At 50.9% G+C, this 115,343-nt stretch carries 90 protein-coding genes, 3 tRNA genes and 1 other RNA gene (2 of these 94 cut by a window edge); 76 read left to right on the top strand and 18 right to left on the bottom strand.

Annotation, left to right across the window (positions count from 1 at the left end):
- From ACTQZS_RS05000 to ACTQZS_RS04985, 4 genes are all read left to right on the top strand, one after another.
- A protein-coding gene (locus ACTQZS_RS05000; RefSeq protein WP_441474850.1) for a hypothetical protein crosses the window boundary here: on the top strand, window positions 1–352 show its 3' portion. 167 nt of this gene lie to the left of the window's left edge; only the last 352 of its 519 coding nucleotides appear in the window; the start codon falls outside the window, past its left edge; its stop codon occupies window positions 350–352.
- A gap of 196 nt (window positions 353–548) precedes the next feature.
- Window positions 549–863, top strand: a complete 315-nt coding sequence (trxA, locus tag ACTQZS_RS04995) for a thioredoxin (RefSeq protein ID WP_441474849.1) — start codon at window positions 549–551, stop codon at window positions 861–863.
- Between the two features lie 88 nt (window positions 864–951).
- The gene (locus ACTQZS_RS04990) at window positions 952–3,537 is read left to right on the top strand and encodes an FAD-dependent oxidoreductase (RefSeq protein ID WP_441474848.1); all 2,586 of its coding nucleotides are present in this window, start codon (window positions 952–954) and stop codon (window positions 3,535–3,537) included.
- Window positions 3,538–3,621: 84 nt separating this feature from the next.
- Entirely contained in the window at window positions 3,622–4,341 is a 720-nt protein-coding gene (locus tag ACTQZS_RS04985) for a Crp/Fnr family transcriptional regulator (protein WP_441474847.1), read from the top strand.
- 76 nt (window positions 4,342–4,417) lie between these two features.
- On the opposite strand, the gene ACTQZS_RS04980 is transcribed toward ACTQZS_RS04985, so the two are convergent.
- Window positions 4,418–6,100 (bottom strand): LuxR C-terminal-related transcriptional regulator, encoded by a 1,683-nt coding sequence (locus ACTQZS_RS04980; protein ID WP_441474894.1) that lies wholly within the window; start codon window positions 6,098–6,100, stop codon window positions 4,418–4,420.
- Window positions 6,101–6,118: 18 nt separating this feature from the next.
- Window positions 6,119–7,483 carry an extracellular solute-binding protein gene (locus ACTQZS_RS04975; RefSeq protein WP_441474846.1) on the bottom strand — a complete coding sequence of 455 codons (1,365 nt, stop codon included), beginning with the start codon at window positions 7,481–7,483 and terminating at the stop codon, window positions 6,119–6,121.
- A gap of 243 nt (window positions 7,484–7,726) precedes the next feature.
- Between ACTQZS_RS04975 and ACTQZS_RS04970 the strand changes: the two genes are divergently transcribed.
- Window positions 7,727–9,580 carry a hypothetical protein gene (locus ACTQZS_RS04970; protein WP_441474845.1) on the top strand — a complete coding sequence of 618 codons (1,854 nt, stop codon included), beginning with the start codon at window positions 7,727–7,729 and terminating at the stop codon, window positions 9,578–9,580.
- A 14-nt stretch (window positions 9,581–9,594) separates the two neighbouring features.
- Window positions 9,595–10,275 carry a TIGR00266 family protein gene (locus ACTQZS_RS04965; protein ID WP_441474844.1) on the top strand — a complete coding sequence of 227 codons (681 nt, stop codon included), beginning with the start codon at window positions 9,595–9,597 and terminating at the stop codon, window positions 10,273–10,275.
- 261 nt (window positions 10,276–10,536) lie between these two features.
- Here ACTQZS_RS04965 and ACTQZS_RS04960 read toward each other — a convergent pair whose 3' ends face one another.
- The gene (locus ACTQZS_RS04960; RefSeq protein WP_441474843.1) at window positions 10,537–11,613 is read right to left on the bottom strand and encodes an iron-containing alcohol dehydrogenase family protein; all 1,077 of its coding nucleotides are present in this window, start codon (window positions 11,611–11,613) and stop codon (window positions 10,537–10,539) included.
- Between the two features lie 51 nt (window positions 11,614–11,664).
- Window positions 11,665–11,967 carry a hypothetical protein gene (locus tag ACTQZS_RS04955; protein ID WP_441474842.1) on the bottom strand — a complete coding sequence of 101 codons (303 nt, stop codon included), beginning with the start codon at window positions 11,965–11,967 and terminating at the stop codon, window positions 11,665–11,667.
- Window positions 11,968–12,129: 162 nt separating this feature from the next.
- On the opposite strand from ACTQZS_RS04955, the gene ACTQZS_RS04950 reads away from it, so the two are divergent.
- Complete coding sequence (locus ACTQZS_RS04950) at window positions 12,130–12,255, top strand: hypothetical protein (RefSeq protein ID WP_441474841.1); 126 nt, start codon at window positions 12,130–12,132, stop codon at window positions 12,253–12,255.
- A 168-nt stretch (window positions 12,256–12,423) separates the two neighbouring features.
- On the opposite strand, the gene ACTQZS_RS04945 is transcribed toward ACTQZS_RS04950, so the two are convergent.
- The gene (locus ACTQZS_RS04945; RefSeq protein ID WP_441474840.1) at window positions 12,424–16,662 is read right to left on the bottom strand and encodes an acyl-CoA dehydratase activase-related protein; all 4,239 of its coding nucleotides are present in this window, start codon (window positions 16,660–16,662) and stop codon (window positions 12,424–12,426) included.
- Window positions 16,663–16,954: 292 nt separating this feature from the next.
- On the opposite strand from ACTQZS_RS04945, the gene tgt reads away from it, so the two are divergent.
- The 8 genes from tgt (at window position 16,955) to ACTQZS_RS04905 (ending at window position 27,638) form a co-directional block, all read left to right on the top strand.
- Window positions 16,955–18,250, top strand: a complete 1,296-nt coding sequence (gene tgt, locus ACTQZS_RS04940) for a tRNA guanosine(34) transglycosylase Tgt (protein ID WP_441474839.1) — start codon at window positions 16,955–16,957, stop codon at window positions 18,248–18,250.
- A gap of 173 nt (window positions 18,251–18,423) precedes the next feature.
- Window positions 18,424–18,744, top strand: a complete 321-nt coding sequence (gene yajC, locus ACTQZS_RS04935) for a preprotein translocase subunit YajC (RefSeq protein ID WP_441100943.1) — start codon at window positions 18,424–18,426, stop codon at window positions 18,742–18,744.
- A 225-nt stretch (window positions 18,745–18,969) separates the two neighbouring features.
- Window positions 18,970–20,064, top strand: coding sequence for a 3-isopropylmalate dehydrogenase (leuB, locus tag ACTQZS_RS04930; RefSeq protein WP_441474838.1), 1,095 nt, complete (start codon window positions 18,970–18,972; stop codon window positions 20,062–20,064).
- A gap of 73 nt (window positions 20,065–20,137) precedes the next feature.
- Window positions 20,138–21,811, top strand: coding sequence for a dihydroxy-acid dehydratase (gene ilvD, locus ACTQZS_RS04925; RefSeq protein ID WP_441474837.1), 1,674 nt, complete (start codon window positions 20,138–20,140; stop codon window positions 21,809–21,811).
- A 200-nt stretch (window positions 21,812–22,011) separates the two neighbouring features.
- Window positions 22,012–23,691 carry a biosynthetic-type acetolactate synthase large subunit gene (gene ilvB, locus ACTQZS_RS04920; RefSeq protein ID WP_441474836.1) on the top strand — a complete coding sequence of 560 codons (1,680 nt, stop codon included), beginning with the start codon at window positions 22,012–22,014 and terminating at the stop codon, window positions 23,689–23,691.
- A gap of 303 nt (window positions 23,692–23,994) precedes the next feature.
- On the top strand, window positions 23,995–25,080 hold the full coding sequence (gene serC, locus ACTQZS_RS04915) for a 3-phosphoserine/phosphohydroxythreonine transaminase (protein WP_441100889.1): 1,086 nt from the start codon (window positions 23,995–23,997) through the stop codon (window positions 25,078–25,080).
- Complete coding sequence (locus ACTQZS_RS04910; protein WP_441100888.1) at window positions 25,080–26,246, top strand: phosphoglycerate dehydrogenase; 1,167 nt, start codon at window positions 25,080–25,082, stop codon at window positions 26,244–26,246. The genes serC and ACTQZS_RS04910 overlap by 1 nt, the downstream gene beginning before the upstream one ends.
- A gap of 150 nt (window positions 26,247–26,396) precedes the next feature.
- Entirely contained in the window at window positions 26,397–27,638 is a 1,242-nt protein-coding gene (locus ACTQZS_RS04905; RefSeq protein ID WP_441474835.1) for a DUF1015 domain-containing protein, read from the top strand.
- Between the two features lie 94 nt (window positions 27,639–27,732).
- On the opposite strand, the gene ACTQZS_RS04900 is transcribed toward ACTQZS_RS04905, so the two are convergent.
- Window positions 27,733–28,881, bottom strand: coding sequence for a 1-propanol dehydrogenase PduQ (locus ACTQZS_RS04900; protein WP_441474834.1), 1,149 nt, complete (start codon window positions 28,879–28,881; stop codon window positions 27,733–27,735).
- Between the two features lie 417 nt (window positions 28,882–29,298).
- Here ACTQZS_RS04900 and ACTQZS_RS04895 point away from each other — a divergent pair, with 417 nt between their 5' ends.
- The 5 genes from ACTQZS_RS04895 to ACTQZS_RS04875 all read left to right on the top strand — a co-directional run bounded on the left by ACTQZS_RS04895 (window position 29,299) and on the right by ACTQZS_RS04875 (window position 38,190).
- Window positions 29,299–31,422, top strand: coding sequence for an LTA synthase family protein (locus tag ACTQZS_RS04895; protein ID WP_441474833.1), 2,124 nt, complete (start codon window positions 29,299–29,301; stop codon window positions 31,420–31,422).
- Between the two features lie 114 nt (window positions 31,423–31,536).
- Entirely contained in the window at window positions 31,537–33,168 is a 1,632-nt protein-coding gene (locus tag ACTQZS_RS04890; RefSeq protein ID WP_441101182.1) for an ABC-F family ATP-binding cassette domain-containing protein, read from the top strand.
- A gap of 240 nt (window positions 33,169–33,408) precedes the next feature.
- Complete coding sequence (locus tag ACTQZS_RS04885) at window positions 33,409–34,356, top strand: sugar phosphate nucleotidyltransferase (RefSeq protein ID WP_441474832.1); 948 nt, start codon at window positions 33,409–33,411, stop codon at window positions 34,354–34,356.
- Between the two features lie 220 nt (window positions 34,357–34,576).
- Entirely contained in the window at window positions 34,577–36,856 is a 2,280-nt protein-coding gene (locus ACTQZS_RS04880) for a DUF2298 domain-containing protein (protein WP_441474831.1), read from the top strand.
- Between the two features lie 2 nt (window positions 36,857–36,858).
- Window positions 36,859–38,190 carry a replication-associated recombination protein A gene (locus ACTQZS_RS04875; protein ID WP_441474830.1) on the top strand — a complete coding sequence of 444 codons (1,332 nt, stop codon included), beginning with the start codon at window positions 36,859–36,861 and terminating at the stop codon, window positions 38,188–38,190.
- Window positions 38,191–38,220: 30 nt separating this feature from the next.
- Here ACTQZS_RS04875 and ACTQZS_RS04870 read toward each other — a convergent pair whose 3' ends face one another.
- On the bottom strand, window positions 38,221–38,736 hold the full coding sequence (locus tag ACTQZS_RS04870; RefSeq protein ID WP_441474829.1) for a DUF4364 family protein: 516 nt from the start codon (window positions 38,734–38,736) through the stop codon (window positions 38,221–38,223).
- 467 nt (window positions 38,737–39,203) lie between these two features.
- Here ACTQZS_RS04870 and gpmI point away from each other — a divergent pair, with 467 nt between their 5' ends.
- The 8 genes from gpmI (at window position 39,204) to smpB (ending at window position 47,369) form a co-directional block, all read left to right on the top strand.
- Window positions 39,204–40,751, top strand: a complete 1,548-nt coding sequence (gene gpmI / locus ACTQZS_RS04865) for a 2,3-bisphosphoglycerate-independent phosphoglycerate mutase (RefSeq protein ID WP_441101187.1) — start codon at window positions 39,204–39,206, stop codon at window positions 40,749–40,751.
- A 387-nt stretch (window positions 40,752–41,138) separates the two neighbouring features.
- Complete coding sequence (locus ACTQZS_RS04860; protein ID WP_441474828.1) at window positions 41,139–42,077, top strand: ABC transporter substrate-binding protein; 939 nt, start codon at window positions 41,139–41,141, stop codon at window positions 42,075–42,077.
- Window positions 42,078–42,243: 166 nt separating this feature from the next.
- A complete protein-coding gene (locus ACTQZS_RS04855) occupies window positions 42,244–42,963 on the top strand; it encodes an amino acid ABC transporter permease (RefSeq protein ID WP_441474827.1) in 720 nt (239 codons plus the stop codon).
- Entirely contained in the window at window positions 42,950–43,690 is a 741-nt protein-coding gene (locus tag ACTQZS_RS04850) for an amino acid ABC transporter ATP-binding protein (RefSeq protein ID WP_441474826.1), read from the top strand. The genes ACTQZS_RS04855 and ACTQZS_RS04850 overlap by 14 nt, the downstream gene beginning before the upstream one ends.
- Before the next feature lie 167 nt (window positions 43,691–43,857).
- Window positions 43,858–44,298, top strand: coding sequence for a D-aminoacyl-tRNA deacylase (gene dtd, locus ACTQZS_RS04845; RefSeq protein WP_441474825.1), 441 nt, complete (start codon window positions 43,858–43,860; stop codon window positions 44,296–44,298).
- Window positions 44,299–44,433: 135 nt separating this feature from the next.
- A complete protein-coding gene (gene secG, locus ACTQZS_RS04840; protein WP_441101192.1) occupies window positions 44,434–44,679 on the top strand; it encodes a preprotein translocase subunit SecG in 246 nt (81 codons plus the stop codon).
- A 103-nt stretch (window positions 44,680–44,782) separates the two neighbouring features.
- Window positions 44,783–46,939 (top strand): ribonuclease R, encoded by a 2,157-nt coding sequence (gene rnr / locus ACTQZS_RS04835; RefSeq protein ID WP_441474824.1) that lies wholly within the window; start codon window positions 44,783–44,785, stop codon window positions 46,937–46,939.
- Entirely contained in the window at window positions 46,902–47,369 is a 468-nt protein-coding gene (smpB, locus tag ACTQZS_RS04830) for an SsrA-binding protein SmpB (protein ID WP_441101194.1), read from the top strand. Before rnr ends, smpB begins: the two co-directional genes overlap by 38 nt.
- 144 nt (window positions 47,370–47,513) lie before the next feature.
- On the opposite strand, the gene ACTQZS_RS04825 is transcribed toward smpB, so the two are convergent.
- Window positions 47,514–48,890, bottom strand: a complete 1,377-nt coding sequence (locus ACTQZS_RS04825; protein ID WP_441474823.1) for an MATE family efflux transporter — start codon at window positions 48,888–48,890, stop codon at window positions 47,514–47,516.
- A gap of 387 nt (window positions 48,891–49,277) precedes the next feature.
- Here ACTQZS_RS04825 and ssrA point away from each other — a divergent pair.
- Window positions 49,278–49,632, top strand: a transfer-messenger RNA (tmRNA) gene (gene ssrA, locus ACTQZS_RS04820).
- A gap of 329 nt (window positions 49,633–49,961) precedes the next feature.
- On the opposite strand, the gene ACTQZS_RS04815 is transcribed toward ssrA, so the two are convergent.
- Both ACTQZS_RS04815 and ACTQZS_RS04810 read right to left on the bottom strand, forming a co-directional pair.
- Window positions 49,962–50,288 (bottom strand): branched-chain amino acid transporter permease, encoded by a 327-nt coding sequence (locus ACTQZS_RS04815; RefSeq protein ID WP_441474893.1) that lies wholly within the window; start codon window positions 50,286–50,288, stop codon window positions 49,962–49,964.
- A 1-nt stretch (window position 50,289) separates the two neighbouring features.
- Complete coding sequence (locus ACTQZS_RS04810) at window positions 50,290–51,096, bottom strand: AzlC family ABC transporter permease (protein WP_441474822.1); 807 nt, start codon at window positions 51,094–51,096, stop codon at window positions 50,290–50,292.
- A 332-nt stretch (window positions 51,097–51,428) separates the two neighbouring features.
- On the opposite strand from ACTQZS_RS04810, the gene ACTQZS_RS04805 reads away from it, so the two are divergent.
- The 3 genes from ACTQZS_RS04805 (at window position 51,429) to ACTQZS_RS04795 (ending at window position 54,535) form a co-directional block, all read left to right on the top strand.
- Window positions 51,429–52,145, top strand: coding sequence for a glycosyltransferase family 2 protein (locus tag ACTQZS_RS04805; RefSeq protein ID WP_441474821.1), 717 nt, complete (start codon window positions 51,429–51,431; stop codon window positions 52,143–52,145).
- A 245-nt stretch (window positions 52,146–52,390) separates the two neighbouring features.
- Window positions 52,391–53,074, top strand: a complete 684-nt coding sequence (locus ACTQZS_RS04800) for a response regulator transcription factor (RefSeq protein ID WP_441101198.1) — start codon at window positions 52,391–52,393, stop codon at window positions 53,072–53,074.
- Window positions 53,075–54,535: an ATP-binding protein gene (locus tag ACTQZS_RS04795; protein ID WP_441474820.1), complete on the top strand. Its 1,461-nt coding sequence runs from the start codon at window positions 53,075–53,077 to the stop codon at window positions 54,533–54,535.
- Between the two features lie 48 nt (window positions 54,536–54,583).
- Here the strand turns inward: ACTQZS_RS04795 and ACTQZS_RS04790 are convergent, their stop codons facing one another.
- Window positions 54,584–55,435: a biotin operon repressor gene (locus ACTQZS_RS04790; RefSeq protein WP_441474819.1), complete on the bottom strand. Its 852-nt coding sequence runs from the start codon at window positions 55,433–55,435 to the stop codon at window positions 54,584–54,586.
- Between the two features lie 231 nt (window positions 55,436–55,666).
- On the opposite strand from ACTQZS_RS04790, the gene ACTQZS_RS04785 reads away from it, so the two are divergent.
- The 5 genes from ACTQZS_RS04785 to ACTQZS_RS04765 all read left to right on the top strand — a co-directional run bounded on the left by ACTQZS_RS04785 (window position 55,667) and on the right by ACTQZS_RS04765 (window position 60,414).
- A complete protein-coding gene (locus tag ACTQZS_RS04785) occupies window positions 55,667–56,188 on the top strand; it encodes a CarD family transcriptional regulator (RefSeq protein WP_441474818.1) in 522 nt (173 codons plus the stop codon).
- Between the two features lie 431 nt (window positions 56,189–56,619).
- Window positions 56,620–56,970 (top strand): cysteine-rich small domain-containing protein, encoded by a 351-nt coding sequence (locus ACTQZS_RS04780; RefSeq protein ID WP_441474817.1) that lies wholly within the window; start codon window positions 56,620–56,622, stop codon window positions 56,968–56,970.
- An 86-nt stretch (window positions 56,971–57,056) separates the two neighbouring features.
- Window positions 57,057–58,802: a spermidine synthase gene (locus ACTQZS_RS04775; protein WP_441474816.1), complete on the top strand. Its 1,746-nt coding sequence runs from the start codon at window positions 57,057–57,059 to the stop codon at window positions 58,800–58,802.
- 14 nt (window positions 58,803–58,816) lie between these two features.
- On the top strand, window positions 58,817–59,650 hold the full coding sequence (locus tag ACTQZS_RS04770) for a Cof-type HAD-IIB family hydrolase (RefSeq protein WP_441474815.1): 834 nt from the start codon (window positions 58,817–58,819) through the stop codon (window positions 59,648–59,650).
- A gap of 134 nt (window positions 59,651–59,784) precedes the next feature.
- Complete coding sequence (locus tag ACTQZS_RS04765) at window positions 59,785–60,414, top strand: DUF2284 domain-containing protein (protein ID WP_441474814.1); 630 nt, start codon at window positions 59,785–59,787, stop codon at window positions 60,412–60,414.
- 200 nt (window positions 60,415–60,614) lie between these two features.
- Here the strand turns inward: ACTQZS_RS04765 and ACTQZS_RS04760 are convergent, their stop codons facing one another.
- Entirely contained in the window at window positions 60,615–61,766 is a 1,152-nt protein-coding gene (locus tag ACTQZS_RS04760) for a DUF4317 domain-containing protein (protein ID WP_441474813.1), read from the bottom strand.
- 138 nt (window positions 61,767–61,904) lie between these two features.
- Here ACTQZS_RS04760 and ACTQZS_RS04755 point away from each other — a divergent pair.
- From ACTQZS_RS04755 to ACTQZS_RS04695, 13 genes are all read left to right on the top strand, one after another.
- Window positions 61,905–61,976: transfer RNA gene (locus tag ACTQZS_RS04755), tRNA-Glu, on the top strand.
- Window positions 61,977–62,355: 379 nt separating this feature from the next.
- Window positions 62,356–62,427 (top strand) — tRNA-Glu (locus tag ACTQZS_RS04750).
- A gap of 190 nt (window positions 62,428–62,617) precedes the next feature.
- On the top strand, window positions 62,618–63,853 hold the full coding sequence (nagA, locus tag ACTQZS_RS04745; protein ID WP_441474812.1) for an N-acetylglucosamine-6-phosphate deacetylase: 1,236 nt from the start codon (window positions 62,618–62,620) through the stop codon (window positions 63,851–63,853).
- A 179-nt stretch (window positions 63,854–64,032) separates the two neighbouring features.
- Window positions 64,033–64,704 carry an HAD family hydrolase gene (locus ACTQZS_RS04740; protein ID WP_441474811.1) on the top strand — a complete coding sequence of 224 codons (672 nt, stop codon included), beginning with the start codon at window positions 64,033–64,035 and terminating at the stop codon, window positions 64,702–64,704.
- Between the two features lie 93 nt (window positions 64,705–64,797).
- Window positions 64,798–66,726: a DNA gyrase/topoisomerase IV subunit B gene (locus ACTQZS_RS04735; protein WP_441474810.1), complete on the top strand. Its 1,929-nt coding sequence runs from the start codon at window positions 64,798–64,800 to the stop codon at window positions 66,724–66,726.
- 20 nt (window positions 66,727–66,746) lie between these two features.
- A complete protein-coding gene (locus ACTQZS_RS04730; RefSeq protein ID WP_441474809.1) occupies window positions 66,747–68,984 on the top strand; it encodes a DNA gyrase/topoisomerase IV subunit A in 2,238 nt (745 codons plus the stop codon).
- A 293-nt stretch (window positions 68,985–69,277) separates the two neighbouring features.
- The gene (locus tag ACTQZS_RS04725; RefSeq protein WP_441474808.1) at window positions 69,278–69,814 is read left to right on the top strand and encodes a MarR family winged helix-turn-helix transcriptional regulator; all 537 of its coding nucleotides are present in this window, start codon (window positions 69,278–69,280) and stop codon (window positions 69,812–69,814) included.
- A 109-nt stretch (window positions 69,815–69,923) separates the two neighbouring features.
- On the top strand, window positions 69,924–71,660 hold the full coding sequence (locus tag ACTQZS_RS04720) for an ABC transporter ATP-binding protein (protein ID WP_441474807.1): 1,737 nt from the start codon (window positions 69,924–69,926) through the stop codon (window positions 71,658–71,660).
- Window position 71,661: 1 nt separating this feature from the next.
- Window positions 71,662–73,575, top strand: a complete 1,914-nt coding sequence (locus tag ACTQZS_RS04715) for an ABC transporter ATP-binding protein (protein WP_441474806.1) — start codon at window positions 71,662–71,664, stop codon at window positions 73,573–73,575.
- Between the two features lie 766 nt (window positions 73,576–74,341).
- Window positions 74,342–74,414 (top strand) — tRNA-Thr (locus tag ACTQZS_RS04710).
- Window positions 74,415–74,522: 108 nt separating this feature from the next.
- Window positions 74,523–75,890: a citrate/2-methylcitrate synthase gene (locus ACTQZS_RS04705; RefSeq protein ID WP_441099309.1), complete on the top strand. Its 1,368-nt coding sequence runs from the start codon at window positions 74,523–74,525 to the stop codon at window positions 75,888–75,890.
- 666 nt (window positions 75,891–76,556) lie between these two features.
- Entirely contained in the window at window positions 76,557–80,000 is a 3,444-nt protein-coding gene (locus ACTQZS_RS04700) for an EAL domain-containing protein (RefSeq protein WP_441474805.1), read from the top strand.
- A 389-nt stretch (window positions 80,001–80,389) separates the two neighbouring features.
- Window positions 80,390–81,556 carry an iron-containing alcohol dehydrogenase gene (locus tag ACTQZS_RS04695; protein ID WP_441474804.1) on the top strand — a complete coding sequence of 389 codons (1,167 nt, stop codon included), beginning with the start codon at window positions 80,390–80,392 and terminating at the stop codon, window positions 81,554–81,556.
- Between the two features lie 184 nt (window positions 81,557–81,740).
- Here the strand turns inward: ACTQZS_RS04695 and ACTQZS_RS04690 are convergent, their stop codons facing one another.
- Both ACTQZS_RS04690 and ACTQZS_RS04685 read right to left on the bottom strand, forming a co-directional pair.
- Entirely contained in the window at window positions 81,741–83,129 is a 1,389-nt protein-coding gene (locus tag ACTQZS_RS04690; RefSeq protein ID WP_441474803.1) for an MATE family efflux transporter, read from the bottom strand.
- Window positions 83,130–83,589: 460 nt separating this feature from the next.
- Complete coding sequence (locus tag ACTQZS_RS04685) at window positions 83,590–84,273, bottom strand: YczE/YyaS/YitT family protein (protein ID WP_441474802.1); 684 nt, start codon at window positions 84,271–84,273, stop codon at window positions 83,590–83,592.
- 228 nt (window positions 84,274–84,501) lie between these two features.
- On the opposite strand from ACTQZS_RS04685, the gene ACTQZS_RS04680 reads away from it, so the two are divergent.
- Window positions 84,502–85,383: a LysR family transcriptional regulator gene (locus tag ACTQZS_RS04680; protein WP_441474801.1), complete on the top strand. Its 882-nt coding sequence runs from the start codon at window positions 84,502–84,504 to the stop codon at window positions 85,381–85,383.
- A 90-nt stretch (window positions 85,384–85,473) separates the two neighbouring features.
- Here ACTQZS_RS04680 and ACTQZS_RS04675 read toward each other — a convergent pair whose 3' ends face one another.
- Together ACTQZS_RS04675 and ACTQZS_RS04670 are read right to left on the bottom strand one after the other, a co-directional pair.
- The gene (locus ACTQZS_RS04675) at window positions 85,474–85,701 is read right to left on the bottom strand and encodes a helix-turn-helix transcriptional regulator (RefSeq protein ID WP_441099213.1); all 228 of its coding nucleotides are present in this window, start codon (window positions 85,699–85,701) and stop codon (window positions 85,474–85,476) included.
- The gene (locus tag ACTQZS_RS04670; protein ID WP_441474800.1) at window positions 85,701–86,210 is read right to left on the bottom strand and encodes a hypothetical protein; all 510 of its coding nucleotides are present in this window, start codon (window positions 86,208–86,210) and stop codon (window positions 85,701–85,703) included. Before ACTQZS_RS04670 ends, ACTQZS_RS04675 begins: the two co-directional genes overlap by 1 nt.
- 527 nt (window positions 86,211–86,737) lie before the next feature.
- Between ACTQZS_RS04670 and ylxM the strand changes: the two genes are divergently transcribed.
- The 13 genes from ylxM to ACTQZS_RS04605 all read left to right on the top strand — a co-directional run bounded on the left by ylxM (window position 86,738) and on the right by ACTQZS_RS04605 (window position 98,545).
- Window positions 86,738–87,100, top strand: a complete 363-nt coding sequence (gene ylxM, locus ACTQZS_RS04665) for a YlxM family DNA-binding protein (protein WP_441474799.1) — start codon at window positions 86,738–86,740, stop codon at window positions 87,098–87,100.
- A gap of 39 nt (window positions 87,101–87,139) precedes the next feature.
- Window positions 87,140–88,501, top strand: a complete 1,362-nt coding sequence (ffh, locus tag ACTQZS_RS04660) for a signal recognition particle protein (RefSeq protein WP_441474798.1) — start codon at window positions 87,140–87,142, stop codon at window positions 88,499–88,501.
- 124 nt (window positions 88,502–88,625) lie between these two features.
- Window positions 88,626–88,871 (top strand): 30S ribosomal protein S16, encoded by a 246-nt coding sequence (rpsP, locus tag ACTQZS_RS04655; protein WP_441099209.1) that lies wholly within the window; start codon window positions 88,626–88,628, stop codon window positions 88,869–88,871.
- Between the two features lie 27 nt (window positions 88,872–88,898).
- Window positions 88,899–89,129 (top strand): KH domain-containing protein, encoded by a 231-nt coding sequence (locus ACTQZS_RS04650; protein ID WP_441099208.1) that lies wholly within the window; start codon window positions 88,899–88,901, stop codon window positions 89,127–89,129.
- Between the two features lie 308 nt (window positions 89,130–89,437).
- Window positions 89,438–89,950: a ribosome maturation factor RimM gene (rimM, locus tag ACTQZS_RS04645; RefSeq protein ID WP_441474797.1), complete on the top strand. Its 513-nt coding sequence runs from the start codon at window positions 89,438–89,440 to the stop codon at window positions 89,948–89,950.
- Between the two features lie 67 nt (window positions 89,951–90,017).
- Window positions 90,018–91,487, top strand: coding sequence for a DUF4190 domain-containing protein (locus ACTQZS_RS04640; RefSeq protein ID WP_441474796.1), 1,470 nt, complete (start codon window positions 90,018–90,020; stop codon window positions 91,485–91,487).
- Between the two features lie 45 nt (window positions 91,488–91,532).
- Window positions 91,533–92,744 (top strand): tRNA (guanosine(37)-N1)-methyltransferase TrmD, encoded by a 1,212-nt coding sequence (gene trmD, locus ACTQZS_RS04635; RefSeq protein WP_441474795.1) that lies wholly within the window; start codon window positions 91,533–91,535, stop codon window positions 92,742–92,744.
- A 117-nt stretch (window positions 92,745–92,861) separates the two neighbouring features.
- Entirely contained in the window at window positions 92,862–93,209 is a 348-nt protein-coding gene (gene rplS, locus ACTQZS_RS04630) for a 50S ribosomal protein L19 (RefSeq protein ID WP_441099204.1), read from the top strand.
- 83 nt (window positions 93,210–93,292) lie between these two features.
- Window positions 93,293–94,459, top strand: coding sequence for an iron-containing alcohol dehydrogenase (locus ACTQZS_RS04625; RefSeq protein WP_441474794.1), 1,167 nt, complete (start codon window positions 93,293–93,295; stop codon window positions 94,457–94,459).
- Between the two features lie 591 nt (window positions 94,460–95,050).
- On the top strand, window positions 95,051–95,758 hold the full coding sequence (gene lepB / locus ACTQZS_RS04620) for a signal peptidase I (RefSeq protein WP_441474793.1): 708 nt from the start codon (window positions 95,051–95,053) through the stop codon (window positions 95,756–95,758).
- A gap of 148 nt (window positions 95,759–95,906) precedes the next feature.
- A complete protein-coding gene (gene ylqF / locus ACTQZS_RS04615) occupies window positions 95,907–96,752 on the top strand; it encodes a ribosome biogenesis GTPase YlqF (RefSeq protein WP_441474792.1) in 846 nt (281 codons plus the stop codon).
- A gap of 112 nt (window positions 96,753–96,864) precedes the next feature.
- Window positions 96,865–97,599 (top strand): ribonuclease HII, encoded by a 735-nt coding sequence (locus tag ACTQZS_RS04610; RefSeq protein ID WP_441474892.1) that lies wholly within the window; start codon window positions 96,865–96,867, stop codon window positions 97,597–97,599.
- Window positions 97,600–98,167: 568 nt separating this feature from the next.
- Window positions 98,168–98,545, top strand: a complete 378-nt coding sequence (locus tag ACTQZS_RS04605) for a YraN family protein (protein WP_441474791.1) — start codon at window positions 98,168–98,170, stop codon at window positions 98,543–98,545.
- Window positions 98,546–98,850: 305 nt separating this feature from the next.
- Here ACTQZS_RS04605 and ACTQZS_RS04600 read toward each other — a convergent pair whose 3' ends face one another.
- Entirely contained in the window at window positions 98,851–100,020 is a 1,170-nt protein-coding gene (locus tag ACTQZS_RS04600) for a ribose-phosphate pyrophosphokinase (protein WP_441474790.1), read from the bottom strand.
- A gap of 208 nt (window positions 100,021–100,228) precedes the next feature.
- Between ACTQZS_RS04600 and ACTQZS_RS04595 the strand changes: the two genes are divergently transcribed.
- The 4 genes from ACTQZS_RS04595 (at window position 100,229) to ACTQZS_RS04580 (ending at window position 104,643) form a co-directional block, all read left to right on the top strand.
- Window positions 100,229–101,623, top strand: coding sequence for a DUF512 domain-containing protein (locus ACTQZS_RS04595; RefSeq protein WP_441474789.1), 1,395 nt, complete (start codon window positions 100,229–100,231; stop codon window positions 101,621–101,623).
- The gene (gene der / locus ACTQZS_RS04590; RefSeq protein WP_441474788.1) at window positions 101,577–102,908 is read left to right on the top strand and encodes a ribosome biogenesis GTPase Der; all 1,332 of its coding nucleotides are present in this window, start codon (window positions 101,577–101,579) and stop codon (window positions 102,906–102,908) included. Before ACTQZS_RS04595 ends, der begins: the two co-directional genes overlap by 47 nt.
- 3 nt (window positions 102,909–102,911) lie before the next feature.
- On the top strand, window positions 102,912–103,571 hold the full coding sequence (locus tag ACTQZS_RS04585) for a glycerol-3-phosphate acyltransferase (RefSeq protein WP_441474787.1): 660 nt from the start codon (window positions 102,912–102,914) through the stop codon (window positions 103,569–103,571).
- 64 nt (window positions 103,572–103,635) lie between these two features.
- Window positions 103,636–104,643, top strand: coding sequence for an NAD(P)H-dependent glycerol-3-phosphate dehydrogenase (locus ACTQZS_RS04580; RefSeq protein WP_441474786.1), 1,008 nt, complete (start codon window positions 103,636–103,638; stop codon window positions 104,641–104,643).
- A gap of 24 nt (window positions 104,644–104,667) precedes the next feature.
- Here ACTQZS_RS04580 and ACTQZS_RS04575 read toward each other — a convergent pair whose 3' ends face one another.
- Complete coding sequence (locus tag ACTQZS_RS04575; protein ID WP_441474785.1) at window positions 104,668–105,534, bottom strand: aldo/keto reductase; 867 nt, start codon at window positions 105,532–105,534, stop codon at window positions 104,668–104,670.
- A gap of 807 nt (window positions 105,535–106,341) precedes the next feature.
- Between ACTQZS_RS04575 and ACTQZS_RS04570 the strand changes: the two genes are divergently transcribed.
- The 8 genes from ACTQZS_RS04570 to acsC form a co-directional block, all read left to right on the top strand.
- On the top strand, window positions 106,342–106,698 hold the full coding sequence (locus ACTQZS_RS04570; RefSeq protein WP_441474784.1) for a cobalt transporter: 357 nt from the start codon (window positions 106,342–106,344) through the stop codon (window positions 106,696–106,698).
- Window positions 106,699–106,729: 31 nt separating this feature from the next.
- Complete coding sequence (locus tag ACTQZS_RS04565; protein ID WP_441099191.1) at window positions 106,730–106,912, top strand: CooT family nickel-binding protein; 183 nt, start codon at window positions 106,730–106,732, stop codon at window positions 106,910–106,912.
- A 91-nt stretch (window positions 106,913–107,003) separates the two neighbouring features.
- Window positions 107,004–107,771, top strand: a complete 768-nt coding sequence (locus tag ACTQZS_RS04560; protein WP_441474783.1) for a nucleotide-binding protein — start codon at window positions 107,004–107,006, stop codon at window positions 107,769–107,771.
- Window positions 107,772–107,965: 194 nt separating this feature from the next.
- A complete protein-coding gene (gene cooS / locus ACTQZS_RS04555; protein ID WP_441474782.1) occupies window positions 107,966–109,855 on the top strand; it encodes an anaerobic carbon-monoxide dehydrogenase catalytic subunit in 1,890 nt (629 codons plus the stop codon).
- Between the two features lie 212 nt (window positions 109,856–110,067).
- Window positions 110,068–110,853, top strand: a complete 786-nt coding sequence (locus tag ACTQZS_RS04550) for a nucleotide-binding protein (RefSeq protein ID WP_441099188.1) — start codon at window positions 110,068–110,070, stop codon at window positions 110,851–110,853.
- Window positions 110,850–112,973, top strand: a complete 2,124-nt coding sequence (acsB, locus tag ACTQZS_RS04545; protein WP_441474781.1) for an acetyl-CoA decarbonylase/synthase complex subunit alpha/beta — start codon at window positions 110,850–110,852, stop codon at window positions 112,971–112,973. Before ACTQZS_RS04550 ends, acsB begins: the two co-directional genes overlap by 4 nt.
- Window positions 112,974–113,305: 332 nt before the next feature.
- Window positions 113,306–114,250 carry an acetyl-CoA decarbonylase/synthase complex subunit delta gene (acsD, locus tag ACTQZS_RS04540; RefSeq protein ID WP_441099186.1) on the top strand — a complete coding sequence of 315 codons (945 nt, stop codon included), beginning with the start codon at window positions 113,306–113,308 and terminating at the stop codon, window positions 114,248–114,250.
- Between the two features lie 24 nt (window positions 114,251–114,274).
- A protein-coding gene (acsC, locus tag ACTQZS_RS04535; protein ID WP_441099185.1) for an acetyl-CoA decarbonylase/synthase complex subunit gamma crosses the window boundary here: on the top strand, window positions 114,275–115,343 show its 5' portion. It continues 284 nt past the right edge of the window; the window shows 1,069 of its 1,353 coding nt (coding positions 1–1,069); it begins with the start codon at window positions 114,275–114,277; the stop codon falls past the right edge of the window.

The following is a 115,343-nucleotide window of genomic DNA, read 5'->3' as shown; positions in this document are numbered from 1 at the left end:
GCCGGCGATTCTTTACCGTCAGCAATACGGGGAGATAAACGCAGCGGAGCAGAATTCTTATTCTTCCGGAGCAGAGCAGGCGCAGGAGGATACGAGCTGGATTCCTGTCGGGGGCTGGATCTTTGCGGACGTAATCGGAATCACGAGAAACCTCCGTGCAGATGCCTCTTCCGGGGTTGAGTACTATGTGATCTGCAGATATCGCGATTTCAAGGAACATGTAGAGCACACCTTCACAAGCCGTTCCATGAAGGAATATCCCGGAAAGGAGATCATTGGCAAGCGTGTAAAGGTCTTCTTTCATTCCAAGGATCCGGGAGACTATACCGTGGATCTGAATACCATTGAATGAGAATGAATCATATAAACTGAATGATAGATTGTTTTAAGATGCCGCCGGACCCGTCAGGGTCCGGCGGCATCATTTGTTTATCTTTTTTCTGTTATGTGACCTTGTCACAGAAATGTCCCGCAAGAAGGTATAGAGTAAGTGTATCAGAAAGCGTTGAATCCTATTCAAGACCCGGTCGGGCAGAAAGGAGCTTATCATGGCGGAAATAAAAATCACGAAGAATAATTTTCAGAGAGAGGTTTTGCAGGCCGGGGTACCGGTTTTGCTGGATTTCTGGGCAGCCTGGTGTGGACCCTGCCGGATGCTTTCCGGAGTTATTTCGGAAGTGGCTGCGAAGGCAGAGGGAAAATACAAGGTCGGCAAGGTAAATGTGGATGAGGAACCGGAGCTGGCATCGGCATATCGGATTTCCAGTATTCCTACCCTGCTTGTTTTTAAAGGCGGAAGGGCAGTGGCGAGCGCGGTTGGTGTCCAGCCCAGAGAGAATATTGAAGATTTGCTTGGTCTGTAACGCTGCACAGAGACAAAGAAAACAGACGGACTGTGGCAATACCCGAAGAAAAAAGTATGGTATGAAGCCGGTAGAAAAGGAGACAAAAATGAAGAAAACTGTGATTATCGGAGGAGTGGCAGCAGGCGCAGGCTGTGCTGCCCGCCTGCGAAGATTGGATGAGAACGCGGAGATTGTTCTTCTGGAGAGAGGACCGTATATTTCCTACGCAAACTGTGGGCTGCCGTATTATGTCGGAGATGTGATCAAATCAAAGGATGCGCTTCTGGTGACAAAGGAAGAGGTTCTTCGGGAGAGATTCCGGGTAGATGTAAGAACCCGGAATGAAGTAACGGCAATTGATAGGAAGCAGAAGAAGATTGCGGTGACTGATCTGGCTTCGAACCGTACGTATGAGGAGGACTACGACAAGCTGGTCATTGCGACAGGATCTTCTCCGGTGCGCCCCCGAATTCCGGGAATTGATTCGGAACGGATTTTCACGCTCTGGACAGTTCCAGATGCAGAAAAGATTCGTGAGATGGCTGCAGACGGCCGCAGCAGCAGGGCTATTGTGGTAGGCGGAGGATTTATCGGACTGGAGACAGCAGAGAATTTGCGAAAGGAAGGCCTGCAGGTCTCTATTGTGGAAGCGCTTGATCAGGTTATGGCCCCATTTGACCGGGAAATGGCAATGCTTCTGGAAGAAAATATCCGGGAGAACGGGGTGGATCTTTATCTGTCTGATGGGGTCGCTTCGTTCCGGACGGAGGAGCAGACGGTATTTGTAAAGCTGTCGAGCGGAAAAGAGCTTTCTGCGGATTTTGTGGTTCTTTCTATAGGCGTGCGCCCGAACAGTCAGCTTGCCGTACAGGCCGGGCTGGTGTGCAATGAAAGAGGAGGAATCTGCGTGGATGAGCAGCTTCATACATCGGATCCGGATATTTATGCTGCCGGGGATGTGATAGAGGTTACCGATCCGGTCTTCGGAGAGAAGACAATGATTCCGCTGGCGGGTCCGGCCAATCGGCAGGCCAGGATTGTGGCGGACAATATCGCCGGGGGAAAGGAGAGCTACAGAGGAACACAGGGAGCTTCCGTTGCCCGTGTGTTTGATCTTACGGCTGCTTCTGTCGGGGCAGGAGAAAAGAAGCTGATTCGCCGCGGTATGGTCCGGGGAAAGGACTATGAGAAGGTTGTGATCACCCAGAATTCTCACGCAGGATATTATCCCGGCGCGATTCCTATGATCCTGAAGCTGTTGTTCTCTCCGGACGGAAAGAAGATTTTTGGAGCCCAGATTGCAGGCGGAGAGGGTGTTGACAAGAGAATTGATACCATTGGGACGGTCATGCAGCTGGGAGGCGGAATCGCAGAGCTGAAAAATCTGGAACTGGCGTATGCGCCGCCTTATTCCTCCGCCAAGGATCCGGTGAATATGGCAGCTTTTGCGGCGGAAAACGTGATCCGAAAGCTGGTGGCTTTTTCTGAATGGGACGATCCCAAACCGGATGCCGGGGAGATCATTCTGGATGTCAGGGAAGAGGCGGAGAGACTTGCATGGGCTCCGGCGGAATCCGTGAACATTCCTCTGGGAGAGCTTCGAGGTAGGCTGAATGAGCTGGATCGGAAGAAATCGTATATTGTGATGTGCGCGGTTGGCGTGCGGGCGTATACAGCGGCGAGAATCCTTTCACAGCACGGGTTTGAGCATATTAAGGTTTATCCGGGAGGCACCAGACTTTTCCGTTCTCTTCATCCGGACTGCGAAGACGGGGGCAATGCCGGCAATGGAAGAGCAAAGGACCGTTTCGATGCGTTGGATGACAGAAACCCGGAAACCATGCACACAGATAGAAAAACAGGACAGGCGGAAGCGGAATCCGGCGCGAACGAGACAGAGGGCTGCAAGAAGAGGAAACAGGCGAAGCAGATCCGCATTAACTGTTCGGGGCTTCAGTGTCCGGGACCGATTATGGAAGTCTATCGCGCCATGGAAAAGATGGAAAATGGTGACCTTCTGGAGGTGACTGCATCGGATCCGGGCTTTGCAAAGGATATTATTTCATGGTGCCGCCGCACGGGGAATACACTACTGTCCAATGAGAAAAAGGGGACGGAGTATGTGGCTGTTTTGTGCAGGGGAAACAGCACAGGGTCGGCTGTGCCGGTTCCGGGAAGCAGTGTTCCCACATCCGAGGATCATGTTATAATGAATAATACACCGCAGGGAAAGACGATCATCGTTTTCGACGGTGATATGGATAAGGTTCTGGCTGCGTTTATCATTGCCAACGGGGCCCTGGCTATGGGACGCCCGGTCACCATGTTCTTCACTTTCTGGGGACTTACGGCACTGCGGAAGCCGGAGGCGCCCGGTATCAAAAAGGCACCTGCAGAGGCGATGTTTGGAAAAATGCTTCCGAAGGGGGCAGGAAAGCTGAAGCTGTCCCATATGAATATGGGCGGGGTCGGAACAGCCATGATGCGCCGGATTATGCAGGATAAGAACATTGATTCCTTAGAGGACATGATGAAAAAGGCTATGGAAAACGGCGTAAAAATTATAGCCTGCTCGATGAGCATGGATGTGATGGGGATACGGAAAGAGGAGCTGATTGACGGTGTGGAAATCGGCGGGGTCGGCACTTACCTTGGAGATGCTGAGGAGTCGAATGTGAATCTTTTCATATAATCACGGAAGCCGGAAGCGTATTTGAACCAGAAAGAGTCTGTTAGTGAGAAATGCCGGGAGAGTGTGTGAAAGGGAGCGGCGTATATGGAAAATAACGGACAGAAGCAGGATATATCTGTAAAAATGGAAATCGCAGAATTGACAGCTGCGCTGCCGTTTTGGAGCAGGCTGACAAAAGCGGAGCAGGAACTGGTTCGTGAGCATATCATACTCCGCGTTTTTGATAAAGGCAGCACGGTTTTTTCACGTGGAAGTGAGTGCCTGGGTTTTATACGTATCCTTTCCGGATCTGTCCGGACATTCCTGACGTCAGAAGAGGGACGGGAGATTACACTATATCACCTGCGTACCGGAGAGGATGATGTCCTCTCCGCGTCCTGCGTTGTGTCGCAGATTACCTTTGACACGCAGATGGAGGCAGAGGCAAGATGCCGGATTCTGATTGTTCCGGCCCATGTGCTGGCAAGACTGAAGGAGAGTAATATCTATGTCCGGTGTATGATTTACGAGCTGCTTTCAAGGCGCTTTTCGGACGTGACATGGACCTTTCAGGAAGTGCTGTTTCTGCGTATCGACCAGCGCATAGCCGCCTGGATCGTGGAGACATGTGAACAGACCGGGAGCACGGAAATCACGGTCACACACGATCAGATTGCAAAAGATATCAATTCTGCCAGAGAGGTCGTGGCGCGGATGCTGAAGCAGCTCGCTGATGAAGGAGTGATCCGCGCCGGCAGAGGAAGAATACAGGTTACAGATATTGCGATGCTGAAGAATTTGTGTATGAACTTTCGGAAGGAATAAAGGGCAGTTTTTTTCACAAGACGTTCTTATGACCGGTAATGATGCTGTAAGAGATGCTCATTACCGGCAGTTGGAATTAATCGGAATTTTCTCCGTTCATAATAGCAGCGTAACGCAGAAGCTGCTTCATAGAATTTATTCCGAGCTTGCTGTAGATATTGCGGTTATGGTAGCGGAGGGTGCTTTCCTTGATGTTGTTTTCCTCCATAATCTCTTTGGTTCCCTTTCCGGACAGATAGAGGAGGAAAATTTTCTTTTCGGTCCGTGTTAAGGTGTTCAGTCCGTTCAGAAACAGCTGATAGCTTTCCGGATCCACTTCTTTTTTACGTGCGTACACCAGGCGGGAGAGTTCCCGCTTGGCGTCATCATATTCCCTGTTCACACGGCTGAGCTCTTTGCGGGCGTTTTCTATTTCATTTTCCAACGCGGATGTTTCCGCTTTCCTGTCATTTTCTATTTCCGAGAACAGAGTAAATAGCTCAGCGATTTCGGGAATCATTTCAGCTGTGTCTGTTTGCTCTCTGTTCTTCAGCTGGTCGAGGTTTTTCAGAATCGGATTCAATAAACGCCGGCTGAAATAACGGCAGCAGAGCAGAGAGAGACAAAGGAGGACAGCGAAGATCAGAAGGACCTCGGCGGCTTCCCGAAAGAACATCCGCTGGTAATCGCACAGAGGAATGAGGATATAAGCGCGGAACCGCTCATTGAGCCCGGCAAGCTTTACCTTCTCTGTGATTCCAAGATAGGAAGTAACGCGGTCCGTACAGAGTACCTGCTTTTCGGAGAGCTTTTTGGTGACGGTCAGCGTACCGGCGGGGGCAAGGTAGTATCCGTCGGTGGTTCCGCAGGACATAGAATTTGCTGGATCAATCTTCAGAGTGCCAGAGTCCTGTCCTTCCGGAGCATTGTGAATATCTGCAAGAATGCAGGTGAGATGACTCAGGGTAGTGGGCTGGGCTATTTTCTGTCGAAAAAAGCTGTCATTCACCTCAAAGCCGCAGATGCCGATAAAAGTTCCGTCAGGAGAGAAAAGCGGAAACAGCAGGAGCAGTACCTTATCCGAGGTTCCGGGCAGGACAAAAATGTCACTGAAGCTGCAGGTGTCCGGCTGCGCGCTGCTTTTCCAGGTGTCATACCCTGGAAGGTTCTGTGTGTGAAATTCCAGGGTCCATTTCCGATGTGGCATGACATTGTTTTTCTTGCCGATTTCCGTGATTCCGCGATAGAGAAGAAGCTCAGAATCGGAGTCGGGAGAGCTTTTGCGTATATACAGGCCTGACCTTGAGCAATCCGCTCCGGTCAGGCTTGTATTGACGGTAGCGTCAAGCAGCAGAAATGCGCCGGAACTGTCTGTCTGAAGAAGCTTATCTCTTATCGTATCGAACAATAATTCCTGGAGTGCTTTCAGATCTGTTTCGGAGTCATTGATCTCCGAAAAAGAGATATGTCTTCCGTTGAGGTAGTTCCGGATCTGTTCTGTAACAGAAAGCGACATCTGAAACCCAGTTGCCTCCAATGTCTCAAACTCGGAAGAGATATCCTGTGAAAAAACAGTCATCTGCATTTGCAGGGAAGAACGAAAAGTGTTCCTTTGCCTCAGCGCGGTAACGATGACGGACAGTCCGATCAGGAACGCAGCCATCAGAAGTACGGCGAGAAGAAACATATACTGGAAGAGCTTATAGCGCAAGCTGTTCCTTTTCCTGGTCAGTTCGCTGCTTTCTCCTGGTTTACGATGTAAAAAAGAGAAAAATGTCATTTTCACAGACATCTCCTTTCAGTTTTCCGGAGGCCCCAGGCAGGAACAGAACTGCTCCCAGGTTTCAAGCTCAAGGGTGTCCGGATCCTCGCCGTCGAGATAACGTTTGTTCAGGGAAGTCTGCATAGAACGAAGCGTGTCATAAAGATGGTTGGTTTTTTCGATAAACCCGCTGTCCGAAGGGAGCGGAACAAAATGGCAGGTGTTCTTCACGACCCGGATGGCGTTGTATACAGAACGATAGGAGGGGCTCTGAAAGCGGTAGCTGTCGATTGCCTGGAAAGCTTCTTCTGTTACCGGAAAATAGCCGGTCTTCGCCGCAAAATCCAGATTCCGTTCGCTCTCTGTCAGCCAGTGAACAAAAACGGAGGCGGCTTCCGCCTTCAGGCTGTCTGTCTTGAGGGCGCAGATGCCGCAGCCGGTCTGTGGAGCCAGTGGAGCGGAGGCGGCTTCCGGCCGGTCCGATACGGGAAGAGGAAGCACCTTCAGATTCATGGGCTCGGTTGTGTTGTCAGAATAGGTAACGATGTCATTAAAGTACAGAATGGCTGCGCTGGAACCGGTACCGGCAGGAACCTCGCCGGTCATCATCTGTGTATTGGCGTAAAGATCAGAGACGATGATGTCCCCTCTGATCAGTGCATCTGCAAACAGCTTCCAGGAACTACGAAGCACCGGATCGGAGCAGTCGTAACAGCCGTTCTTTATGATCTGCGTTCCTCCCATTTCGCGTGCGCTGAGATCTACATTCTGCACCAGGTAATCAAAAGCGCAGAAGGGCTTTCCCTTCGACCATTCCCTGTATTTCGCTGCCGTGCGGAAAAAGCCGTCCCAGGTTCGGAGGCTGCTGTAGGTGATGCCGGTATCCTTCTGAAATCGCTCAAACTCCGTTCCATTTACATAAAGAAGACGGGTGGATTTACAGACAGGAAAGACGCAGAGGCGGTTCTGCAGGATTCCTTCGTCCACAAAAGCATCCACATAGGAATCCAGCTCGTCCTGTGAAAAAAATTCCGACCAGTCAACCAGATTCTCCGGCCCCAGAAGAGAAGCCGTTCCGGGGTAGCACAGAAACAGGTCGGGCATGGTGCCGGCGCCGGGCTTTCCCTCCTGCGCTGCGAGAAGCTGTTCTCCGATCTCGGAAGCATTCGACATCCGGGTCACGTTGATGACAATCCCTTTTTTCATACCGATGGTTTCATTAAATTGCTGCACCAGAAGATTCATCGGAGAGTCTACCTGTTCTCCGTACACATGCCAGAAGGTGAGCGTTACCGGGTCCGATGGATTCAGGCGGCTGCCCCCCGAGCAGGCGGACAGGAGCGGCTGACCGATCAGCAGCAGCATGGTGAGGAGTAAAGAAAAAATTGAGTGCTTTTTCATACGCATATACCTGTGAATCAATCTTTGTAACGATTCTGGAGATCGAGAAAACTGGAGGTTATCGAGATAGTGAGTGAATCGTTATTATTTTTAGTATTTCCCATCAAAACGGGGGAAACAGATGGGGACAAATCTGCTGATATCAGTATATTTAAATCATAAGACGGAAGCGCGCATACGACTAATTAAAGATTCTGAATCTATTATACACGAGGAATGAAAAATGTGGAAGGAGGTATTGCAATGAAACGGACGAGGAAATATTTACAAAATGGTTGTGCCATCCTGATGGCTGGTATTCTGATTCTCTCGACAATGATTTTTGCCGGCTGCGGCGGAAAAAATATGAAGGGAAGCAAATATCTGGGGAAGTGGAATGCTGTCTCAGCCGAAATGTCGGGGATGGAATTTGCCGTGTCGGATTTCATGGATGAATTTTCTTTCGTATTTAAAGAAGATGGGACCTGCGAGGCACATATCGATGATGAAGTAGAGAAAGGAAAGTGGGAGGAGACAGAGACCGGGGTAAAAATTAAAGACTCCACGGACACGATGGACTTAACCGATAAGGATGGAGACCTGTATATTGAATATGAGGGAGTCAGCTTTCGTTTTGAAAAAGAGGGGAGTGAAGGCGTCAGCTCAGGCTCATCGTCAAAATCGGTAAGCAAAATAGTAACGGAGAGCACCTCTTCTCAAAGTGTGACCGCAGCAGACAGCACTTCTGCCGGTGTGTCAGGGCCGCAATCAGAGGCAGACGGCAGCCGGGATACAAGCGGTACACATCTGGAAATGAAACTCTGGGATATCTATTATCCGGAAGGGTGGACAGAGAACGAAGATTACAAGGGAGACAGCGAGACCAGCAGCTATGGACAGCTGGATTATAAGCAGGGGGATACTGTTCTGGCGGCTGTGAATATTTCTGCGACAGTAGAAGACTGCAACGATTATCGGGATTTTCTCCATACGTCCGGTATTGACGCACATGCGCTGGCAGTCGATAAGACCGTGGAGCAGAAGAGCATCGGCGGGGTTCCCTGTGTTTTCTCTGAAACGACGAGCTGGGGCGAACCGGTTCTGACCTATATGGGGAGAGATGTTGGTTCCGGAACCACGGTAAAGGTAAGTATAACCGGTGAATATTCTGATCCTGCGGTGGAGAAGCTGATAAGCAACCTGGCATTTCATCTGAAGGATACCGGAAATGAGGATTATCCCTGGCCGTGGGAGGGAGAGGCCTTCACTACGGATCATGAGCATTCCAAGATGATCGCGGATACTACGATAACCTCTGTATGGGTTCCGGTTGAGGAACCGCTTCTGGCGCATGATATTTTCAGCGGAAGAATGGCTGCGGTTGGTGACAGAGTGTTTATATTACTGGATAATGTTTTGTATGAATACACACTGGGAGACTCACTGACACTGAAGAATACCATGAAGCTGGAGGATGATTATGAAGAACTTTCCGCAGACCAGAACGGAAATCTGTACCTGACAGGCTTTATGTCTCCGATGCTTACGGTAAAAGATGGTCAGATCATTGCAGCAAACGACGATATTGACAAGGCGGTTATACACAGCAGCGGAACCTGGGGTCTTTCCTGGTTTTTCGGGTCAGAACCGGAGAAAGTAGTCTTTGACGGAAATAAGGCCTCGAAAGAAGCATGGTCCGGTTTTTCCAACGAGAGTATAAATACTGTGAGCCTGAGTGAAAACCACATCTTCATCGCAGGCGAGGATCCGGATACGCAGAATGAAGCCATCTGGGTTTTGGACACCGAAGGAAATCAACAGATGGAGCTTGGAAACCAGGAATTTGGAGGAGAACAGTCTCTGGGCAGTATTACAGATATCCAGGAGACGGAAAAAGGATTTATCGGTCTGGATGGAAATATGCGGAACCTGTTATTCTGGAAGAGCGACGGCAGTTTCCTGGGATCAGCGGAGGACAGTGAACTTTTCGGAACTAACTATCCCTGGATCAGTACAGCTGCAAGACTGTCAGACGGCACCGTGCTTGTAGGTATGACGGAGGACAGAGCGGACAATTCCGCGACAGAGTTTATCGTTTACAGAGTCAGCGGATTCTGAGAAAGGAGAGATTTATGAGGTATGAAATAAAAGGCGGAAGTCTTCCTGTGGTGGAGTGTTATCTTCAGGCCGGAGAGTCTATGATGACGGAGAGCGGAAGCATGAGCTGGATGAGTCCGAATATGAAAATGGAAACGACTTCCGGCGGGGGGCTCAAGAAAATGTTTGGAAGAATGTTTTCTGGTGAGAATATTTTTCAGAATCGTTATACGGCGCAAAATGGAGAGGGTATGATTGCCTTTGCGTCCAGCTTTCCAGGATCTATCAATGCAATTGAGATTTCACCGGGTAAAAGCGTAATCGTGCAGAAAAAGGCATATCTTGCCGCACAGGAAAGTGTGGAGCTGTCTATGTACTTCCAGAAAAGCCTTGGCAAAGGTCTCTTTGGGGGAGAAGGTTTTGTCATGCAGAAGCTTTCCGGACAGGGAACCGCATTTATTGAGATCGATGGGTTCGGCTGTGAATATATCCTGCAGGAAGGACAGGAAATGATTGTAGACACCGGTTATCTTGCAGCCATGGATGAAAGCTGCAGTATGGAAGTGGTGACGGTACCCGGTGTGAAAAATATGCTGCTGGGAGGAGAGGGCGTTTTTAATACGGTAGTCCGCGGTCCGGGCAAAATTATCCTTCAGACCATGCCCATTTCCAATGTCGCAGCACTGCTGGCACCGTATTTTGATAAAAAGTCGTGACAACGAGATAAAACGCGGCATTTCGCGGTGTCCGCATAAAGGAAATGCCCTGTCCGGAATCGTTAGACGAAGCGATTCCGGACAGGGCATTAAAAATTATCTCTTTATATCAATGCGCTTTGTATTCAGGCATTTCTTATTCAGGCACTTCGTATCCAGGCGCTTCGTATCCATGCGGTTCACATCAATGCGCATCATGGTATTGATCGGCATAGCTATGTTCTGTATGTCTATAACCTGAGCAGACTTTTTCGGAGCAGATCAAAGATCCCTTGCTATCTCGTTAAGGATTTTTCTGTCGCAGTGAAACGGGGCGAGTGCCATCTTGGATTCCTGGAGCTCATCGACGGCACGGGAGAGAACTTCATCGCTTACGGTGAGCTGCTCACTTACTTCAGAATAAAATTCGCGCCAGTCGTCGAGATCCTTGAATCCGGCGAGGGAGAGAGCCTTATCTCGGAGATCCTTATCTGCGTGAGACAGATAGCCGGCCTCAAAATATCCGCATGCCTGTCCGTGAGGGATACCGGCGTTTAAGGTGAGCGCATAGGAAAGACCGTGAGGAATCGTGGTCCCGACCTGGGCGATCGACATTCCTCCCAGGACAGATGCGGTCATTAGGTTCGAAAAATCCCTGTCGGACGCCCGGACCATTCCGGAGAGAATATCTCTGTTCAATGACCATGCCTTCAGGCCGGCTTCCGCCGTCATGTTGCTGTAGGTGTCAGAGTGTGCGTTGATCAGGCTCTCCCACAGATGAGCCAGCGCGTCGACAGCGGTATTTCTCAGTACGGATAGAGGAAGTGATTTGAGATATCCCGGATCAGCAAGGCCAAGCGACGGAAAAATCTTGTATGGAATGGAGCCTTTGGTATTGGTCTTATGGTTCGTAAGGACAGATACTGCCGTGACCTCTGAGCCGGTTCCGCATGTGGTGGGAACTTCAACGACGGGAATGGTATCGACAGGGTTTCCTTTTTCGTAGAGATAGTCGATTCCCTTGTCGCTGTTTTTGATCATCAGCGCTGCGGCCTTTGCCGCGTCAAGCGAGGAGCCGCCGCCGATGCCGATACAGAGGTCGGCGCCGAAATCCACGGCCTGATCCCGGATTTTCATCACGGTATCTGTCGAAGGATTCTGCTCAACACCGTCAAAAAGTGTGAAGGGAATTCCGGAATCATCGAGAACACCTTCAACATCTGAGAGCGATCCGTTCTTCTTGGAAGAGCTGCCGCCGGTAACGAGGACAGCCCTGCTGCCCAGTGAGGCTATTTCTGACGCGTGATTTTTTACGCAATTCACTTCCTGATAAAGCTTTACGGGCATATAAAATTTCATGGAAAACACCTCTTTCTTTAAGAAAAACAATCCGTAATATTGACATGAATATCAGAGAGAAAGGTCATGACTGTCACCTTTTTCGTTAGAAGATTTTAGCAGTTTACGTGCATGTTCTTCCTCATCGGCGGTAACGGCGAGATGATAGAGCATCTCGTTTCGCGGCCGGACTGCCGGCTTTATCCCGCTCCAGTCCGCGGGCCGCATCTGTGCGCCGCACCCTCCGACGGGCATGGGTTCGGAAGCCCAGGTCTTTATGCGCAGCCCGGCATTTTTTAAACGATCCTCGGCTTTGTTAATCTCATCCTTATTTCTTGAATCTAGTATGGTTATCCACCTTCGGAACTTAAACATGGTATGTTCTCCTCTATTTATTCTATTATACGTTGCAGGGGAGGATGCAACAAGGATAAATTGACATGACCGCCAGAATGAAGAAACCTTACATCAACAGTAAGTGGTATATGAGGCGGACCATCATTACAATGGTCTTATGAAAGGATGGTGGTGACCATTATGAGCAATATTTTACAGGTGGACCGTCTGAAAAAGACATATGGAAAAGGAGACAGCAGGACGGAAGCCTTAAAGGGAATTCCGTTCGATACAGGCTTTGGGATAAGGCTTGTTTTCCATTTGTAAAGGGAAGGATAAAGCAGAAGAAGGCGGTTATCTGTGCGCCGATTGTCAAATATGGCAAGGAGAAACCGTTTCGGTGAATGGCAAGGAGGAATTGTTTTAGTGAAAGATAAACAAGTGGCTGCCACACGAAATAGTGTGGCAGCCACTTGCATGAACAAAATTTTCAGATCAGCTTTCCGCCTGCATATTTTTCATTGCATTCGTCAGCATCATCTTGATCCGGTTGAGCTGGTTGACCTCGGAAGCGCCGGGATCGAAGTCGATGGCGACGATATTCGCTTTCGGGTATTCAGCGCGGATTTCCTTGATGACGCCCTTGCCGACGATGTGGTTTGGGAGACAGCCAAACGGCTGAATACATACGATGTTGTTGACACCACCGTGAATGAGCTCCATCATCTCGCCGGTCAGGAACCATCCCTCACCGGTCTGGTTGCCGACGGAGACGATCGGAGACGCGTAATGAGCGAGCTCATCGATTTTCGCGGACGGCGTGAAATGCGTGCTTCGGATGAATTCATCGTTTGCGGCCTTGCGCAGTACGTTGACCGCAGCGATTCCGGCCTGTGTCAGAAGCATGGATTTCTTCTTCGTGCCATAATGGCGGTACTTGAACTTCGCATTGTAGAAGCTGTACATGAAGAAATCTACAAAGTCGGGCACGACGGCCTCGGCGCCTTCCTTCTCCAGCTGATCGACCAGATGATTGTTGGCGGCAGGGGCATATTTCACAAGGATTTCTCCGACGATGCCGACCCGCGGCTTGCGAAGACTTTCATCAACCGGCAGGCGGTCGAAGTCACGGATGATCGAGCGGCAGAGATTGGTGTAGCTGTGCCATCCGACCCTCTTGTTGGTCAGATAGTTGATGCAGATTTTTTCCCATTTTTTATGCAGGCGGTTCGCGGAGCCGGGAACCTTCTCATACGGCCTCATGCGGTACAGGCATTTCATGAAGATATCACCGAAGATTGCGGCATAAACGATCCGGATCGCCATATCAGGCGTGATCTTGAATCCCGGATTGTCTTCCAGGCCCACAAGGTTCAGGGAGATAACCGGCACCTGCGGATATCCGCCCTTCTTCAGTGCGCGGCGGATGAAGGCGATATAGTTCGACGCGCGGCAGCCGCCTCCGGTCTGGCTCATGATGATAGCTGTATGATCGGGATCATATTTTCCGGAATCCAGGGCATCCATGAACTGCCCGACGACCAGAAGAGAGGGGTAGCAGGCATCGTTGTTTACATAGCGCAGGCCCTCATCAATGGAGTGCCGGTTGTCGTTGTCCAGGACGTGCAGGTGATAACCTCCGGTGTTGAAGGCGGCCTCAAGCAGACTGAAGTGTATCGGCGACATCTGCGGAGCCAGGATGGTATATCCCTCCTCCTTCATCTGCTTTGTGAATACGACCCGCTCCGCGGCAGAGTTGTGAATCTCGCGCGGCTGCGGATTTTTCTCTCTGGCGCGAACGGCGGCGAGAAGGGAACGGATCCGGATCCGGACAGCTCCCAGGTTGTTCACTTCGTCGATCTTCAGAACGGTGTAGATCTTGTTGCTGCCGGATAGAATCTCATATACCTGATCTGTTGTTACGGCATCCAGACCGCAGCCGAAGGAGTTCAGCTGGATCAGCTCCAGGTCATCTCTGGTTTTGACGAAGTTCGCGGCGGCATAAAGCCGGGTGTGGTACATCCACTGGTCGTTTACGCGCAGAGGCCGCTCAATCGGAGCAAGGTCGGAGATCGAATCCTCGGTCAGGACGGCAACGTCGTAGGAGGTGATCATATCCGGGATTCCATGGTGAATCTCCGGGTCAATATGATACGGACGTCCGGCGAGAACAATGCCGTGATGATGGGTTTCCTCCATCCATTTGAGGACTTCCCTTCCCTTCTTGCGTACTTCATCGCGGACATTCGCCATCTCGACCCATCCGGCGTGGCAGGCCTCGCGGACCTCCTTTTCGGGAATGTCATGAAAGACCTTTACCAGCTCGTCTGCCAGGGTCTGCTCCGTGGTCATGGCCAGGAACGGATTCATGAAGTGGATGGACGGATCCTTCAGCTCGTCGACGTTATTCTTGATGTTTTCGGCGTACGAGGTAACGATCGGGCAGTTGTAGTGATTTACGGCTTCCGCGAATTCCTGACGTTCATAGGGAATACATGGATAGAAAATATTCTTCACACCCTGACGGATCAGCCAGGTGATGTGGCCGTGGCTGATCTTGGCGGGATAGCAGGCGGTATCACTTGGGATGGACTCGATGCCGAGCTCATAGATCTTCCTCGTGGAAGTCGGGGACAGGACAACGCTGTATCCGAGCTTTGTGAAGAAGGTGAACCACAGAGGATAATTCTCATACATGTTCAGAACACGCGGGATTCCGATTTTTCCGCGTGGAGCCTCGTCCGCGGTCAGAGGCGTGTAGCCGAAGATGCGGTTGTATTTCCACTCGTACATGTTCGGGATATGGTGCGCGTTTTTCTGTTTTCCAATGCCGCGCTCGCAGCGGTTTCCGCTGATGTACTGGCGGCCGCCGGAGAAGCGGTTGATGGTCAGGCGGCAGTGGTTCGTACAGCCCTTGCAGTAGGCGCTCTTTGTGGAGTACTGCAGGGTATTGATCTTGTCGATAGGAAGCATCGTGGTTTCCCTGCCCTCACAGCGGTCGCGGGCGATCAGCGCGGCGCCGAAAGCGCCCATGATTCCGGCGATGTCCGGGCGGACTGCCTCGCAGTCCGCGATACGCTCGAAGCTCCTGAGGACTGCGTTGTTGTAGAAGGTACCGCCCTGAACGACGATGTGGCGGCCAAGCTCTTTCGCGTCGGAGACCTTTATTACCTTATAAAGAGCGTTCCGGATGACGGAGTACGCGAGTCCGGCAGAGATGTCGGCTACGGTCGCGCCCTCCTTCTGGGCCTGCTTCACGCGGGAGTTCATGAATACCGTGCATCGTGTTCCGAGGTCAATCGGGTTCTCTGCGAAGAGAGCTTCCTGTGCAAAGTCCTTGACGTCATAGCTCAGAGAATTCGCGAAGTTCTCGATAAAAGACCCGCAGCCGGAGGAGCAGGCCTCGTTCAGCTGGACGCTGTCGACGGCGTGATCGCGGATCTTGATGCATTTCATGTCCTGACCGCCGATATCCAGGATGCAGTCCACATCCGGATCAAAGAAGGAAGCGGCAGTATAGTGCGCGATGGTCTCGACTTCGCCCTCGTCCAGCATAAGGCCGGACTTGATCAGCTGTTCCCCGTAACCGGTGGAGCAGGAATAGGCAATCCGCGCGCCTTCAGGAAGCTTGCTGTAGATGTCCTGGATGGCACGGATCGAGGTGGCCAGAGGATTTCCGTGGTTATTGTCGTAGAAGGAGTAAAGGAGCTTTCCGTCCTCGGAGATCAGCGCCGCCTTTGTTGTGGTGGATCCGGCATCGATGCCGAGATAACAGTTTCCCTTATAATCCTCGAGATTGCCGGTTTCGACCTTATCCCGGTTGTGGCGTTCAATAAATTCCCGGTATTCGTCTTTATTGGCGAAGAGCGGAGCCATGCGGGCAACTTCCATCTGCATCTTGACACCGTGGCGCAGGCGCTCCTTCATATCAGTCAGAGAATATTCCACGTCTTCCTTTGCATTCAGGGCAGAACCCAGAGCAGCAAAAAGATGGGAATTTTCCGGAACGATGGTATGTTCCTCGTCGAGGTTCAGAGTGCGGATGAAGCATTTGCGAAGCTCGGAGAGGAAGTGGAGCGGACCTCCGAGGAAGGCAACATGGCCGCGGATCGGTTTGCCGCAGGCAAGACCGGAGATGGTCTGGTTTACCACCGCCTGAAAAATGGATACAGACAGATCTTCCTTGGTCGCGCCCTCATTGATCAGCGGCTGAATGTCTGTCTTGGCGAAGACACCACAGCGTGCGGCGATCGGGTAGATCGCCTGATAGTGCTTGGCGTATTCGTTCAGTCCGGTCGCGTCCGTCTGCAGAAGAGAGGCCATCTGGTCAATAAAAGAACCGGTTCCTCCGGCGCAGACGCCGTTCATTCTCTGCTCGATATTTCCATTCTCAAAGTAGATGATCTTCGCGTCCTCGCCGCCGAGCTCGATGGCAACGTCGGTCTGAGGAGCCTGGAACTGCAGGGCGGAGGAAACGGCGATAACCTCCTGCATGAACGGAACATCGATGTTCTGAGCGAGGGCAAGGCCGCCGGATCCGGTGATGACCGGATGAATCTGGACGTTCCCCGTTATCTTCTCCGCCTCTTCGAGAAGATCCGCGAGGGTCTCCTGAATTTTAGCAAAATGTCTCCGGTAGTCGGAGAACAGGATGTGTTTTTCCAGGTCCAGGACGACAATCTTGACCGTTGTGGAACCGATATCAATACCTAATGTATAGTTTAAATCTGACATACAATTTTACTCCTTTATATTCAGAACGATTATACGACAACGATTTTTTAAAAACAACAGCAAGGGTATCGGCCAAAAATGAAAAAATGGTAAAAAACACGGCCGGAAACGCAGGGTTTAGGACACATCCATAAAACTGGGGTTCTGATTTTGCACAATATAATGGAGCACTTGACATTGCCTGCGCAGACATCGGGGAAGGGAGCGAGACACTTGCGGGCATCGGGTAAATCCGTTATGATAAATTGTAAACAGATGATATTGCAGGTCTTTTCTGCGGAAACGGAGTATTATGGCAGAGTATAAACTGATAAAGGTAAGCGGCAGAGCGAAGCGGGCGGAGTTCAAAACCGTGCATGGTACGGTGCAGACGCCGGTTTTCATGAACGTGGGTACGGTGGGAGCCATCAAGGGGGCGGTCTCGACCGAGGATCTGGAGCGGCTCGGGACACAGATCGAGCTGTCCAACACCTATCATCTTCATGTGCGTCCGGGAGACGAGGTGGTCAAAAAGCTCGGCGGCCTTCATAAGTTCATGTCCTGGAACAAACCGATTCTGACGGATTCGGGCGGGTTCCAGGTTTTTTCCCTGGCAGATTCGCGAAAGATCAGGGAAGAGGGCGTCACCTTTCACTCTCATGTGGATGGAAGGCTGATCTTCATGGGGCCGGAGGAGAGCATGCAGATTCAGTCGAATCTCGGCTCAACGATCGCGATGGCCTTTGATGAGTGCCCGTCCAGCGTTGCGACCAGGAAATATGTGAAGGAGTCCATTGACCGGACGTACCGGTGGCTGATCCGATGCCAGAAGAAAATGAGGGAGCTGAATCAGAGAGAAGACACCATTAATAAGGAACAGCTTCTGTTCGCAATCAATCAGGGGGCGGTTTATCCGGACCTCCGGATTGAGCACGCGAAAAGAATCCGGGAGCTGGATGCCGACGGCTATGCGGTCGGGGGACTGGCGGTCGGTGAAACACATGAGCAGATGTATGATATTCTGGATCATGTGGTGCCGGAGCTTCCGCAGGACAGGCCAACATACCTGATGGGAGTCGGCACGCCTGCGAATATCATCGAGGCGGTGGACCGTGGCGTGGATTTCTTCGACTGCGTCTATCCGAGCCGGAACGGGCGTCACGGGCATGTGTATACCCACCGGGGACATCTGAACCTGATCAACGCGCAGTATGAGCTGGACAGCCGGCCAATAGAAGAGGAATGCCAGTGTCCGGTGTGCCGCAGGTACAGCCGGGCTTATATCCGTCACCTACTGAAAGCAAAGGAGATGCTGGGAATGCGTCTTTGCACGGAGCACAACCTGTACTTCTACAACCATCTGACCCGGGAGATCCGCAGTGCGATCGAGGAGGATCGCTGGGATTCCTGGAAGAGAAAGGCGCTGGATGATCTTCGGGAGGAGGAAGAGAAGCATGAGGCGATGAAGCAGCCGAAGTATTACCAGAAGGTCGCCAATGAGAGAATATTCCGGAAGGAACAGGGGGATACCATGAGGGATCCGCATGATACCGTAAAGGAAGAACAGATGAAAGAGGAACAGGCAGTTCGTCAGGAAACGGAGAAATGAACAAAAGTCAGTTTAGACGGGTGCGAAATTTGTGAAAACTCCATAAAATAGCTTGTCACCCGGTTTAATATCATGTATTATTATTTTTTGACAGTTATATCCGAAATCAATTACAGGGAGGAATCGTTATGATTTTTGCAAGTTCAGCTTCGGGTTCAGGCAGCGCGCTCAGCATGATCATCCTGCTGGTCGCTATGTTCGCGCTGATGTATTTTATGATGATCCGTCCGCAGCGGAAAGAGCAGAAGAAGATGCAGGCAATGCTCAGCGCCATGGAGATCGGCGATGCTGTTGTGACGACCGGAGGATTCTATGGAATCATCATCGATATCAGCGAGGACGATGTCATCGTAGAGTTCGGCAACAACAAGAACTGCCGGATTCCGATGCGCAAAGAGGCGATTGCACAGGTTGAGAAGCCGGAGCAGGCGGCTGCAGCGAAGGAAGAAAAGGCTGCTGCGGCAAAGACTGCGGAGAAGGACGCAAAGAAATAATCGGAAGATCATATTTTCAGGCACAGGAGCGCAGGTTTCTGTGCTTTTCTTTTTTTGTCGGGTTATTTCGGAGATTCGGCGTTTTTTGCCGGTTGAAATGATACTTGAATTGAAGTATTATATAAACTACGAGTCAAGTATAAGTTGAATGAATGTACACATAGATGGTTTAACAGGACTTATATTAAATTATCAAAATATCAAAAGAAGAGGTGAACCTGATTCATGGAGTTTAAAATTGGTTTAATTCACGGGGACGGCATCGGACCCGAAATCGTAAACGAGGCACAGAAGGTTCTGGACGCGGTTGCCGGGAAGTATCATCACACCTTTCATTATACAAATCTTCTGCTCGGAGGAGCATCCATCGACGCAACGGGACTTCCCCTCACAGAGGAGACCGTGGCGGAGGCAAAGACATGCGATGCGGTCCTGATGGGCTCGATTGGAGGAGACGCGAAGACCTCTCCGTGGTACAGGCTGGAGCCGTCGAAACGCCCGGAGGCGGGTCTGCTTGGTATCCGCAAGGCACTGGGGCTTTTCGCGAATCTTCGCCCGGCTTACCTGTACAATGAACTTCGGGACGCCTGCCCCCTGAAGGATGAGATCATCGGGGATGAGGGCTTCAATCTGATCATTGTGCGGGAGCTCACCGGAGGCCTTTATTTTGGCGCGCGCGAGACAAAGGACGTTGACGGCGTGGAGACAGCGGTGGATACCCTCAGCTACAATGAAAATGAGATCCGGAGGATCGCGAAGAGAGCCTTTGAGATTGCCATGAAACGAAACAAGAAGGTGACCGAGGTAGACAAGGCGAATGTGCTGGATTCCTCCAGACTGTGGAGAAAGGTGACAGCAGAGGTCGCGAAGGAATATCCGGAGGTTACCTATGAGAATATGCTGGTCGATAACTGCGCGATGCAGCTGGTCCGCGACCCGAAACAGTTCGATGTCATCCTGACAGAGAATATGTTCGGCGACATCCTTTCGGACGAGGCGAGTATGGTGACCGGATCCATCGGAATGCTTTCCTCCGCCAGCCTGAACGAGACGAGCTTCGGCCTGTATGAGCCGTCGCACGGCTCCGCGCCGGACATCGCCGGCAAGAATATCGCAAACCCGATCGCGACCATTCTCTCGGCGGCAATGATGCTCCGTTATTCCCTGAATCTTGATGAGGAGGCGGATGATGTGGAGTCGGCGGTTGAGAGAGTTCTCGCCGACGGATACCGGACAGGAGACATCTATTCCGAGGGCACGACGAAGGTGACCTGTTCCGGAATGGGAGATGCCATTACGGCGATTCTGAAGGAAGCGTAAGAAACGAAATCGAAATGCCGGGTTTCTCCGGCGCAAAAGGATAGATAAGTACGATTAGATGGGAGAACGGATTATGAATAGTGATCATGTTACGAAGGGTATGCAGGCGGCGCCTGCGAGAAGCCTGTTCAATGCACTTGGATTTACACCGGAGGAGATGGAAAAGCCGTTAATCGGCATCGTCTGCTCCTACAATGAAATCGTTCCGGGTCACATGAACCTGGACAAGATCGCTCAGGCGGTGAAGATGGGTGTCGCCGAGGCGGGCGGAATGCCGGTGATGTTCCCGGCGATTGCGGTCTGTGATGGTATCGCCATGGGCCACATCGGAATGAAGTATTCACTGGTTACCCGTGATCTGATCTGCGATTCCACGGAGTGCATGGCAATCGCGCATCAGTTCGACGGACTGGTGATGATTCCGAACTGCGACAAGAATGTTCCGGGTCTCCTGATGGCGGCTGCCCGCATCAACATCCCTACCGTTTTCGTCAGCGGCGGCCCGATGATGGCCGGACATGTCTACGGAAGGAAGAGAAGCCTCTCTTCCATGTTTGAGGCGGTAGGCTCCTATGCGGCAGGCAAGTTCACAGAAGAACAGGTATCGGAATATGAGAGAAAGGTCTGCCCGACCTGTGGATCCTGCTCCGGCATGTATACCGCGAACAGCATGAACTGTATCACCGAGGCACTTGGTATGGGGCTTCAGGGCAACGGAACGATCCCGGCGGTATATTCCGAGAGGCTCCGCCTCGCCAAGCACGCTGGCATGAAGGTCATGGAGATGCTGGAGAAAAATATCCGCCCCCGCGACATCATGACAAAGGAAGCGTTCCTGAACGCGCTGACCGTTGATATGGCGCTCGGCTGCTCCACCAATACCATGCTTCATATCCCGGCGATCGCACATGAGGCAGGATTTGATTTTGACACAGAGCTGGCAAATGAGATCAGCGAGAAGACACCGAACCTCTGCCATCTCGCACCCGCAGGCGCTACCTATATGGAAGACCTGAACGAGGCGGGCGGTGTCTATGCGGTGATGAATGAGCTTTCCAAGAAGAATCTTCTGAATCTCGACTGCATGACCGTAACCGGCAAGACTGTCGGCGAGAATATCAAGAACTGCATCAATAAGGATCCGGAGATCATCCGTCCGATCGATCATCCGTTTATGGAGAAGGGCGGACTTGCTGTACTCAAGGGCAACCTGGCTCCGGACACCGCAATCGTAAAACAGTCCGCTGTACTTCCGGAGATGATGGTGCATGAGGGCCCGGCAAGGGTATTCGACTGTGAGGAGGACGCGATCGCTGCGATCAAGGGCGGGAAAATCGTTCCCGGCGACGTGGTTGTGATTCGCTATGAAGGACCAAAGGGCGGACCGGGCATGAGAGAGATGCTGAATCCGACCTCGGCGATTGCCGGCATGGGTCTTGACTCCAGTGTCGCGCTGATCACAGACGGCCGTTTCTCCGGTGCTTCCAGAGGAGCTTCCATTGGCCACGTCAGCCCGGAGGCAGCGGTTGGAGGACCGATTGCCTTTGTGCACGAGGGAGACATCATCAGCATCGATATTCCGAATCACAAGCTTGACATGAAGGTGAGCGATGAGGAAATCGCCAGAAGAAAGGCAGAGTGGGTTCCGAGAAAGCCAAATGTGACTACCGGATATCTTGCGCGTTATGCGGCCATGGTGACCAGTGCAAACCGCGGAGCAATTCTCAAGACGCCGGATGAAGAATAAGTCTCAGGAATAAATCTCATTGGATGCAGAATAAATTTCAAAAATAGAACTCGCCGGATGCAGAGCTAGTCCCAGGAATAGATCTCACCGGATGCAGGATTAATCGCAACAAATCTCACAGGAAGAGATTCGGCTGACGGGTGCGACGCACCCGTCAGTGATACAGGAAATGAAGCGCTACATGAAAGAGGGATATTGACATGCAGTTAAATGGTTCACAGATCGTCATCGAATGCCTGAAGGAGCAGGGAGTGGATACCGTCTTCGGATATCCGGGCGGAGCCATTCTGAATATCTATGACGAATTATATAAACATCCGGAAATCCATCATATTCTGACTTCTCATGAGCAGGGAGCCTCTCACGCAGCGGACGGCTATGCGAGAGCGACTGGCAGGGTTGGCGTATGCATGGCGACATCCGGACCCGGAGCGACAAACCTGGTAACCGGCATCGCGACGGCCTATATGGATTCCGTACCAATCGTGGCAATCACCGCGAACGTCGGAACCAGCTACCTCGGAAAAGACAGCTTTCAGGAGGTTGATATCACCGGAATCACCACACCCATCACGAAATACAGCTCAATTGTCAAGGATGTAACCCGCCTTGCTGACACCATCCGGCGCGCGTTTGCCATCGCAAAGAGCGGAAGACCGGGACCGGTGCTTGTAGATATCCCGAAGGATATCACGGCGGCTGTCTGTGATTTTGAGAGAAAAGAACCGGAAAATCCGGAACCGGACAGAAATGTAAATCAGAAAGATCTCGCAAGAGCTGTGGAAATGATCAATGCTTCAAAGCGGCCGTATCTCTTTGTCGGAGGTGGAGCGGCAATTTCCGGCGCGCAGAAGGAAGTTATCGAACTCGCGCATCGGATTCAGGCGCCTGTCTGTGACACCCTGATGGGAAAGGGAACCTTCCCGGGTACGGATGATCAGTATATGGGAATGCTCGGCATGCACGGCACGAAGGGCGCGAACCTCCTTACTTCAGAGTGTGATCTTCTGATCGTTCTGGGAGCCCGCTTTTCAGACAGGGATGTGGGTTCACCGAAGACCTTCGCGAAGCAGGCAAAGATTCTTCAGATTGATGTAGATCCTGCGGAAGTGAACAAAAATGTCGTCGTTGATGCGAGCGTATCCGGCGATATGAAGACAGTTCTGGATGAACTCCTTCCAGAGATCAGGGAAAAGTCGAATCCGCAGTGGACGGAGGAGATGCACCGGAAGCAGAAACTGGTCAATGACTATGTGCCGGAGGACCGTCTCACGGCGCAGTTTGTCATCCGGAAGATTTATGAGATCACAAAGGGGCAGGCGATTATCTGCACGGATGTGGGACAGCACCAGATGTGGGCGGCTCAGTATTACAAGTATACGGAACCGAGGACTCTGATTACCTCCGGAGGACTTGGAACGATGGGATATGGACTCGGCGCGGCGATTGGAGCGAAGTGCGGAAGACCGGACAAAACGGTCATCAACATCGCCGGGGACGGCTGTTTCCGCATGAATATGAACGAGATTGCCACGGCTGCCCGCAGCGGCATTCCGGTGATTGAGGTTGTGATCAATAACCATGTGCTCGGAATGGTCCGCCAGTGGCAGAACCTGTTCTACGGACAGCGTTACTCCAACACCATACTGGATGACAAGGTCGATTTCGTCAAGGTGGCGGAAGCGCTCGGCGCAGAAGGTGTCCGCATCACGAAGGCAGAGGAATTCGCCCCTGCTCTTGAGAAGGCAATCGCTGATCAGAAGCCTGTCGTGCTCGACTGCGTGATTGATCCGGACGATAAGGTTTCTCCGATGATCCCGGCCGGCAAGCCGAATGATGAAATCTACGATCAGAAAGACATGGAGAACTGGAACAAATAAAATCAGCGCATTGTATATCCGGCAGGGCGGCAGTTTTGCAGCCCTGCCGGTTTTAAAATCAGCCGGTTATGAAAAACGGCAGGAGCGCATTATACGCCTCGGAGCTTTAAGCAATTCTGCCCTGCTGATCACGTGTAAATGGCAGGGATGGGATTACACCGTTGTTCTGTTATCTCCGGTTATCCCCGGATCTCCGGATTTTGCGTGTTCGGAGATTGACAAGCGTTTGTCAGAAGTTTATCATATTAAAGTGTCTTTCATACGAGAGACTGCATACTAGAATTTTACCAGGAGGATATCAAAATGAGCAGAGTTTATAATTTTTCGGCCGGACCGGCTGTTCTTCCGGAGGAGGTTCTGAAGGAAGCGCAGGAAGAGATGATGGACTACCGCGGCTGCGGAATGTCGGTCATGGAGATGAGTCACCGATCTAAAATGTTCGATGATATTATCAATGAAGCCGAGCAGGATTTCCGCGAGCTTGTCGGAGTTCCGGATAATTATAAGATTCTGTTCTTACAGGGCGGCGGAAGTCTTCAGTTTGCGCAGATTCCGATGAATCTCATGAAGAACCGTGTCGCTGACTACATCATCACCGGAAACTGGGCGAAGAAGGCATACCAGGAGGCTCAGATCTATGGCAAGGCAAATGCGGTTGCTTCCTCCGAGGATCAGAATTACACCTATATCCCGGACTGCTCCGACCTTCCCATCGATGATGACGCGGATTATGTATACATCTGCGAAAACAATACCATTTACGGAACAGAGTACAAGAAGCTTCCGAACACGAAGGGCAAACTCCTTGTGGCGGATGTTTCCTCCAATTTCCTGTCACGCCCGATCGATGTTGAGAAATACGGTCTCTTCTTCGGCGGCGTTCAGAAGAATGTCGGACCTGCGGGAATGGTTATTACCGTAATCCGCGATGACCTGATCACGGACAGCTGTCTGCCGGGTACGCCGACGATGATGAAATACAAGACGCAGGCGGACAAGAATTCTCTGTACAACACGCCGAACTGCTGGTGCATCTACATCTGCGGAAAGGTCTTCAAGTGGCTGAAGAAAAACGGCGGACTTGAGGCGATGAACGAGCGCAATGAAAAGAAGGCAAAACTCCTCTATGATTATCTCGATCAGTCAAAGCTGTTCAAGGGCACAGTTCGGAAAGAGGACCGTTCTCTGATGAACGTTCCGTTTGTAACCGGAGATAAAGATCTGGATGCAAAGTTTGTCGCGGAGGCGAAGGAGGCCGGACTGGAGAACCTGAAGGGTCACCGCACCGTCGGCGGAATGCGCGCTTCCATTTACAATGCGATGCCATACGCGGGTGTTGAGGCTCTCGTGAAATTCATGGGTGAGTTTGAGAAGGAGAATCTGAAATAATGTACCAGTACAATTGTTTGAATAATATTTCAAAAGTCGGTCTTCAGCGATTCAGCGACCAGTACAGAGAGACAGACCGGTTCGAAGACGCAGATGCCGTTCTGGTCAGAAGCGCAAAAATGCATGATATGGAGTTTGGAGGCAAGCTTCTGGCAATCGCCCGCGCGGGTGCCGGTGTCAACAACATTCCGCTTGAGAAATGCGCAGAGAAGGGAATTGTTGTGTTCAACACTCCCGGAGCCAACGCGAATGCCGTAAAGGAACTGGTCATTGCGTCAATGCTTCTGGCATCCCGTGACATTATCGGCGGCATCGAGTGGGTCAGAGCAAATCACGAGGATGAAAATATCGGCAAGGACGCGGAGAAAGCCAAAAAGCAGTTCGCCGGAACCGAGATCAGCGGGAAGAAGCTGGGAATCATCGGACTTGGTGCAATCGGGCAGCTCGTAGCGAATGCGGCGACACACCTCGGGATGGATGTCTACGGCTATGATCCTTTCCTGTCGGTCGATGCCGCATGGAACCTTTCCAGAACGATACGTCACATTCAGGATGTCAATGAGATCTACAAGGAATGCGATTTCATCACCGTTCATGTACCGGCGACTGACAGCACCAGAGGCATGATCAGCCGTGAGGCAATCGAGATGATGAAGCCGGGTGTTGTAGTCATGAACTACGCGCGTGATATTCTGGTGGACGAGGATGCGATGGTCGATGCCCTGAAAAGCGGCAAGGTCAGAAGATACATGACGGATTTTGCCAATGACAAGATCATCAATGCGCCGAACACCATTATTACCCCTCATCTCGGAGCTTCCACTGAGGAAGCTGAGGACAACTGCGCGGAGATGGCGGTCAAGGAGCTCAGAGATTTCATTGAGAACGGAAATATCAGCCATTCTGTGAATTATCCGAACATGAACAATGGCATTCTGCGTGATGCGGCGCGTCTGTGCATCTGCCACAGAAATGTGAAGGACATGATCCGAAGATTTACAAGAATCCTCTCGGATGAGGGATTTAATATTGCGAACATGGCGAACAAGAGCCGCGGTGATTTCGCTTATACGGTCATCGATCTTGAGTCGCCGGTGAACGAACAGGTGATGACGAAGATTGAGGCCACCGACGGTGTGCTGAAGGCAAGAGTCATAACGAGATAACTGGCACGAAAAGGATGAAACCCCGGAAAGAAATTTCCGGGGTTTCTGCGCTTATGAGCGAACGTATTCAGGAAAGAGATATGCTTGTGAGCGAACGTATTCATGAAATGGGAATATTTGCAGCGGGAGCTGTTTACAGGAGGAACAAAAATGGCAGTAATCAGACCGTTCCGGGCATTGACACCGGTGAAGGAGAAGGCAGCGCTTGTGGCGGCTCTGCCCTATGATGTATATAACCGGGAGGAGGCAAGAGAGGTTGTGGAGAAGAATCCGCTGTCTTTTCTCGCCATAGACCGCGCGGAGACACAGTTCCCGGAGGAACAGGACATCTATGCGCCCTGTGTCTATGCGAAGGCCGCTTCCATGCTTCGTGAGTGGCAGGAAAGAGGCATATTCGAGGAGGACAGCAGGCCCTGCTTCTATATCTGGGAGCTGATCATGAACGGAAGGAGTCAGAAGGGACTGGTAGCGTGTTCTTCGGTAGACGATTATCTGAACAATGTGATTCGAAAGCACGAGAACACCAGAAAGGACAAGGAAAAGGACCGCTTTGATCATATCGATGCGTGCAGCGCGCAGACAGGACCGATTTTTCTTGCCTACCGGTCGCATCCGGAGATCAAAAGGCTGATCGTGCAGGAGAGCATGAAGGAGCCGGTGCTGGATTTCGTCGCCGAGGACGGTGTGATTCACAGGGTGTGGAGAATCGACAGGGACGACCAGATCGCGGCGCTGACGGAGGCATTTGCGGCGCTTGATCATACGTACATTGCCGACGGACATCATAGAGCGGCTTCCGCAGTTTCTGTGTCGCTGAAGAGACGAGAGGAGCATCCGGGTTATACCGGAAGAGAGGAGTTCAATTATTTCCTTTCGGTACTGTTTCCGGATGATGAGCTTCAAATCATGGACTATAACCGGGTGCTGAAGGATCTGAACGGATATGAGCCGGATGAGATTCTGGAGAAGCTGGATGAGGTCTTCCGGATCGCAGAGGCGCCGGAATCTCCGTACCGGCCTGCCAAGAAGGGGGAGATGGGTCTGTACCTGGAGGGAAAATGGTACCGCCTGCAGACACGGAAACATCTTCTGAAGACAGATCCGATCGGCTGTCTGGATGTGGAGTATCTGCAGAGGGAAGCTCTGGGACCGATCTGGAATATACAGGACCCGAGAACGGACGCGAGAATTGATTTTGTCGGAGGAATCCGGGGGCTCAGAGAGCTGGAGCGAAGGTGTCATGAAGACTGCGAGGCAGCTTTTGCCCTGTATCCCACCTCAATCAGCGAGCTCTTTGCCGTGGCGGATGCCGGGCTTCTGATGCCGCCGAAATCCACCTGGTTCGAGCCGAAGCTCAGAAGCGGGCTGTTCATACATAAGATTGAAAAGTGATCCGGAAAAGAAATCAAAAACTGCCGCATAATACAGACACCGGAAGAGGACATCTGTTTTATGCGGCAGTTTCTTGCAATCAGTTGCTCATGGATTACCAGAGCTTCCGGTAGAGCTCAATGACTTCAGGCTTCAGCGGCTGTCTCGGATTGGTTTCCGTGCAGGAGTCATTCAGGGCAGCTTCGGCCATACTGTCGAGGTGTGTCTCATATTCTTCCTTTGAAATATCCAGGATCTCGGAGAGATGCTGAGGAATTCCCATGCTCTCCGACATGTATCTCATGTAATTGCAAAGTGAGTGAATGGTCATGACCGGGTTGAAGCTGGAAAGACCGAGCATCGTGGCGATGTTGCAGTAGCGTTCCACGACGGGATCATCAGACAGATCCCTGTTCTTTGTGAGGTTGGATACACCGGCATTGTATTCCGTGACGATCGGAAGCAGCATGGCATTGGCACGTCCGTGTGGAATATGAAAATGCGCGCCGAGCTGATGCGCCATTCCGTGGTTCAGGCCGAGAGAGGCGGAGTTAAAGGCAAGTCCCGCCAGCGTCGCGGCCGTGTGCATCTTCTCCCGGGCGTGGGTGTCATTATTGTCCGAATAGGAGCGGAAGAGGTACTGACCTACGATCTCAACGGCTTTTTCCGCAAGCGCGCCGGAAAAGTCGTTGTGCTTTGTACTGACATAGGCTTCGACCGCGTGGGTGAGCACATCCATCCCGGTGTCCGCCGTTACGGATGCGGGCACGCTCCGCACCAGAACCGCGTCGAGAATCGCCTCGTCCGGAGACATATCCTCTGAGACAAGTGGGATTTTTCTCTGATGATCCGGATCGCTGATGACGGCAAAAGAGGTCACCTCGCTTCCGGTGCCGCTCGTCGTCGGAATACAGATCAGGCGGATGTGCTTTCCGTCATTCATGCTCTCCGACATTTTGCGGATGGACTTGGACAGGTCCATGGCAGATCCGCCACCGACGCCCACGATCGTATCACAGCCGGATTCGAGATAGGCTCTCACGCCGGCAACGACTTTTGAGATGGGAGGATCCGGAACGACCTCAGTAAATATTTCATAGGCAATGCCGCCCTTCGACAGAGGCTTTACGATGTTGCGGATCGCGTCGCTCTTAACGATGAAGGGGTCGGTTACGATAAAGACCTTCTGACTGTCGATCTGGCTCAGGCGGTCGAGTGATTTCTCGCCAAAATAGATATCCGTGAGAATATGGAAATGTTCCATGCTGCTGTCCTTTCTTTTTCTGAACCAACATGCCCCGCAAGCGGAGCGTCACAAACGGTATAAGTCCCCGTGTCACATCGCTGGTTCACCGTTCCCATGCCGCTGACAGGCGACCTGCTTCGTTGGTCTGTCGCGGCGTTTGCCCCACCGTTTCACACAATTATGATAGCACGGAGAAATGAAATGTGCAAGCAAACCACAGGCTTACGTGATAAAATCATGACTGATTTTGTTGGATTGCGAGGGAGAGGCGGAGGCTTTATGAGAAAACTGTGAATTCCGTGAATTATGGCGCCGCGGGTTTGCAAATCCATTCCAAAAAATGTAAAATATTCGGGTGTGCGGCGCAGTCTCGAAGTAGCTGTATCTGCATGTATTACACAGATATTTTTGACGGGAAAGCGGGTATTTATTCAGATGGAGATTCGATATCGGGGCCGTGAGTGGTCCGTCGGCTACAAAATATTCTGGGCTATTTACTGGATCTGCGTGTTCATTTTTCTAATGACGCAGCGCAGTGCCCTGATCGGCAGCGTAAAGATAGAGATGCGCTCCGGTGAAATCCTTTTTGCGGGACTGATCGCCGCCGTGGCGGCGTCCGCCCTGATCTGTACCTTCGTCCTGCATCCCCTGGACAGGGTGGATGAGAAAGGAAAGGAGGCATGCCTCCAGATCTGGCCGTGGCATTTTGTGATCATGCTCGCCGTGGATGTCTGGTGCTTTTTTATCATCGAGTATATCAACAACACGGAGCTGGTCGCGATGGAATGGAAGTACAGGCTTCTGAATATCGCGGGCATCCTGATCATGAACCTGATCGCATTCTTCTGGCTGAATTCGCTCAAGCGCTCTCTGATGCTGATCCTGTCCATCTGGTCGTTTATCAGCATTGCCTTTTATTTTGTCTATCTGTTCCGGGGAGAGCCGCTGCAGCTGATCGATTTCTTCTCGCTCTCGACGGCGGCGACGGTTTCCGGATCCTATACGTATACGCTGACGAGAGGAATCGTGCTTGATCTCGTGATGTACTTCTGCGTTCTGGGACTATTGCTTCACATGCGGAACTATGTACTGATCCGCAGAGGCATCATCGGAAAGATTCTTATGCGCGCCGGGATCGCTGTGTTCATGTTCGGCATGTATTTTTTCTATCTGAATGTGAACTGGAACGGAGGTCTTGGAATTCTGACGGATCTGTTCGCGCCGATCAAGACCTACACCGAGTATGGAACAACCGTCGGGTTTTTCTGTGTCGCGAAATATATGAGACTTAGTCCGCCGGAGGGCTATACCGTGAGCGGAACAGAGAAGATCGCGGAGAACTTTGTAAAGACGGAGAAGAACAGCGCGGAGGAGGAAACGGCCGGGGAAAGCGATGCTTCGGGGAACAATTCGGATTCCGGGTCCGGGACAGAGGATGCTTCCACGGTAAAGCCGGTGAATATTATCGCGATCATGAATGAGTCCTGGGCGGATTACAGCTATATCGGAGATCTGAAGACGAATGAGCCTGTGATGCCGTTTTATGACTCATTGAAAGAGAATACAATAAAGGGACATACGCTGGTATGCATTACCGGAGGCGGAACGGCAAAGACGGAGTACGAATTCCTGACCGGAAATTCTGTGAAGAGATTTCCGGCTATGGTTCCGTATGTGAGCTATTTCACGCATGATCAGTACTCGATTGTCTCTACCCTGGAGGCACAGGGATATAAAACGGCGGCTATGCATCCGTACAAGGGAAGCAACTGGAATCGTGAGACCGCGTATCGTCTCTTGGGATTTGACCGGTTTTACACACAGGATGATTTTACCGATGAGGACGATGTGGAATACGTTCACAGCCATATCAGCGATATGTCGAATTACAAGAAGATCATCCAGGAAGTCAACGAGGAAAATAAGGCGGGGAATCCGTTCTTCCTTTTTGATGTGACCATGCAGAACCACGGCGGGTATACGACAGACGACGTTGATGAAACCATTACGGTTGACGGGTACGAGAACGATGTCGTGAGCCGGTTCCTCTCGTTGGAAAAACTGAGCGATGACGCACTGGAGTATCTGATCGACTATTTCAAGGACTATGATGAGCCTACGCTGATTGTTATGTTTGGCGATCATTATCCGACCATGCCGGATTCGTTTACGGAATATGTGTCCGGTGAGAATTATAATTCGCTTGATCTGGAGCAGCAGGAGCACTATTACGCGACACCGTTCCTGATCTGGGCGAATTATGATATCCCGGAACAACAGAACGTGGTGACGAGCACAAATTATCTGAGCACTCTGCTTCTGGAGCAGACCGGTCTGCAGATGACGGATTACAATTATTATTTGAAAGATCTCATGACCAGAATACCGGCGCTGAATCACATGGGCTATGAGGATGCAGACGGAAACTGGCATACCTGGTCCGGCGGAAGTGAGAAGGATCTGATGGATGAGTGGCAGTACGAGTGCCTGCAGTACAATGAGCTGGCGGAGAAACGGAACCGGCTTGACTGGTTCTTTTCACTGACCAGCGATTCATAAGACAGGATAACCAGCGATTTGTAAGACAGGATTGACTTGTGAAAAAGAACGGAATGCGTTATTATGTGTAGCGACTGACGCTGGGTATAATTGTCCGATAGAAAGGAATTTGATATGATAGCTGCGAACAACGTAACACTGAGAGTGGGGAAGAAGGCTCTTTTCGAGAACGTAAACATCAAGTTTACGGAAGGCAACTGTTATGGTGTGATCGGTGCGAACGGTGCCGGAAAATCGACATTTCTGAAGATTCTCTCCGGTCAGCTGGAGCCGACGAACGGGGACGTCACGATCACGCCGGGACAGAGGCTTTCTTTCCTGGAGCAGGATCACTTTAAGTATGACGATCAGCCGGTTCTCGATACAGTCATCCAGGGAAACGGAAGACTTTATGAGATCATGAAGGAGAAGGACGCGCTCTACGCGAAGCCGGATTTCACGGATGAAGACGGCATCAAGGCCAGTGAGCTTGAGGCGGAGTTTGCCGAGATGAACGGATGGGACGCGGAGACGGACGCAGAGCAGCTGCTGAACGGACTCGGAATCGAGACGGATCTCCATTATGCGCAGATGGGAACGCTGGACGGCCCGCAGAAGGTAAAGGTGCTTCTGGCGCGCGCCCTTTTCGGAAACCCGGATATTCTGCTTCTTGATGAGCCGACGAACCATCTGGATCTGGACGCCATCGACTGGCTGGAGGAGTTCCTGATCAATTTCGAGAATACCGTCATCGTTGTGTCCCATGACCGGTATTTCCTGAATAAGGTCTGCACAAATATAGCGGATATCGATTACGGCAAGATTCAGCTCTATGCCGGCAACTACGATTTCTGGTTCGAGTCCAGCAATCTCCTGCTGCAGCAGAAGAAGGAAGCAAACAAGAAAAAGGAAGAGAAGATCAAGGAGCTGCAGGAATTTATTTCCCGATTTGCGGCGAACGCTTCGAAATCGAAGCAGGCGACTTCCCGTAAGAAGGCGCTGGAGAAAATTCAGCTGGACGATATCAAGCCATCCAGCCGGAAATATCCCTATATTGATTTCCGTCCGAACCGAGAGATCGGGAATGAGGTTCTTGAGGTTCACAACATCAGCAAGACCATCGACGGTGTGAAGGTACTGGACGATGTCTCGTTCACGCTCAGAAGAGAAGACAAGGTCGCTTTTGTCGGCTCCAACGAGCAGGCGGCGACGGAGCTGTTCAAGATCATTGCCGGTGAAGATGAGGCGGACGAGGGATATTATAAGTGGGGCGTAACCACGTCACAGGCATTTTTCCCGAAGGACTATACGGAGGAATTTGACTCCGATCTGACGATCGCGGAGTGGCTGACCCAGTATTCGGAGATCAAGGACGCAACCTATGTGCGGGGATTCCTCGGAAGAATGCTCTTCGCCGGAGACGACGGCGTCAAGAAGGTACGGGTTCTGTCCGGAGGGGAGAAGGTCAGATGCCTTCTGTCGAAGATGATGATTTCGGGTGCGAATGTACTCGTTCTGGACCAGCCGACCAACCATCTGGATATGGAGTCGATTCAGGCACTGAACAACGGTCTGATCAAGTTCCCGGGTGTGCTGCTGTTTACCTGTCACGACCATCAGTTTGTGCAGACGACGGCGAACCGCATCATGGAATTCCGGCATGACGGGACGCTGATCGATAAGGTGACAACGTATGATGAGTATCTGGCAGCGGATGCGGACGCGAGAAAGCGCTCGGTATATACGCTGACAGAGGAAGATAACTGATTCTCATGGCGTGAATTGCACAGCTCTGATTTACGCGAACAGTGAGCCGCAGCCGAATGCGAAGTATTCGTGTGCGGCGAGCGTCGCGATAGCGAGATAAAACTCGCACAGCGTGTTTTATCTCGTTGACAGCTCTGATTGATAGATTTTGCAGAAAGAGTTACTGAGAAAAAAGGCGTTGTGAGCTAAAAAGATTCTTCGCAGAAGATGATAGAAGAATGATAGAAAGAGGTGGAGGAGATGGAAAATAACAACCACCCGGTCCTAGTCATAATGGCGGCCGGCATGGGCAGCCGGTACGGCGGCTTGAAGCAGATGGATCCCATGGATGAAAGGGGGCATCTGATCATTGATTATTCAATTTACGATGCGGTACAGGCCGGATTCCGGGAAATTATTTTTGTCATCAAGGAGGAAAATAAGCAGATCTTCCAGGAGAGAATCGGAGACCGGATCAGCAGCAGGGTGAAGGTCAGTTATGCCTTTCAGAGACTGAACGATCTGCCGGCGGGCTATCAGGTGCCGGAGGGGCGTGTGAAACCATGGGGGACGGGACACGCCGTTCTGTCCTGCTTTTTTGCGGTTCACGGATCTCCGTTCGCGGTGATCAATGCGGATGACTATTACGGGAGAGATGCATTTCGTAAGATGTATGATTACCTGGCGCACAACGGCGATGATACGAAGTACCGCTACGCGATGGTCGGATATCAGCTGAAGAATACCGTGACAGAAAACGGATATGTCTCCCGCGGAATCTGCGAGGTGAATGACCGGGAGGAGCTCGTGGGAATTCACGAGCGCACCCGGATCGAGAAGCATCCGACCGGCATCGAGTACACCGAGGATGACGGGAAGACCTGGACACCCCTTGCGGATGACACGGTGGTTTCCATGAATATGTGGGGCTTCAACTACAGCATCATGAATGAGCTCCTCGCGCGTTTCCCGGCGTTCCTTGACCGGGCATTGAAGGAGAATCCGCTGAAGGGAGAGTATTTCCTTCCCTCGGTTGTCGCGGATCTCCTGGCCGAAGACAAGGCGGCGGTGAAGGTAATGACGACGCCGGACAAGTGGTACGGTGTGACCTATAAGGAGGATAAGCCGGTGGTAACCGCCGCGCTGAAGAAGATGACGGAGGATGGAATATACCCGCCGGAGCTTCTGGACGGCGGCGAATATTGTTGAAACAGCTATCCGTTCTCGATAGAATAGAACTGTCCGAAGTGCTGACGCACGTCGGGCAGCTCTTGTTTTTTGCGCGAACAGTGAGCCGCAGCCGAATGCGAAGTATTCGTGTGCGGCGAGCGTCGCGATAGCGAGATAAAACTCGCGCAGCGTGTTTTATCTCGCTGGAACAATTCCAGAGTGATCATGTTCTGAAAAATATTTTCCGGAGGACCACAGATTGTTTACGAAAATGAAAAACTCCTCGATCGGCTTCCTGGCCATCTTTTTCCTTATACTTGCGGCAGCGGGCGCGCTTCTTGGAAGCAGTTTTTTCCCGTTTTTCAGGTGGTATCTGCTGCTTCTGGTGATCGGGGCCGGATTTTTTCCGCTGACCAGAATTCTGTTCGCGGCATTTCGTGACGGAGGATGGCTGTTCTCCCGGGTGATCGGGCTCGCGGCAGGCGGATATGCGGTCTGGGTTCTCGGGCTTGCGGATATTCTCCGGTTTACCGGCCGCAGGGCGCTGGTTGTCACGCTGATCTTTATTGGCGTGTGCTGGGTACTGTTCATGCTGAAGCCTGTGAAGAAAAAGATGGACATTAATCTGATCATTGCGGAGGAGGTGCTGTTCTTCGGACTCTTCGTGTTCTGGTCTTATCTCATCGGCTTCCGGCCGCAGGCAAGCGGAACGGAGAAGTTCATGGATTACGGCTTTATGGCCGCAATGTATCGAAGTACATCCCTCCCTGCGAAAGACATCTGGTATGGAACAGATGCCATCAACTATTATTACGGCGGGCAGTATTTCGGTGTCTATCTGGGAAAAATGTGCGGCGTCGGCGTTTCTTATGCCTACAATATTTACCGCGCGATGATCGCCGCCCTCGGATTTGCGCTTCCGTTCTCCATCGTGCGTCAGATGGCGTTTGACCGCATGGAGGATCGTCCGCATGCCGGAGCATGGGCTGCGGCGGGAGGTCTGATCGGCGGCGCGGCGGTTTCACTTGCCGGAAACGGCCACTATGTGATATACGGAATTTTCGGGAAGCCGCTCGGACTCCCGATGCCGGATGGCAGGGATTATTACTGGTTTGCCGACTCAACGCGCTACATCGGATACAATCCGGTGAATACCGCTGACCGGACCATTCACGAGTTTCCCTCCTACTCATTCATTCTCGGAGACGTTCACGCGCACATGTGCAACATCATTTTTGTGCTGACGGTGGTGGCGCTCCTCTATGCCTGGATCTGCACCGGATGGGAGAACTGCACCGGACGGGCCGGACGGGAGAACTGTACTGGACGGGAGAGAGGATATCTCCCGGACGCGAGATTTCTGTCGGCAGCAGCCCTGATCGGCATGTTCCAGTGGACGAATTTCTGGGATTATGTCATATATTTGACCGTCGCCTTTTTCTGCATAATATTCCACGCTCTGAACAGCAGCTGCCGGAGCCGGAAGAAAAGGACTGTGTCGGCCGTGTATCACACCGCAGTGCTGGCAGTGTTATCAACGGTGACCTCGCTTCCCTTCCGTCTTCAGTTCCAGTCGCCGGTTTCCGGCGTGGCGTTCTGCCGGACCCATACGCCGCTGTATCAGTTGCTGATTCTGTGGGGATTCCCCTTTGTGGTCTTTCTTCTGCTGATTGTCACTGCAGTCGGGAATTACAGGAAAAAAATGCCGGGTGCGATTAGTGGAGGCAGGAACGGAAGAGAAGGAACCGCGGAGGACGCCGGTGAAAACCCCGGGTATTTTCGAACAACGCCGCTGCCGGATCATTTCGCGCTGATTCTCGGACTGTGTGCTTTCGGTCTTGTGCTCGTGCCGGAAATTGTGTATGTCAGGGACATCTATGAGTCCAGCGGGTACCCGAGGTCCAATACGATGTTCAAGATGACGTATCAGGCGTTTATCCTCTACGGGATGATGATGGCGTATGCCGTCATCTGTTTTCTGGCTTCCAGACAGAGGCTGCGCCGGATTGCAGGAATTGCCGCGGCTGTGTTTTTCGGACTGACGCTTGGGTACTTCCCTGTATCGGTGCGTCAGTTTATGGGAAACATTTTCCGTTATAAAAATTATCAGGGCCTGGATGCCACATCATTTCTGGAGAGCTCCTATCCGGCTGACGCGGGAGCAATCCAGTGGCTGAATGAGAATGTTCCGGGGCAGCCGGTCGTCCTGGAGGCGGACGGAGACAGCTACAGCACCGCGTGCCGGGTATCGGCGATGACCGGACTTCCGACCGTGCTCGGCTGGTATGTCCATGAATGGCTGTGGCGGAGCGATCCGGAGGACCTGAATCAGAGGTCTGCGGATATCGAGACGATTTATACCTCAGATGACGCGGAAGAGGTCCGGAGCCTGATTGAAAAGTATGGAATCTCTTATATTTTCGTGGGAAGCGAGGAATACGCGAAGTACGGAACCGTGAATACAGAGGGCATCGCAGAGCTTGGCGAGGTCGTATACAGCAGCAATGGTACATTTATCGTGAAAACAGCTGAGGGATAAGAATGGATCTGTTCGATTATATGAAGGAAAAAAACATGGAGAAGGAAGCGCCTCTGGCTTCCCGGATGAGGCCGGAACGGCTGGACGAGGTAGTGGGGCAGGAACATATCATCGGGAAGGGAAAGCTTCTCTACCGCGCCATCATGGCGGATAAGCTGAGCTCGCTGATTTTATACGGACCGCCCGGAACGGGAAAAACGACGCTTGCCCATGTCATTGCGAATACGACGAGCGCGGAGTTTGTGCAGCTGAATGCGACGGCGTCCGGGAAGAAGGATATGGAAGACGCGATCCGGGCGGCACAGGAACGCCGGGGAATGTACGGCAGAAAGACGATTCTGTTCATCGATGAGATTCACCGGTTCAACAAGGGGCAGCAGGACTACCTTCTTCCGTATGTAGAGGACGGCACGGTCATTCTGATCGGTGCCACGACGGAGAATCCCTATTTTGAGGTGAATTCTGCCCTGATCTCAAGGTCCGTGGTATTTGAGCTGAAGCCGCTGTCGACGGAGAACATCCGCGAGCTTCTGAACAGAGCGGTGACCGATCCGGTCAAAGGAATGGGCAGCTATCATGCCGTTCTGGAGCCGGACGCCTGCGAGTTCCTCGCGGACATTGCGGGCGGTGACGCCAGAGAGGCGCTGAATGCGATAGAACTGGGAATTCTGACGACAGAGCCGTCGCCGGAGGACGGGAAAATCCACATTGATCTGGAGACTGCCTCGCAGTGTATTCAGAAGAGAGTGGTTCGCTATGACAAGGCGGGAGACCAGCATTACGACACGATATCTGCTTTTATTAAAAGCATGAGGGGATCGGATCCGGACGCTGCCGTTTACTATCTGGCAAAAATGCTCTACGCGGGGGAGGATGTAAAATTTATCGCGAGAAGAATCATGATCTGCGCATCGGAGGATGTCGGAAACGCGGACCCCATGGCCATGGTAGTGGCTGCGTCTGCGGCGCAGGAGGTGGAACGTGTGGGCATGCCGGAGTCCCAGCTCATCCTCGCCCAGGCTGCGATTTATGTGGCCGGAGCGCCGAAAAGCAATGCCTGCACAGAGGCGGTTTTCGAGGCGATGGAATCCGTGCGGAAGAAGCAGACGACGGTGCCTGTTCATCTGCAGGACGCACATTATAAAAGCCATGAGCAGCTCGGCCATGGCATCGGTTATAAATATGCGCACGATTATCCGAACCACTATGTAGAACAGCAATACCTGCCGGACGAGATAAAGGATGCGGTATTCTATCATCCGACCGGAAACGGTTATGAAGAGAAGATCAGAGAGTATTTTGAAAAAATCGGCCGTGAGAAAAATCTGAAGTAAACGGGGACTCCGGATTTTTCTCCGTCGTGGTTACATGAGAATCTTCATGATCGCCGCGTAGGTTTCCTGGCTCTTCTTCTTCCAGTTTTCCGAAAGCGTCCGTGCGGCCTCCTCGGTGGGAACCGTGAACTTCAGCTCGATGAGCGTCTGTTTTCCCTCCTTGACCATACAGTTCACGGTATAGTCCTGGTTGGAATTGCGGAAATAATCGGCAAGAGTCGATGATTCGTTGCGCATCTCATAGGAATGGAGAACCAGATAATTGGCGATCTCCCGGCGGATTTCCGGCGGGATTTCATTTCCGAAGTATTCCAGCGTCTGCTTTCCCTGATCGGTCATGCGGTAATAGGTCGTGTGATTGGTGGTCTCGATTTCGAGGAGACCGGTATCAATCATTTCGGACAGGACCTCCTGAAGATGAAAATAGGAGGTATATTTGCGGCTCAGGATCAGATCGGAGATCTGGGCGTTGGTGAGCGGAAAGGTGACCTTTCCGAGCATGAACAGTATGATAAGCTTATACAGTGATGTACCGGATTCCAGCATAGGTAAAACTCCTGACTTTCTTCGGAATTAAAATTTTAAAGGCTGCAGCTTCGGGGTATAAAGGCCCGGGATTTTAAGGTCTCGGGATTTTAAAGCATTAAGCAAGAACTTTTTTGGACTCGGATGCCTCACTGATATCCGGTGGATATCATAGGAAGATGCTGCTGGACCGCTTTCATCTCATTCCGGGATTCAGCGGGACGCTGGCATCACAGGTATGCGCGTCTGCCAGGCCAGATGATGCATCCGACAGGCAGAATCACAAGTCTGTCATGAAGTATAACATATTGGCTTTTGTCCGGCAAATATCTGCTTGTTTTTTTCGGACAGTATTAGTATGATAAGCATTGACGTAATGACAGACTGTTTGACGGTGAGACAGCCTGGATGGGACTGGCAGAATGAACCAGTCGGCAAAGCGCTGACAGATAGATAACAGATAGATAAGATATAAGGAGAAATGAATTATGGCAAAGAAACCTACTGTTCTGATGATCCTCGATGGCTACGGTGAGAATCCGGTTTGTGAGCACAATGCGATCTGTGAGGCGAGAACACCGGTGATGGATCAGCTGAAGAGCCAGTGCCCGTATGTTCAGGGACAGGCAAGCGGCCATTATGTAGGGCTTCCGGACGGACAGATGGGAAATTCCGAGGTTGGACATATGAATATGGGCGCCGGCCGTATTGTGTATCAGGATCTGACCCGGATCACAAAGGCAATTAATGACGGCGATTTCTTCCGGAACGAGGAGCTTCTGCTTGCAATCAACAACGCAAAGAAGAACAACGGAGATCTTCATCTCTGGGGCCTTCTTTCCGATGGCGGTGTGCACAGCCATATTACACATCTGTATGCGCTTCTTGAGCTGTGCAAAAAAGAAAATTTTGACAGAGTTTATGTGCATTGTTTCCTGGACGGACGTGACACGCCGCCGACCTCTGGAATCGAATATATTCGTCAGCTCATGGACAAGATGAGAGAGATCGGAGTCGGAAGGATCGGTGTCATCTCCGGACGTTACTATGCGATGGACCGTGATACGAACTGGGATCGTGTGGAGAAGGCATATGACGCGCTGACAAAGGGAGAGGGCGTCGATGGCGGAACAGATCCGCTTCGCGCGATGCAGGCTTCCTATGACAAGGAGATCACGGATGAGTTTGTGATTCCAACGGTCATGAAGAACGAAGACGGGACTCCTGTTGCAACGGTAAAGGAAGGGGACAGTGTGATCTTCTTCAACTTCCGCCCCGACCGCGCGAGAGAGCTTACGAGAGCCTTCTGCGACCCGGATTTCAAGGGGTTTGAGAGAAAGAGAATCGAGAATCTTACCTTTGTGTGCTTCAAGGATTATGATGAGACCATCCCGAACAAGTACATTGCTTTTAAGAACGAGAAACTCACAAATACGTTCGGGGAATGGCTCGCGAAGAAGGGAATGAAGCAGGCCAGAATCGCTGAGACCGAGAAATACGCGCATGTCACCTTCTTCTTTAACGGAGGCGTTGAGGAGCCGAATGAGGGAGAGGACCGTTTCCTGATCCCTTCTCCGAAGGTAGCTACCTACGACCTTCAGCCGGAGATGAGCGCACCGAAGGTATGCGACAAGCTCTGTGAGGCTATCCGCTCTCAGAAGTACGATGTTATTATCATTAATTTCGCGAACCCGGATATGGTAGGTCATACAGGAGTCGAGGCTGCCGCGATTAAGGCGATCGAAGCGGTAGATGAGTGCGTCGGAAGAGCAGTAGAGGCTCTGAAGGAGGTCGACGGACAGATGTTCATCACCGCGGACCATGGAAATGCAGAGCTGATGGTGGATCCCGCTACAGGAGAGCCGTGGACTGCTCATACCACAAATCCGGTTCCGTTCCTGCTTGTGAACTGTGATCCTGCCTACACCCTCAGAGAAGGCGGAGCGCTCTGTGACATTGTTCCGACGCTGATTGAGCTGATGGGTATGGAGAAGCCGGCAGAGATGACCGGAAAGTCTCTTCTTGTCAGAAAATAAAGAGCCTGTAAGTGGCGCTGTATACTCCATACGGTAAACCGGGCGTCATCATAAGTATAAAGTCAGATGGAAAGACAGCGTGGTCTTTACCCCTGGAGGGGAAGGTCACGCTGTCTGTTTTGATACGCGCAATTCGTGTCCGCCGGACAGCGTGAGGTGAGTCTTGACTACAGAAACAGCAGAGGCTATAATCTTGAACGTTCAGAGATCGTTCCTGCGATGAGATGAACAGATAACAATGCACCGCGTGAAAGTGCGGATGAAAGTGCTGTGTATAGCGCTGTTCATCGCATAGATGAAAGCACAGCATATGAAAGCACTGCAGCGGATGCTCTGTTATAAAGGAAGGAAATTAGTAGGGATTTTTAAGGAAGAGAGGAAGAAGAAATGATGAAAAAAGCAATGGCTCTTTTACTGACTGCCGGCATGACACTGTCGCTGGCAGCATGTGGTTCTGCAGCAGGCAGTTCCAGTTCCTCGGAAGCGGCATCCGCTTCCGGATCATCAGCAGAAAGTACAACGGAAGCGGCAGCATCTGTGAGCGCCTCTTCGTACGGCGACATCAAGACCGTCACCTCCGGAGAGCTTCATATGGCGACAAATGCTGCGTTCCCGCCTTATGAGACGACGGATGATAATGGCGGCTATACCGGTATCGACGTAGATATCGCTGCAGAGATCGCAAAAGAGCTTGGTCTGAAGCTGGTTGTCGATGATATGGATTTCTCCTCTGTCATCACATCGGTTCAGTCCGGCAAGGAAGATATTGCAATGGCGGGAATCACGGTTAATGAAGAGAGAAAGAAGAACGTGGATTTCACTGACAGCTATGCGAAGGGCGTTCAGTCCATCATCGTTCCGGAGGATTCTGATATCAAATCGGTTGATGATCTTTCCAATGACAAGATGATCGGATGCCAGGAGGGAACTACCGGTTATATCTATGCTTCTGATACACCGGAAAACGGAGGCTTCGGTGAGGACCATGTCGTTGCGTATACGAACGGAGCCATGGCGATTCAGGCTCTGCTCGGTGGGAAAATCGACGCCGTGATCATCGATAATGAGCCGGCGAAGGCGTTCGTCGCGCAGAACAAGGGACTGAAGCTTCTGGATACTGATTATGTAAGTGAGGATTACGCCATCGGAGTCAGCAAGGACAATCCTGCGCTTCGCGACGCCATCAACAGCATTCTGAAGAAGCTGATCGCAGACGGAACCGTACAGTCCATTATCGACAAGTACATCAACACAGATTCGTCTTCTGAGGCGGTGAGCTCTTCGTCCGCTTCCGTGAGCACGAGCTCAGCATCCACTGCCGGCTGATGGCGGTGATTTTGGGGTTGTCCGGATGGAAGGATTGACAGACGGGCTTACAGAATTGAATTATTGGCGGGATGGGCTTGCACCATCCCGTTTTTTTTAGTAATATATGAATAATTATGCATGTCTCTGTGTTGCATGATGAATTTCAAGTCGGGAGGAAAAAGCAGTGGCAGAATTTTGGGCCGGTGTGCGCGACAATTTCTATCAGAGCTTTGTGGCGGCTGACAGATGGAAACGTTATCTGGATGGATTGAGGGTTTCCTTTATTGTGACGCTTGGCGCGCTGGCGATCGGTATCGTACTCGGGATCCTGGTCGCGGTTGTGCGTACCATGCACGATCAGCAGAAAATCGGAAAGGTCAGCGGAGGACTGAAAGTCCTGAACATTATCTGTGAGGTATACACGACAGTGATTCGCGGAACCCCGATGATGGTTCAGCTTCTGATTATGGGATTTGTTATTTTTGCGGCGAGCCGGAACCTGGTGGGAGTTGCCATCCTTGCTCTTGGCATCAACTCGGGAGCCTATGTATCCGAGATCATCCGGAGCGGTATCATGTCCATCGATCCGGGGCAGATGGAAGCGGGACGGTCGCTGGGAATGGGCTATACCACGGTAATGAAGGACATCATTATCCCGCAGGCGGTCAAGAATATTCTCCCTGCGCTCGGCAATGAGCTGATCACACTGTTTAAGGATACATCCCTGGTAACGGTCATTGGACTTACGGATTTGACGAAGGTTGCGATGCAGATCCAGGCGAAGACCTATCAGGCATTTATGCCCTTCATCGGAATTGCCATCATGTACCTGGTGGTTGTCATGATTCTCACCTGGCTTCTGGGAATCCTTGAGAGGAGGATGCGTAAAAGTGACAGACGCTAAAGCACTGATCCAGGTCGAGCACCTGGTCAAAAAATTCGGTGACAATACGGTTTTAAATGATATTTCGGATCATATCTCGGAGGGCGAGAAGGTCGTGATCATCGGTCCGTCCGGATCGGGAAAATCCACTTTTCTGCGATGCCTGAATCTTCTGGAGATTCCGACGTCCGGAAAAATCATCTTTGACGGAACGGACATCACGTCGGACAAGACGGATATCAACCAGATGCGTCAGCAGATGGGAATGGTATTCCAGCATTTTAATCTCTTTCCGAACAAAACCGTCAGGAGAAACATCACCCTCGCTCCGGTGCGTACGGGACACATGAATCAGGCTGAGGCGGATGCCGAGGCAGAGAAGCTGCTTGAACGGGTTGGGCTTCTGGATAAGGCGGATGCCTATCCTTCCAGTCTGTCAGGCGGACAGAAGCAGCGAATTGCGATTGTGCGGGCACTCGCCATGCACCCGAAGGTGATGCTTTTCGATGAGCCGACATCTGCTCTTGATCCGGAAATGGTAGGAGAGGTTCTGAATGTAATGAAGGAACTGGCTGATGACGGAATGACGATGGCAGTGGTTACGCATGAGATGGGCTTCGCCCGAGAGGTGGCGGACCGCGTCATGTTCGTTGCGGACGGCATCATCATGGAACAGGGAACCCCGGATGAGATCTTCAATCATCCGAAGGCGGGAAGGCTGCAGGATTTTCTCTCAAAGGTTCTCTGAGAAGAATTGACTGACGGTGTGCTCATGATAAGTGCCTGAGACAGAGACAGAAAATCGGACGGATGGGATTCCGGAGACAGCAGAGCGGCGGAAACGGCTTTGTTCATTGAATGGCGAAGACGCGCGGCACAGATGCATACTGAGGCAGAGAAACTGGGAGAAGACGCATGAAGTTTGTGGTACAGAGAGTTACAGAGGCAAGGGTTCAGGTGGACGGCAGAACAACCGGTGAGATCGGGAAGGGATTTCTGGTGCTGATCGGCGTCGGCGAGAGCGACACGGAGGAAATTGCCGACAGATATCTGAAGAAGCTGATCGGGCTGCGCATTTTTGAGGACAGTCAGGGCAAGACGAACCTTTCCCTTCAGGATGTCGGAGGAGAACTGCTTCTGGTATCCCAGTTCACCTTGTACGCGAACTGCAGAAAGGGAAACCGGCCGAGCTTCCTGGAAGCCGGAAACCCGGATAAGGCAAATGCGCTCTACGAATACATCATACGGAAGGCCAGAGAACAGGTACCGGTGGTTCAGACGGGTATTTTCGGCGCGGATATGAAGGTCTCGCTGGTGAATGACGGTCCGTTTACGATCATTCTGGAGGATCTGTAAAGAAAGAAGCTGCCGAAATGCGCGGAATTCATGAATCAGGCTGCGGAATTCATGAAATTAGCGGGTTGAATTTCCCGGATAGGTATGCTAATATCATATTCGTGAGTTTTTTGGTTAGAAACAGGAGGGTTTGTTTTGGTTATTCTACGCACTGTACTGACAGTTCTGTTTGCAATAGATTCCGTAGCGCTGATCATTGTCGTACTCATGCAGCAGGGCAAGGACAGAGGTCTTGGCGCGATCGCCGGTATGGCAACGACCTCTGATACGTACTGGAGCAAGAACAAGGGCCGTTCAAAGGAGGGCAATCTGATCCGTCTGACAAGGATCATGGCGATTGTCTTTGTCGGACTTGCGGTTGTTCTGAATATGAGCTTCTGATGAATAAGACATAGTAGGGCTGTTGCAGATCATTGCAGCAGCCTTTCTTTGTTTTTGAGATGATGAGATCTGGCGGTTGAATATATATTTTAAAAGGGAAATGATGAAAAAATACAGAAACATAAAAAATTCCGAGGACAGAGGAAGAGAAAAGACATACAGCCGCCGCGCGGGCAGAAGACAGGCTGCAGGAAAGAAGGAGCGGAAGATACTTGCCGATCTGATCGGATCAAAGAATTACAAACCGATGCGCGCGAAGGATATCGCGTTTCTTCTGGACGTACCGAAGGCAAAGGTCAAGGATATGATGGAGGCGCTTGACACTCTGGTTCTGGAACATAAGATCCGGAAGGACAAGGAGGGACGCTATGAAATGGTCAGGCCCGGAGATCCGGCAGAAAAAATCGGGTCCGGGGAGTCTGCTTTTCTTGCGGGCCATAGGGAGTCAGATTTCCGCCATAATGATCTTTCGGATGATGAGAGATACGGTTCCCGCCGCGGCGATCTTACGGACGGTAAGAGTTCCGGTTTCCGCCGAGGCGATATGGCCGGCCATAAGGGCGTTGGTTCTCGCCGTGGTGATCGTCGATCCCGTGACAGGGGCCGCAGTTGTTCTGAGGCGGGCGGAAACTCGCGCAGCGAAAGGGTTATTACCGCGGAGATCCGGAACGCCATCCGTAAGCTGGATCCGGATGATCCGGCGACAGCGCTCACGGAGGTGGTGCTGGAATATGGGGTTCCCGCTGAATTTCCGCAGAAGGTTCTGGAGCAGGCAGCCGGATTTCCCGCCTGCCCGGGTCCGGGGGACATCGCAGGCCGTCTCGATCTGAGGAGCCGGCAGATCATTACGATCGACGGAGATGATTCCCGGGATTTTGATGACGCGGTTTCGCTCGAGCGGGACGGGTCGGGGTATATCCTGGGTGTGCACATCGCGGATGTCACAAATTATGTGGCCGCCGGCAGTGCGCTGGACAAGGAGGCACTGAGGAGAGGAACCTCTGTCTATCTCGCGGACCGTGTGATTCCGATGCTGCCCGAAAAGCTTTCCAACGGGGTCTGCTCTCTGAATGAGGGCGAGGACAGACTTACGCTGTCCTGCATCGTGAAAATGGACAGGCAGGGAAATATCCGCGGCAGCAGGATTGTGGAAAGTGTGATCTGCAGCTCACATCGCATGACCTATTCCGAGGTGGACCGGATTTTTACAGAAAATCCGGCAGAGCTCAGAGAAAAATACGCGGATGTTCTTCCGATGCTTTTTGATATGCGTGACCTGGCGGCAAAACTTGAGCAGCAGCGCCACGGTCGCGGCATGATTGATTTCGAATTTCCGGAGACAAAAATCCGGCTCGACCGGATGGGACACCCGGTGGAGATCCGTCCGTCTTATCCGACAACTGCGACAAAGCTGATCGAACAGTTCATGCTGACCGCGAACGAGGTGGTTGCGAAAACGTATTTTGACAAGCAGGTGCCGTTTTTGTACCGGACGCACGAAAGCCCGGATGAGGATAAAATTGAGGATACGCTGAAGCTGGTGCGCTCACTGGGGATCCCTGCGGAGAAGGCGGGACATCACATCACGCCTTCTGAAGTGCAGAAGATCATCAGCCGTGCAGAGGGGACGCCCCGGGAATCGCTCGTCAGCTCCATGCTTTTGAGATCCATGCAGCAGGCCAGATACACACCGGAAAACGGCGGCCATTTCGGTCTCGCTTCACCGTACTACTGCCATTTCACATCGCCGATCCGGCGATACCCGGACCTTCAGATCCACCGGATTATCAAGGATGATCTTCACGGGAATCTGACCGGAAGAAAACTGTCGTATTACAACCGGATCATGCAGGATGTCGCTTGGAAATCCTCCGCGCTTGAGCGGCGGTCCGTTGAGGTAGAACGGGAGACCAATAAAATCGAGATGGCCAGATACATGGGCGGACATCTCGGAGAGGTGACGGAAGCACAGGTAACCGGTGTCACCGGATGGGGAATCTACGTACAGCGTCCGGACACAATTGAGGGGCTGGTGCATGTGTCAACGCTGAAGGGCGATTACTATATCTTCGATGAGAGCGCCATGACGCTGACCGGGAAAAACAGCGGAAGGATATTTGAAATCGGGCAGAAGCTCCGGGTAAAAGCAGTCCGGGCAGATGCAAGGCTCCGCCAGATAGATTTTGTCCTTGCGGAAGATGATGACGAGGGAGAGAACGGAAATGGCAAAGGAAAAGGGAACGAAGCTGATTGCGAATAACAAAAAAGCTTACCATGATTATTTCATCGATGAAAAGTATGAGTGCGGCATTGAGCTGCACGGCACAGAGGTAAAATCCTGCCGCATGGGAAAATGTTCCATCAAGGAATCCTACGTAGGGATCAAGGATGGAGAGATTTTTATCTACGGAATGCATATCAGCCCTTATGAAAAGGGTAATATTTTCAACCGCGATCCGCTCCGCGTCAAGAAACTTCTCATGCACAAAAATGAGATTCTGAAACTTCAGCAGAAATCTGCCCAGAAGGGCTTCACGATTGTTCCGCTGCAGGTCTATTTCAGAAATTCAAGAATCAAGGTCGAGATCGGGCTTGCGCGAGGCAAGAAGCTCTATGACAAGCGGGCGGATATCGCGAAGAAGGATATGCGCCGTGAGACGGAGCGCGAGTTCAAGATCCGGAATCTGTGACAGATCCGGATATTTCAGATATTTTTCGGGAAAATTATAGCGGAACACCCCGGCCGCGGACGTAGCGCCAAGGTTGGCGCTGCAGCAGGCTGTCCGCGCGAAAAGGACACATCAGGATGAGCAGATTACAGGCGGGACTGACGGTCAGGAAGATGTCTTCCGGATAATTGTACGGAACATGAGAAGAACGTACAGGCCGGCGGTGATCCATGCTGCCTGATGGGTCCAGCAGATGGTTGTAAATCCAAGAATCCGGAGCGTCCCAAGCGCAAAAACCGTGCGGGCAATCATTTCGATGACACCGGAGAAGATCGCCTTGCCGGGCTGTCCCATACCCTGAATCGCGGGACGGAATACATTGACAGAGGTGACCAGCCAGAACGTGAATCCCACGGTTTTCAGAAACTGAGCTGTGATATCCAGTATCCGGGCAGAATCCGGGGATTCATTCAGAAAGAGCATAGCAATCTCTCTTCCGGTTAAAGCCATGAGTGAACCAAAGATCACGCCATACAGCAGGCCCATGAGGAAACCCTCCCGGACACCCTTCCGTATGCGGCCATATTTTCCTGCGCCAAAGTTCTGTCCCACATAGGTGGCGATCGAAGAGGACAGAGCGACATACGGGCACATGACAAACTGCTCGATCCGGTCGCCTGCCGTGTACCCGGCGACATAAAGACTGCCCAGACTGTTGTTGCAGGCCTGCATGACCATGCTTCCAATTGCTGTGATGGAAAACTGCAGTCCCATCGGAAGCCCCATGACAAGCAGGTTTCTGGCGTATCTTCCGCTCCATACCCGATCTTCCTTCTGAGGATGCAGCAATTTCATGCTGCGCGCAATGTACAGAAGACACATCAGACCACTGAGCGCCTGGCTGGTGATGGTTGCGACAGCAGCTCCGGCAACGCCCCATTTCAGAACGGCTACGCAGAACAGATCCAGAAAGATATTCAGCGATGCGGCAATGGCAAGAAACAGAAACGGTTCCCGGCTGTTCCCCACTGCACGGAGAAGCGAAGCCTGCATATTATAGAAAAACGTAAAGGGCAGGCCGAGAAAAATGATGAGTAGATACTGATCCGCGTCACGGCGGATGCCTTCCGGCGTGTGCAGGACCTGGATGATCTGCGGACATAAAATGGCCGTAGCCGTCGTCAGTACAGCGGCACAGAGAATGGTGAGGATCACGGTGTGGTAGATATACCGGCGCATTTCCTGCATTTTGCGGGCGCCGAAACGCTGGGCAACCGGTATGGCGAACCCGTCACAGGCACCGCTGCAGAATCCGATTACCATAAACTGGACACTGGAGGAGGCACCGACCGCCGCCAGTGCGCTCGCGCCGAGAAGTCTTCCGACGATGATAGAATCAACCATATTGTAAGTCTGCTGTACAAGCTGTCCCAGCAGGACCGGAATCATAAAGCGCAGGATGAGACGGAATGGACTTCCCTCTGTCATGCGGCGGATTCCTCCGGAAATCCGTGTATTGGTATCTGACATGATTTCTGACATGATATTTTTTCCCTTCTATAGTCGCCGGCAGCTTATTATTGAAACAAATGGATCAGCCCGATGCAAATGTTGAACCATATAGATCAGCTGTGTAATATTGCGAATGAAAAAGCCTGATCGGGCGCCGTTGATGATTCTATCATGCATAGCCGTGCTGTCAAGATACCTTATACTATTTGCAGAATAAATCTCAATTGTAAAACTAAATTCCACTCCGAGATGGAATTTAGTTTTGCAATTGAGAACACGGAGAAAGGGGAAACTGTAAGAGCAACCCGTTGACATCGGCAATAAGCTGTGGTATCTTAAGGAATACTGAATCATATACCAGAGGGACGCTTTCCGTGTCGGAAGGCGGTTCCGTTATTAGCTGTATGATTATTATACGGGCTAGTACTGGTTTCGACGGGGATTTTGAAGTTCGGGAAGCCATCCGTGGAAGCCGTGACCACGTAAAAACATGACAATTAAATTTAAACGCTGATAACGATAGTTACGCGCTTGCTGCTTAATTAAAGCAGCTGTCGGGCAGGAGGGTTCCCGTGCCTTCCTGTTCCGGCATTATCCAAGACGGGGAACTGTCATGCCAAAGCTTTGAGGTATGGCGGATTTTATGAAGCTACTGAAACCGTAAGCCTGTCAGGCGGCATACGGCAGAGGGAATGTCAATAGACTGACTGTGATGGAAGAAGCCGGACAGAGAGGTTTTCGGACGCGGGTTCGATTCCCGCCTGGTCCACTTGAAAAATCCCGGAGATCCTTTAATTACAAGGGTTTCCGGGATTTTTTGTTTTGTGTTTGTTTGCAAATTGTTAGATCATTATGGGCTTTATTCTTTCGTCTGCTCCGTACGAAAGAGCTTCGCATACTCTTTCTTTAAGAAGAGCTTCGCATTTTCTATAAAGAATTTGCGGAGCTGTTTTTTTACGCGAACAGTGAGCCGCAGCCGAATGCGAAGTATTTGTGTGCGGCGAGCGTCGCGATAGCGAGATAAAACTCGCGCAGCGTGTTTTATCTCGCTTACCTGTGTTCATTTCATGACGCGCTGTCTGCGGCTATTTTATTGCGCTGTCAGAACACAAAATGTACCAGAAGCATGTAGCAGACGGTTCCACCTGCCATGGGGAGAATCATCCCTTTCTTCCAGATAAAGAGCGCTATGACTACGGCAATGGATATAAGCTCCGGGAGCCCGTGGTGCGCGCCGGCGAAATTTACATTTCGCAGGCAGTAGATGACCAGAAGGCCGAAGACGGCAGGCGCCAGCACCTTGCCGAGATAATTGATGACCCGGGGGATTTTTTTCCCTTCCGGGAACACGATATATGGAAGAAACCGGGTCAGGACGGTGCCGAGGACGGCAACTCCGATGGTTATGAACTGCTGGTATAGTGGCATATCAGTCATGGTGTTCCTCCTTAATGTCTTTGGCTGTCTCTGGCGCATTTGTGGCTTTCTCTGCTTTTTTCAGTTCATCGGGAGCACCGGACGGATCCAGAAATCTGCGGAAGCTCATGAGAAGTGCCAGTATGAGCATCATGGCGGGAATGATGAAATGATCTGCGCCAAAGATGATCAGGGACACCACGGAGCCGAGGATGCCGATCAGCTCGGGAATATGATCCTTTATCAGGGTTTTCATACGCGTGCCGTCCTTCATCCACTGATTCATCAGAATCACAACAAACATGGCAGTCATGACAAAATCAAGACCTTCGACATCAAAGGTAATGAGACCTCCCAGAAGGCCTCCCAGAGTCGTCCCAAGTGTCCAGTACATCTGATCCAGAAATGAAATCCAGAAATAGAAGCTGCCGCGGTCTATGCTATCCGGAACAGGAGTGGTATAGATGACGGAAAAGGTCTCATCGCTGGTGGTGTAAATGAGATAAAACTTTTTCCAGCCGACGTTCCGGTAAGTTCTGAGAAGAGAGATTCCGTAGAACAGGTGGCGGGCACCGACCATGATCGCCGTGACAAAGACGGACAGGGGATGGAAAGCAGACAGAAGCATGGAGACCAGAAGGAACTCCATAGACCCGGTATAGACAATCAGCGCCGTCAAAGTCGGATACCACCAGGGAAAGCCAGATGTCCGCATGAGAATGCCGTAGGTGATCCCGAGAAAGATATAGCCCGCCATTACCGGTATGGTATGGGGGAAGGCGGAACGGAAAGCGCTGTGAGAATTTTTGATGTCGTTCATAAGGAATGCTCCGAAAACAAGAAGAAGGTAATGAATGAAGGATAAATACCGGACAAAACAAAGAACAACAGCGGTCCGGGCTCTGTCCGCGCCACGGAATACTTAAAGCAGGCTGGTGTTGGACAGCCATGCTTTTCTCGTAATTCGCGTAATTCAGTATACAGGATTCCATAAGAAATGCAAACGATCAGATCCGTGGCAATGGGGCGGTATTCCTGCCCGTGGGAAGATTCGGGTATTGATCGGACCGGCAGATTCCGTTAAGCTTAATGCGATGAATACTGCGGGCAGAAACCCTGCAGGATGGGCTGCAGCCAAAGGGGAGAAAGAAGATGGGTGACATACTTTTTATTGTTGTGCCGGCGTACAATGAGTCAGAAAATATCAGGCAGCTGGTGAGCGACTGGTATCCGGTCGTAGAAAGACACAGCGCGGGGCAAAAATCACGGTTGGTGATCGTAAATGACGGGAGCCGGGACGATACCTATGAGATTCTGCAGGAACTTGCCGTGGAGCGGCCTCTTCTGCAGCCGCTGACGAAGCTGAACGGAGGACATGGATCGGCTGTTTTATTTGCTTACAGGTACGCGGTTGATCAGAGAGCGGATTATATTTTTCAGACAGATTCAGACGGGCAGACAGATCCTGCGGAATTCGAGGCGTTCTGGGAGCAGCGGGAATTCTTCGATGCCATCTTCGGGAACCGCACAAAGCGCGGAGACGGGAAGAACCGGGCATTTGTCGAGAAGGTGCTCTGCCGGATTCTGAAGCATTATTTCAGGGTGTCTGTTCCGGATTCAAACGCGCCGTTCCGACTGATGACCAGAGCTTATCTGGAGGAATTTCTCCCGCTGATGCCCGAGAACTACAATCTTCCGAATGTTATGCTGACGACCTTTGGCGTTAACCGTCACAAAAAGGTGAAGTTTATTCCGATTACATTCGGACCGCGTCAGGGAGGAAAGAATTCCATGAACGTAAAGAAAATTGTGAAGATCGGATGGCAGGCGCGGAAAGACTTCAGAATGTTCCGGAAATATACAGGCTGAATGGAGACAATCATTTGCTCTGCGACTTATCACAGTTTTTACACAATGTCTCCTTATAATAAGATTGGATGTGTACTATGAGCACAGAACAGCTGATCAGAAGCTGGTGTTTGTTTCAAAAAAGAATGACATGCATTGCGGGCATCGGTTGTGTTATATTTGATCAGATAATAAGTGGCGGAATGATGCGCTGCATTGCATGAGAAGGTCATCCCTGAATTGTATCAGATAAGGAGAAATGGGATATGGATAAACTAAAGGTAATGGTAGTTGATGATGAAGCGAGGATGAGAAAGCTGGTCAGAGATTTCCTTGTAAAAGATAATTTTAATGTCATTGAGGCTGCAGACGGGGAAGAGGCTCTGAGCAAATTTTATGAGGATAAGGATATTGCGCTGATCCTGCTGGATGTCATGATGCCGAAGATGGACGGATGGCAGGTCTGCCGCGAGATCAGGAAGGAATCAAAGGTACCGATCATCATGCTGACAGCGAGAGGCGACGAGAGAGACGAGCTTCTGGGCTTTGATCTCGGGGTTGACGAGTATATCTCCAAGCCCTTCAGCCCGAAGATTCTGGTGGCGAGAGTCGAGGCGATTCTCCGCAGAACGAATAAGATGAACCAGAACGATATTCTGGAGGCGGGCGGAATCGAGATCAACAAATCCGCCCACCAGGCGTCTGTGAACGGACAGCCCATCGAGCTGAGTTTCAAGGAATTTGAGCTGCTCACATATTTCCTCGAGAACCAGGGAATTGCCTTGTCCCGGGAGAAGATTCTGAACAATGTGTGGAACTATGATTATTTCGGCGACGCGCGGACAATCGATACCCATGTGAAGAAGCTGAGGAGCAAGATGGGGAGCAAGGGCAACTATATCAAGACCATCTGGGGAATGGGATACAAGTTTGAAGTGGATAATGAATAAATGAAGAAATCACTTAGGAAGAAAATCGCCCTGACTTTTATTCTGATCATGGCTATGTTCATAGCAATGATCGGTGTGTTCGAGTATTTTTTTGTTGACGGCTATTATATGCGCGTCAAGATGAATAAGCTGGTGGACAGCTATAACATGGCGAATGAGGCGGACAGCGACACCATGCCGGAATCCTTTAATAAATTCGCAAATATCAACAATCTGACGTACGGAATCACCGACGCGAATATTTCGCGTGTTCTGGATACCAATTCAAGGAATTCCTCGACCATGTCGGGACGCCTTTTCGGCGTGATCATGGGGAAGGAAGAGGGAAATTACGCGAAGGTAAAGGAGACGGAGAAGTATTCGGTCATCCGGATTCAGGACCGTTTTGCCGGCATTGAGTATCTGGAGCTGTATGGAACGCTGGAAAACGGAGACTACTATCTGGTGCTGACTCCGGCGCAGAGCATCGCCGAGGCCGCGCAGATCTCTGTCCGCTATTATCTGTACCTTGGCTTTCTGGCAATTGTCATCGGCGCGATCAGCATCTGGTTTGTCACAAAGCGGATTGTAGAGCCGATCCTGGAGCTGAACAGCCTGTCCAAGCGAATGGCGGATCTTGATTTTGACGCACATTATACCAGCGGCGGAGAAGATGAGATCGGAGAGCTGGGGAAAAACTTCAACGTGATGTCGGATAAACTTGAGACAGCGGTCAGCGATCTGAAGAGCGCAAATGCCAGACTGGAGAGAGATATCGCGGAAAAAATTCAGATCGATGAGATGCGTAAGGAATTCCTGGGAAATGTGTCCCATGAACTGAAGACGCCGATCGCGCTGATTCAGGGATATGCGGAAGGACTGAAGGATAATGTCAATGACGATCCGGAGAGCCGGGATTTCTACTGCGATGTCATCATCGACGAATCCAAGAAGATGAACCATATGGTGCGCCAGCTTCTGACACTGAACCAGCTGGAGAACGGCAATGACCAGCTCAGCATGGAGCGGTTTGAGCTCGTCGAGCTGATAAACGGAGCCGTGGCGCATGAGAAGCTGATGATCGAGCAGAAGAAGGCGCGGATTATCCTGAACGCGAAGGCTCCGATTTACGTCTGGGGTGATGAGTTCAAGATCGAGGAAGTGATTACCAACTATCTGACCAACGCGCTGAATCATCTGGAGGGTGACGACAGAATAGAAATCACCTGCACCGAGAAGGACGGGATCGTTACAACCACGGTGTTCAACAGCGGGAAGCCGATACCTGAGGAGTCGCTCGACAAGATTTGGGAGAAGTTCTATAAGGTGGATAAGGCAAGAACCAGAGCCTACGGCGGCAGCGGAATAGGTCTGTCCATCGTGAAGGCGATCATGGATGCGCATCAGCAGAAATGCTGGGCCACCAACTACAAAAACGGCGTGGCCTTCTCCTTCACGCTGGAAAGCAAAGTTGAGATTTGAAGAAAAAACATCGCCGCATCGTTCTCCGGAACGGTGCGGCTTTGCTTATCATTCCGGATTGCTCTCTTCGCTCAGGTGGTATTCCTTGTATTTCTGCAGAAAACCATCCGGGTGTTCGAAATCCGTGTGCATCAGCCTTGCGGTGATGTTTGCGGCCAGCTGACTGCGCGTACAGCCGCCTCCGATCGAAGCGTAAGGCACAGGCGTATTTTCCGGGAAAATCGAGGTTGTGAGGTTTAGACCGATGCCGATGCATACCTGCTGAAGTTTTCCGGATTCCAGATCAGTGCTGGTTGCTTCACAGAGGATCCCGCCTATCTTGTGAGATCCGTCATAGAGATCATTTACCTTGCGGATTTGAAGAGACCGGCCGGTCAGTTCCCTCACGGCTTCGACAGCCGCGACAGCAGCGGCACGGCTTACCAGCTGAAACTTCGTCAGAATGAGGTTCAAAGGGAGAAGAAGCGTCATGTAGAGCCCGGTAGAAGCCGGAGAGTAGAAGCCGGATCCGTTGTGTCCGCGTCCCTGTGTCTGCCGTTCACCGATGATAAGGGCGGCGCCTGAAAAGCCATCTGCGATCATGCGCTGCGCCTCCAGATTCGTGGAATCGATTTCCCGGAAGAGACAGATCCTGATACGGCAGGAACCATCCGCGAGAAACATGTCATCCGGAAGATCGGAACGGATGCTGTCCTCGGAAACAATGTCAGAGGATTCCCTCAGATAATAGCCTCTCTTCCGGTCAGAGAGGATTGGGTATCCTTCGCTTTTTAATGAATTGACGGCCTTCCAGATGGCATTTCTGGAGACACCGTACCGGTGCGCCAGGTCCTGGCCGGAAATCGGATTTCCAATATTCTGCTGCAGCTCTTTCAGAATCTGTTCTTTTACTTTTATCATTGTGCATTCCTCACCGGTTCCTATTATAACACAGTAAATGCCCATGCGATAAGTCGTATCACATACTGTATAAGCTACGGATTGCTCCGTGCTTTGCACTCCCGCAATCCCGCAGTAACTCACCATGGAAAAATTTTTGGATTTTTGCTATAATATACTCATAATTGATGACGAATGGGTGAATTTTTTTCAGCAGCTAAAGGTAAAGCACATATAGAAAAGAGGCAAAAAATGTATCAGAAAGGTGACTATGTAGTTTATGGATCAAATGGACCATGCCTCGTAATGGATGTGACTCGGCTACACATGCCGGGCTGCGACAGAAAACGTAAGTATTACGTTTTACGACCGGTTAATTCAGACAAGAGTACGATTTATTCCCCGGTAGACAATGATAAGGTGGCGATGCGTGAAATACTGGATCGCCAGTCCGCGGAGGCAATCATCGATGAAATCCCCGAGATCGAATTCCTCGAGGTTGAGAGTGAAAAGTTCCGCGAAGAACAGTACAAGGATATTATCCGCAACAACAATGTCAGAGACTGTATCAGCATGATCAAGACATTGTTTGTAAAGCGGAAGAAGAGACTGGAGCAGGGCAGGAAATTCACGACGGTGGATGAGAAGTATCTCAGAGAAGCAGAAGCGATTGTCTGCAGTGAATTTTCCATTGCTCTGGGGAAGGACGCGGATGCGGTCGATCAGCTTCTCCGAAACAGATTCAAGCTTGTGAAGGAGAAGCCGAAGGCATAGGCGCGGGTCTTGCATCAGAATTGGATGAGTCACGGCGGTTGCTGACAGAATGAGATACGGAACAAGATATACAATGTGATAAAGAACAAGATACGGAATGAGATACCGAACAGAAGCCTGGGGACGGCCGGTTGCCGATTACCCTGCGGCTTCTTTTTTGTATGAGCTTTCGTAGTTGTGCTCTGGGGCTGTGTTTTATTGCTGAATTTCAGGGCGGTGTTCCACGGATGTGTTCTGTGGTTGTACCTCCTGCACAGTTCGTGGCTGATCTGCTTTACATTTTCACAGAGCTGGAATATCATGAAAAAGAACTCTGTATGCAATCTGCGGCAGGAGTATTGCTGAGAAGAATTTCTGTATGCAGTTCGCGGCAGAATTGCCGCTGAGAAGAATGCTGAATATACAGAGGAAGATGAAGGAGAAAGATTTAAATGAAAAATTCCTATCGTTTTTTTGAAAATCGGGATTGCCAGTACTTTCCGTGTCATAAAGGGCTTGAGAACTTCAACTGCATGTTCTGCTACTGTCCCTTCTATCTCAGTGAGAAATGTCCGGGGAATCCTGCCTTTGTCAGCCGCGGGAACAATGAAATCATCAAGGACTGCACCGACTGCAATTTTCCTCACCGTCCGGAGAGCTACGATGTAATCATCCGGTGGATCATGCATGAGAATAAGCACCGGACATTCAGTGAGGAGATCAGAAAAAAAGCAGTTCTTTCAAGAAAAACAGACAAGTCAAGAGCAGATACATCCGGACAAGAACACTCGAAGGGATGCTGAGATACTTGTTCACGCCGCAGGCGGATTTCTGTAAAATTTTCAGATGAAATAAATATAGATGATTCAGATATGGAAAACAGATCGACATGAAAGAAAGAAAAATCCTCAAGAACAAAGCATATCTTTACCTGACAGAATTTTTCGCGGGCATGGCTGTCATGGCCGTGGAGCTTGGAGCTAGCCGTCTTCTGGCTCCTTATTTTTCGTCCTCACAGATCGTCTGGACCATCATCATTTCCACGATCATGATCGCGATGGCTCTGGGAAATATCTACGGGGGCAGAAGCGCGGACAAAAATCCGGATCCTGACAGGCTTTATCGTCGGCTGCTGATCGCCGCGGTATGGACGGCAGCCATACCGGTACTTGGCAAATACATTATTCTTCTGATCACAGGCATTCTGATCGTCACGATCAGCAGCAATCTTCTGATTGCTGCAGGCTTTCTCGCCTGTATGGTTATCTTCGTATTTCCCTGTTTTCTGCTCGGCACCGTCACGCCATCTCTGACCAAATATGCGGTCCGGAGTCTGGATGACAGCGGAAGCACCGTGGGAAGACTCGGCGCCGCGAATACCGTGGGCAGCATCATCGGCACCTTCACGCCGACCTTCATCACAATTCCGACGGTTGGAACATCGGTGACATTCCTGATTTTCTCGGGTATTCTTCTGGCACTTGCCATGATCTATTTCATCAGCGCCAACATCGGAAAAATCCGTTGTCTGGTATCGGTGATCTTGTTTGTGGTGTGCAGTGTCTTCGGCCATTCCGGACATTTTGCGTTCTGGAACAATTCTTTGGCTTACGAAGGCGAATCCATCTACAACTATCTGCAGGTTCAGGAGGACAAGGATACCGTAATCCTCTCAACCAATGTCCTTTTCGGCATACAGTCGATCAGCAGAAAGGACGGCTCGCTGACCGGAATGTATTACGATTATGCAATGGCTGCGCCTGTGATGGCAGGATTCGTGCCGGATGAAGAGGTGAGTGAGGCTTCCGATAAGGAGAGCGGGTCAGGTGACGATCCGGTGGCAGACGTGAATGCGGGAGCACAGGCAGTATCCGATGCGGGAGCGCAGGCACAATCACATGCGGGAGACCGGGCAGAATCGCAGGCGGGCAATTCCTGCGATATTTTGATCCTCGGAAACGGATCAGGGACTTACGCTAAGGAGTGCGCAAATCACTTCCCGGACGCGAAGATTCAGGGAGTGGAGATCGATCAGAAAATCACGGATCTTGCCGGCAGGTATTTTGACATGCCGGATTCCGTAAAGGTCGCTGCCTACGACGGGCGGGCGTATCTGGAGGCGGACCGGCACACCTATGATGTAATCATGGTGGACGCCTACCAGGATATTTCGGTGCCTTTTCAGATGTCATCCGTAGAATTTTTCAGCATGGTAAAGGAACATCTGAAACCGAACGGAGTCATGGTAGTGAACATGAATATGCGTGCATCGGGCGAAAAATCGATCAACAGTTATCTCTCCGACACGATTTCCGCGGTATTCCCTTCAGTCTATACGGTGGATGTGAAGGGATACACAAACCGTGAGCTTTTTGCACTCAATGAGGATCTGGATGCGGATACCCTCAATGATCGTCTGGACAGGATCGGAGATCCGGATCTGAAGGCGCTGCTGAAAAAGGTTTGCGGAAATCTCAGACAATACCGGAGGGGAGACCTTCTGCTCACCGACGATAAGGCACCGGTGGAGCTCCTGAGCATGCGTGCAATCGATCAGATTATCAATGATGAGCTTGCGTACTATAAAAAGCTCTTTCGAGAAAAGGGTATTCAGGGTGTACTGAATGAGCTCTGAGAATATAAGGATTGGTGAAAAAGTTGGACAAGAAAACGGTGTTTCTGGACATTGACGGAACGCTTACAAATTTTCGGGGAGAGCTTCCGGAATCGGCGGAATATGCCCTCCGGGAGGCAGCAGAGCGTGGACATGATATGGTGATCTGCTCGGGAAGGACATACGCGCAGATTTACGCGTGGATCCGGGAGGGAGATCTGTTTCAAGGTATTGTCAGCGGTGCGGGAACCGTGGTACGCAGCCGGGGAGAGGTCGTTTTCCGCAGATATGTGGAACATGAGAAAACGAGCATGCTTCTGGACTATCTGGATGAGATCGGAAGTCTTTATTTTCTCCAGGGAGATTCCGGGATTTATTGTCCGCGGGACAGAAGGGAAGAGGTCCTGCAGCTGTTCGGCGGAACGGAGGAGACCCTGGAAGAAAAATCAAGGCTGCTCGGCAGAATTACCTTTACCGATGCGCCGAAGGATAGCCCCGAGGTGAATAAATTCGTTTTCTACGGTGCGGGTCGGTCGATCCGGCAGATGCAGGAGGACCTCGGCAAATATTTCACTGTTGTGGAGACGAGCTTCAAGCTCGGAGATACGGTGGACGGCGAAATTACGATGAACGGATATGATAAGGCCTTCGGCATGCAGCGGTATCTTGACGCGAACGGAGGCCGGAGAGAAGATACCATCGCCTTCGGTGACGGACCGAACGATTTTGAGATGCTGGATTATGCGCAGGTGGGAGTGGCGATGGGAAACGCTCTGCCTGCGCTCAAAAAGACGGCGGATCTCGTCACAGATCCGGTAGATGAAGACGGACTGATGCATGCCTTTCAGAAACTGGGGCTGATCTTATGATGAAAGCGTAAAGGGCACCGGGACGGGTTATATGATGAAAATGTAAAGGGCGCTGGGATTGATTGTATAAGAAGTTGAGAGCATCGGGTGCGATCTGGTGATGCCTGTTATGTGATTGATGCGAGGAGGTAATTATGATGGAGAGCATCGGACAGAAAAAAAGAGAATTTGTTCAGGAAAACAGCAAAGCGGATAGTATAAGAGATACTCTTCAGAAGGAAGTGCTGAAGATGGCAGAGGATGCCGGATTTTCGCACATTGCGCTGGCGGACAGAGCAACCTGGCATACCATGAAGGAAGTGCGTGACATGTGCGCGGCGGATAAATGCAATGCATATGGACATAGCTGGACCTGCCCACCTGCCTGCGGGACGATTGAAGAGTGTCAGGCAAGGATGATGGAGTATGATTGGGGCGTTCTGGTTCAGACGACGCAGATGCTGGAAGATTCCATGGATTATGAGGGTATGATGGAGGGAGAGAAGACCCAGAAGGAACGTTTCTCGGATTTTCTTCAGAGGCTGAGAGAGAAGAATGTTTACGTGCTGGCGCTGTCGAGCGGAGGATGCAGAATCTGCCGCAAATGTTCGTATCCGGATTCTCCGTGCCGCTTCCCGGAGAAGGCGCATTCATCCATGGAGGCCTATGGCCTTCTGGTGAGCCAGGTCTGCAAGGACAACGACCTCGGGTATTACTACGGGAAGGATACGGTAACATACACGGGGCTGATGCTGGTGAAGGAGCATTCGGGTTCTGCGAAGTAACCGGGCTCTCCCGGGCAAATAGTACGGCAGCAAGGTGGTTGATCCGATAATCCTGTACAGAGGCGGTGTCTTTACGACGAAGAATATTTATGAGGAAGCCGTCAAAGAGGACTTTCTGTATACGATCTCCGGCAAAGGATGCTCATCATGCCCGCAGCGGCACGTGTCCGGGGATTGCCGGAATCCCCGGGCATGCAGGATCAGGAATCGCTTTGGGAGGCAGAGGTGTGTCTGGAGCTGATCCGTATACCATTGACTTCAACGTTGTCGGTAACCGGAATCAGAATATATTCGATGCCGTCGATCATCCGGGTTTCGATCAGATCTGCCCTGGAGGAATCAATGGAGATCTTCACATCATCTGATTTCACCTCGAACTTTCCGGGAGTGGCGATGTTGGAGGCAAGGATGTGTTTATCCCCGGACGGATCGTCATCGTAGGTTTCCTCGAAATGTTCGATCTGTTCCTGCTCGGCTCCGCAGCTCTCAAGAAAATGACGAATCTCGTTCTTGTCGAGAGGCGTCGGTTCCGGATCGTCTTTTTTTCCCTCCAGAAGCGCATTCAGATTCCGGTGTACCGTCTTTGCCACCTCAAAATCACAGTGATCGCTGAAGGTGTCCTCAATGATCTGATCAAAGGTTTCTTTCTGGTCACCGGCCGTCATCGGAAGACTGCACCCGAGGATATCGTCCGGAATCTCGGGATGGAGCAGCTCTGCGTTTTTGGAATAGTAGAGGATGGAGTGTATGTCGGTGTTGCGGTCATTAAAGGCAGGGAAGAGGAAGCCTGTCTCGGGCATCTGAACCATCCAGTCCTGTGTCTTGTCGATGAAGGAATTCGTGGGAGCATCGAACACCAGGCCGGGCTTTGACAGAGACACCGGGCAGATGCTGCACATGATAAAGGAATATACGTAGTCTGAGGCATCGAACATCTCTTCGTGATCTGTTCCGTGACCTGGAACATCGTAATTTCCGTGGATCAGAAGGATGAGATAGTTCTCTGCGTAGAGATAGGAGCTGATGATTTTGTCGTAAAAGGCGGAGATCAGCTCGTCATCCTCCAGCCGGCTGTCTCTTAGAGCCATCAGGTCCTTCTGATGTCCGCCCTCCGCCTCTTCACTGAGCGGAAACTCGAGGTTCAGCAGATTTTTTCCGACCTGTCCAGAGAGCGTCTTTTTGAAAATATCTGTATATTTGTGGATCTCTTCCTCGGGAAGAGAGAGAAAGGCCTCCTTCATCTCCGAGATCTTATTCTTGTGACCGTCCACATAGCAGCCGCAGATCCGGTCAACCCGGCAGTCGTCGGGCTTAAATAGTTTCCTGATTTCAAGTACTTCTTTTTTATTCATATAAAACCTCCTGTTAACTGTAACAAGTATAACTGATTCGATTTGCGAAAAAAAGTCGAAAAATGAGTCGAAAAAAGTCTTTCTTCAATTTGAAAAAAGTGCTTGCTTTTTCTCACGGTCTCTGCTATCATAGTCCTCGGTCGATTGGTCAAGCGGCTAAGACGTCGCCCTCTCACGGCGAAAACAAGGGTTCGATTCCCTTATCGACTGCTGGCAGAACATCTCGGTGTTCTGCTTTTTTTTTACGCGTACAGTGAGCCGCAGCCGAATGCGAAGTATTCGTGTGCGGCGAGCGTCGCGATAGCGAGATAAAACTCGCGCAGCGTGTTTTATCTCGTTCGTATTGGGGAACTGCAGCATTGGGAAGTTGTATTCGAACAGAAAGTTCCGCACGCGCGGAAGGAGAGGAACATTTTTTTCAGCCGGGCGGAAGAAGAGGCGGGCCGTTTGTCCGGGTGGAGGAGGAAATAATCCGGAGAAACTCTTTTATGTTCGTAAAAATTAAAGCGAACTTCTCTGTTACTAATAAAGATTTTCGAAATGGAAAAACAACTTGCATTTAACAGTTGCGTCTGGTATTATAATAAACGGTCGATTGGTCAAGCGGTTAAGACGTCGCCCTCTCACGGCGAAAACAAGGGTTCGATTCCCTTATCGACTGCGGCAGAACACCCTGGTGTTCTGCTTTTTCTTTGTATGGATATTTAACCACCGGGTCTCACGTTTGTAAATCAGCTGACTGCAGACGATCTGACAACGGAAAAGGTATTTCTTGATCATGCTGGCTCCTGCTCACCGAGAATCTAATGTATTCTGAGCAGGAGCTGTTTTTGCAGGAGACGAATGAAAACATGATTATCAGGAACATACAGGTATTCCTTCCGGACAAGAGCTTCCATAAAGGATGCATCGTCACGAAGGATGATAAAATAGAGCGGATATATACACAGAAAGAAGAGGAAGGATCAGGGAAAATGGATGATCCGAACCTCATGGAAGATGCGTTCTCCATTTGGAGGGGAAAGCCGGGCTTCCGGGAGAAACAGGATATTATTGACGGCCGGGGAGCTTATGCGATCCCCGGCCTGATTGATCTTCATTTGCATGGATGCAGAGGAGATGATTTCTGTGACAGTTCGATGGAAGCGATCAAAAGAATTGCGGAATATGAGGCGTCTGTCGGTGTGACGGTCATTGCTCCGGCTACGATGACACTTCCGGTTTCGAAGCTCGTCAGCATCCTGCGCACCTCCGCAGAATATCGAAGAGAAGTCTGTGACGAGGGCATAGCAAGACTTGTGGGCATAAATATGGAAGGACCTTTTATCAGCTCTGCAAAACGGGGTGCGCAGGACGCGAAATATATCATTCCATGTGACGCATCTGTCTGCGATCGATTTCTGGAGGCTTCCGGGGGACTGGTGAAATTTATCGGGATAGCGCCGGAAGCGTCGGGGGATTCCATTTCTTTCATCCGCCGGGTGAAGGACCGGGTTCATGTGGCGCTGGCGCATACAGACGCGGATTACGAGACAGCACTTGCGGCGTTCCGGGCGGGAGCGGATCATCTGGTGCATATGTATAATGCGATGCCGCCGTTCGGACACCGCGCTCCCGGCGTGATCGGGGCGGCCCTTGACAGCCCGAAGGTGATGTGTGAAATCATCTGTGACGGCATCCACGTCCATCCGTCCGCGATCCGGGCGGCCTTCCGGATGATGGGTGAGGAACGGATGATTTTAATCAGCGACAGCATGAGAGGAACCGGCATGCCGGACGGGAGGTATACGCTTGGCGGGCAGGAGGTTGATGTCAGAGGAAGAAGAGCAACGCTTGTAAGGGACGGATCCCTGGCAGGTTCTGTGACAAATCTTATGGATTGCCTGCGTACGGCCGTGCGGGAAGCGGGAATACCGATGGAAACGGCGGTTGCCTGCGCGACGAGAAATCCGGCAGAGGCTCTTGGAATTCTTGATCATTACGGTACTCTCGAGGAGGGAAAAATGGCGGATGTGGTTCTCCTGGACAGAAATCTGGGGCTGCAGGGAGTCATTGTGCGCGGAAGGATGCGTGTCGGTAAAAAATGAAGGCGGCATATATCCGGTGGGAAGACGGTTTATAGCCGATGGACAATGAAGGCGTCTGATAACCGGTGGAAGTTAAGAGAGGCCGGGTTGACAAAAATCCGGTTCCATGGCAAATTGTAAAGCGTTAGTGTTCAGAATTGGACATATGCGGATGGCAGAGGTGGTATGAGGAAGACGGCATGAGAATACAGGATTTTGAAGGCGCGATTTTTGATCTGGACGGTACTCTGCTGGATTCGATGGGCGTGTGGCATCAGATTGATGTTGATTTTCTGGCGAAGAGGGGCATCGAGGTACCCGATGATTATCAGAAGGCTATCACGCCTCTCGGTGCCCTTGAAGCAGCGAGGTACACAATACGGAGATTCCATCTGGAGAATGACACACCTGAGGGGCTTGTCCGCGAATGGCTGGATATGGCGCAGGAGGCGTACAGCAGCCATCTTCCCCTGAAGCCTTACGCGTTAAACTTCGTGAAATATCTGAAAGAAGCCGGATTGCAGATCGCTGTGGCTACTTCTTCGGATGATGCGCTGGTCCGGCCATGCCTGGAGAGAACCGGACTGATGAGGCTCCTCGATGATTACTGTACGGGCAACGATGTAAAAAGAGGCAAGGGATTTCCGGATATATATCTGAAAGCAGCGGCCGCGATTGGAACCGATCCCGGGAAGACCATGGTATTTGAGGATATTGCGGAAGGTCTTAAGGGCGCGAATGCCGGCGGCTTCTACACGGTCGGTGTATACGAGAAGGCGAATTACCGGATGCACCCGGAGATGATGGAGATCGCGGACGAGTTTATTTTCTCGTTCCGTGAACTGCTGCCGGATGACCGGATGGCAGACTGATTTCCGCAAAGCGCGCGGATGTATTTTGAAGATGACCGAATGGCAGACTGATTTCCGCAAAGCAAACGGATTTATTTTGAAATGGAGTATGACATGGCAAAAAAAGACAGTTACAATGCATCGAGTATTCATGTTCTCGAAGGACTGGATGCGGTCCGCATGCGTCCCGGAATGTATATCGGAAGTACGGGGCGTAAGGGCCTGAATCATCTGATCTATGAGATCGTGGACAACTCCGTGGATGAGCATCTGGCAGGCTTCTGCTCGAAAATCAGTGTGGTGCTTGAAGCGGATGGTTCGTGCACCGTAACTGATAACGGGCGAGGAATTCCGGTCGGGATGCATGAAAAAGGAATGCCGGCGGAACGGCTGGTGCTTACCACTCTGCACGCCGGCGGAAAGTTTGACAACGAGGTGTACAAGACCTCCGGCGGACTTCACGGCGTTGGCTCCTCTGTTGTAAACGCGCTTTCCGTATATATGGATGTGCAGATCAGCAGAGACGGCTATATCTGGCACGACCGGTTCGAAAAGGGAAAACCCGTGCTGGAGCTGGACAGCAGCGGCCTATTGCCGAAGCTTGGAAAAACGAAAGAGACGGGGACACGGATTAATTTTCTTCCGGACGGCGAGATTTTTGAGAAAACCAGATTTTCGGCGGAGGATTTGAAAAGCCGGCTGCATGAGACAACCTATCTGAACCCGGCTCTTGTCATCGAATTTGAAGATAAGAGGGATGGGAAGGATGAGAAGATCATCTTCTCCGAGCCGGAGGGAATCGTCGGATTCGTAAAGGAAATGAATAAGAACGAGGAGACGCTTCACGACCCGGTGTATTTCAAGGGAGAGGCGGACGGAATCCAGGTGGAGGTTGCTTTTCAGTACATCCGTGCCTTTCAGGAGAATGTTCTCGGATTCTGCAACAACATCTTCAACTCCGAGGGCGGTACTCATATCACGGGATTCAAGACGCAGTTCACGTTGACGATGAACAGCTATGCGAGAGAGCTGGGTGTTCTGAAGGACAAGGACGCAAACTTCACCGGAGCAGACATCCGCAACGGGATGACTGCTGTGGTTTCTATCAAGCATCCGGATCCGAGGTTCGAGGGACAGACAAAGACGAAGCTCGATAATCCGGATGCCGCGAAGGCGGTCAGTAAGGTTACCGGCGATGAGGTGGTGCGATATTTTGACCGCAATCTGCCGGTTCTGAAGACTATTCTGGAGTGCGCCGAGCGGTCGGCGAAGATCCGGCGTACCGAGGAAAAGGCCAAGACCAATATGCTGACGAAGCAGAAGTATTCCTTCGATGCCAACGGGAAGCTGGCGAACTGCGAGAGCAGGGATGCGTCAAAGTGTGAGATTTTCATCGTCGAGGGAGATTCGGCCGGAGGGTCCGCGAAGATGGCCAGAAACCGGAATTTTCAGGCAATTTTCCCGATCCGAGGAAAGATCCTGAATGTGGAAAAAGCAACCATGGACAAGGTTCTGGCGAATGCGGAGATCAAGGGAATGATCAATGCCTTCGGGTGCGGATTTTCCGAGGGGTACGGCAACGATTTTGACATTACAAAGCTTCGTTACGATAAGATTATCATCATGGCCGATGCGGATGTAGACGGAGCTCATATATCGACACTGCTGCTGACGCTGTTCTACCGTTTTATGCCGGAGCTGATCTATCAGGGACATGTCTATATCGCCATGCCTCCGCTGTACAAGACCATTCCCTCAAAGGGTGAGGGTGAGTACCTGTACGATGACAAGGCACTGGAAAAATACAGGAAAAATCATGCGGGAGAGAAGTTCACGCTGCAGCGGTACAAGGGCCTCGGAGAGATGGATCCCCAGCAGCTCTGGGATACTACACTGAATCCGGAAACAAGGCGGATGCGGCGGGTGGAGATCGAGGACGCGCGTATGGCTTCTGAGACAACGGAGATACTGATGGGTACAAATGTTCAGCCGAGAAAGAAGTTCATCTATGATCATGCTACGGATGCAGAGCTGGATGTCTAAGAGGGAGATAAGCATTTAAAATGGAAGAAATTATCAGAACCGAATATTCGGAGTTGATGCAGAAATCCTACATCGACTACGCGATGAGCGTCATCATCGCCAGAGCCTTGCCTGATGTCCGCGACGGTCTCAAGCCGGTGCAGAGGCGGGTGCTGTACGACATGATGGAGCTCGGCACCTACTATGACAGGGCTTACCGGAAATCCGCACGTATTGTCGGCGATACCATGGGTAAGTATCATCCGCACGGCGACAGTTCCATCTATGATGCACTCGTCGTGATGGCACAGGATTTCAAAAAGGGGCAGGTGCTGGTGGACGGCCACGGAAACTTCGGCTCCATTGAGGGAGACGGAGCAGCTGCCATGCGTTACACGGAGGCACGTCTTGCAAAGATTGCGCAGGAGGTCTATCTGAAGGATCTCGACAAGGATGTGGTAAGCTTTGTTCCGAACTTCGATGAGACCGAAAAAGAGCCGGAGGTGCTCCCGGTCCGCATTCCGAACATTCTGGTCAACGGCTCTGACGGAATTGCCGTCGGCATGGCGACCAGCATACCTCCGCATAATCTGGGAGAAGTGATCGATGCGGCCCGTGCCTATATCCGGAACAATAAGCTCACGAGCACACAGCTGATGAAATACATCAAGGGACCGGATTTTCCTACCGGCGGAATTGTCGTGAATCAGAAGGACCTGGCGTCCATATATGAGACTGGGTCCGGGAAGATCAGAATCCGCGGGAAGGTCGAGGTGGAGAAGGGAAAGAACGGGAAACAGCTCCTCGTCATCACGGAAATCCCCTACACCATGATCGGAGCGAACATCGGAAAATTTCTGATGGATGTGGCGGATCTGGTTGAGAGCCGGCAGGCACCGGAAATTACCGACATTTCAAATCAGTCCTCCAAGGACGGCATCCGGATCGTACTGGAACTTAGAAAAGGCGCGGACGCAGAACGGCTCAAGAACCTTCTCTACAAGAAAACCAGGCTGGAGGATACGTTCGGTGTCAATATGCTCGCGGTCGCAGGCGGGAAACCGGAGACGCTGGGATTGAAGCAGATCCTCGATCACTTCGTGGATTTCCAGTTTGATCTGTCGACCCGGAAGTACCGGAAGCTCCTGGCAAAGGAGATGGAGAAGAAGGAGATCCAGGAGGGGCTGATCAAGGCGGTTGACGTCATCGATCTGATCATTGAGATCCTGCGCGGCAGTAAAAATCAGAAGATGGCGAAGGATTGTCTGACCATGGGTGTGACAGAGGGAATTACCTTCCGGCATAAAAACAGTGAGAAACAGGCCAGTCAGCTCTGCTTCACCCAGCGGCAGGCTCAGGCTATTCTCGATATGCGCCTGGCAAAGCTGATCGGTCTGGAGCTTGAGGCATTGTATAAGGAAAATGAGGAGACACTGGAGAAAATCGCCCGTTATGACAAGATCCTGAACGATTACGATACGATGGCGGAGGTGATCCTCGATGATCTGGCCGCAATCAAAAAGGAATATGGCCGTCCGAGAAGAACCTTCATCACGAATGCGGAGACGGTGGTCGCGGAGGAACCGGAAGAGGAGGAGACCGAGCTGGTGTTCCTTATGGACCGTTTCGGCTACGCAAGGACGATTGACGTGTCAGTCTACGAGCGGAACAAGGAGTCGGCGGACACGGAGAGCCGGTATCTGTTTCACTGCATGAATACGGATAAGATCTGTATCTTCACCGACCTGGGTGTGATGCACACGATAAAGGTGAAGGATCTTCCTTTTACGAAATTCCGCGACAAGGGAACGCCCATCGATAATCTCTGCAACTATTCGACGGAAAACGAGCAGGTTATTTTCGCGGCACCCATGACCGAGGTCATCGGCAGGAAGCTGATTTTCGTGACTGCCGGAGGCATGGCGAAGGTGACCGACGGAAATGAATTCAACGTCACCAGGCGTTCAATCGCCGCGACGAAACTTGCAGACGACAAGGACCGGGCGGCGTTTGTCGCCTATGCGGATGCCGGGGACTATCTCGTCCTGCAAAGCAGAGACGGGTATTTTCTCAGGATTTCCATGGCAGAGATTCCGGAGAAGAAGAAGGGAGCGCTCGGGGTCCGCGCCATGAAGCTTACGGCAGGAGACGAGGTGGAGGAAGGCTATCTCGTGACCGGACATAAAGAGCTGGATATCGAATACCGGGGAAAGAAAATATCTCTGAATAAAATTCGTCTGATGAAACGCGACAGCAGGGGAACCAGAGTCAAGGTGTAAAAACGGAATAATCCGCAGAGGATACGTTTTGCAGGATTTCGCCAGACGGGATGGGTGCTGTTATCTGTCTGTGCCTGACCCGGTAAGGAGGAAGTTCTCTCAGACTCGCATGGGACTGCAAAATTTAGCAAATGAAATGCAAAATATATCTTTACAATCGATCCCTTGATCACTAAAATGTAGCGTGCTACACAATAAATGTAGCACGCTACATTTGTGCGCAGATATGCTGGCCTATCAATCATAGGATGGAAAGCATAACAAATATAAATCAGACATTACGGTATACAAAGATGGAAAAAAGAGAAGCAACAGTAACGGAAGAGAAACTGCCGAAAAGGAGAAGGGAGGAAGCTTGTGATTCAGGACGTCCGGCGGGTGAGGAGGAGCGGCAGGAATCTGTGATACCGCTTCTGTTAATGAAAATCAACCAGCAGCTGAGAGCAAGCGCGGATCGAAATCTTGAGGAATGGGGTCTGACGCTTTCGCAGGCGCGTGTTCTCCATGTGATTGGCGAACATGGGGGCAGCGTCGCGCAAAGAGAACTGGAGCGGATCCTTGAGGTTTCCCATCCTACAGTGGTGGGATTGGTCTCGAGAATGCAGAAGAATGGATTTGTGAATATATCGATTGATACAAAGGACCATAGGAATAAAATCGTATCTTTTGCAGAAAAAGCATACAGGCATAAGGTAAGTCTGCGATGGCAGCATCTGGATGTGGATGATCGTTTGCTTCGGGGTATGACGGAGGAAGAGATTCGGCAGGCCGAAATACTGCTTCGAAGGATGTACCGCAATGTCCAGGACTGGGAAGAGGGCCGTGCATAAGAGAAGGTACAGCAATAAGTAAAAATTACAGAGATCTCATTACCTGTATAAAGAGGGAAGGGAATCTCTGTTCGCAATAGATATTCATACAGAAAGAGAGGATTTACAGGTGCTAAAAACATTAATGAAAAGTCTGAGAGAGTATAAGACTCCCTCCCTGCTTTCACCGCTGTTTGTTACCTTCGAGGTTATTCTGGAATGTATCATCCCGCTGGTGATGGCTTCTTTGATTGACCACATGAAGGGCGCTTCCCTGACGCCTGTGTTTCAGGACGGTATTGTCCTGATTATTCTGGCAATGGCTTCCCTGTACTGCGGACGCAGAGCAGCCATCGAGGCGGCAAAAGGATCTGCCGGTTTTGCGAAAAATCTTCGGCAGGACATCTATTTTAACATTCAGTCGTTTTCCTTTGCGGATGTAGACAGGTTTTCCACAGCTTCGCTTGTAACCCGTATGACGACAGATGTTACAAACGTGCAGACGGCCTTTCAGATGGTAATCCGCGGCGCGGTGCGGACGCCTCTGATGATCATCTTTTCGATTGTGATGTCTCTTACGATCAATGTCCGGATGGCCCTGATTTTTATAGCGGTCATACCTTTCCTCGCTTTAGTTCTGTTTGGCATTGTTTTGTATATTCATCCGGTTTTTGTAAGAATCTTCAAGAAATATGATGCCATGAACAATTCCGTGCAGGAAAATGTGGGCGGAATCCGAGTGGTAAAATCGTTTGTCCGGGAGGATTACGAAAAAGAGAAGTTCCATAAGAGATCCGTGGATGTCTGCAGGGATTTCACTTTCGCTGAAAAGGTTCTTGCGTGGAACAATCCGACGATGGTCTTCAGCATCAGTCTCACAATGGTGCTGGTCAGCTTTATCGGAGCCCGGATAATCATTACCACAAAGGGATCGTCCCTGAGTACGGGCCAGTTATCTTCGCTGATCACATATGGAATCCAGATCCTGATTGCCATGATGATGCTTTCCATGGTTTTTGTCCTGATTATTATCTCGCAGGAGTCTGCCAACCGGATCGTTGAGGTCCTGAAATACCAGAGCACCTTGACCTCACCGGAGAACGGAAAGACTGAAATTGCGGACGGATCGGTTGCGTTTGAAAATGTATCCTTCAAATATTCCGAGAGGAGCAAGAGATTTGCGCTGTCTGACGTAAATCTGCAGATCCCCTCTGGTTCCTCTCTGGGAATCATCGGAGGCACGGGTTCTTCAAAGACCACATTAATTCAGCTGATTTCCAGACTGTATGATGTGACAGAAGGAGCGGTGAAGGTCGGCGGAACGGATGTGCGTCAGTACGATCTGGACACGCTGCGCAATCAGGTAGCGGTTGTGCTTCAGAAGAATGTCCTCTTCTCAGGTACCATCAAGGACAATATGCGCTGGGGCGATAAAAACGCGACGGATGAGGAAATTGTCCATGCCTGCAGGCTTGCGCAGGCCGATGAGTTTATTCAGCAGTTCCCGCAGAAGTATGATACCTATATTGAACAGGGCGGTACAAATGTATCGGGCGGACAGAAGCAGAGACTCTGCATTGCGCGGGCGCTTCTGAAGAAACCGAAGATTCTGATTCTGGATGATTCCACATCCGCGGTAGATACAAAGACCGATGCACTGATCCGGAAGGCTTTCCGGGAGGAAATCCCGGATACGACAAGAATCATCATCGCGCAGCGTATTTCTTCCGTTCAGGATTGTGACAACATTATTGTGCTGGACGGCGGAAGGATCGTGGAGCAGGGCAGTCACGATCAGCTGATCGCAGCCAATGGAATATATAAAGAAATTTTTGATTCGCAGACCATGAGAAAGGAGGAAAACTGATATGCCGAGAGGAAAAGCAAAGATTACACCGGTCAAAAAGGGAACAGCCGGACGTCTGTTTCGATATATTTTTTCCCATTACAAGGCCAGAATGATTCTGGTTATAATCTGTATCGTGATCGCGGGCGTTTCTTCTACCGGAGCTACGTTCTTTCTGCAGCGGCTGATTGATGATGTCATCACCCCGGGCATGAAGACCGGACTTACTGCGGTATGGCCAAAGCTTGTCCGTACGGTTATAGGGATGGCGGTCATCTACGGTGCCGGAGTTGTCGCATCCTTTCTCTATACGAGAAGCATGGCAACAGTGACGCAGGGAACGCTTATGAACTTCCGGAATGATATGTTTGATAAGATGCAGTCTCTGCCGATCAAATATTTTGACACGCATGCGCATGGAGATATCATGAGTACCTACACGAATGATACCGATGCTATCCGCCAGCTGATCGGACAGAGCCTTCCGATGGTTACACAATCGGTTCTTACCATTATTGCGATTGCCTTTATGATGCTGTACTACAGCTTCTGGCTGTCGCTTCTGGTAGCTCTTTCCATTGTTCTGATGCTTCGAGTGGCCCGGAAATATGCCGCCGCTTCTTCGAAATACATGATGCGGCAGCAGATTTCACTTGCAAAGGAAGAGGGATTTGTTGAGGAAATGATGGAAGGAACCAAGGTAATTAAGGTCTTCTGTCATGAAGGGGAGAGCAAAAAGGATTTCCTGAAAATTAACGAGCAGCTCTTTGAGGACAGCAATGAGGCAAATAAGGCGGGAAACGTGCTGATGCCGATTTTGTCCAATATGGGCAACCTTATGTATGTTCTGATCGCCTTTGTCGGCGCGATCATGGTATTTGAGGGAGCCACAAACGTCGGATTTTCCGATTTTGGACTGATGACGGCAGGTATCATCATTTCCTATCTCGGCATGGCCCGTCAGCTGTCACAGACAATCGGTCAGATTTCCATGCAGGTGCCGATGATCGCCATGGGTATCGCCGGCGCCGGCCGTGTGTTTGAACTGATTGATCAGGAACCCGAAAAGGATGACGGATATGTGACGCTTGTCAGATGCAAAAAAGGAGAGGACGGCTCCCTTGTTGAGACAAAGGAGAAGACCGATCTCTGGGCCTGGAAGCATTTCCACAAGGCGGATGGTACGACGACCTATACCATGCTGAAGGGTGATATTGAGTTGGAGCATGTGGATTTTGGATATACGCCGGAGAAGCAGGTGCTGTATGATGTATCGCTCTATGCGAAGCCGGGACAGAAAATTGCGTTTGTAGGAGCAACCGGTGCCGGTAAGACAACCATTACGAACCTGATCAACCGTTTCTATGATATTCCGGATGGCAAGATCCGGTATGACGGCATCAACATCAACAAAATCCGTAAACCGGATCTCCGACACTCTCTCGGAATCGTCCTGCAGGACGTAAATTTGTTCACCGGCACGGTTATGGAAAATATTCGATACGGAAGGCTGGACGCCACGGATGAAGAATGCATCGCGGCGGCAAAGCTGGCGAACGCGGATGATTTCATCACAAGACTTCCGGATGGATATGATACGATGCTCACTGCAAACGGGGCGCAGCTTTCACAGGGACAGAGACAGCTGATTTCTATTGCGAGAGCCGCCGTAGCCGACCCGCCGGCCATGATTCTGGACGAGGCGACCTCCTCCATTGATACCAGAACAGAAGCGCTTGTTCAGAAGGGAATGGATAATCTGATGAAGGGCAGGACGGTGTTTGTCATTGCACACAGACTTTCCACCGTACGGAACAGCGACGCGATTATGGTTCTGGATCACGGCCACATCATCGAGCGCGGAACGCACGAGCAGCTGCTCGAGCAGAGGGGAACGTACTACCAGCTCTATACCGGAGCGTTTGAACTGGAATAAGAGAGAATATACCGGTTGCCTTCGAAATCGCATACAGTCTCTTACACACGCTTCGCGGCAGGCGGCCTGTCTGCGTTTTCGAGATATATTGTGACACAGATTGTATAAGTCCCCGCGTCACTTCGCTGCTTCGCAGCTTTCGTGCCGCTAACAGGTATTCGCACTTCCGTGCCGCTTGCGCGTCACTTCGTGCTCATACCTGTTGTCGTCGCTAATGTTCTTGCCCACTGGTGAGCAAGCTCCCCGTGGGCCAAGAACATTGCGACTGGACTTATACAGTAAACGGACATACGATAAGTCGTGCCACACACTGTATAAGCTACGGATTGCTCCGTGCTTCGCACTCTCGCAATCCTACAGGCATTCGCACTTCCGTGCCGCTTGCGCGTCACTTCGTGCTCATACCTGTTGCCTTCGAAATCGCATACAGTCTCTTACGCGCGCTTCGCGTGCGACGATCCTGTCTGCGTTTTCGAAGAGCTTATACAATAAACGCCCAAACGATAAGTCGTGCCACATACTGTATAAAGCCAGCTGCTCCGTTGCTTCGCAACTCTCGCAGCTGCCACATGTATTCGCATTCTCGCGGTGTTTCACACCGCTCCATGCTCATACATGTTAGCGTCGTTCAAGCATGCAGTTTTCTGTGCATGCTTCGCATGCCCAAAAACTGCCCGCTTGACGACGGCTTTATACAGTAAAAAAACATGTTGAATTTTATGTAAAATTATGTATAATAGTGGTTGTGCCACTTTTATGTGGACATGCCGGAATAGCTCAGCAGGTAGAGCACTTCACTCGTAATGAAGGGGTCATCGGTTCGAATCCGACTTCCGGCTTAATCAGGCGATTAATTCGGGCAGTGCTGCCATGAGTTAATCGCTTTTTTACAATCTGCCGGCGTTCCGCCGGCGCCTGACAGGACATACCAGGGAGGATATGAGTCTATGAGCTTTACAGCAACGGAACAGGATGCCAAGATCAGAGAACTGGTTGAGTTCAGCCGAAGATCCGGTAAGATCGATCTGAGCCTGTATCAGGAGTACGATGTCAAGAGAGGCCTCAGAGATAATACCGGAAAGGGTGTTCTGACGGGTCTTACGGAGATTTCCGATGTTATGGGAACAACGCTGAACGACGAGGGCGAGTCGGTGCCCTCAGAGGGGCGCCTGTATTATCAGGGATATAATGTCAATGATCTGGTGGGCGGAATGAAAAACCGCCGGTTCGGTTTTGAGGAGATCACATACCTTCTTCTGTTCGGATCACTGCCGACGGAGAAGCAGCTGAATGATTTTATTGAGATTCTGAGCAGCTACCGGGAGCTTCCGGAGGAGTTCACCAGAGACGTCATCATGAAGGCACCCAGCTACAACATGATGAATTCTCTGCAGAAGTGTATCCTGACGCTGTATTCCTATGACGCGCATGCGGACGATATTTCAATCCCGAACATCCTGCGGCAGGCACTATCCATGATCGCGAAGATGCCTCTTCTGGCCGTGTACAGCTACCACACGCACAGACATTATCATCTGGGGCAGAACCTTATCATCCGGAACCCGAAGCCGGAGCTTTCGCTCGCTGAAAATCTGCTTCAGATGTTGCATCCGGACGGTCAGTATACGCAGCTGGAAGCGAAGGTGCTCGACACGGCTCTGATTCTGCATGCCGAGCACGGCGGCGGCAACAACTCGACCTTTACGACGCATGTGGTATCTTCTACAGGAACGGACAGCTATTCCGCGGTGGCGGCTTCCCTGGGCTCCCTGAAGGGACCGAAGCACGGCGGTGCAAACCTGAAGGTTCTGCAGATGTTTGAGGACATCAAGGAGAACGTTCATAATTGGGACAATGAGGATGAAATCCGCGCCTATCTGAACAAGATTCTTGACCGTGAGGCGTTTGATCACGCGGGGCTGATCTATGGAATGGGGCATGCGGTCTACACGCTCTCAGATCCCAGATGTGTCATTCTGAAGGAATACGCGAAGAAGCTCTCGATTGAGAAGGACATGGAAGACGAATTTCATCTCTATGAAAATGTGGAAAGAATCGGAAAGGAGTGCATGATTCACAAGCGCCGTCTCGTAAAGCCGATCTGCGCAAATGTCGACTTCTACAGCGGATTTGTGTATTCAATGCTTGATTTTCCGAGAGAACTGTTCACTCCGCTGTTTGCGATCGCGCGTATCTCGGGATGGTCGGCTCACCGGATCGAGGAAATGGTCAACGGAGGCAAAATCATCCGTCCTGCATACAAGTACGTCGGTCATCACAGAAGATATATCCAGCTGGAGAACCGGGAAGACTGACAGAGGAGAATTTTACAGATACAAAGATTATTCACGGTTGAATCCGCAATTGAATCCGCAATATATCAGGCAAGCCTTGATATATTGCGGATTGTTTTTTACGCGAGCGTCGCGATAGCGAGATAAAACTCGCGCAGCGTGTTTTATCTCGTTTATTATCATGATGGAAAAACACAAGGTAATATTCGAGTCTGTCTGTATGAAGCGTTCTATGACACTAGGATCTGTGCGAACATGAGCAGACGTTAATTGAAAAATCAGAGATGCTGGTGAAGCGGAAGAATCCGGGAGGTAATATATGTAGTCAAAACGTCCAATAATAAAAAGATGGGTGGTGGTTTGGGGATCCGATTTGATAATGAATATGAAGCAAAGTCAGAGTGGATTGTTTCCCGGCTTCTTTTGTGTTCGAATGCATCTTACCATCCTTAATACACAGAAGTTTCTGGTAAATATATAGATAAGATAATAAAAACATTAATAGTTTTTGTACAACAGTCGGGAACCTGTATTCGAATTGACACAAAATGTGATATACTAATTGAGTGAAAATATGTTGGATCGAGTGGGAGTCCGGGTACAGATGGCAATGATTCTGTCTGGCAATACAGTCAGCAGACCGGCTGGCCCGGTTTGAACCAGAGAGTGTATATTGGAGGCGGCTGGATGAACGGTGCCGTATATAAATTAACATCTGAAGAACAGCAGATTCTTGAGAATCTTCCGAATGCGGTGGGTGTATTTCAATCTGTCGATGGGAAGATGATGCCGGTATTTCTCTCAGGACAATTTCTGAAACTGTTCGGGTATGATTCGGGAGAACAGGCGATGGAAGCGCTGCGGAGAGACCTGTACCATGATATACACCCGGATGATGCCGCCAGAATTGCGGAAAGAGGGTACGGGTTCGAGCGGGATGATACGGAATATGATGTTATTTACCGCAACCGGAATAAATATCAGCCGGATTATCATATCATTCACGCAGTCGGAAGGCATGCGTGGAAAGATGGGAGGCGGCTTTCGTATTTTATATATACAGATGAGAGCCGGATTCTGAACGGAGAGCCGGAAGAACTGCAGTTATCAGAACCATTTTCGCAGACAATTTCACTTGACAATGACCTGCATCGCAATCAGTTTGATGATCTGACGGGACTTCCGACGGTCAGCCAGTTTCTGCAGACCATTCCCGCGAGAATCCTCGAGATAAGGAGAGAACACAGGATTCCTGCGATTTTATGGATGGACTACAGCGGATTCCGTGAGTATGAGACGTTGAACGGATTTGAGACGGGCGATGCCCTGATCCGTGGACTGGGTTGGCTGATTCGCGGTCGGTTCGGAGTCAGGAATACGGCAAGATTTAACAGTGATCATTTTGTGGCATGCGCGTCAACGGATAACTTGGAGTGTAATATCCGCAGCGTGTTCGAGAATGTGGCAAAGCTGAACCGGGGAAATTCCCGTCCGATTGCCGTTGGCGTTTATGTAATGGATTGTGATGATATCAGTCTGACATCCGCGATTGACCGCGCGAAGCTTGCGTGCGATTCGTTGAAGAATCCGGCACACTCTTCCTATACGTATTTCAATCAGGAGATGCTGGTCCGGGCAGAGCGGAAGCAGTATCTGCTGCAGAACTATCAGCGGGCAATGGCTGAGGGCTGGATTCAGGTCTATTACCAGCCGGTGATGCGTACTATCACGGGAAAGCTCTGCGGAGCAGAGGCACTGTGCAGGTGGAAGGATCCGGTATACGGGATGATCTCTCCTGGAGAGTTTATACCGGCTCTGGAGGATGAGGGCAGAATTACTGACCTCGATCTCTTTATGTTCGAACAGGTCTGTCGTGACGGCTGGGAACGGATCAAGGCAGGCATGAATATCGTGCCGGTATCGGTGAATCTTTCCCGCAAGGATTTCCGTAAGCCGGATCTGGTCGAAAGAATAGAAGGCCTGGCGAAAGAATATAAGATTCCGCGTGAGCTCATTAATCTTGAGATCACAGAGAGCGCATTCATCCGCCATCCGGAGAGGCTGAGTCAGTATATCAGCCGTTTCCATGAGCTGGGATTTCAGGTCTGGATGGACGATTTCGGCACTGCTTATTCGTCTCTGGGTTCTCTGAAGGATCTGAATTTTGATGAGCTGAAAATCGACATGAGCTTTCTGAGTACCTCGACGGAAAAAGCCAGAAACATCATCACCTCTGTCGTGGATATGGCAAAGAAAATTGGAATCCAGACGCTTGCCGAGGGCGTTGAGACCTGTGAGCAGTACGAATTCCTGAAGCAGATCGGATGCGAGAAGGTACAGGGATACTATTTCGGAAAGCCAATGGACAGGGCATCTTTCTCGCAGCACTGCCGGGATAGAAAAATCGGGGAAGAACGGCTCCGGTGGAAGAACTATTACGATGCTTTAAGCAGGATTGATTATCAGACGGATGAGCCTCTGTGTGTCATTGAGGATGACGGCAAAACCATGCGGCTGCTTTTTGCCAATGAGGCGTACAAGGATGTGCTTAGCCGTGACGGCATCAATGACATTGATTCATGGATTGCGGAAATCAACACGGACAACAATCCGATGCATGCCTTCCACCGGCGGTATGCCAATGAGCAGCTGCGGAAGCTTAAGGGACCGCAGGTGATCACCTATCCGTCCGGTGATCATTATATGGAGCTGACCGGGAACGTCATTACGCATTATGAGAAGTATTATATCTATGCAATGAATATCCGGTACATCCGGCTGAATACAACATCAAAGGATCAGCAGAGAGCATATTACATACAGAGCATCTATTATCTGTGCGGTGATATTGCGGTTTGTAATCTTATGGACAATACCATGTACGGGCTCAAGTCCGTAAATTCTGCCGAGCCGATCGGAATCGGAGGAGAAAGCATTGATTTGATGCGGGCAGAGAAGAGCTATACAGAGAAGTTTATCTATCCGCCGGATCAGAAGCGATTCCATGCTTTCCTCAATCTGAAGACATTAAGAACAAGGATGATGGAGAAGAAAGGACAGGATCTGAAGGGCTTTTTCCGAAGCAAAATGCCGGACGGCGAATATTACTGGATGCTGCACATGTGCATATCTATACCGGGAACGGATTTCTACCAGGTCCTTCTGGTAACTATTCCTGTAGACTTCAATTCGGAGGTCCGCGGACTTCTTTTGGGTGACCCGGACCAGAGTGGAGAGCACGGGACTTATAAGGAGACAGATGAGAGTAGAATCACGCCGGCGCTGCTCTGGAAGAATCTGGAAGCCTATTCAGACGGGATGTATTTCTGGAAGGATGTGAACCGGAGATTTGTGGGCGCAAGCCGTAGCTTTCTGAACTTTTACGGTTTTCAATCCGAGGACGATATTATCGGGAAGACAGATGAGGAGATGCACTGGCATGTAGAGACAGAGCCCTTTAAGAACGATGAGATCGATGTTCTGGCGAATGGGGAAAGAGTAAGTCTCGCAAAGGGAAAGTGTATCGTCCGGGGGAAACAGCGTACGATTCTGGCCAATAAGATTCCGATTTACAGAGACGGGAAGATCATCGGCCTGATGGGGAATTTTTTCGACGCAGAGAATCTGTATCAGCTTCTGGACGATGGGTATCAATCGGAATCGATCGATGCGGTGACGGATCTCCTGAATACGACAGGGCTGTCCGAATGCTTCAGAGACTATCTGGAGGCGCTGTGGACGGATAACAAAGAGTTTTCACTGGTACAGATCTATATTCCGGAATATGAGGATTTCGCCAGAAGATATGGAAAAGAGGCGGGACACACGCTGCTCCGCAGTGTCGGAGAGCTATTGCGAAAGGTGTTCGGCAGAGAAAGCACCATCGGGAGACTGACCGGGAGTTACTTCACAATCCTGATTCAGGATGAGGATCCGAAGAAATTAACGGAAGCACAGGCAAGATTTGAAGAGAAGATTTCAAGGCTGAGAAAGGTCGGTCAGTGGCAGTGTGCGCTGACTGCCACAATAAGGGTATCAGTGATGAATCAGACCAACGCGAGCCAGGAAAAATATGCGAAGAATCTGAATCATATGTGGGCAGGATTGAGCGTATATAAGCCGGAGGCATGAGCGCAGCCGGCGGTCGGCGCCCGCGGAAATTATCCCTTCTATTGACCGGAGGTTCAATGGAAGGGGTTTCGTAATGCCGGATTGTGCTTCAGGGATCTCCTGGAAGATTTTCACGGCTCTTTCAGTAGAGTCAGAGTATGATCAGCATCTCGGGTGCATCCATGGCCTGTTGTTGAGATATGCGAATCAGAGGTCAGATTCAGGCCTGATTTTTCGGAAGAGTTCACTTGCATGGCAGGTTGAAATTTGGTGCTGCAATTGAGATGGGTTATTTTCGGAGAAGTTAAGGCAGATTATTTTCGGGGAAGTTAACATTGACAGGCAGGGATGTCTGGCGTATATTTATTATACCCATAGGGGGTATTGACTCGTTTGACAGGAGGTAATACATGTATAATTTCAGATTTAGTGTTCCTACAACGATTTATTTTGGTAAAGGGCAGATCTCACATCTGTCAGAGCTTGCTGATTTTGGCTCCAAAGTACTCCTTGTCTATGGTGGAGGGAGCATCAAGCGAAATGGTATCTATGATACAGCACTGAAAATCCTCGAAGATGCCGGGGTAACGGTCACGGAGCTGTCCGGTGTAGAGCCGAATCCCAGAATAGAGACGGTTCGAAGGGGCGTTGAGCTGTGTAAAGAGCAGAAGCTGGATATGGTTCTGGCAATCGGAGGAGGCAGTGCGATCGACTGTGCAAAGGTTGTGGCTGCCGGCGCGATGTACGACGGGGATGCCTGGGATCTTGTGCTGGATCCTTCTAAAATCAAAAAGGCTCTTCCGATTTTCTCCGTATTGACATTAGCGGCCACCGGTTCCGAGATGGATTGTTTTGCGGTTATTTCAGACATGACAAAGAATGAGAAATGGGGAACCGGCGCGGATGTTTTGAAACCAACCATGTCAGTCCTGGATCCTACATATACCTTTTCGGTGTCCAGAAAACAGACCGCTGCCGGTACGGCGGATATGATGAGCCATACCTTTGAGAATTACTTCACCAAGGAGCCCGGCTGTGATGTACAGGCAAGATTTGCCGAGGGTCTTCTGAAGACAATGATCAAATATGGCCCGGTCGCTCTGGAGGATCCGGAGAATTATGATGCCCGTGCAAATCTGATGTGGGCGGCAAGTCATGCAATCAATGGCCTGATTGCGAATGGAAGCCAGCCGGCCTGGTGCGTACATCCGATGGAGCATGAGCTGTCCGCATTTTATGACATCACACATGGCCAGGGACTGGCGATTCTCACTCCGGCATGGATGGATTTTGTTCTTCAGAAAGATCCTTCAACTGCCGCAAATTTTGCAGAGTACGGAAGAAATGTGTGGGGAATTTCGGAAACAGAGGATGAGAAAGCTGCGAGGGAGGCGATTGCAAAAACCAGAACGTTCCTGTTTGAGACCATGGGACTTCCGGAGAACCTGTGCGCCGTTGGAATTGACAGCGAGGAACATTTCGAAGTGATGGCAGAAAAAGCGGCAAAGGGCAGTGTGGGCTGTTTCGTTCCTCTCACAAAAGAGGATATTGTGAAGATTTACAAGGCTGCCTTTTAATTCATATTAAATGCTGGTGTGAGGAGATTGAAAGCGTTTGTACAGATATTATCATAGTGCACTTGAAAGCGTTCGTACAGACTTCTATGGCCGAGTAATGTAAAAAACACCCGTAAAGTCCTGCCAGGCAAGACTTTGCGGGTGTTTTCTGCAGTGCGCGAAACATTCAGAAATCGATTCGCGATCACTCTACACCGTCGTCCGGAAGGGGCGAAACATCGCTTTGGTAGACCTTCCGGAAGAAGGTCAGCGACAGAATAAAGGAGGCAATTTCCGCAATGAAGAAACACCACCAGACGTTGTTGACATTTCCGGTCATTGAGAGAAGCCAGGCGGCCGGGATCAGGATGACAAGCTGTCTTCCGAGGGAGACAAAGAGGGAATAAAAGCTCTTTGAGAAGGCCTGGAAGATGGAGCTCATGATGATGCCCATGGCTGCAATCGGAAAATGAATGGCTATCGTCCGGAGCGCGACGACACCCATCTGTTTCATTTCCGCGGAGGCATTGAACAGATCAAGAAGTCTGTCTGGTATCAGCTCGAAAGTTGCAGTTCCGCAGAGCATCACACAGATAGCAAGCAGCATGGCGAATTTGAGGGCCTTGTTGATTCTCCGTTTGTGTCCGGCTCCGTAGTTGAAGGCCAGAACCGGGATCAGTCCGTTGTTCAGACCAAAAACCGGCATAAAGAAGAAACTCTGAAGCTTGAAATACACTCCGAAGACGGCGGTTGCGGTTGTCGAGAAGGAGATCAGGATCAGATCCATCAGGTAGGTCATGACCGATCCGATGCTCATCATCAGGATCGATGGTATGCCGACAAAGTAAATTCTGCCGATGGTTTTTTTATCCGGATGAAGAATGGCTCCGGCGCTGATATGAATATCGCGGTTTAATTTCAGATTCATCACAAAGCCGAGAACCGAGGCAATCGTCTGTCCGATGACGGTTGCATAGGCGGCGCCCGCCACTCCAAGTTTCGGGCAGCCCAGAAGGCCGAAGATCATAACCGGATCGAGAAAAATATTGATGATGGCGCCAGTGAGCTGCGAGATCATACTCAGCATGGTTCTTCCGGTGGACTGCAGCAACCGCTCAAAGGTGACCTGCATGAAAAGTCCGAAGGAAAGAGTCATGACGATGCCGAGGTAGGCATTGCCATACTGAATAATGTCTGCCGAGGATGTCTGGCTCCGAATAAAGGGCCCGGTGATTGTCAGACCGAGAATCGCGGAGACGATAAAGCTGAAGAAGGCCAGAAGGATGCCATTATTCGCTGCCTTATCTGATTTGTCAAACTCCCGTGCGCCGAGCGCCCGGGAAAGCAGAGCGTTGATGCCTACTCCGGTGCCGGCGCCTACCGAGATCATGAGGTTCTGCATGGGGAACGCAAGAGTAACCGCTGTCAGCGCATCCTCACCGATCTGCGCGACGAAAACAGAATCCACGATGTTGTAAAGAGCCTGTACCAGCATGGAAATCATCATAGGGACGGACATGTTGACGATCAGCTTCCGGATGGGCATGATACCCATTTTGTTGTTGGACCGGGGGTCTTGTGTTGATTGTTTCATTACGAAAATATCTCCTGAGGTTTTGATGAAGAGCAGATCGATTACCATTTGGGCCTTTCTTATAGATATTGGTACGGGCAGTCGATCAGCCTTCTTATACTAACACAGAATGAAGATTTTTGGTATCCGTCTCTTGTCATTCCGGGTGACAGGAGAAAACCATCGAAAGAGCCCGGGATCCAAGCACTGCATCAGAGGCACAGAAGATGTTTTTACACAAAGCAAGAATACATTGACCTTGTACAAATGGAATTAGAAGAGAACAAAGAAAATATCGGCAGGATAAAGAAGATGGCTGCACGCAGTATAAAATGAAGAAGATGGCTGCACGCAGTAAAAAATTCAAAAAAGAGACGGTCGCGATAGCCTGTGGTATGAGAATGGCTTATGCGAAGGCCTCTTTATATTTGCTATTTCATTTAGGGAAGGGGAAAATGGAGTATTTTTATGCTTGAATTCGTCAGTTCTCGGAACCTGTCTCGACAGAGCGCGAGGTAGAATAGAACCACTTCTCCATGATCGGGTTAAGAAGTCTGCAGAACTGACGGGCAATATAACCGACAATGATGGCAGAAATCACAGTACCTTCACGAACGCCGTTGACACGGTGGAAGAGGACAAGGGAAAGAACAACTGCGGAAGCCATCATGCTTACATCGACAATAATTTTTACACTGCCAGCTTCTTTCCCGGTGATCTGATGCAGAGCGGTCGCGACGCCTTCGCCAGGCAGCATGATCACATTGGCTGTGAATTCCATGGATACGCCGAAGGCGAGGATCAGACAGCCGACCAGGAGACTGATAATTTTCATCGGATACTGCTGCGGATTCAGCCAGTAGATCAGGTATTTCATGGAAAAATCAATAAAATATCCGAAAAGGATGGAGACCGGAATCTGAAGGAGCTGAATCGGCTGATATGTCTTGCGGAGCAGAACAATCTGGAGCGCAACAAGCAGGAGACTGTACAGGATAGTAAAGCCACCGAGTGTAATCGGGTACTTCAGGCTCAGAACATAGGGAATGCTTGAGATCGGCGAGGTGCCGAGGCGGGCATTGGTAATGAAAGCCACTCCTAGAGAATTGACGAAGAGACCGATGATGAAGTACAGATATTTTTTGAGAAGCGGCATATGACGCATAGAAACCTCCTTTAATGAAAAGCAATTTCTTTCATGACAGACTTCCTTATCATAAAAAGATCAGAGCAGAATATCAAACAGGAAAATCCATGAGAACCATAAGAAAAAGTTATGAGGAGCAATGGATGTTGTGTTATTCTGTTTATATATGGCCGTTAAAAACTATTCATGGGTTCCGGCTGTCGGATAGTCTGCGGCCGGAGAAGGAAATCAGAGGAGGCATGTGACTTGACAATTCGTCAGCTGGAATATTTTCTGACAGCAGCGCAGACGTTGAGTTTTACGAAGACAGCGCGACAGTTCTTTATTTCACAGTCAGCGGTGACGCAGCAGATCCATGCGTTAGAAGAGGAGTTCGATGCGAAATTGTTTCTGCGCAGAAATAACAGAATCAGCCTGACCCCGGCAGGAGAAACGCTGGTGCAGGATGCGGAAATGATGGTGGCCAGATACTATGACGCGATCGAAAAGGTGCATGCCGTACGGGACGGCATGAGCGGAGAATTGCGGATCGGTTATCTGCAGGGAATGGAGATGTCGCGCTTCCCCAGGACAGTACAGGAATTCCGCGCGGATTATCCGGGAATTCAGATTTCCCTGAACCGTGACAATGCCGTAAATCTGCACGATGATTATCTGAATGGCAGATACGATATTATTTTTAATGTAAAAAATCCCCTTCTTCGGTATTCAAACAGCATTTCAAGAACGATTGGAGAATATCCGTATTACGTGGTGATTCCGACGGATCATTATCTGTCTGGCATGCGAAAGGTGGAATTGCGTCAGCTCCGGTATGAGAAGCTGATTCTTCATGATTTTAAGATTGAAGTTCCGGCAAATTCGGAGATCCATCCGCATCCGTTTCTGAATAAAGAGATCATGAAGAATGTCGCACAGGTCACGGATGATATCGAGAATATTCTCATCTTTGTAGCGGCGGGGATCGGCATTGCGATTGTGCCGGAATTCGATGTCTTTAAGCCGCAGATCAATATCAATCTTTCGTATATACCGCTCGATACGGGAGACTATCGGGAGAAGCTGGAGATCGTATACCCGGAAAAAGATGCAAGTCCTCTGCTGCGTTATTTTATGGATAAGATTTAAAAAATCTGCCGTATATAAAATCAGGATTATTGAGCTGGAATGATAGGTCAAGCCTGAAAAAACCTTATTTTATATGGGTTTCAAGCAAAATCATGTTGCTGCATCTCCGTGGTTTTGAATGTATCCAGCCTCCCAGAATAGATCGTCAAGCGTTTTATCCAGCGCTTTGCAGATGGCGATGCAGAGGCGGATTGTGGGATTATAGTCCCCTTTTTCAATCGCGTTGATTGTTTGCCGTGACACGCCGACCAAATCGGCAAGCTGCTGTTGGGAGAGGTCTTTGGCGGCTCTTGCGGACTTCATCTTCAGATTCTTCATTAGTCCTCATTCCTCTTTTCCCGCAGCTTCTGGATTATTACGGCAACCACGATGACCATAAACATAACGCCCATTATGACCGTGATGTTGGTAGCGGTTAGCTTCCCTTCCGGCAGCCCATCCTCGGCGATACGAAGTATGCCAGTGATGAGATTACAGAGACCGATGATAAAGATCAAGAGAGTCCATTTCTTCCATTTTCCCGAAACGCCAAAGTAAACGCCCTTCATGACCATATAGACAACGTAGACTGTAATCATCAGAAAGCTGACAGCTATTATTGCAAGGCTTCCGTCCATAGGGAATGCATCCCAGTCCAGAAGGAACGAAGTTATGATCCCGGAAAGAACACCGGTGACAGTCGCATACTGATACGCACGTCCCCTGACTGCTGTCTGCATCTCATCATACATAACCTGCTTGGTCTTTTTTTTCTCATTGAGTACGAGCACAAGAAGCACAAAAACTGCAAATGGTAATCCAAAACCGATACCTATTTCGTAATACATGATTCGTCCTCCTTACTTTGTGTCAAGTTTATTTGACATCAAGAGCATAGCATGATGAATAGCAAAATGTCAACTATATATTACATATTTTTGGGTATAATAAAACAATAGAAATATCAACGATTTCGTGATGTGATAAACAAGACTTTTGAAGCAGAATCTATCGGAGGAAAACATAATGGCTGTGCAGTATAACAGGCTTTTTAACTTTAAGCTTGACAGGATCGAGTTCGAATAATCAGATCAGGAAATTAGATCAGTCAAGTAAAAACACTTGACACGGATTGCGATATCGTGTAGGATAAGCGGGTACGTTAGAAAAGCGTACCTGTTTTGTGCGCAAACAGGGACACATATGTGACTGAGAAGCAGTCATGCGCGGCAGGCAGCGCGAACGCGCGAAATCCGAATACCTGTAGGATTGCGGGAGTGCGAAGCACGGAGCAATACGTAGCTTATACAGTTTGTGGCACGACTTATCGTATGGACGTTTGCTGTCGCTGCAGGATGGGAGATCGGGAATTGCTATGGAAGAGTTTGTGGAGAAATCTTACCTGTTTGATTTTTACGGCGAACTCCTGACAGAGCATCAGAGACGGATCTACTCCGAGATTAACTTTGAGGATTATACTGCTGCGGAGGTGGCCAGAGATGAAGGAATCAGCCGCCAGGGCGTGCACGACCTGATGAAGCGCTGTGACAGGATACTGGAGGATTATGAGAAGAGACTTCACCTTGTCGAGAAGTTCCTGAAGATCAGGAACAGCGTCAGGGAGATTCAGAGACTGACGGATTTCGGAGATCCGGAAAACCGGGCAGATGCTGCGGAGGCAGATCATCGCATGGAGAAGATTTACGGTATTTCTTCTTCGATTCTGAAGGAACTGTAAACTCGGGCAGAACGCCGCATGATATGAGGAACAGAGAGTATGGCATTTGAAAGCTTAACCGATAAACTTCAGAATGTGTTCAGGAATCTTCGGAGCAAGGGTAAGCTGACGGAGGATGATGTTCACGCTGCGCTGAAGGAAGTCAAGATGGCGCTTCTTGAGGCAGATGTCAATTTCAAGGTTGTCCGCAAATTCACGAAAACCGTGGAAGAGAAGGCAATCGGACAGGATGTCATGAACGGGTTGAATCCGGGTCAGATGGTGGTCAAGATCGTAAATGACGAGCTGGTCAATCTGATGGGCTCGGAGACGACCGAGCTTCCGCTGAAGCCGGCTTCGCAGATTACGGTTCTAATGATGATTGGTCTTCAGGGATCCGGTAAGACAACGACTGCCGCAAAGCTTGCAGGCAAGCTGAAACAAAAGGGCAGGAAACCGCTTCTGGCTGCCTGCGATGTATATCGCCCGGGCGCGATTGAGCAGCTGCAGACCAACGGAAGCAAGGTCGGAGTCGATGTCTTTTCAATGGGAAGCAAGGCAAAGCCGGTGAACATATCGAAGGCCGCGTACGAGCATGCCAGAAGCAACGGCTACAATGTGGTCATCCTTGATACGGCGGGCCGTCTGCAGATCGATGAATCGATGATGGAAGAGCTTGTGGCCATCCGGGAGGCAGTGACCGTTGACTGTTCGATCCTTGTAGTAGACGCTATGACAGGACAGGAAGCTGTCAACGTGGCGAAGACCTTTGAGGATAAGGTCGGTATCGACGGCGTGGTACTGACGAAGCTCGATGGAGATACAAGAGGCGGTGCGGCACTCTCAATCCGTTCCATCTGCGGCAAGCCGATCCTGTACGTGGGTATGGGAGAGAAGATGGAGGATCTTCAGCAGTTTTATCCCGACCGTATGGCGTCCAGAATCCTCGGCATGGGTGATGTGCTCAGCCTGATCGAAAAGGCACAGGCAAATGTCGATGAAGAGAAAGCCAGGGAGATGGAACAGCGTGTCCGGAAGGCGCAGTTCACCTACGATGACTACATGACCAGCATGGAGCAGATGAAGAATATGGGCGGCATTTCAAGTGTCCTTTCCATGATGCCGGGAATGACCGGAAGCAAGATGAAGGAAGTGGAGGGGATGATCGATGAGAAGGATCTCGCCAGAAAAGAGGCCATTGTCCGCTCGATGACGCCGAAGGAACGCGCAAATCCTGATCTGATGAACATTTCCCGAAAACGGAGGATTGCCGCAGGAGCAGGAGTGGACATTTCCGAGGTCAACCGCTTTATCAAACAGTTTGACCAGACCCGTAAGATGATGAAGCAGATGCCCGGCATGATGAAGCAGCGCGGCAGGAAAGGCATGTTCGGTAAGGGAGGTTTCAATTTTCCTTTTTAACCGGATGGAGATATTCGGAACGAAAGAGGGAAGATTGTTCTCATAGAAGTAATCAGGGGAGAGATACCTTAACGATTACAAATCACATCATATACAATTATTTTTATTATGGAGGAAAAGAACAATGGCAGTTAAAATTCGTCTGAAGAGAATGGGACAGAAGAAGGCACCTTTCTATAGAATCGTGGTAGCAGATGCGAAGTCTCCGAGAGATGGCAGATTCATTGAGGAAATCGGCACCTACGATCCGACCAAGGATCCGAGTGTTTACAAGGTGGATGAGGAAGCTGCTCAGAAGTGGCTGAAGAACGGTGCTCAGCCGACTGCAGTTGTTGAGAAGATCTTCAAGCTCGCCGGTATCCAGAAGTAATCATATTCAGGCCGGAGGTGGATTTTTGTGAAAGAGCTGGTTGAAGTAATCGCCAAAGCTCTTGTAGATAATCCCGATGAAGTGGTTGTCACGGAGATCGAAGACGGCAGCGACCTTCGAATTGAACTCAAGGTTGCAGCGGCGGACATGGGCAAGGTCATCGGACGGCAGGGAAGAATTGCGAAGGCAATCCGATCCGTTGTGAAGACCGCCTCTACCCGGATCGACAAAAAGGTGACAGTCGAGATCATCGAGTAAATCGCATGAGCAGCTTGCGGTGACGGATAAATGATTCATAAGAGCAGTCGTTTGAGGAGCATCTCTCTAGTGCTGATGCTGCTTGCTCGGCGGCTCTTTTTATATAAAGATAGTAGAACGTTCAAAAATAAACAAACCAATTATTGGTACAAGATGGCACTCTGTAAAGCCGTACTCAATATATCGATTGGTCTGGACGAATAAAGAACGCTCTGATAGTTCACAAAATATCAAGGTGGAAATGCTGACAGATGGTCTGCGTGCGGCGCTGGCCGGAACAGATGTACAGGAGATATGGGGCGAACAATATGGAAAAATTTCTGAAAATCGGTGCGGTGACGACGACGCACGGTGTCCGCGGGGAGATGAGGGTATTTCCGACGACGGACGACCCTGAGCGGTTCCTTGATCTGGATGAGGTGATTCTGACAAACGGAAGGCAGTCGGAGACACATCAGATCCTTGGCGTCAGATTTTTCAAGAATCTTGTCATTCTGAAACTGGAAGGGATCGGATCCATGGATGACGCGGTGAAATACCGTTCGTGGGATGTGATGATTCCCCGGGAAAAAGGAGTGCCGCTGAAGGAAAATGAGTACTATGTTGCGGATGTAATCGGAATGAGAGTCCGGACTGAGGATGGGCAGTTCTTTGGAACGCTCAGGGACGTTATAGAGACCGGAGCCAATGATGTCTATGCGGTTGAGACGCAGGAGCACGGCGAAGTGTTGATTCCCGCAATTAAAGCGTGTATTATGAAGGTTGACGTCGAAAAGGGCGAGATGACGGTCCATCTGCTTCCCGGTCTGATCGACGGTTAAGAGTGGTAATCGAGATGAAACCCGCGCAGAGCGTGTTATCTCGATTGAAAAGAGAGGTATACACGAATTGAAAAAATGCATACATTGTGGCGCAGAACTGTCGGATGACGCAAAGGCGTGCAATAACTGCGGCTGGCCGGTCGGCAAACCGGATACGATTTCCGGGAGTTCACCTGAAATACCACGGGGATCATCGGAGACGCCTTCCGAAGAGCGCAGCGCCGGAACGGACGCGGAAGTGAATAAATCCGGGGACACAAAGGCTCCGGCGGCTCTGGAGACAACGGCGGATCAGGAGAAAATAGCAGGAGCTTCCGGAACCGCAGATTTCCCGGGAGTGGAAGATGTTGTCCACAAAGATCAGAATGTGACATCGGCTGCGACTGACTCAGAGACGGCGAAAACAGAAGCCGGCGTGCGGGAAGATCAGAATATGGCATCGGCTGCGAATGACTCAGAGATGGTGAAAACAGAAGCCGGCGTGCGGGAAGATCAGAATGTGGCATCGGCTGCGACTGACTCAGAGACGGCGAAAACAGAAGCCGGCACACAGGAAGAGCAGAAGATCGCCAGGGCTGCGGCGGATCACGGCGTTATATGGGATAAGGATGATTCCAAGGACAAGATCGACATTCCGTGGGATCCGGAAAAGGCTGACCGGAAGAAGGCAGAGGCCAGAAACGGTGGCGGAGACGGCGGATTTGGGAATGCGGAAAGTTCCGGGGATCACACGGATGTGTTCCGGAACAGAAACGGTGAAGAACATTCTGATCAGCCCGGAGGCTACTGGTTCCAGGGAAAATGGCATCCCATCTCGGATCTGAATTCCGGTGAGAGCAGTAATCGGGAAAGGACGGGATCCGGTAACGGCAGGTACTGGGAAAATGGCGCCTGGCATGATGGTCCGTCCGCCGGAAATTGGAAAAATAACCGTGACAGTTCTGAGAACAGCGAAAATGCGGGCGGCTGGAACGGAAGCGATTCAAACGGAGGAAATTCCGGAAACGGCTGGAACAGCGGGAACGCAGACAGCGGATGGAAGAATGGACAGAATACCGGCTGGAACAGCGGGAATGCAAACAGCGGATGGAGTAATGGACAGAATACCGGCTGGAACAGCAGCAATTCAAACGGAGGCTGGTCCGGAAATCAGGGTAATGCTCCTTACGGATCGGGTTACGGCCCTGGATATCCGATCAGAAACAACAGCTTTGCGGTTGCGGCAATGGTACTTGCGGTCATTTCGATCTTCCTGAACAGCCTGTACTGTATTCCATCGGTGCTCGGCATTTTCTTTGCAATTGTCGCACTGAACCAGATCCGGAAAAATCCGGGGGCATACAGGGGAAGGGGGATGGCAATAGCGGCGCTGATTATGTGCATCGTACTGTTTATTGTCTATCTGATTGCCTTTGTCGAGGTTTTCAGGCTGATGAGAGACCCTGCGTTTATGAAGCAGATCGAGGATTATCTGAAGCAGCTGCAGGGAACTGTTTCTTCATCCGCCGGGCAGGCGGCAGCAATGTTCCGTGTGTGAGAACGGTGAAGACACAGAGAAGAATCCTTTCACGAGGTATACAGCTTGAATTTTTATGTATTGACTTTGTTTCCGGAAATGATACAGAATGCGGTGGGAACGAGCATCACCGGACGTGCCATCAAAAACGGCAGCATTCGTGTAGACACGGTGAATATCCGTGATTTTTCTACGAGAAAGACCATGCGCGTGGACGATTATCCCTATGGGGGAGGCGCGGGGATGGTGATGGAGCCGGAACCGGTATTCCGCGCGGTGAAATCCGTTGAGGCAAGGATCGGACGGAAGCCGAGGGTGGTCTATATGACCCCGCAGGCGCGGGTGCTGGACCAGACAAAAGTCGAATCGCTTGCGCAGGAAAAAGATCTGGTCATCCTTTGCGGTCATTATGAGGGGATCGATGAGCGTGTTCTCCAGGAAACGGTGACCGATTATATTTCGATCGGCGACTACGTGCTTACGGGAGGAGAGCTGGGAGCCCTGGTCCTGATTGACGCGGTGTCCCGATTTGTGCCCGGTGTACTTTCAAATGAGGAATCCTCGCAGTTTGAATCTCTGCAGGATAATCTGCTCGAATATCCGCAGTACACGAGACCGGAGGTGTGGCATGAGCAGAGCGTTCCTCCGATTCTGCTGTCCGGCGATCATCTGAAGATCGAGGAGTGGAGACATGAGGAATCCCTGAAACGCACAAAGGAGCGTCGTCCGGATCTGCTGAAGAACAGCTATCGCGTGATCTGCGTGAGCTATGGAGAACCGGGGGCGGCGGAAAATGGCCGTCTTCTGACGGAATCTGTATCCCGTTACGGGGAATACATGGATTACAACCGACGGAAGCTGCAGAAAACGCCTCTTCGCATGAAACCGTGGAACCTGCTGCTTCTGGTGATGCCGGGAGCTGCGGGAGTGGGCAAGGCATTTCCTGCGGAGATGCCCGGAGCGGCAGGGGTGGAGAAGGCGAAGTCTGCGGTGATTCCGGGAGCTGCAGGAGAGGAGAAGACAGCCTCTGCGGAGGGGAAGACCGCCGTCCGTTATGATCCGTCCGTTTCGTTTGCGGAGCGGTTCCGCGGCCTGTACGGTTCAGAAACACCGGCGGTTCTCGTTGGCAGCGATGACGAGATCGAGGAGGCTTCGGCATTCCTCAAGAATCGGAAATTCCACGTAATTGCCCGGATCAGTCCTGCGGTGTTCGGCGGGGATCAGCTTCTTCGAAATGCCGCACTGGATATCAGGGAAAAAGTCTTGCATTTCCACTGAGCATAAGGTATAATGTCAAAGTCTGTGGACAGGTGAGCAAGTCCCGGATGATGGTCCGCTGTCACGTTTATCGGTGGTATGAACATCCATTTTATATAGTGTCAAGGAGAGATAGAAATGAACGAGATTATCAAGAAGATCGAAGAAGAGCAGCTGAAGAAGGACGTTCCGCAGTTCCGCGTTGGCGATACCGTTAAGGTTTACGGTAAGATCAAAGAGGGAAACCGTGAGAGAATTCAGGTATTCGAGGGTGTCGTACTGAAGAAGCAGGGCGGAAGCAACCGCGCTACATTCACGGTTCGCAAGACTTCCAACGGCATTGGCGTTGAGAAGACATGGCCGCTTCATTCTCCGCTTGTAGAGAAGGTGGAGGTTGTTCGCCAGGGTAAGGTTAGACGTGCAAAGCTGAACTACCTCAGAGGTCGTTCCGGTAAAGCCGCAAAGGTTAAAGCGCTGGTTAAATAATTCATTTCAGACGGACAAGGAGGCCCCGAAAGGGACCTTCTTTTTGTTTATCGGATGTGAATAATTCCGGGAAAGGTGGCAAAATGTACAATTTCAGATTCAGTATTCCCACAACAATTTATTTTGGAAAGGGACAGATCTCTCATCTGTCAGAACTTTCCGATTATGGATCAAAGGTTCTGCTCGTCTATGGCGGCGGGAGCATCAAGCGGAACGGAATCTACGACACGGCGATGAAGATCATGAACGATGCGGGGCTTACGGTGATGGAGCTTCCGGGGGTTGAGCCAAATCCCAGAATTGAGACGGTGCGTAAGGGCGTTGATCTCTGCAAAAAAGAGCAGATCGACATGGTTCTTGCGATCGGCGGCGGAAGTACGATTGATTGTGCGAAGGCTGTGGCCGCTGGAGCTGCGTACGACGGCGATGCCTGGGATCTGGTACTTGATCCGTCGAAGATTACCGGGGCTCTTCCGATTTTTTCCGTTCTGACGATCGCCGCGACCGGTTCTGAGATGGATAAGTTCGCGGTAATCTCGGATATGACGAAGAATGAAAAGTGGGGAACATGCGCGGAGGCGATGAAACCGACGATGTCCATTCTTGATCCGGAATATACCTATTCCGTCTCCCGCAGGCAGACCGCGGCAGGAACCGCTGACATGATGAGCCACACTTTCGAGAACTATTTTACAAAGGAACCCGGATGCGACGTCCAGCAGAGATTCGCGGAGGGACTTCTGAAGACCATGATCAAATATGGCCCGGTTGCTTTGAAGGAGCCGGATAACTACGACGCGCGCGCGAATCTGATGTGGGCGGCAAGTCACGCGATCAACGGACTGATCTCAGACGGCAGCAAGCCGACATGGTGTGTTCATCCGATGGAGCACGAGCTGTCAGCTTTTTATGACATCACACATGGAGAGGGACTTGCCATTCTCACTCCGGTCTGGATGGAATTCGTTCTCAGAAAGGATCCGTCTGTTGTCCGGAATTTTGCGGAATACGGCAGAAATGTATGGGGGCTTTCCGGTGAGGATGAGGCGAAAATCGCAAAGGACGCGATCGCGAAGACGCGGACCTTCCTTTTCGAGACCATGGGACTTCCCTCCAATCTCCGCGCGGTCGGAATCGACAGCACGGAGAATTTCGAGACGATGGCGGCGAAGGCGGCCAGGAAGAGCGTGGGAAGCTTCGTGCCGCTTACCAGAAGGGATATTGTAGAGATTTACCAGGCTGCCTTTTGATGAAACTGCCTTCAGATCGGTCAGCTTTCGGACAGGTTAGCTTTCGGATAGCCGTTGTACAGTGAAACAGGTGCGAATTCCCCTTGCCGACTCCTGTTTTCTTGCCAGATCAAGGGGGTTGCGGAGAATACGGTACATCATGCCATACACTGTATAAGCTACGGATTGCTCCGTGCTTCGCACTCCCGCAATCCTACAGGTGACCGACTTTGTCGGTCTGTCGCGGCGTTCGCCCCACCGCTTCACACTTTGTGTGAGCGGATGTGGCTCACTGCCCGCGCATATTCGCGTTTTCGCCGTGTTTCACACGGCTTCACGCTCATACCTGTTGCCTTCGAAATCGCATACAGTCTCTTACACACGCTTCGCGCGTGACGATCCTGTCTGCGTTTTCGAAGAGCTTATACAGTAAAGAGATTTTTCTTCTGCGAGACCATCGGTCTCTGCTGTGGACAGTTCCCACGGCGGCGGAAGGAGGATCTCTTTTTTGCGTGAATCGGTCTCTTTTTTTCCTGAATCGGTCGTGGCGATTTTACGGCTTATGTGGTATGATTTAGCAATACAGTTTACAATGGACGGGGAGCGGAAGTTATGGGGAGAATGAAAAGAAAACGGCAGGAGACGCCGGCCGGTGTGAAAACGGTGGAACAGCAGGCACTGGAACGCCGACAGGCAGAGGCGGCGCTTCGGCGCGATGCGGAATGGGAGGCCGATAAACCGGAGGATCCGGGTGTTCAGGAGAGCCGGAAAGGGGTGAAGAAGGCGTACCAGCATTCGCGTGGATTCCGGATCGGAGGATGGTGTGCTGCGGCAGCTTGCGTGCTGATTCTGGCGTTTCTGTTTGCACAGGCATTCTGTCATGCGATTGTGATCAACGAGGGGTCTATGGAACCGACGTTATCAGCGGGACAGACCTGTCTGATTAATGAGGCGGCATACAGGCTGAGCCGGCCAAAGCGCGGAGATATTATTGTTTTTCGTTCAGGGAACGGAAGGTATGGGGAGGGCCTGCGGATCAAGAGGATCGTGGGACTGCCCGGAGAGACGGTTCAGATCAGCGATGGAAGGATCCTGATTAACGGGGAGGAGATGAAAAATGACTTTGCCTCAATCGTTGATCCGGGCGTTGCATCAGAACCAGTCACTCTTGACGCGGATGAGTATTTCGTGCTCGGAGACAACCGCAACGGGAGCGAAGACAGCCGCTATGACGCGGTCGGGAATATTGCGGAATCGGAGATCGTCGGGAAGCTGTGGCTCCGTGTGCTGCCGTTTCGAAAGCTTTCGGTTCTGAGGTGAGAGAATTGTAAAGCCGGAATTGTACAGCCGGAATCTTATATCCGGGAACGCGCAGTCGAATTTATTTGAAAGGCATTTACATATCGGTCTTTTTGTGACGGCGGCAGGAAGGCTCATGTGCGGAAGAATCATTTTCGGGAGGTTCTGAATGGAAATACAGTGGTATCCGGGACATATGACGAAGGCAAAACGTCAGATGCAGGAGGATCTGAAACTGATTGATATCATCATTGAGCTGATCGACGCGAGAATTCCTTATTCCGGCCGGAACCCGGATATTCGCAGCATGGGCGCACAGAAATCGAGGCTGATTGTACTCAACAAGGCGGACCTTGCGGATGAGAAAAGGAACAGGCTGTGGATGGAATATTATCAGCAGCAGGGAGCCCAGGTCCTGTTGGCGGATTCGAGAAACAGAGGAACCTTGAAGCAGATCCAGTCGCTGATTCGGGAGGCGTGCAGAGAGAAAATAGAAAGAGACCGGCGCCGGGGGATCCGGAACCGCACGATCAAAGCGATGGTTGTGGGCATACCGAATGTCGGGAAATCGACCTTTATCAATTCCATGGCCGGAAGAGCTTCGGCAAAGACAGGCAATAAACCCGGTGTCACCAAGGGAAAGCAGTGGATTCATCTGAGTAAGGAACTTGATCTGCTGGATACCCCGGGCATTCTGTGGCCGCGGTTTGACGATCCGAAGGCCGGGGTGCGCCTGGCATTTATCGGCTCTGTCAGTGATGATGTGGTGCAGACCGAGGAACTTTCACTGGAACTGATCCGCTATCTGACAGCGGAATATCCGGGCATGCTGGAGGCAAGGTATGGCGTCTCCGAATCGGAAGAACCGGTAAAGATTCTGGAGAATATCGCGGTAAACAGGAAATGCCTGTCGGCCGGAAATCAGGTATCATACGAAAAGGCGGCGGCTATCCTGTTGGATGAATTCCGCAGAGGCGCTCTCGGGAGAGTGACGCTGGAGATCCCCGAAGCTTGATGTTTTTACTAAATTTCTCTTTATAGCCCTTGCTGGGGCGATGGAGAAGGCATCACGGGGTGTAAACTTGATGTTTTTACGAAATATCTCCGTAAAGTCTCAGGCTTTGGCAATGGGGAGGTCAGGCGGCAATACTGAGATCAGATATGCTGAGGCCGTAAGAAGAAAGGACCGTATGTCAGATATGACGAAGAAAGAGGAAGCGGAATTAAAGCGGGAGGCAAAGCTCCGGAAGGAAATGGAGCGGGTAGAGGCTCTCTGTGAGTTTGAAAAAAAATATCCGGACTGTGAACTGATCTGCGGGATCGACGAGGTGGGAAGAGGACCTCTTGCCGGGCCGGTGATGGCAGGAGCCGTGATTCTTCCGAAGGAGATCCGGATCCGCTATATCAATGATTCCAAGAAGCTCTCCGAGAAAAGGCGTGAGGAGCTGTTTGAGGTGATTTCGCGGGAAGCCACTGCGATCGGGATCGGAACGGCTTCTCCGGAGAGGATCGATGAGATCAACATCCTTCAGGCAACATATGAGGCGATGCGGATGGCAGTCGGAAAGCTCGGGGTAAGTCCGGATCTGCTCCTGGTGGATGCGGTTCATATTCCGGATCTGGCGTTTAGACAGGTCTCCATTGTAAAGGGAGACGCGAAGAGCCAGAGCATTGCTGCGGCCAGCATCATGGCGAAAGTTACCAGAGACCATCTCATGGAGGAGTATGACCGGAGATTTCCGGAATACCGGTTCGCGAAGAACAAGGGGTACGGAACGGCGGAGCATATTGCGGCGCTGAAGGAATACGGGCCCTGTCCGATTCACCGGAGAACATTTATCGGCCATTTTGTTGACGTCTGATAAGGCGCGTTTTTGCATTTCCCGATTTTTTTACATAGAAATTCAGTTTTTCTTTCTGGCGACGTGTGAAAAATCCATCCGTCTTTTACATGCTGCATTGCATTTCCAAAATCTTCGCCCTTCACAAGACGGCTGGCGATGCAAATCATTAAATCCACGGAATCGTCGCTCTTCACAAAATGGCCGGTTGGAGAAAAACAAGAATCTAATACGTTTGTCTGTTGGTTCTTGTACCGTCAGTTTTGCACATCTGGGGCAGGAAAAAATCCTGATGATTCTGATCCCCGATTCCGGGGGCAATTTCCCTTGTTTCTGATAATAAAACGAAAATACATGTAACGACCCAGCGCACTATTAAAAAACGAAAATACATGTAACGACCCAGCGCACTATATATAAAACGAAAATACATGTAACGACCCGGCGCACCATATAATAAAACGAAAATATATGTAACGACCCGGCACACCATATTAAAACAAAAATATATGTAACGATTCATCACATTGTAATTTTGAGCGGAAAAGACTGCTTGTGGGCTTTAAAACGGATGGATTGGAGGAAAAGGGTGAATAAGAGGAAAACGGGATCAAAATACGAAACGCTGGCGGCAAGGTATCTGGAGGATAAGGGCTATCTGGTTCTTAGCCAGAATTTCCGGTGCCGCACGGGGGAGATTGACCTGATCGCGAGGGATGAGACGAAGGAACAGAGAACTCTTGTTTTCGTAGAGGTGAAATACAGAAGAAACGGCGCCGTCGGACTGCCCGAGGAGGCAGTCAATGAAAATAAAAGAAGAAGAATCAGCCGGGCGGCAGATTACTTCCGGATGCAGTACCGGATTTCTTCGGATATGCCGTGCCGGTTTGATGTGATAGCGATCGAGGGTGACAGGCTGAGGCACCATGTCGGTGCATTTGAGTATGAGGCGCAGAGGCAGTATTGAATGTATGGAAAGGGACATGGAGAGTTGACCGTAGGGCGCAGGGATGAGAGCCGGCATAGAGAGGCGGTGTTGAATGTATGGAAAGGGACATGGAGAGTTGACTGTAGGGCGCAGGGATGAAAGCCGGCATAGAGAGACGGTATTGGGATGCGGCTCAACGAGATAAAACACGCTGCGCGAGTTTTATCTCGCTATCGCGACGCTCGCCGCACACGAATACTTCGCATTCGGATGCGGCTCACTGTTCGCGTAAAAAATACTGCCGTACAAAATGAATTGTACGGCAGTATCAGACGGAATCTGAATCAGCATCCGTGCTGCTTGAGAAGCTTATTGATCTTCAGGGTGTTGTCACGCACCTTATTGATGGATACGTCGTGGTTCAGCGTATCAATGATGCTGGCCATGTACTTGCCCATCTTCGCGGTGGAATACCACGGGCGGGAGAGCAGTTCCGGTGTCTGGTAGATCAGGTTAGTGGTGATGACCTTCTTGATCATTCCCTTTTCGTAGTATTCATCAAATTTGGCCAGTCCGTCCGTGAACAGGCCGAAGGTGCAGCAGACATATACGTTGCGGGCACCGCGGTTTTTCAGCTGTGTCGCGACATCGAGCATGCTGCCGCCGGAGGAAATCATATCGTCGATGACGATGCAGTCCTTGCCCTCTACGGAGTCGCCGAGGAATTCGTGGGCGACGATGGGGTTCTTGCCATTGACGATTCGGGAATAATCACGGCGCTTGTAGAACATGCCCATGTCAACTCCGAGCACATTGGAGAAATAGATGGCACGGGACATGGCTCCCTCATCCGGGGAGATAATCATCAGGTGGTCATTTGAAATCTGGATATCCGATTCTGTCTTCAGCAGTGCCTTCAGGAACTGATAGGTCGGGAAGAAATTATCAAAGCCGTGAAGCGGAATGGAGTTCATAACGCGCGGGTCGTGGGCGTCAAAGGTCAGAATATTGGTTACGCCGTAATCCACGAGCTCCTGCAGAGCAAGCGCGCAGTCGAGGGATTCCCTTCCGGTTCTCTTGTGCTGGCGGCCTTCGTACAGGAACGGCATCATGACGCTGATTCTGTGTGCCTTTCCGTTTGCCGCGGCGATGACGCGCTTGAGGTTCTGGAAATGGTCATCGGGGCTCATGTGGTTGATGTTTCCGAACTCGCTGTAGGTGACGCTGTAATTGCATACATCAACGAGGATGAAAAGGTCAACGCCCCGTACGGACTCATTGATGACACCCTTGCCCTCGCCGCTTCCGAAACGGGGAAGGTTCACGTCGATGATGTAATTGTCTGTGGCATATCCATAGGTGTCCTTCTTTGCGGTGTTCTGGGCAGAGATCTCCTGCCGGAACTGGATCAGATACTTGTTGATGGTCTTAGCCATTTCTTCGCATCCGGGCAGAGCGATCAGCTTGAGAGGAGCGACTGCAGATGCATTCACCAGATATTTTGTATTAGCCATGAAAGCCTCCGGTATAATGTTTTTTCACAACGGGATGCCCGGAAATTCGCGTAAAAAACGGCTCCGCTATAGCAGATAATGAATTCGCACGGGCGTACACGACACATATTAGCATTGAAAAAAAGGGGTGTCAATGCCTGCTTCCGCGGTCAAGTTGCTTTTTCAGAGCGGATTTGTTATGATTTGTAGGATGATCGGAGGATGGAAAATGGGAAAGACTGCACATATTATAAGAAAAATCGAACCCGGAAGCATTGCCGAGGAAATGGAAATGGAGCCCGGCGATGAGATTCTGAAGATCAATGGAAACGATATTGAGGATATTTTTGATTACCGGTTTTTGATGAATGACAGTTATATTGTGGTCCTGCTGAAAAAGAAGAAATCCGGCGAAGAATGGGAACTGGAAATCGAGAAGGATCCGGATGAGGACCTTGGTGTGGAGTTTGAAAACGGGCTGATGGATGACTACAAATCCTGCAGCAACCACTGCGTTTTCTGCTTCATTGACCAGATGCCGAAGGGAATGCGGGATACGCTCTATTTCAAGGATGACGATTCCAGATTGTCCTTCCTTCAGGGCAACTATGTCACACTGACAAACATGAGCGACAGCGATATAGACCGGATTATCCGCTACCGGATGGAACCCATCAATATTTCGTTTCAGACCACGAATCCGGAACTCCGCAGGAAGATGCTTCACAACCGGTTTGCGGGAGATGTTTTTCCGAAGGTGAAGCGGCTGGCGGACGCCGGGATCGAGATGAACGGGCAGATCGTTCTCTGTAAAGGCCTGAATGACGGGGAGGAGCTGGAACGGACCATCCGGGATCTCACCGGATACCTGCCTGCGCTCCGGAGCCTTTCGGTTGTGCCGGTAGGACTTTCCAGGTTCCGGGACGGTCTGTACCCCCTCGAGCCGTTCAATGGAGATGATGCGGCGAAGGTAATTGACCGTATCGAAAGCTGGCAGAAAAAGCTGTACCCAAAGTACGGAGTGCATTTTGTGCATGCGTCGGATGAGTGGTATCTTCTGGCGGGCAGGGACATTCCGGAGGAGGAGCGGTATGACGGCTATCTTCAGCTGGAAAATGGTGTCGGCATGCTGAGGCTTCTGGAGACAGAGGTGAGAGAGGAGCTGCGGGAACGCAGCGGAGATGACAGGATACGGAACCTGACGATTGCGACGGGACAGCTTCCTGCCGATACCATTCGAAAGCTGTGCGGACTGATCCGGGAGAAATATCCGCAGGTCTGCGTCCGGATCGTACCAATCCGGAATGACTTTTTCGGCGAGAGAATCACTGTGTCCGGACTTGTCACAGGGACGGATCTGATTCGTCAGCTGAAGGGAAAAGAACTCGGGGAGGAGCTTTTGATTCCCTGCAATATGCTTCGTTCCGGGGAAAATGTTTTTCTGGATGACATCACGGTTGAACAGGTTATAATGGAACTAAAGGTTCCCGTCACTGTGGTGGATCCGGAGGGAAAGGATTTCTGCCTTGCGGTTCTCGGAGAGACGAAGGGCAGTACACATAGAAGGAGACAGATGTATGAGCAAACCGATCGTAGCAGTTGTGGGACGCCCGAACGTGGGTAAGTCTACATTATTTAATGCTCTTGCAGGAGAGAGAATCTCCATTGTGAAGGATACGCCCGGAGTGACCAGGGACCGGATCTATACCGATGTCAGCTGGCTCTCTCATGAGTTTACGATGATTGATACCGGTGGAATCGAGCCGGATAGCAGCGACGTGATCCTCTCGCAGATGAGAGAACAGGCGATGATCGCCATCGACACCGCTGATGTGATCATTTTTATGACCGACGTCCGTCAGGGACTGACAGACGCGGATTATCAGGTCGCCACCATGCTGCGCAAGAGCCGGAAGCCGATTGTGCTTGCCGTGAATAAGGTGGACAGCTTCAAGGCACAGCAGATGGATGTATATGAGTTCTATAACCTTGGTATAGGAGAACCTTATGCGATTTCTGCGGAAGGAAAGCAGGGACTTGGGGATCTTCTCGATGCGGTGATTTCGAAGTTCCCAGAGGGAGCAGAGGCGCCGGAGGAGGACGAGAATCCCAGAATTGCCGTTGTCGGGAAGCCGAATGTCGGAAAGTCCTCTATAATCAATAAACTACTCGGCGGTAACCGGGTCATTGTATCGGATATCGCAGGCACCACAAGAGATGCGATCGACACGGTTATTTCCCGGAACGGGAAGAATTATACCTTTATTGATACCGCGGGTCTTCGGAGAAAGAGCAAGATAAAGGAGGACCTGGAGCGGTACAGCATCATCCGGACTGTATCTGCGGTGGAGCGCTGTGATATCGCAGTTGTCGTGATCGACGCGACGGAGGGAATCACCGAGCAGGACGCGAAGATTGCCGGAATCGCCCACGAGAGAGGGAAAGGGCTGATTGTCGCGGTGAACAAGTGGGATGCGGTCGAGAAGGATGATAAATCCGTGAAGGAGTTTACGAACAAGGTGAGGAACACCCTCTCCTTCGCCTATTACGCGGAAATTATCTTCATATCCGCTAAAACCGGACAGAGACTGCCGAAGCTCTTTGACACCATCGATGAGATTTTGGATTCGCAGACGCTTCGTGTGCAGACCGGTGTTCTGAATGACATCCTGACCGAAGCCCTTGCCATGCAGCAGCCGCCGTCAGATAAGGGCAGGAGGCTGAAAGTTTTTTATATGACACAGGTAGCGGTGAAGCCGCCGACCTTTGTAATCTTTGTGAATGAGAAGAAACTGATGCATTTCTCTTATCAGAGATATCTGGAGAACCGGGTGCGTGATGCCTTCGGTTTTAAGGGAACCGCGATCCGTTTCATTATCAGGGAGAGACAGGACAAGGAGGAGAACTGAGAGATGCTTGCACGGGCTTGCAGTCTGCTGATCGGATACGGATTTGGTCTGTTTCAGACCTCTTATTTCATCGGAAAAGCAAAGGGCGTGGACATCCGGAAGATGGGGAGCGGCAACGCGGGAACGACTAACGCGCTTCGCACGCTCGGAACGAAAGCCGGTCTCATGACGATGGCCGGGGACGTAACGAAGTGTATTCTTGCTGTTATTCTTACCTGGCTGATTTTCCGCAATTCATACCCGGAGCTCTTCCCGCTTCTCAAGATCTGGACAGCTGCCGGAGTCATCCTCGGACATGACTATCCGTTCTATATGGATTTTCGAGGGGGCAAGGGAATCGCTGCGACGGCGGGAATGGTCATCGCTTTTGGCGACTGGCCGATGATCCTGGTTGGCACGGTGCTGTTCTTTTCGATTTTTTTCGCGACTCACTATGTGTCTCTGAGCTCGCTGTCACTGTCTACGGAGTTTCTGGTATTTCTCTGCGTTTTTTGTGCAATGGGAAGATATTCGATGACGACAGCCCGGCTCACGGAGATGTGTGTGCTTACGGCGATCCTCACCGCACTCGCGTATTTCCAGCATCGGGGCAATATAAAGAGACTTGCGACGGGATGCGAAAGGAAGACTTATCTGAGTCATCGCCATCCGTCGGATAAATAATAACGGTGACGCACGCATTGCAGCGGGGCCGTGGCGGCACGGCATATATTAGGGAGGTGAATCGATGGCAAAAATCAGTGTGATTGGTTCGGGAAGCTGGGGGACCGCGCTTACCTGGCTTTTATGCAATAATGGTCACGAGCTGACCCTTTGGTCCTACCGCGCGGAAGAAACGGAAATGTATCAAAAGAATCATCAGAACACGGATAAACTTCCGGGTGTGATTCTTCCGGATTCCGTGGAGTATACGACAGATCTCGGGGAGGCCTATGCCGGAAGGGATCTCCTTGTGCTGGCAGTTCCTTCTCCTGCCCTGAGGAATACGGCACACAAGATGAGCGGACTGGTCCGGCCCGGACAGCTGATCGTCAGTGTGGCAAAGGGGATCGAGGAAAATTCTCTGATGACAATGAGCGAGATCATTGAGCAGGAGATTCCGCAGGCGGATGTGGCTGTTCTTTCCGGCCCCAGTCACGCGGAGGAGGTCGGAAGAGGCCTTCCGACGGCTATTGTTGCCGGGGCGCACAGCAGAGAGACCGCGAACCGAGTGCAGTCCGTCTTTATGTCGCCGGTATTCCGGGTGTACACAAGCTCGGACATGAAGGGAATTCAGCTCGGGGCGGCATTGAAGAACGTGATGGCTCTTGCGGCGGGAATTGCGGACGGGCTCGGATACGGGGACAACACAAAGGCGGCGCTGATCACCAGAGGAAGCGCAGAACTTGCAAGGCTTGGAGGCGCGATGGGCATTCACATGAGAACGCTCTACGGTCTGTCCGGAATTGGTGATCTGATCGTAACCTGCGCGAGTCTGCACAGCCGCAATCGGAAGGCGGGCTATCTGATGGGGCAGGGATATACTATGGAAGCCGCGATGAAGGAAGTGCACCAGGTGGTCGAGGGCGTATATTCTGCCAGGGCGGGAAAAATGCTCGCGGAGAAATATCACGTGGATATGCCGATCGTGAATGAGGTGAATGAAGTGCTCTTTCACGGAAAGCCCGCCCGTGATGCCGTAAATGAGCTGATGCAGCGGGACGGAAAAGATGAGATCGAAGAGTGGGACGAATAAGTTACCCTTTAATCAATCCGTCTGTCAGTCAGTCAGAACCGCCCATTCCGTATCAACAAGATCCTGAGGGATGTGAGCGGTGCGAAGCCCTTCATCCATCGCGTCGATTGCGGTCATTTCCGGTTCTGTAAGAGCAAAATCAAAGATGTCCGCGTTTTCCGCGATGCGGGAAGGGTGTACGGATTTCGGAATCACTGAGATGCCCCGCTGTATCAGCCACCGGAGACCGGTCTGGGCGGCCGTTTTTCCGTATTTTTCGCCGATCTTGATGAGAATCTCGCGGTCCTTGTATGCGCCGCGCGCGAGCGGCGCATAAGCCTGAACTTGAATACCGTGGCTCTGGCAGTAATCTACGGTTTCACCCTGACGCCAGAGGGGATGGCATTCTATCTGATTGAGTACCGGAACAACGCCGGTTTCCTGCTCCAGACATTCGAGCTGAGCCGGGGAAAAATTGCTCACGCCGATGGATCGGGCAAGTCCTGATTCCTTCAGGCGGATCAGTTCCCTCCAGGTCTGCCGGGTACATCCCGGAACCGGCCAGTGAATCAGGTATAGATCGATATAAGCGGTTCCGAGCCTGTCCAGCGTCCGCTGGAAGGCACCCGACACGTCTCCGAGCCGCTGGGCGTTGTTCCAGACCTTCGACGTGAGAAAAATCTTCTCTCTCGGAATATCAAGGTCCCGGATGGCATTTCCTAAAAGCTCTTCGTTGCCGTAGACAGAAGCCGTGTCAAACAGACGATAGCCGCAGCGGTAAGCAGCGTCCACGGCGGTGTGCATATCTTTTTCATCCGTTGTCTTGTAAACCCCGAGTCCGAGCAGCGGGATGGAATTCCCGTCGTTCAAGGGGTGAGACGGGATATTTATCTTCTTAAATTCTTTGGTCATAGTCTGATACCTCGCATTAAAACATCTGAAATATTCTGATTTAAAGTCAACTAAAATCTTCCGACTATCTTTTGATACCCGATTTAAAGTCATCTGAAATATCCAGCCTATCGTTTGATATCCCAGGTAAAGCGATTTCGATTGCTCCGGTTATTTTTAAACATCCGGTTCAAAAACCGAAAATGATGATATGACATTGATCACAGCCGCTTGACGAAGCAATGAATGTTATAATAAGCAGAATGCATGAAAAAGTATGGAAATTACGGCTGAAATCATTTAAAATAGAGATGTTACCGGAAACCTGAGATCCGAAAGCGGGGAAAATGCACAGGATCATCGGTTTAATCCCCCGTGCAGATGGAAAATATTGCTATTATCATAATACACATTATGGAAAAGTGCAATCATCACCGCGGCGTAAGGACAGGTATGCGCTGTGTTTGCAAAAAAATACAATTTTTTGATACCCTGCGGAAGAATTGTGCAGATTACATTAAAAAGACGTGCCAAAAATGTGCAAGTTTTCGAACTGGAGAACCCCCTGGGGAGGATGGTGACGGCAACAGACAAAAGCCCTTCCTGTCGGCCGGGACGACTTGTGCATATCTGTACAAAAAAATCGGGATTCAGGAGAAGGTTAATTTTGTGAAAACGTTTTTTTACGTTCACTTTGTACAAAAAACGAGCCCTTCGCCAAATGACTTCTATTGATATTTTCCATGGGTGAGTATATAATCAAGGTGCTTGTGAAAAGAATATCATGCTTGTTTTTTCAGCAATTGATCATTTCAGCGGAGGTCTCTCATGCATATTTTAAGAGATGAAAATGGAAATCTGATTCCTCACGGCGCACATGATCACGATCACCATGATCACGACCATGCGGAAGCCTGCAATGCCGGATGCGGCAGCTGCGAACCGGAAAGCGGGAAGTGCAAGGATCAGACATTTGCTTTATTGAACTATATGGTTCAGCACAACACACAGCACGCCGCGGAAGCGGAGAAGATGGCCGGCGAACTGGAGAAACAGGGACTGGCAGACGTCGCGGCACAGATCAAAGAAGGTGTCACCGAATACCAGAAGGGCAACATGTATCTGAATATCGCTCTGACGCTTTATAAGGAGCACCTGAAGGAAAAGGCCGGAGAGGAGCACTGACGCAGAAGACACAGCAAAGGAGTTGATAGAAATGTGTCTCGCAACCGTATATAAGGAAAGTGACAATACCGTAATCATGGAAAACACCGCACGAATCGATGTGGACGGTGATTTTGTGATTGTAGAAGATATTGTCGGAGAACAGACAAGAATTCAGGGCAGAATCAAGTGGGTGGACCTTGCGGCGAGCAAGGTTATGCTGGTCTGCGACTGATGACAGTTCCCCTGACCGGATGAGCAGGGAACAGGACAGCAGAGCTTTTTTACTGCAGATGCAGATAAGGAAACAGGAGGTGTAATCGCCAATGGCGCATGTGATTGCCGTTGCAGGCAAGGGCGGTGTCGGAAAGACGACGCTGACTGCATTATTAATACAGTATCTCTGTAAGAGCGGGAAGGGCCCCGTGCTTGCGGTAGATGCAGACGCAAATTCAAATCTTAACGAGGTCCTCGGAGTCGAGGCACCGCCGACACTCGGAGAAATCCGCGAGGAGATCAATCATGCGGAGGATTTTGGAAGCAAGCTTCCCTCCGGAATGAGCAAGGCAGAGTACGCGCAGTTCCGTTTACAGGGCGCGCTCACAGAGGAGGATGATTTTGACCTCCTGGTCATGGGGCGTACTCAGGGGAAGGGATGCTACTGCTACGTCAACGGACTGCTTCAGACACAGCTTCAGAAGCTTCAGTCGAACTACCCCTATATTGTAGTGGACAATGAGGCGGGACTTGAGCATATCAGCAGAGGCATTCTTCCAAGCATGGAGACGGCAATTCTTGTCAGCGACTGCTCCAGAAGAGGCGTTCAGGCTGCCGGAAGGATCAAGGATCTGATTGCAGAGTGTCATCTGAACCCGGAGAGAATCGGACTGATTGTCAACCGTGCTCCGAACGGAAAGCTCAATGAGGGCACAAAAGAGGAAATCGAGAAGCAGGGCCTGGAGCTGCTCGCGGTGGTTCCGGCAGATGATACCGTGTATGAGTTCGACTGTGATGGAAAACCATCTGTTGATCTTCCGGAGGATTCACCGGTAAGAGCTGCTCTGATGGAGGCAATCAGAAAGCTGGGACTCTGATACCTTTGAGACCCGTATAAGAGTAAAGCACCGGAGGGCGTAAGCCGGGCACATTTAATTTCGAATGCTGGCACAGGCGATGCAGTGGTTCTGCTGCCTGCGGCAGAGCGGTTCTGTGATGAGGAACCGCAGATAGATTATATTTTTGTTTAATTAACTTAATAAACCATTATACTTTTGAGGAGGACGAAAGCATGGCATTCAGACCGTATACGATCGAGGAACTCGAGGCGGCCACCAACAGATTACTGGAAACTGGCGCAAAGGTAGGAGCGGATTCCTATCAGGCCAGACTGAAGAATCAGACCCCGCACTGCGGATTCGGTGAGAAGGGAATTTGCTGCCGGATCTGCCGCATGGGCCCGTGCCGTATCACACCGAAGGCACCTCGCGGAATCTGCGGCTGCGACGCGCATGGAATTGTTGGAAGAAACTTCCTGCGTTTTGTAGCGGGAGGCGCTGCCACTCATTCTGATCATGGACGCTCCATCTGCTACACCCTTTACAATACAAAGCCGGAAGGACCGTACACCGTGAAGGATCCCGAGAAGCTGATCCGTATCGCGAAGGAGTGGGGCGTTGAGACCGAGGGAAAGGATATCTATGACCTCGCTCATGAGGTCGCGTACATGGCGATGGAGGAGTACGGAAAGGTATTCGGCACGCAGAGATGGCTGTCGAGAGCTCCGGAGCACACCAGAGAGCTCTGGCACAAGGCGGAGATTGAGCCGAGAGCAATCGACCGTGAGATTTCCTGCTCCATGCATATGACACATATGGGCAACTCCTCTCTGCCGGAGGCACTGATCCGTCAGTCTCTGAGAGCCGGAATGTCCGACGGATGGGGCGGTTCCATGGCCGGAACCGAGTTCTCCGATGTTCTGTTCGGAACACCGAAGCCGGTTGACACAAGCGCGAACCTTGGCGTAATGGTCGAGGAGAACGTAAATATCGTTGTACACGGACACGATCCGGCACTTTCCGAGCTTGTCTGTGACTATGCGGAAGATCCCGAGATGATCGAGCTCGCCAAGAGCGTCGGCGCAAAGGGAATCACCGTATCCGGCGTGTGCTGCACATCCAATGAGGTTGCGATGCGCCGCGGAATCCCGATGGCAGGAAACTTCCTGCAGCAGGAAAATGTAGTTCTGACCGGAGCCTGCGAGGCGATTGTCGTTGATGTTCAGTGTATCTTCCCGGCACTTGGACCCCTGTCCAAATGCTTCCACACAAAGTTCATCACAACTTCTCCGATTGCCAGAATGCCAGATTCCGATTTCATCGAGTTTGATGTAGACGATGCGGATAAGCAGGCAAAGCTGATCGTTGAGACGGCTGTGAAGAACTTCAAGAACAGAAAACCGGAGCTTGTACATATCCCGCAGCTGAAGACAAAGGCAACCGTCGGATATTCTGTTGAAGCAATCAAGAAACAGCTCAACGTGGTTACAAACTCTCAGGTGGACGAGCTGGATACGCTCCAGCCGCTGGTTGACTGCATCACATCCGGTGTTATTCGCGGATGCGTTGCGATGGTCGGCTGCAATAACCCGCGGGTTCGTCCGGATACCGCTCACATCGGTCTGATGAAGAAGCTGATCGAGAACGATATTCTGATTGTCGCATCCGGATGTTCGGCACAGGCAGCTGCAAGAGTCGGACTCATGGATAAGGAGGCAAAGGAGATCTGCGGAACCGGTTTGAAGACCGTTTGTGAACTCGCAGACATCCCGCCGGTTCTTCATATGGGATCCTGCGTAGATATCAGCCGTATGTGCGTACTGGTATCGGATCTGGCAAAACAGGCTGGCTGCAATATTTCTCAGCTTCCTGTTGTCGGCTGCGCTCCGGAATGGATGTCCGAAAAGGCGGTATCCATCGGAAACTATGTGGTTGCTACCGGAATTGATACCTTCCTTGGAGTTGAACCTGGAGTATCCGGATCGGATCAGATCACTGACCTTCTTACCGGTGGAATCCGCGACTGGGTTGAGGCTGCATATACCTTCGAGCCGGATATCGATAAGCTCGGTGACGAGATGATCGAGAGAATCGAGGAGAAGAGAAAAGCACTCGGAATCTGATCAAAAGCCGCACAGACAGATTTACAAATGCAGGCCGGCGCACCCGGATGCGGGACGCCATAGAAAAGTATCAGCTGCGGATCGCTTCGTGACCTGCATCTTCGCGGGTTCCGGGGCTGTCCGCCGCTGTTTCCGGCTGCCTTTGCGCAGATTATCCGTGTGATAAGAACGGGAGCGGCCGGAATTATTCAGCAGAGTTGGAGGCTTTATTAATGAAGATAGCGATCACCGGAAAAGGCGGCGTCGGCAAGACCACGTTTGCGGCAACACTGGCCAGGATGTATGCGGATCAGGGCAATGGGGTGCTTGCGGTGGATGTGGATCCGGACGCAAACCTTGGACTGGCGCTCGGTTTTTCAGAAGACGAACTCGACCAGATCGTTCCGATCACAAAGATGCGTGAGCTGATCAATGAGAGGACTGATCTGGACGAGATTACGAATATGTACAAGCTGAATCCGAAGGTTGATGATCTTCCGGATAAGTTTGCAAGAGAGAAGAACGGCGTGAAGCTTCTTCTTCTCGGAACCGTAGATACAGCGGGCCGCGGGTGCGTCTGCCCGGAGCACGTGCTGCTCCGAAGATTGATTCATCATCTGATGCTTCGCAGCAACGATGTGGTGATCATGGATATGGAGGCAGGACTGGAGCATCTCGCAAGAGGCACCACAAAGGGAATGGACCAGTTCATTGTCGTGATCGAACCGGGGGCGAGGAGCATTCAGACATACAAAAATGTAAAACGGCTTGCCGCTCAGCTTGGCATCAACGATGTCAATGTAGTGGCAAATAAGATCCGTGACGAGAAGGATGAAGAATTTATCCGATCCCGGATACCGGAGGAAAATATCCTCGGATTCATACACTATAATACGGATATCATGGATGCCGACAGGCAGGGCTGTTCACCGTATGATTACAGCAGGCAGCTCCTTGAAGAAGTTAGTTCTATTAAAGAAAAAATAGATCAAATAAAAAACGCGGAGGTAGAAAAATGACTTTATTTGATGTGATTTTTCAGGGAAATGATGCAGTTTACGGACTGACAGAAAAGGCCGTAGACGATGCCATCGCAAAGTATGGCGCAGACAAAAAGGTAGGCTTTCCGGGGACTGCATACAGCATTCCGTGCTATTATGCTGTTACAGGAACCAAGGTCGGCACACTCGGCGAGCTGAAAGATGCGCTTGCGGTTGTCAAGACACTTATGACAAGAGAGGCAAAGCTGAATGACGCTCTGATGTCCGGTGTAGCAACGGCTCTTCTTGCGGAGTTCATCGAGGTTCTCAAGTATATCGATAACGATACGCCATATGAGGCTCCTTACACAGGTCATCTGCCGGATCCGGTTATCCGTGAGCTCGGTGTTCCGCTTGTTACCGGAGACATTCCGGGCGTTCCGGTTATCATCGGTGAGGCTCCGACAGCAGAAGAGGGCGCAGCCCTTGTTAAATCCTATCAGGAGCAGGGACAGCTCGTTACACTGGTCGGCGGAATCATTGATCAGTGCGCGCAGCAGAAGGTTAAGATGGGCGCTAATGTCCGTGTAATCCCGCTTGGCAAGGATATCACAGCTGTTGCACATGTCGTTTCTGTCGCGATCCGTGCGGCTCTGATCTTTGGCAACATCAAACCGGGTGACGCCGCAGGACTCATGGCATATACCAAGGAGCGCGTTCCGGCATTTGTCAATGCTTTTGCTCCTCTGAACGAAGTTATCGTGGCTGCCGGCGCCGGCGCGATCGCGCTTGGATTCCCGGTTATCACGAACGAGGATACCTTCGCGGTTCCGGAATGCCTGATTCCGAAGGTCCCGGTAGAAAAGATGAATGCTGCTTCCCTGGAAGCAAGAAACATCAAGATCAAGATTACAAAGGTAGATATTCCGGTTTCTTTCGGCTCCGCGTTCGAAGGTGAAATCGTACGCCGCGGTGACATGCAGGTTGAGTTTGACGGTTCCCGTGTGGATTGCTGCGAGCTCGTACATATGAAGGATCCGTCAGAGGTTGAGGATCACTCCTTCGAGCTGATCGGACCGGACTTCGATGAATTCCCGGTCGGCAGCAAGCAGTCTATCGCCTATGTGGTTGAGGTTGCCGGAAAGAACATGCAGGCAGACTTCGAGCCGGTATTTGAGCGTAAGTTCCATTCTTACCTCAACTGCATCGAGGGTCTGATGCACACCGGTCAGCGTGATATGATCCGTATCCGTATCAGCAAGGATACCTTCAATGCCGGCTTCCGCGCAAAGGATCTTGCAGAGGTTCTGTACACCCAGATCAAGAACGAATTTGCCGCTGTTGTAGACAAATGTCAGGTAAAGATTTACACCAAGCCGGAGGACTGCACAAGAATCCGTCATGAGATTGCCATTCCGATGTTTGACAAGCGTGACGAGAGACTGTCGAGCATGACTGATGAGGCAGTTGATGTATATTACAGCTGCATCATGTGTCAGGCATTCTCTCCGAGCCATGTATGTATCGTAACTCCGGAGCGTCTTGGACTGTGCGGAGCCGTATCCTGGTTCGATGCAAAGGCAACGCATGAGCTGGATCCGAACGGACCCTGCCAGGTTGTTACAAAGGAGCGCCCGATCGATGAGAGAATCGGTGAGTATGAGGATGTAAACGAGGCAGTCAAGAAGTTCTCCCAGGGTGCGCTTGATGATGTATCTCTGTATTCCATTATGGAGAAGCCGATGACATCCTGCGGATGCTTCGAGTGTATCTGCGGTATTGAGCCGTTCTCCAACGGTGTCTGCATCGCAAACCGTGAGTATGCAGGTCAGACTCCTCTCGGAATGACATTCTCAGAGCTCGCTTCCATGACAGGCGGCGGTGTTCAGACACCGGGCTTCATGGGACATGGCAAGCATTTCATCGCATCCAAGAAGTTCATGAAGGCAGAGGGCGGAATTGCCAGAATCGTATGGATGCCGAAGGATCTGAAGGATCAGGTTGCGGATGCTGTCAATAAGACCGCGAAGGAACTGTACGGAATCGACAACTTCTGTGATATGATCGCGGATGAAACCGTTACGACCGATCCTGAGGAGCTGGTTGCATGGCTGACCGAGAAGGGACATCCGGCACTCAGCATGGATCCGATGATGTAATTCGTTGATCAGGCTGGTCGGAAAAGGCGTTTATGGGGACGCCTTTTCCGGCAGGCTTTTTTACGCGAACAGTGAGCCGCAGCCGAATGCGAAGTATTCGTGTGCGGCGAGCGTCGCGATAGCGAGATAAAACTCGCGCAGCGTGTTTTATCTCGTTGTGGTATTTCACCTGTCAGGATGGAATATTGATGCATTTTTTGGTATGATAGAAGGGTAACAATTCCGGCATCGCAGAAGCTGCCTGTGTATTTTTGCTGACAGATAACCTGGCGGAGCCGGCAGAAGTTTAAGATTGTTATACTATTTTTACTCGCTTAGGAGGAACAAGAGAAATGCCGTTTAACCGTAAAGCACACAAATTCAATGCCTCTATTAATGAGGTTGAAATCGGAACAGGCGACAAGGCGATCAAGCTCGGAGGGGAGAATACATTTCCTTTCTACAGCTTTGACGGGTCGCTCGGCTCCGGCCCGAAGATCGGCGTTGAGATCACAGATCTTGGTCTTGACGGAGAGCCGGATGGCGTAAAGGCTTATTACGCGGGATGCAATACCATCGGCGAAATCGCCAAGAAGGCAGCACAGATGCCCGGCGGAGATTTTGTCGTACTTCGTTTGGCTGGCGGAGATCCGAACGGAGCAAACAAATCAGTGGATGATCTGGTAGCGGTTGCAAAGGAAGTTGCCGATGCCATCGACACTCCGCTGGTTGTGGAAGGCTGCAAGAACGTTGAGAAGGATGCGGATCTTCTCGCGAAGGTTGCGGGAGCCCTTCAGGGAAAGAATATTCTGGTAATGTCAGCGAAGGAAGAGAACTACAAGGCAATCGGCGCAGCTGCGGGCCTTGCTTACGGTCAGAAGGTCGGAGCAGAATCCGCGGTTGATATCAACCTTGCAAAACAGCTGAACGTAGTAATGACGCAGCTCGGCGTTCCGGCATCCAGTATCGTGATGAATACCGGTTCCGCAGCGGTCGGATACGGCTTTGATTACACGATTTCCACATTTGACCGTGTACGTGCGGCGGCACTCGGACAGGATGACAAGATGCTTCAGATGCCGATCATCACACCGGTTGCTTCCGAGACATGGGCAGTGAAGGAATCTACGGCTGCAGAGGAAGATGCTGATGAAGGATGGGGACCGGTTGAGGCCCGCGGAATTTCCATGGAGGTTCAGACCGCGACAGCCTGCCTTGTTTCCGGTTCTGATGCTGTAATTTTGAAACATCCGGAATCTGTTAAAACAATTTCCAGGTTAATCAAGGAATTAGTCTAAGAGAGCAGAGGAGGATAAAGAATTATGGCATTAAGTGGTATTCAGATTTTCAAACTGACCCCGAAGAAAAACTGTAAGGAATGCGGATGCCCGACATGTATGGCATTCTCCATGAAGGTAGCGCAGGGCGCAAAGCAGATCAGTGAGTGCCCGCATATGTCTGCAGAGGCTCTGGAGCAGCTCTCTGAGGCAACTGCTCCGCCGATGAAGACGATTAAGGTAGGAGCGGGAGACAGCGAGCATACGCTCGGCGGAGAGACGGTTCTGTACAGACATGAGAAGACCTTCGTAAATAAGACTGTTTACGCGGCAAACATCTGCACCTGCATGGATGACGCGGAGATCGATGCAAAGCTCGCACAGGTTCCTTCTGTAGACTACGACCGTATCAACGAGCGTATGTATACAGAGATGATCAATGTAAACTTCGGTAAGGATACGACACCGGAAAGATTCGCTGAGGTGGCAAAGAAGGCTGCAGCGGTTCGCCCGGTTATCCTTTCCGTAAAGGATGAGGCGGCGGCAAAGGCTGCACTGGATGCGGTTAAGGATACCAAGCCTGTGCTTGACGGAGCGGACGCTTCCAACTACGAGGCATTCAGCAAGCTTGCGACCGATGCCGGTGTTGTGCTTGGTGTCGGTGGTACTAGTATCGACGAGCTGTATGATACCGTTCAGAAGCTTGAGAAGCTTGGCAATAAGAACCTGATTCTCGATGTGACAATGGATTCCATCAAGGCTACGTTTGAGGCTGCTGTTATTATCAGACGTGCGGCACTGGCAGACGGAGACCGCAGCTTCGGATATCCGTCCATTGTAAAGGTCAACAAGCTGACCGATGACAGAGAGCTTCAGCAGTCTCTCGTTGCTCTGTTCACACTGAAATACGGCTCCATCGTCGTTGTGGACACCATGGATTACGCTATGGCCCTTCCGCTCTACGGACTGCGTCAGAACCTGTTCACTGATCCGCAGAAGCCGATGAAGGTCGCACCGGGAATCTATCCGATCAACGGAGCAGATGAGAACTCTGTATGCCTGACGACCGTTGACTTCGCTCTTACGTACTTCCTTGTATCCGGTGAGCTGGAGA

Source organism: Bilifractor sp. LCP19S3_H10, assembly GCF_052119185.1.
Classification (GTDB): Bacteria; Bacillota; Clostridia; order Lachnospirales; family Lachnospiraceae; genus Bilifractor.
Note: the sequence above shows the minus strand (reverse complement) of the source record. Positions and strands in the feature narration are given on the sequence as shown.

Bases quoted from the DNA above. Each gene is read 5' to 3' on its own strand.
- trxA (WP_441474849.1), top strand. From the start codon at position 549: ATGGCGGAAATAAAAATCACGAAGAATAATTTTCAGAGAGAGGTTTTG.
- ACTQZS_RS04990 (WP_441474848.1), top strand. From the start codon at position 952: ATGAAGAAAACTGTGATTATCGGAGGAGTGGCAGCAGGCGCAGGCTGT.
- ACTQZS_RS04985 (WP_441474847.1), top strand. From the start codon at position 3,622: ATGGAAAATAACGGACAGAAGCAGGATATATCTGTAAAAATGGAAATC.
- ACTQZS_RS04980 (WP_441474894.1), bottom strand. From the start codon at position 6,100: ATGACATTTTTCTCTTTTTTACATCGTAAACCAGGAGAAAGCAGCGAA.
- ACTQZS_RS04975 (WP_441474846.1), bottom strand. From the start codon at position 7,483: ATGAAAAAGCACTCAATTTTTTCTTTACTCCTCACCATGCTGCTGCTG.
- ACTQZS_RS04970 (WP_441474845.1), top strand. From the start codon at position 7,727: ATGAAACGGACGAGGAAATATTTACAAAATGGTTGTGCCATCCTGATG.
- ACTQZS_RS04965 (WP_441474844.1), top strand. From the start codon at position 9,595: ATGAGGTATGAAATAAAAGGCGGAAGTCTTCCTGTGGTGGAGTGTTAT.
- ACTQZS_RS04960 (WP_441474843.1), bottom strand. From the start codon at position 11,613: ATGAAATTTTATATGCCCGTAAAGCTTTATCAGGAAGTGAATTGCGTA.
- ACTQZS_RS04955 (WP_441474842.1), bottom strand. From the start codon at position 11,967: ATGTTTAAGTTCCGAAGGTGGATAACCATACTAGATTCAAGAAATAAG.
- ACTQZS_RS04950 (WP_441474841.1), top strand. From the start codon at position 12,130: ATGAGCAATATTTTACAGGTGGACCGTCTGAAAAAGACATATGGAAAA.
- ACTQZS_RS04945 (WP_441474840.1), bottom strand. From the start codon at position 16,662: ATGTCAGATTTAAACTATACATTAGGTATTGATATCGGTTCCACAACG.
- tgt (WP_441474839.1), top strand. From the start codon at position 16,955: ATGGCAGAGTATAAACTGATAAAGGTAAGCGGCAGAGCGAAGCGGGCG.
- yajC (WP_441100943.1), top strand. From the start codon at position 18,424: ATGATCATCCTGCTGGTCGCTATGTTCGCGCTGATGTATTTTATGATG.
- leuB (WP_441474838.1), top strand. From the start codon at position 18,970: ATGGAGTTTAAAATTGGTTTAATTCACGGGGACGGCATCGGACCCGAA.
- ilvD (WP_441474837.1), top strand. From the start codon at position 20,138: ATGAATAGTGATCATGTTACGAAGGGTATGCAGGCGGCGCCTGCGAGA.
- ilvB (WP_441474836.1), top strand. From the start codon at position 22,012: ATGCAGTTAAATGGTTCACAGATCGTCATCGAATGCCTGAAGGAGCAG.
- serC (WP_441100889.1), top strand. From the start codon at position 23,995: ATGAGCAGAGTTTATAATTTTTCGGCCGGACCGGCTGTTCTTCCGGAG.
- ACTQZS_RS04910 (WP_441100888.1), top strand. From the start codon at position 25,080: ATGTACCAGTACAATTGTTTGAATAATATTTCAAAAGTCGGTCTTCAG.
- ACTQZS_RS04905 (WP_441474835.1), top strand. From the start codon at position 26,397: ATGGCAGTAATCAGACCGTTCCGGGCATTGACACCGGTGAAGGAGAAG.
- ACTQZS_RS04900 (WP_441474834.1), bottom strand. From the start codon at position 28,881: ATGGAACATTTCCATATTCTCACGGATATCTATTTTGGCGAGAAATCA.
- ACTQZS_RS04895 (WP_441474833.1), top strand. From the start codon at position 29,299: ATGGAGATTCGATATCGGGGCCGTGAGTGGTCCGTCGGCTACAAAATA.
- ACTQZS_RS04890 (WP_441101182.1), top strand. From the start codon at position 31,537: ATGATAGCTGCGAACAACGTAACACTGAGAGTGGGGAAGAAGGCTCTT.
- ACTQZS_RS04885 (WP_441474832.1), top strand. From the start codon at position 33,409: ATGGAAAATAACAACCACCCGGTCCTAGTCATAATGGCGGCCGGCATG.
- ACTQZS_RS04875 (WP_441474830.1), top strand. From the start codon at position 36,859: ATGGATCTGTTCGATTATATGAAGGAAAAAAACATGGAGAAGGAAGCG.
- ACTQZS_RS04870 (WP_441474829.1), bottom strand. From the start codon at position 38,736: ATGCTGGAATCCGGTACATCACTGTATAAGCTTATCATACTGTTCATG.
- gpmI (WP_441101187.1), top strand. From the start codon at position 39,204: ATGGCAAAGAAACCTACTGTTCTGATGATCCTCGATGGCTACGGTGAG.
- ACTQZS_RS04860 (WP_441474828.1), top strand. From the start codon at position 41,139: ATGATGAAAAAAGCAATGGCTCTTTTACTGACTGCCGGCATGACACTG.
- dtd (WP_441474825.1), top strand. From the start codon at position 43,858: ATGAAGTTTGTGGTACAGAGAGTTACAGAGGCAAGGGTTCAGGTGGAC.
- rnr (WP_441474824.1), top strand. From the start codon at position 44,783: ATGAAAAAATACAGAAACATAAAAAATTCCGAGGACAGAGGAAGAGAA.
- smpB (WP_441101194.1), top strand. From the start codon at position 46,902: ATGGCAAAGGAAAAGGGAACGAAGCTGATTGCGAATAACAAAAAAGCT.
- ACTQZS_RS04825 (WP_441474823.1), bottom strand. From the start codon at position 48,890: ATGTCAGAAATCATGTCAGATACCAATACACGGATTTCCGGAGGAATC.
- ACTQZS_RS04815 (WP_441474893.1), bottom strand. From the start codon at position 50,288: ATGCCACTATACCAGCAGTTCATAACCATCGGAGTTGCCGTCCTCGGC.
- ACTQZS_RS04810 (WP_441474822.1), bottom strand. From the start codon at position 51,096: ATGAACGACATCAAAAATTCTCACAGCGCTTTCCGTTCCGCCTTCCCC.
- ACTQZS_RS04805 (WP_441474821.1), top strand. From the start codon at position 51,429: ATGGGTGACATACTTTTTATTGTTGTGCCGGCGTACAATGAGTCAGAA.
- ACTQZS_RS04800 (WP_441101198.1), top strand. From the start codon at position 52,391: ATGGATAAACTAAAGGTAATGGTAGTTGATGATGAAGCGAGGATGAGA.
- ACTQZS_RS04795 (WP_441474820.1), top strand. From the start codon at position 53,075: ATGAAGAAATCACTTAGGAAGAAAATCGCCCTGACTTTTATTCTGATC.
- ACTQZS_RS04790 (WP_441474819.1), bottom strand. From the start codon at position 55,435: ATGATAAAAGTAAAAGAACAGATTCTGAAAGAGCTGCAGCAGAATATT.
- ACTQZS_RS04785 (WP_441474818.1), top strand. From the start codon at position 55,667: ATGTATCAGAAAGGTGACTATGTAGTTTATGGATCAAATGGACCATGC.
- ACTQZS_RS04780 (WP_441474817.1), top strand. From the start codon at position 56,620: ATGAAAAATTCCTATCGTTTTTTTGAAAATCGGGATTGCCAGTACTTT.
- ACTQZS_RS04775 (WP_441474816.1), top strand. From the start codon at position 57,057: ATGAAAGAAAGAAAAATCCTCAAGAACAAAGCATATCTTTACCTGACA.
- ACTQZS_RS04765 (WP_441474814.1), top strand. From the start codon at position 59,785: ATGATGGAGAGCATCGGACAGAAAAAAAGAGAATTTGTTCAGGAAAAC.
- ACTQZS_RS04760 (WP_441474813.1), bottom strand. From the start codon at position 61,766: ATGAATAAAAAAGAAGTACTTGAAATCAGGAAACTATTTAAGCCCGAC.
- nagA (WP_441474812.1), top strand. From the start codon at position 62,618: ATGATTATCAGGAACATACAGGTATTCCTTCCGGACAAGAGCTTCCAT.
- ACTQZS_RS04740 (WP_441474811.1), top strand. From the start codon at position 64,033: ATGAGAATACAGGATTTTGAAGGCGCGATTTTTGATCTGGACGGTACT.
- ACTQZS_RS04735 (WP_441474810.1), top strand. From the start codon at position 64,798: ATGGCAAAAAAAGACAGTTACAATGCATCGAGTATTCATGTTCTCGAA.
- ACTQZS_RS04730 (WP_441474809.1), top strand. From the start codon at position 66,747: ATGGAAGAAATTATCAGAACCGAATATTCGGAGTTGATGCAGAAATCC.
- ACTQZS_RS04725 (WP_441474808.1), top strand. From the start codon at position 69,278: ATGGAAAAAAGAGAAGCAACAGTAACGGAAGAGAAACTGCCGAAAAGG.
- ACTQZS_RS04715 (WP_441474806.1), top strand. From the start codon at position 71,662: ATGCCGAGAGGAAAAGCAAAGATTACACCGGTCAAAAAGGGAACAGCC.
- ACTQZS_RS04705 (WP_441099309.1), top strand. From the start codon at position 74,523: ATGAGCTTTACAGCAACGGAACAGGATGCCAAGATCAGAGAACTGGTT.
- ACTQZS_RS04700 (WP_441474805.1), top strand. From the start codon at position 76,557: ATGAACGGTGCCGTATATAAATTAACATCTGAAGAACAGCAGATTCTT.
- ACTQZS_RS04695 (WP_441474804.1), top strand. From the start codon at position 80,390: ATGTATAATTTCAGATTTAGTGTTCCTACAACGATTTATTTTGGTAAA.
- ACTQZS_RS04690 (WP_441474803.1), bottom strand. From the start codon at position 83,129: ATGAAACAATCAACACAAGACCCCCGGTCCAACAACAAAATGGGTATC.
- ACTQZS_RS04685 (WP_441474802.1), bottom strand. From the start codon at position 84,273: ATGCGTCATATGCCGCTTCTCAAAAAATATCTGTACTTCATCATCGGT.
- ACTQZS_RS04675 (WP_441099213.1), bottom strand. From the start codon at position 85,701: ATGAAGAATCTGAAGATGAAGTCCGCAAGAGCCGCCAAAGACCTCTCC.
- ACTQZS_RS04670 (WP_441474800.1), bottom strand. From the start codon at position 86,210: ATGTATTACGAAATAGGTATCGGTTTTGGATTACCATTTGCAGTTTTT.
- ylxM (WP_441474799.1), top strand. From the start codon at position 86,738: ATGGAAGAGTTTGTGGAGAAATCTTACCTGTTTGATTTTTACGGCGAA.
- ffh (WP_441474798.1), top strand. From the start codon at position 87,140: ATGGCATTTGAAAGCTTAACCGATAAACTTCAGAATGTGTTCAGGAAT.
- rpsP (WP_441099209.1), top strand. From the start codon at position 88,626: ATGGCAGTTAAAATTCGTCTGAAGAGAATGGGACAGAAGAAGGCACCT.
- rimM (WP_441474797.1), top strand. From the start codon at position 89,438: ATGGAAAAATTTCTGAAAATCGGTGCGGTGACGACGACGCACGGTGTC.
- rplS (WP_441099204.1), top strand. From the start codon at position 92,862: ATGAACGAGATTATCAAGAAGATCGAAGAAGAGCAGCTGAAGAAGGAC.
- ACTQZS_RS04625 (WP_441474794.1), top strand. From the start codon at position 93,293: ATGTACAATTTCAGATTCAGTATTCCCACAACAATTTATTTTGGAAAG.
- lepB (WP_441474793.1), top strand. From the start codon at position 95,051: ATGGGGAGAATGAAAAGAAAACGGCAGGAGACGCCGGCCGGTGTGAAA.
- ylqF (WP_441474792.1), top strand. From the start codon at position 95,907: ATGGAAATACAGTGGTATCCGGGACATATGACGAAGGCAAAACGTCAG.
- ACTQZS_RS04610 (WP_441474892.1), top strand. From the start codon at position 96,865: ATGGGGAGGTCAGGCGGCAATACTGAGATCAGATATGCTGAGGCCGTA.
- ACTQZS_RS04600 (WP_441474790.1), bottom strand. From the start codon at position 100,020: ATGGCTAATACAAAATATCTGGTGAATGCATCTGCAGTCGCTCCTCTC.
- ACTQZS_RS04595 (WP_441474789.1), top strand. From the start codon at position 100,229: ATGGGAAAGACTGCACATATTATAAGAAAAATCGAACCCGGAAGCATT.
- der (WP_441474788.1), top strand. From the start codon at position 101,577: ATGAGCAAACCGATCGTAGCAGTTGTGGGACGCCCGAACGTGGGTAAG.
- ACTQZS_RS04585 (WP_441474787.1), top strand. From the start codon at position 102,912: ATGCTTGCACGGGCTTGCAGTCTGCTGATCGGATACGGATTTGGTCTG.
- ACTQZS_RS04580 (WP_441474786.1), top strand. From the start codon at position 103,636: ATGGCAAAAATCAGTGTGATTGGTTCGGGAAGCTGGGGGACCGCGCTT.
- ACTQZS_RS04575 (WP_441474785.1), bottom strand. From the start codon at position 105,534: ATGACCAAAGAATTTAAGAAGATAAATATCCCGTCTCACCCCTTGAAC.
- ACTQZS_RS04570 (WP_441474784.1), top strand. From the start codon at position 106,342: ATGCATATTTTAAGAGATGAAAATGGAAATCTGATTCCTCACGGCGCA.
- ACTQZS_RS04565 (WP_441099191.1), top strand. From the start codon at position 106,730: ATGTGTCTCGCAACCGTATATAAGGAAAGTGACAATACCGTAATCATG.
- ACTQZS_RS04560 (WP_441474783.1), top strand. From the start codon at position 107,004: ATGGCGCATGTGATTGCCGTTGCAGGCAAGGGCGGTGTCGGAAAGACG.
- cooS (WP_441474782.1), top strand. From the start codon at position 107,966: ATGGCATTCAGACCGTATACGATCGAGGAACTCGAGGCGGCCACCAAC.
- ACTQZS_RS04550 (WP_441099188.1), top strand. From the start codon at position 110,068: ATGAAGATAGCGATCACCGGAAAAGGCGGCGTCGGCAAGACCACGTTT.
- acsB (WP_441474781.1), top strand. From the start codon at position 110,850: ATGACTTTATTTGATGTGATTTTTCAGGGAAATGATGCAGTTTACGGA.
- acsD (WP_441099186.1), top strand. From the start codon at position 113,306: ATGCCGTTTAACCGTAAAGCACACAAATTCAATGCCTCTATTAATGAG.